At 70.7% G+C, this 115,343-nt stretch carries 97 protein-coding genes and 1 tRNA gene (2 of these 98 running past the window's edge); 38 read left to right on the forward strand and 60 right to left on the reverse strand.

What is annotated here, in order from left to right:
• The 3 genes from OG933_RS14535 to OG933_RS14545 form a co-directional block, all read left to right on the forward strand.
• Positions 1–1,306 carry the 3' portion of a M4 family metallopeptidase gene (locus tag OG933_RS14535; protein WP_405627374.1) on the forward strand. 746 nt of this gene lie to the left of the window's left edge, so 1,306 of the gene's 2,052 nt are visible here — the last part of the coding sequence; its start codon lies off the left edge, out of view; it ends in the stop codon at positions 1,304–1,306.
• Between the two features lie 319 nt (positions 1,307–1,625).
• Positions 1,626–3,290: a M4 family metallopeptidase gene (locus tag OG933_RS14540; RefSeq protein ID WP_362531792.1), complete on the forward strand. Its 1,665-nt coding sequence runs from the start codon at positions 1,626–1,628 to the stop codon at positions 3,288–3,290.
• A gap of 72 nt (positions 3,291–3,362) precedes the next feature.
• Positions 3,363–3,881 (forward strand): DUF1990 domain-containing protein, encoded by a 519-nt coding sequence (locus OG933_RS14545; RefSeq protein WP_362531789.1) that lies wholly within the window; start codon positions 3,363–3,365, stop codon positions 3,879–3,881.
• A gap of 54 nt (positions 3,882–3,935) precedes the next feature.
• Here OG933_RS14545 and OG933_RS14550 read toward each other — a convergent pair whose 3' ends face one another.
• From OG933_RS14550 to OG933_RS14570, 5 genes are all read right to left on the reverse strand, one after another.
• Positions 3,936–5,114: a hypothetical protein gene (locus OG933_RS14550; RefSeq protein WP_405627376.1), complete on the reverse strand. Its 1,179-nt coding sequence runs from the start codon at positions 5,112–5,114 to the stop codon at positions 3,936–3,938.
• A 731-nt stretch (positions 5,115–5,845) separates the two neighbouring features.
• On the reverse strand, positions 5,846–7,138 hold the full coding sequence (locus OG933_RS14555) for a DUF2201 family putative metallopeptidase (protein ID WP_362531783.1): 1,293 nt from the start codon (positions 7,136–7,138) through the stop codon (positions 5,846–5,848).
• On the reverse strand, positions 7,135–8,421 hold the full coding sequence (locus tag OG933_RS14560) for an AAA family ATPase (RefSeq protein ID WP_405627378.1): 1,287 nt from the start codon (positions 8,419–8,421) through the stop codon (positions 7,135–7,137). Before OG933_RS14560 ends, OG933_RS14555 begins: the two co-directional genes overlap by 4 nt.
• A gap of 99 nt (positions 8,422–8,520) precedes the next feature.
• Positions 8,521–10,002 carry a hypothetical protein gene (locus tag OG933_RS14565; protein ID WP_405627379.1) on the reverse strand — a complete coding sequence of 494 codons (1,482 nt, stop codon included), beginning with the start codon at positions 10,000–10,002 and terminating at the stop codon, positions 8,521–8,523.
• Between the two features lie 194 nt (positions 10,003–10,196).
• The gene (locus OG933_RS14570) at positions 10,197–12,821 is read right to left on the reverse strand and encodes a glycosyltransferase family 1 protein (protein ID WP_405627381.1); all 2,625 of its coding nucleotides are present in this window, start codon (positions 12,819–12,821) and stop codon (positions 10,197–10,199) included.
• Between the two features lie 279 nt (positions 12,822–13,100).
• Between OG933_RS14570 and OG933_RS14575 the strand changes: the two genes are divergently transcribed.
• From OG933_RS14575 to glgB, 5 genes are all read left to right on the forward strand, one after another.
• On the forward strand, positions 13,101–14,312 hold the full coding sequence (locus tag OG933_RS14575) for a S8 family peptidase (protein ID WP_405627382.1): 1,212 nt from the start codon (positions 13,101–13,103) through the stop codon (positions 14,310–14,312).
• Positions 14,313–14,503: 191 nt separating this feature from the next.
• Positions 14,504–16,678 carry an alpha-1,4-glucan--maltose-1-phosphate maltosyltransferase gene (locus OG933_RS14580; RefSeq protein WP_405627384.1) on the forward strand — a complete coding sequence of 725 codons (2,175 nt, stop codon included), beginning with the start codon at positions 14,504–14,506 and terminating at the stop codon, positions 16,676–16,678.
• Complete coding sequence (gene treS / locus OG933_RS14585; protein ID WP_142266231.1) at positions 16,675–18,393, forward strand: maltose alpha-D-glucosyltransferase; 1,719 nt, start codon at positions 16,675–16,677, stop codon at positions 18,391–18,393. The genes OG933_RS14580 and treS overlap by 4 nt, the downstream gene beginning before the upstream one ends.
• 109 nt (positions 18,394–18,502) lie before the next feature.
• On the forward strand, positions 18,503–19,894 hold the full coding sequence (locus OG933_RS14590) for a maltokinase N-terminal cap-like domain-containing protein (RefSeq protein WP_405627386.1): 1,392 nt from the start codon (positions 18,503–18,505) through the stop codon (positions 19,892–19,894).
• Between the two features lie 391 nt (positions 19,895–20,285).
• Positions 20,286–22,532: a 1,4-alpha-glucan branching enzyme gene (gene glgB, locus OG933_RS14595; RefSeq protein ID WP_405633383.1), complete on the forward strand. Its 2,247-nt coding sequence runs from the start codon at positions 20,286–20,288 to the stop codon at positions 22,530–22,532.
• 183 nt (positions 22,533–22,715) lie between these two features.
• Here glgB and OG933_RS14600 read toward each other — a convergent pair whose 3' ends face one another.
• From OG933_RS14600 to OG933_RS14615, 4 genes are all read right to left on the reverse strand, one after another.
• Positions 22,716–24,998 carry a HelD family protein gene (locus OG933_RS14600; RefSeq protein WP_405627387.1) on the reverse strand — a complete coding sequence of 761 codons (2,283 nt, stop codon included), beginning with the start codon at positions 24,996–24,998 and terminating at the stop codon, positions 22,716–22,718.
• A 145-nt stretch (positions 24,999–25,143) separates the two neighbouring features.
• Positions 25,144–25,476: a co-chaperone YbbN gene (locus OG933_RS14605; protein WP_020131118.1), complete on the reverse strand. Its 333-nt coding sequence runs from the start codon at positions 25,474–25,476 to the stop codon at positions 25,144–25,146.
• On the reverse strand, positions 25,473–25,901 hold the full coding sequence (locus tag OG933_RS14610) for a MerR family transcriptional regulator (protein WP_020131119.1): 429 nt from the start codon (positions 25,899–25,901) through the stop codon (positions 25,473–25,475). Before OG933_RS14610 ends, OG933_RS14605 begins: the two co-directional genes overlap by 4 nt.
• 29 nt (positions 25,902–25,930) lie before the next feature.
• Entirely contained in the window at positions 25,931–26,374 is a 444-nt protein-coding gene (locus OG933_RS14615) for an Lrp/AsnC family transcriptional regulator (protein ID WP_362536594.1), read from the reverse strand.
• Positions 26,375–26,491: 117 nt separating this feature from the next.
• Between OG933_RS14615 and OG933_RS14620 the strand changes: the two genes are divergently transcribed.
• Positions 26,492–27,442, forward strand: a complete 951-nt coding sequence (locus OG933_RS14620; protein ID WP_405627389.1) for an NAD-dependent epimerase/dehydratase family protein — start codon at positions 26,492–26,494, stop codon at positions 27,440–27,442.
• A gap of 1 nt (position 27,443) precedes the next feature.
• Positions 27,444–28,361, forward strand: coding sequence for an aldo/keto reductase (locus OG933_RS14625; protein ID WP_405627391.1), 918 nt, complete (start codon positions 27,444–27,446; stop codon positions 28,359–28,361).
• A 160-nt stretch (positions 28,362–28,521) separates the two neighbouring features.
• On the opposite strand, the gene OG933_RS14630 is transcribed toward OG933_RS14625, so the two are convergent.
• On the reverse strand, positions 28,522–29,955 hold the full coding sequence (locus OG933_RS14630; protein ID WP_405633385.1) for a cation:dicarboxylate symporter family transporter: 1,434 nt from the start codon (positions 29,953–29,955) through the stop codon (positions 28,522–28,524).
• 122 nt (positions 29,956–30,077) lie between these two features.
• Here OG933_RS14630 and OG933_RS14635 point away from each other — a divergent pair, with 122 nt between their 5' ends.
• Both OG933_RS14635 and OG933_RS14640 read left to right on the forward strand, forming a co-directional pair.
• Positions 30,078–31,769: an ATP-binding protein gene (locus OG933_RS14635; protein WP_405627392.1), complete on the forward strand. Its 1,692-nt coding sequence runs from the start codon at positions 30,078–30,080 to the stop codon at positions 31,767–31,769.
• Positions 31,766–32,461 carry a response regulator gene (locus OG933_RS14640; RefSeq protein WP_020131125.1) on the forward strand — a complete coding sequence of 232 codons (696 nt, stop codon included), beginning with the start codon at positions 31,766–31,768 and terminating at the stop codon, positions 32,459–32,461. The genes OG933_RS14635 and OG933_RS14640 overlap by 4 nt, the downstream gene beginning before the upstream one ends.
• A 99-nt stretch (positions 32,462–32,560) precedes the next feature.
• On the opposite strand, the gene OG933_RS14645 is transcribed toward OG933_RS14640, so the two are convergent.
• On the reverse strand, positions 32,561–33,106 hold the full coding sequence (locus tag OG933_RS14645) for a hypothetical protein (RefSeq protein WP_362526320.1): 546 nt from the start codon (positions 33,104–33,106) through the stop codon (positions 32,561–32,563).
• A 45-nt stretch (positions 33,107–33,151) separates the two neighbouring features.
• Between OG933_RS14645 and OG933_RS14650 the strand changes: the two genes are divergently transcribed.
• On the forward strand, positions 33,152–34,000 hold the full coding sequence (locus OG933_RS14650; protein WP_405627394.1) for a 5'-methylthioadenosine/S-adenosylhomocysteine nucleosidase: 849 nt from the start codon (positions 33,152–33,154) through the stop codon (positions 33,998–34,000).
• Between the two features lie 175 nt (positions 34,001–34,175).
• Complete coding sequence (locus OG933_RS14655; protein WP_405633388.1) at positions 34,176–34,805, forward strand: XRE family transcriptional regulator; 630 nt, start codon at positions 34,176–34,178, stop codon at positions 34,803–34,805.
• A gap of 34 nt (positions 34,806–34,839) precedes the next feature.
• Here the strand turns inward: OG933_RS14655 and OG933_RS14660 are convergent, their stop codons facing one another.
• A complete protein-coding gene (locus OG933_RS14660; protein WP_054239866.1) occupies positions 34,840–35,865 on the reverse strand; it encodes an ATP-dependent 6-phosphofructokinase in 1,026 nt (341 codons plus the stop codon).
• Between the two features lie 188 nt (positions 35,866–36,053).
• On the opposite strand from OG933_RS14660, the gene pta reads away from it, so the two are divergent.
• The 3 genes from pta to pyk all read left to right on the forward strand — a co-directional run bounded on the left by pta (position 36,054) and on the right by pyk (position 40,872).
• Positions 36,054–38,144, forward strand: a complete 2,091-nt coding sequence (gene pta, locus OG933_RS14665) for a phosphate acetyltransferase (protein WP_405627396.1) — start codon at positions 36,054–36,056, stop codon at positions 38,142–38,144.
• Positions 38,141–39,352, forward strand: coding sequence for an acetate kinase (locus OG933_RS14670; protein ID WP_405627398.1), 1,212 nt, complete (start codon positions 38,141–38,143; stop codon positions 39,350–39,352). The genes pta and OG933_RS14670 overlap by 4 nt, the downstream gene beginning before the upstream one ends.
• 89 nt (positions 39,353–39,441) lie before the next feature.
• Complete coding sequence (gene pyk, locus OG933_RS14675) at positions 39,442–40,872, forward strand: pyruvate kinase (RefSeq protein ID WP_054239869.1); 1,431 nt, start codon at positions 39,442–39,444, stop codon at positions 40,870–40,872.
• A 123-nt stretch (positions 40,873–40,995) separates the two neighbouring features.
• Here the strand turns inward: pyk and OG933_RS14680 are convergent, their stop codons facing one another.
• From OG933_RS14680 to OG933_RS14695, 4 genes are all read right to left on the reverse strand, one after another.
• Positions 40,996–42,369 (reverse strand): hypothetical protein, encoded by a 1,374-nt coding sequence (locus tag OG933_RS14680; protein WP_405627399.1) that lies wholly within the window; start codon positions 42,367–42,369, stop codon positions 40,996–40,998.
• The gene (locus OG933_RS14685) at positions 42,359–42,997 is read right to left on the reverse strand and encodes a DUF6114 domain-containing protein (protein ID WP_405627400.1); all 639 of its coding nucleotides are present in this window, start codon (positions 42,995–42,997) and stop codon (positions 42,359–42,361) included. Before OG933_RS14685 ends, OG933_RS14680 begins: the two co-directional genes overlap by 11 nt.
• Before the next feature lie 118 nt (positions 42,998–43,115).
• Positions 43,116–43,748, reverse strand: coding sequence for a DUF6230 family protein (locus tag OG933_RS14690; protein ID WP_327185140.1), 633 nt, complete (start codon positions 43,746–43,748; stop codon positions 43,116–43,118).
• Positions 43,749–44,392: 644 nt separating this feature from the next.
• Positions 44,393–45,367 carry a tetratricopeptide repeat protein gene (locus OG933_RS14695; protein WP_405627401.1) on the reverse strand — a complete coding sequence of 325 codons (975 nt, stop codon included), beginning with the start codon at positions 45,365–45,367 and terminating at the stop codon, positions 44,393–44,395.
• A 239-nt stretch (positions 45,368–45,606) separates the two neighbouring features.
• On the opposite strand from OG933_RS14695, the gene OG933_RS14700 reads away from it, so the two are divergent.
• Positions 45,607–46,293 carry a TetR/AcrR family transcriptional regulator gene (locus OG933_RS14700; RefSeq protein WP_405627403.1) on the forward strand — a complete coding sequence of 229 codons (687 nt, stop codon included), beginning with the start codon at positions 45,607–45,609 and terminating at the stop codon, positions 46,291–46,293.
• A gap of 53 nt (positions 46,294–46,346) precedes the next feature.
• On the opposite strand, the gene OG933_RS14705 is transcribed toward OG933_RS14700, so the two are convergent.
• The 4 genes from OG933_RS14705 to OG933_RS14720 form a co-directional block, all read right to left on the reverse strand.
• Positions 46,347–48,047 carry a methylmalonyl-CoA mutase family protein gene (locus OG933_RS14705; RefSeq protein ID WP_362526297.1) on the reverse strand — a complete coding sequence of 567 codons (1,701 nt, stop codon included), beginning with the start codon at positions 48,045–48,047 and terminating at the stop codon, positions 46,347–46,349.
• Between the two features lie 175 nt (positions 48,048–48,222).
• Entirely contained in the window at positions 48,223–48,561 is a 339-nt protein-coding gene (locus OG933_RS14710; protein WP_020131139.1) for a DUF3817 domain-containing protein, read from the reverse strand.
• 63 nt (positions 48,562–48,624) lie between these two features.
• Complete coding sequence (locus tag OG933_RS14715; protein WP_020131140.1) at positions 48,625–49,134, reverse strand: MarR family winged helix-turn-helix transcriptional regulator; 510 nt, start codon at positions 49,132–49,134, stop codon at positions 48,625–48,627.
• 11 nt (positions 49,135–49,145) lie between these two features.
• Positions 49,146–50,438: an MFS transporter gene (locus tag OG933_RS14720; protein ID WP_405627404.1), complete on the reverse strand. Its 1,293-nt coding sequence runs from the start codon at positions 50,436–50,438 to the stop codon at positions 49,146–49,148.
• A 73-nt stretch (positions 50,439–50,511) separates the two neighbouring features.
• Between OG933_RS14720 and OG933_RS14725 the strand changes: the two genes are divergently transcribed.
• Complete coding sequence (locus OG933_RS14725; RefSeq protein ID WP_405627405.1) at positions 50,512–51,498, forward strand: DUF5937 family protein; 987 nt, start codon at positions 50,512–50,514, stop codon at positions 51,496–51,498.
• Here OG933_RS14725 and OG933_RS14730 read toward each other — a convergent pair.
• The 3 genes from OG933_RS14730 to OG933_RS14740 form a co-directional block, all read right to left on the reverse strand.
• Positions 51,492–52,505, reverse strand: a complete 1,014-nt coding sequence (locus tag OG933_RS14730; RefSeq protein WP_362526288.1) for a matrixin family metalloprotease — start codon at positions 52,503–52,505, stop codon at positions 51,492–51,494. The genes OG933_RS14725 and OG933_RS14730 overlap by 7 nt on opposite strands.
• A 146-nt stretch (positions 52,506–52,651) precedes the next feature.
• A complete protein-coding gene (locus tag OG933_RS14735) occupies positions 52,652–52,954 on the reverse strand; it encodes an MTH1187 family thiamine-binding protein (protein WP_405627406.1) in 303 nt (100 codons plus the stop codon).
• Complete coding sequence (locus OG933_RS14740; RefSeq protein WP_362526282.1) at positions 52,951–53,304, reverse strand: DUF3817 domain-containing protein; 354 nt, start codon at positions 53,302–53,304, stop codon at positions 52,951–52,953. Before OG933_RS14740 ends, OG933_RS14735 begins: the two co-directional genes overlap by 4 nt.
• 172 nt (positions 53,305–53,476) lie before the next feature.
• Between OG933_RS14740 and OG933_RS14745 the strand changes: the two genes are divergently transcribed.
• From OG933_RS14745 to OG933_RS14760, 4 genes are all read left to right on the forward strand, one after another.
• Positions 53,477–54,109 carry an AIM24 family protein gene (locus OG933_RS14745; protein WP_037736072.1) on the forward strand — a complete coding sequence of 211 codons (633 nt, stop codon included), beginning with the start codon at positions 53,477–53,479 and terminating at the stop codon, positions 54,107–54,109.
• Position 54,110: 1 nt separating this feature from the next.
• On the forward strand, positions 54,111–54,761 hold the full coding sequence (locus OG933_RS14750) for an AIM24 family protein (RefSeq protein ID WP_054239883.1): 651 nt from the start codon (positions 54,111–54,113) through the stop codon (positions 54,759–54,761).
• A 2-nt stretch (positions 54,762–54,763) separates the two neighbouring features.
• Entirely contained in the window at positions 54,764–55,570 is an 807-nt protein-coding gene (locus OG933_RS14755) for an AIM24 family protein (RefSeq protein WP_108222053.1), read from the forward strand.
• Positions 55,571–55,662: 92 nt separating this feature from the next.
• Positions 55,663–56,139, forward strand: coding sequence for a MarR family winged helix-turn-helix transcriptional regulator (locus tag OG933_RS14760; protein WP_020131149.1), 477 nt, complete (start codon positions 55,663–55,665; stop codon positions 56,137–56,139).
• Positions 56,140–56,201: 62 nt separating this feature from the next.
• Here the strand turns inward: OG933_RS14760 and OG933_RS14765 are convergent, their stop codons facing one another.
• Positions 56,202–57,692, reverse strand: coding sequence for an ATP-binding protein (locus OG933_RS14765; protein WP_405627408.1), 1,491 nt, complete (start codon positions 57,690–57,692; stop codon positions 56,202–56,204).
• Positions 57,689–58,378 carry a response regulator transcription factor gene (locus tag OG933_RS14770; RefSeq protein WP_362526273.1) on the reverse strand — a complete coding sequence of 230 codons (690 nt, stop codon included), beginning with the start codon at positions 58,376–58,378 and terminating at the stop codon, positions 57,689–57,691. Before OG933_RS14770 ends, OG933_RS14765 begins: the two co-directional genes overlap by 4 nt.
• A 130-nt stretch (positions 58,379–58,508) precedes the next feature.
• Here OG933_RS14770 and OG933_RS14775 point away from each other — a divergent pair, with 130 nt between their 5' ends.
• Complete coding sequence (locus OG933_RS14775) at positions 58,509–59,084, forward strand: PepSY domain-containing protein (RefSeq protein WP_405627409.1); 576 nt, start codon at positions 58,509–58,511, stop codon at positions 59,082–59,084.
• Between the two features lie 51 nt (positions 59,085–59,135).
• Here OG933_RS14775 and OG933_RS14780 read toward each other — a convergent pair whose 3' ends face one another.
• The 3 genes from OG933_RS14780 to OG933_RS14790 form a co-directional block, all read right to left on the reverse strand.
• Positions 59,136–60,362: an MFS transporter gene (locus tag OG933_RS14780; RefSeq protein ID WP_405627410.1), complete on the reverse strand. Its 1,227-nt coding sequence runs from the start codon at positions 60,360–60,362 to the stop codon at positions 59,136–59,138.
• Positions 60,363–60,887: 525 nt separating this feature from the next.
• Positions 60,888–61,844 (reverse strand): methylmalonyl Co-A mutase-associated GTPase MeaB, encoded by a 957-nt coding sequence (meaB, locus tag OG933_RS14785; protein ID WP_054239889.1) that lies wholly within the window; start codon positions 61,842–61,844, stop codon positions 60,888–60,890.
• Between the two features lie 67 nt (positions 61,845–61,911).
• A complete protein-coding gene (locus OG933_RS14790; protein ID WP_362526264.1) occupies positions 61,912–63,123 on the reverse strand; it encodes an acetyl-CoA C-acetyltransferase in 1,212 nt (403 codons plus the stop codon).
• A 152-nt stretch (positions 63,124–63,275) separates the two neighbouring features.
• On the opposite strand from OG933_RS14790, the gene mce reads away from it, so the two are divergent.
• From mce to OG933_RS14825, 7 genes are all read left to right on the forward strand, one after another.
• Positions 63,276–63,716 (forward strand): methylmalonyl-CoA epimerase, encoded by a 441-nt coding sequence (gene mce, locus OG933_RS14795; protein ID WP_054239891.1) that lies wholly within the window; start codon positions 63,276–63,278, stop codon positions 63,714–63,716.
• Between the two features lie 232 nt (positions 63,717–63,948).
• Positions 63,949–67,830, forward strand: coding sequence for a polarized growth protein Scy (gene scy, locus OG933_RS14800; protein ID WP_405627412.1), 3,882 nt, complete (start codon positions 63,949–63,951; stop codon positions 67,828–67,830).
• A 183-nt stretch (positions 67,831–68,013) separates the two neighbouring features.
• Complete coding sequence (locus OG933_RS14805) at positions 68,014–68,952, forward strand: cellulose-binding protein (RefSeq protein ID WP_020131158.1); 939 nt, start codon at positions 68,014–68,016, stop codon at positions 68,950–68,952.
• A gap of 85 nt (positions 68,953–69,037) precedes the next feature.
• Complete coding sequence (locus OG933_RS14810; protein ID WP_405627414.1) at positions 69,038–70,015, forward strand: ABC transporter ATP-binding protein; 978 nt, start codon at positions 69,038–69,040, stop codon at positions 70,013–70,015.
• Between the two features lie 2 nt (positions 70,016–70,017).
• Positions 70,018–70,788, forward strand: coding sequence for an ABC transporter permease (locus OG933_RS14815; RefSeq protein WP_028807059.1), 771 nt, complete (start codon positions 70,018–70,020; stop codon positions 70,786–70,788).
• Positions 70,789–70,898: 110 nt separating this feature from the next.
• Positions 70,899–72,200, forward strand: coding sequence for an ABC transporter ATP-binding protein (locus tag OG933_RS14820; protein WP_405627415.1), 1,302 nt, complete (start codon positions 70,899–70,901; stop codon positions 72,198–72,200).
• Positions 72,197–73,078, forward strand: coding sequence for an ABC transporter permease (locus tag OG933_RS14825; RefSeq protein WP_405627416.1), 882 nt, complete (start codon positions 72,197–72,199; stop codon positions 73,076–73,078). The genes OG933_RS14820 and OG933_RS14825 overlap by 4 nt, the downstream gene beginning before the upstream one ends.
• A gap of 48 nt (positions 73,079–73,126) precedes the next feature.
• Here the strand turns inward: OG933_RS14825 and OG933_RS14830 are convergent, their stop codons facing one another.
• Complete coding sequence (locus tag OG933_RS14830; protein WP_020131163.1) at positions 73,127–73,459, reverse strand: hypothetical protein; 333 nt, start codon at positions 73,457–73,459, stop codon at positions 73,127–73,129.
• Positions 73,460–73,681: 222 nt separating this feature from the next.
• Here OG933_RS14830 and OG933_RS14835 point away from each other — a divergent pair, with 222 nt between their 5' ends.
• Complete coding sequence (locus OG933_RS14835; RefSeq protein ID WP_405627418.1) at positions 73,682–74,710, forward strand: LLM class flavin-dependent oxidoreductase; 1,029 nt, start codon at positions 73,682–73,684, stop codon at positions 74,708–74,710.
• An 83-nt stretch (positions 74,711–74,793) separates the two neighbouring features.
• On the opposite strand, the gene OG933_RS14840 is transcribed toward OG933_RS14835, so the two are convergent.
• Positions 74,794–75,186: an SCO5389 family protein gene (locus OG933_RS14840; RefSeq protein WP_020131165.1), complete on the reverse strand. Its 393-nt coding sequence runs from the start codon at positions 75,184–75,186 to the stop codon at positions 74,794–74,796.
• 322 nt (positions 75,187–75,508) lie between these two features.
• Here OG933_RS14840 and nucS point away from each other — a divergent pair, with 322 nt between their 5' ends.
• Positions 75,509–76,180 carry an endonuclease NucS gene (gene nucS, locus OG933_RS14845; RefSeq protein WP_020131166.1) on the forward strand — a complete coding sequence of 224 codons (672 nt, stop codon included), beginning with the start codon at positions 75,509–75,511 and terminating at the stop codon, positions 76,178–76,180.
• Positions 76,181–76,250: 70 nt separating this feature from the next.
• Here the strand turns inward: nucS and OG933_RS14850 are convergent, their stop codons facing one another.
• The gene (locus tag OG933_RS14850) at positions 76,251–78,764 is read right to left on the reverse strand and encodes an ATP-binding protein (protein ID WP_405627420.1); all 2,514 of its coding nucleotides are present in this window, start codon (positions 78,762–78,764) and stop codon (positions 76,251–76,253) included.
• Between the two features lie 237 nt (positions 78,765–79,001).
• Entirely contained in the window at positions 79,002–79,325 is a 324-nt protein-coding gene (locus OG933_RS14855; protein WP_020131168.1) for an STAS domain-containing protein, read from the reverse strand.
• A 425-nt stretch (positions 79,326–79,750) separates the two neighbouring features.
• Between OG933_RS14855 and OG933_RS14860 the strand changes: the two genes are divergently transcribed.
• Entirely contained in the window at positions 79,751–80,323 is a 573-nt protein-coding gene (locus OG933_RS14860) for a cob(I)yrinic acid a,c-diamide adenosyltransferase (RefSeq protein ID WP_020131169.1), read from the forward strand.
• Here the strand turns inward: OG933_RS14860 and OG933_RS14865 are convergent.
• Positions 80,320–80,937 carry a hypothetical protein gene (locus OG933_RS14865; protein WP_362526247.1) on the reverse strand — a complete coding sequence of 206 codons (618 nt, stop codon included), beginning with the start codon at positions 80,935–80,937 and terminating at the stop codon, positions 80,320–80,322. The two genes, OG933_RS14860 and OG933_RS14865, sit on opposite strands and share 4 nt — an antisense overlap.
• A gap of 153 nt (positions 80,938–81,090) precedes the next feature.
• Between OG933_RS14865 and OG933_RS14870 the strand changes: the two genes are divergently transcribed.
• The 3 genes from OG933_RS14870 to OG933_RS14880 all read left to right on the forward strand — a co-directional run bounded on the left by OG933_RS14870 (position 81,091) and on the right by OG933_RS14880 (position 84,925).
• On the forward strand, positions 81,091–82,311 hold the full coding sequence (locus OG933_RS14870; RefSeq protein WP_405627422.1) for a sensor histidine kinase: 1,221 nt from the start codon (positions 81,091–81,093) through the stop codon (positions 82,309–82,311).
• On the forward strand, positions 82,308–82,988 hold the full coding sequence (locus OG933_RS14875) for a response regulator transcription factor (RefSeq protein WP_362526241.1): 681 nt from the start codon (positions 82,308–82,310) through the stop codon (positions 82,986–82,988). Before OG933_RS14870 ends, OG933_RS14875 begins: the two co-directional genes overlap by 4 nt.
• A gap of 113 nt (positions 82,989–83,101) precedes the next feature.
• Complete coding sequence (locus OG933_RS14880; protein ID WP_362526239.1) at positions 83,102–84,925, forward strand: glycoside hydrolase family 18 chitinase; 1,824 nt, start codon at positions 83,102–83,104, stop codon at positions 84,923–84,925.
• A gap of 23 nt (positions 84,926–84,948) precedes the next feature.
• Here OG933_RS14880 and OG933_RS14885 read toward each other — a convergent pair whose 3' ends face one another.
• From OG933_RS14885 to OG933_RS15010, 26 genes are all read right to left on the reverse strand, one after another.
• Entirely contained in the window at positions 84,949–85,395 is a 447-nt protein-coding gene (locus OG933_RS14885) for a DUF2550 domain-containing protein (RefSeq protein ID WP_020131174.1), read from the reverse strand.
• A gap of 142 nt (positions 85,396–85,537) precedes the next feature.
• Entirely contained in the window at positions 85,538–85,912 is a 375-nt protein-coding gene (locus OG933_RS14890) for a F0F1 ATP synthase subunit epsilon (RefSeq protein ID WP_057584029.1), read from the reverse strand.
• Positions 85,913–86,021: 109 nt separating this feature from the next.
• Complete coding sequence (atpD, locus tag OG933_RS14895; RefSeq protein ID WP_327185112.1) at positions 86,022–87,458, reverse strand: F0F1 ATP synthase subunit beta; 1,437 nt, start codon at positions 87,456–87,458, stop codon at positions 86,022–86,024.
• Positions 87,458–88,375 (reverse strand): F0F1 ATP synthase subunit gamma, encoded by a 918-nt coding sequence (locus OG933_RS14900; RefSeq protein ID WP_054239903.1) that lies wholly within the window; start codon positions 88,373–88,375, stop codon positions 87,458–87,460. The genes atpD and OG933_RS14900 overlap by 1 nt, the downstream gene beginning before the upstream one ends.
• 21 nt (positions 88,376–88,396) lie before the next feature.
• Complete coding sequence (gene atpA, locus OG933_RS14905; RefSeq protein ID WP_267018398.1) at positions 88,397–89,986, reverse strand: F0F1 ATP synthase subunit alpha; 1,590 nt, start codon at positions 89,984–89,986, stop codon at positions 88,397–88,399.
• Positions 89,987–90,120: 134 nt separating this feature from the next.
• Positions 90,121–90,942 carry a F0F1 ATP synthase subunit delta gene (locus tag OG933_RS14910; protein WP_020131179.1) on the reverse strand — a complete coding sequence of 274 codons (822 nt, stop codon included), beginning with the start codon at positions 90,940–90,942 and terminating at the stop codon, positions 90,121–90,123.
• Positions 90,939–91,487: a F0F1 ATP synthase subunit B gene (locus OG933_RS14915; RefSeq protein ID WP_107095541.1), complete on the reverse strand. Its 549-nt coding sequence runs from the start codon at positions 91,485–91,487 to the stop codon at positions 90,939–90,941. The genes OG933_RS14910 and OG933_RS14915 overlap by 4 nt, the downstream gene beginning before the upstream one ends.
• A gap of 45 nt (positions 91,488–91,532) precedes the next feature.
• Positions 91,533–91,778 carry an ATP synthase subunit C gene (locus tag OG933_RS14920; protein ID WP_020131181.1) on the reverse strand — a complete coding sequence of 82 codons (246 nt, stop codon included), beginning with the start codon at positions 91,776–91,778 and terminating at the stop codon, positions 91,533–91,535.
• Positions 91,779–91,852: 74 nt separating this feature from the next.
• Entirely contained in the window at positions 91,853–92,662 is an 810-nt protein-coding gene (atpB, locus tag OG933_RS14925; protein ID WP_020131182.1) for a F0F1 ATP synthase subunit A, read from the reverse strand.
• Between the two features lie 222 nt (positions 92,663–92,884).
• The gene (locus tag OG933_RS14930; protein ID WP_020131183.1) at positions 92,885–93,298 is read right to left on the reverse strand and encodes a hypothetical protein; all 414 of its coding nucleotides are present in this window, start codon (positions 93,296–93,298) and stop codon (positions 92,885–92,887) included.
• A 304-nt stretch (positions 93,299–93,602) separates the two neighbouring features.
• On the reverse strand, positions 93,603–94,958 hold the full coding sequence (locus OG933_RS14935; RefSeq protein WP_362526234.1) for an MraY family glycosyltransferase: 1,356 nt from the start codon (positions 94,956–94,958) through the stop codon (positions 93,603–93,605).
• A gap of 173 nt (positions 94,959–95,131) precedes the next feature.
• Positions 95,132–96,394 carry a serine hydroxymethyltransferase gene (gene glyA, locus OG933_RS14940; protein ID WP_362526231.1) on the reverse strand — a complete coding sequence of 421 codons (1,263 nt, stop codon included), beginning with the start codon at positions 96,392–96,394 and terminating at the stop codon, positions 95,132–95,134.
• Positions 96,395–96,530: 136 nt separating this feature from the next.
• Positions 96,531–97,208, reverse strand: a complete 678-nt coding sequence (locus OG933_RS14945; protein ID WP_020131186.1) for a low molecular weight phosphatase family protein — start codon at positions 97,206–97,208, stop codon at positions 96,531–96,533.
• Positions 97,205–97,852: an L-threonylcarbamoyladenylate synthase gene (locus OG933_RS14950; RefSeq protein WP_142266188.1), complete on the reverse strand. Its 648-nt coding sequence runs from the start codon at positions 97,850–97,852 to the stop codon at positions 97,205–97,207. The genes OG933_RS14945 and OG933_RS14950 overlap by 4 nt, the downstream gene beginning before the upstream one ends.
• A gap of 53 nt (positions 97,853–97,905) precedes the next feature.
• Positions 97,906–98,751, reverse strand: a complete 846-nt coding sequence (gene prmC / locus OG933_RS14955; protein ID WP_020131188.1) for a peptide chain release factor N(5)-glutamine methyltransferase — start codon at positions 98,749–98,751, stop codon at positions 97,906–97,908.
• A gap of 45 nt (positions 98,752–98,796) precedes the next feature.
• Positions 98,797–99,873, reverse strand: coding sequence for a peptide chain release factor 1 (prfA, locus tag OG933_RS14960; RefSeq protein WP_020131189.1), 1,077 nt, complete (start codon positions 99,871–99,873; stop codon positions 98,797–98,799).
• A 109-nt stretch (positions 99,874–99,982) separates the two neighbouring features.
• Positions 99,983–100,207, reverse strand: coding sequence for a 50S ribosomal protein L31 (rpmE, locus tag OG933_RS14965; protein WP_054239908.1), 225 nt, complete (start codon positions 100,205–100,207; stop codon positions 99,983–99,985).
• 149 nt (positions 100,208–100,356) lie between these two features.
• Positions 100,357–101,496, reverse strand: coding sequence for an LCP family protein (locus tag OG933_RS14970; protein WP_362526227.1), 1,140 nt, complete (start codon positions 101,494–101,496; stop codon positions 100,357–100,359).
• A 169-nt stretch (positions 101,497–101,665) separates the two neighbouring features.
• Positions 101,666–103,477 (reverse strand): trypsin-like serine protease, encoded by a 1,812-nt coding sequence (locus OG933_RS14975; RefSeq protein WP_405627426.1) that lies wholly within the window; start codon positions 103,475–103,477, stop codon positions 101,666–101,668.
• Between the two features lie 182 nt (positions 103,478–103,659).
• Positions 103,660–105,696: a transcription termination factor Rho gene (rho, locus tag OG933_RS14980; RefSeq protein ID WP_362526221.1), complete on the reverse strand. Its 2,037-nt coding sequence runs from the start codon at positions 105,694–105,696 to the stop codon at positions 103,660–103,662.
• Positions 105,697–106,101: 405 nt separating this feature from the next.
• Entirely contained in the window at positions 106,102–107,046 is a 945-nt protein-coding gene (gene thrB, locus OG933_RS14985) for a homoserine kinase (protein WP_362526218.1), read from the reverse strand.
• 295 nt (positions 107,047–107,341) lie between these two features.
• Positions 107,342–108,400, reverse strand: coding sequence for a threonine synthase (thrC, locus tag OG933_RS14990; RefSeq protein ID WP_142266183.1), 1,059 nt, complete (start codon positions 108,398–108,400; stop codon positions 107,342–107,344).
• 6 nt (positions 108,401–108,406) lie between these two features.
• Positions 108,407–109,705 (reverse strand): homoserine dehydrogenase, encoded by a 1,299-nt coding sequence (locus tag OG933_RS14995; protein WP_028807061.1) that lies wholly within the window; start codon positions 109,703–109,705, stop codon positions 108,407–108,409.
• A 313-nt stretch (positions 109,706–110,018) separates the two neighbouring features.
• On the reverse strand, positions 110,019–111,410 hold the full coding sequence (gene lysA / locus OG933_RS15000) for a diaminopimelate decarboxylase (protein ID WP_171399468.1): 1,392 nt from the start codon (positions 111,408–111,410) through the stop codon (positions 110,019–110,021).
• Between the two features lie 15 nt (positions 111,411–111,425).
• Positions 111,426–112,490 (reverse strand): ArgS-related anticodon-binding protein NrtL, encoded by a 1,065-nt coding sequence (gene nrtL / locus OG933_RS15005; protein ID WP_405627428.1) that lies wholly within the window; start codon positions 112,488–112,490, stop codon positions 111,426–111,428.
• Between the two features lie 506 nt (positions 112,491–112,996).
• The gene (locus OG933_RS15010; protein WP_362526343.1) at positions 112,997–113,539 is read right to left on the reverse strand and encodes a response regulator; all 543 of its coding nucleotides are present in this window, start codon (positions 113,537–113,539) and stop codon (positions 112,997–112,999) included.
• A gap of 114 nt (positions 113,540–113,653) precedes the next feature.
• Between OG933_RS15010 and OG933_RS15015 the strand changes: the two genes are divergently transcribed.
• Positions 113,654–113,725, forward strand: a tRNA-Arg gene (locus tag OG933_RS15015).
• A gap of 265 nt (positions 113,726–113,990) precedes the next feature.
• On the opposite strand, the gene OG933_RS15020 is transcribed toward OG933_RS15015, so the two are convergent.
• Positions 113,991–115,343, reverse strand: partial view of a tyrosine-type recombinase/integrase gene (locus tag OG933_RS15020; RefSeq protein WP_405627429.1) — the 3' portion only. 33 nt of this gene lie beyond the right edge of the window; only the last 1,353 of its 1,386 coding nucleotides appear in the window; the start codon falls outside the window, past its right edge — the gene reads right to left on this strand; the stop codon is at positions 113,991–113,993.

A 115,343-nucleotide genomic window follows, 5' to 3' on the forward strand; every position in this document is an offset into this window, starting at 1 on the left:
GCAGTCGGGGTCGACGTACAACCTGACCGACGGCGCGCGCGGCGGCCACAAGACGTACAACCTCAACCGGGGCACCTCCGGCACCGGCACGCTCTTCTCGGGCTCCGACGACGTCTGGGGCACCGGCGCCGCGTCCAACCTGGAGACCGCGGGCGCCGACGCGCACTACGGCGCGGCCCTGACCTGGGACTACTACAAGAACGTGCACGGCCGCAGCGGCATCAGGGGCGACGGGGTCGGCGCGTACTCGCGCGTGCACTACGGCAACGCGTACGTGAACGCGTTCTGGTCCGACAGCTGCTTCTGCATGACGTACGGCGACGGCTCCGGCAACACCCACCCGCTGACGTCCATCGACGTGGCCGGGCACGAGATGACGCACGGCGTCACCTCCAACACCGCGGGCCTCAACTACAGCGGCGAGTCCGGCGGCCTCAACGAGGCGACCTCGGACATCTTCGGCACCTCGGTGGAGTTCTACGCGCAGAACGCCTCCGACGTCGGTGACTACCTCATCGGCGAGGAGATCGACATCAACGGCGACGGCTCGCCGCTGCGGTACATGGACAAGCCGAGCAAGGACGGCGCGTCGAAGGACAGCTGGTACTCGGGAATCGGATCGGTCGACGTCCACTACTCGTCCGGCCCGGCGAACCACTTCTTCTACCTCCTGTCGGAGGGCAGCGGCACCAAGACCATCAACGGTGTCACCTACAACTCGGCCACCGCGGACGGCCTGCCGGTCACCGGCATCGGCCGCGACAAGGCGGAGAAGATCTGGTTCCGCGCGCTGACCACGAAGTTCACCACGACCACCAACTACGCGGCGGCCCGCACCGGCACGCTGGCGGCGACCGGTGAGCTGTACGGCACGACCTCCACCGAGTACAAGGCGGTGCAGGACGCGTGGGCCGGCGTCGCGGTCGGCGCCCGTTCCGACGGCGGGGGCGGTGGCGGCACCTCCTTCGAGAACACCGCCGACGTATCGATTCCGGACAACGGGGCGGCGGTCACCTCCTCGGTCACCGTCTCCGGCCGGACCGGCAACGCGCCCTCGAACCTGGCGGTGGCGGTCAACATCGTCCACACCTACATCGGTGACCTCCAGGTGCAGTTGCTCGCCCCCGACGGCACGGCCTACACGCTGAAGGCGTACGGCACCGGCGGCAGCACGGACAACATCAACACCACGTACACCGTGAACGCGTCCTCCGAGGTCGCCAACGGGGTCTGGAAGTTGCGGGTCCAGGACAACGCGGCCCAGGACACCGGCTACATCAACAGCTGGAAAGTGACCTTCCCGTAGGTCACAGGCCCCACAGGGTTCGCGCACAGCCGACCGACGGGCCTCGCACAGGACGCCGTCCCGGAGTCACGACTCCTCCGGGGCGGCGCCCCCTTTTTGCCAGCGCCTTACCTACGCCCTGTTGGCCTTTGACCCAGGTCAAGTGCGTTTACATTCCGGCAATGTTCATCCGGCAGTTGATTTTCAGCCAACATCACTTCGGGGTCCTGACATGTACGCGCCTTGATGCCAGTCTTCCTGTCACCCGCCGCACAACTTCACAGCAGTCACGGACAGCCACCCCACGCTGCCCGGGCACCCCCACATCCAAGGAGCTTGTGTGACCTCCCTCTACGCGCGTCACAAGCGCACCACTCTGGCCATCGCCACCGCCGTCGCGGCCGGAGCCCTGGTCACCACCGGCCTGACCGCCGGTACCGCCGCCGCGCAGACCCCGGCGGACGCCACCGGTGCGACGCCCCTCGCCGTGCCCACCGCGCTGGCCCCGGCCGCCCGCACCGCCCTGATCCAGGACAAGCAGGCCGACGCGCCCGAGACCGCGCAGGAGATAGGCCTCGGCGCCCAGGAGAAGCTGGTCGTGCGCGACGTCGTGAAGGACGCGGACGGCACGGTCCACACGCGCTACGAGCGGACCTACGCGGGTCTGCCGGTTCTCGGCGGCGACCTGGTCGTCCACGAGTCGGCCGCGGGCGCGAACAAGGGCGTCACCAAGGCGACCGGCACCACCATCAAGGTCGCCTCGCTCACCCCCGTCGTCACCGCCGCCAAGGCCGAGAAGCAGGCCCTGACCCTCGCCAAGGACGCCGGCTCCGCCAGCACCGAGGCCAGCGACGCGCCCCGCAAGGTGATCTGGGCGGGCAACGGCAGCAAGCCGGTCCTCGCCTACGAGACGGTCGTCGGCGGGCTCCAGGACGACGGCACCCCGAACGAGCTGCACGTCATCACCGACGCCGCCACCGGCAAGAAGCTGTACGAGTACCAGGGCATCGAGACCGGCACCGGCAAGAGCCTCTACTCGGGCACGGTGACCCTCGGCACGACCCTCTCGGGCTCGACGTACCAGCTGACCGACGGCACGCGCGGCGGCCACAAGACGTACAACAAGGCGCACGCCACGACCTCCTCGGCGGGCACGCTGTTCACCGACGCCGACGACACGTGGGGCACCGGCGCCGCCTCCAGCTCGACCACGGACCAGACGGCCGCGGTCGACGCCGCGTACGGCGCGCAGGCGACGTGGGACTTCTACAAGTCGACGTTCGGCCGCAGCGGCATCAAGAACAACGGCGTCGCCGCGTACTCCCGCGTCCACTACGGCAACGCCTACGTGAACGCCTTCTGGGACGACAGCTGCTTCTGCATGACGTACGGCGACGGGTCGAGCAACACCCACCCGCTGACCTCGCTGGACGTGGCCGGCCACGAGATGACGCACGGCGTCACCTCCAACACCGCGGGCCTGAACTACTCGGGCGAGTCCGGCGGCCTCAACGAGGCGACCTCCGACATCTTCGGCACCGCCGTCGAGTTCTACGCGGCGAACACCTCCGACGTCGGCGACTACCTCATCGGCGAGAAGATCAACATCAACGGCGACGGCACCCCGCTGCGCTACATGGACCAGCCCAGCAAGGACGGCGGCTCGGCCAACTACTGGTCGTCCTCGCTGAAGAACCTGGACGTGCACTACTCGTCCGGCCCGGCGAACCACTTCTTCTTCCTGCTCAGCGAGGGCAGCGGCAGCCGGACCATCAACGGGGTCAGCTACAACTCCCCGACGTACAACAGCTCCACCCTCACCGGCATCGGACGCGCCAAGGCCGTCCAGATCTGGTACAAGGCGCTGACGACCTACATGACCTCGACGACCACCTACGCGGGCGCCCGCACGGCGACCCTGAGCGCGGCGTCGGCGCTGTACGGCTCGACCAGCACCGAGTACAAGGCCGTGGCGGCGGCCTGGACGGCAGTCAACGTCGCCTGACCCACCAGTAGTTGACGTGAGGCGGTACCCGGGACGAAGGCATCCCCGGGTACCGCCTTACTCTTGGCTCCCATGTCTTCGAAGGACTTCACGTACGACGATGTCGGCGCGACCCGCGACCGCCCCGGCCACTGCCCTCCCGGCTTCCACTCCCTGCACGTCCGCACCCGCCTCGGCGAGGGCCACGACGTCTTCCGCCGGGCCGCCGAAGCGGTCCTGACCTGGGAGATGCACCGCGCCCTCGGTGTAGGTATGGACACGACCGCGCAACGGGCGGCCCCCGACGTCGATGTCACCGTCACCCTGGCCGGCCTCATAAAAGCCCCCTGCCGGGTGGTCTGGACAGTGGACGAACACCGGCGGGCCGGCTGGGCGTACGGCACCCTTCCCGGCCACCCCGAATGCGGCGAGGAGTCCTTCGTCGTCGACCGCACCGGAGACGGCACGGTCTGGCTGACGGTGTCCGCCTTCAGCCGCGGCGCGAAGTGGTACGCGAGGGCCGCAGGCCCGGCGGCCCGAGGCCTGCAGCAGGCATACGCACGCCGGTGCGGGGTGGTGCTGCGGGAACTGAGCGAGGGCGACAAGTCCTAGCCGAGGACGAGTCATGGCCGGGCGGGCCGCCCCCGCGCACCATGCGCCGACAGGTCAGGTGCGGGACACCACGCCGCAGCCCTCCTCGGCGTGCCCGGCGATGTCCTGACTGCGGTCGTACGGGTCCGTCGTCGGGCCGGTCGCAGGCGCGCCCGTGGGCTGGTCCGTGGCGAACTGGGGGTGCAGATAACCGTCGTAGACGTCGCAGGCGGAGTTGCCGATCTCCTGGTCGTACTGCGTGACGGTGATCTTCCCCGGCGTGACGACCCACTTGGCGGGATCGAAGAGTTCGATGTCGACGACCCGGCGCACGATGGTGCGCTCCACCTCGGTCGGGGCGTCCTTGTCGACGCGCACCAGCGGGTACACGAAGGTGTAGTCGGCGTGCACGACGACGGAGGCGCTCTCGCCCGCCTTGAACGTCATCCGTCCCCGCGTCTTGACCACGTCACCGGCCAGGCGCAGTTCGGCTGGGTCGAAGCGGCTGAACATCAGCACCGGGTCGTGCTCCTCGTCCGGCTTGCTCAGCGAGGTGTCCAGCAGGTCCAGCAATTCCTTCTGCCGTGGCTCGATCACGGAGAGCGCCGTCTCGGGACGTCCGCCGCGCAGGGTGGCCGGATCGAGGTTCGCGTCGATCAGCAGCTTCCTGGTCTGCTGAAGCGCCTGCTCCACCTGGGCCTTGGACAGCGATCCGACGCGGGTCGCCTTCGGCGGGACGATGCCGGCCGCGCCGTCGGCCCACTGCAACGCGGGGGAGCCCGCGAACGGCCGCTCGATCGTGGGAATCGCGACGCCGGCCGAGCCGGGCGCGCCGGTCGGGGCGGCGGTCTCCATGGGCAACGGCGAGGCCGATACGGCGGATCCGGGCTCGCCGACACCGAAGGGGTTACCCGGCAACAACGACGGCCGCATCGCCACGACGACCAGAGTGATCACGACCGGCACCCCGAGGAAGGCCCACAGCCGCCGCCCTCTGCGAGACGCCCGCTCCTGTGTCTCCTGCAGATCCGCAACGGTTCGCCACCCCTTGGGCGTCGCCCCGCGCGCCTCCTGCCGCCGCAGCCGCTCCGTGACCTCGCGGGCCCGCGCGGACGGCTCCTTCGGTGCGGAGTCGGGTATCCCGCGTTCGCTGTCCTGGACGAACGTCGCCCATTCCTCGTCGGAGATGGAGCTGCCGTCCCCCTCCCCCTTCTCCGAACCGGATCTGTGCTCTTCGGACGGTCTGTCAGACACGCGCCGTCGGCCTCTCTCTGCGTCGATCAACGGGCGGCACAGCCTATGTCAGCCCTGCTCAGGCGTGGCGAGAGGCCTGGTCTCGACCGGATCCCCGGGCTGCCACTCCTCGGAGCTCCACTCCGGCGTGGGCGACGGACGGGCCGGCGCGGGCGGAGGATCGGACCCCCGGTTGGGATTCTGCGCGACAGAACCCGATCCGCCCGACCCACCCCCGGTCGTGCCGGAACCACTCGACCTGCCGGAGCCGCTGCCCGCATGCGCCGACGAGTCCTTCGTCGCCCGCGGAGCCGAGGTCTTCGACGGCGACGGCGAGGCCGACGCGGTCGCCGAACGACTCGGAGCAGGGCTCGGTGAAGCGGCACCGCTCGACGAACTCACCGACGCGGACACCGAGCCCGAGGGTGAACTCTCCCTGTCCGCCGACCCGTCGGCACCCCCGGCAGCCGAGCACCCCACCAGACACAGACCGGCCACCACCACGACAGCCCCCAGGACACCCGCCCCACGACGACGGACTCCGGACATCCCGGCTCTCTCTTCGCTCACTTGCTTCATTCCACTCATCCGCTGCTCCGGCGTGCCGAACGCGCGGAAATCCCCCCGCCCAAACGATCACGAGTGGGCAAGTTCTAAAGGATCTCCCAGCGGGAGCACAAGATATTCACACAGTTCCCTCGGCCGAAGTGAACGTGATCACACGACATTCCCCACAGAACGCCCTCACCCGGTCACCCGATCTCCACCACCCGGGCCCAGGCGGGCGGATCGTCCGGTACGTAGTCGGGGTCGTCCTCGTCGTACGACGCCGAGCCGCGGGGGAACAGGCCCACCACCGTGCGGCACGGCGGGCGGGTGCTCGGCCAGGGGGTCTGGCCGTCGGTCAGGGCGACGATGACATCGGGGCGGGGCCGCGCGCGGAGGGCCTTGGTGAAGCCCGCGCGCAGATCCGTACCGCCTCCGCCCATCAGCGGGATGCCCTCGCCCCGGCACAGCGGGTGCACGATGCGGGCCGCCGCGTCGCACGGCACCACGGTGACCAGATCGCGTCGGCCGCCCACGGCCCGGGAGATCGCGGCGACCTCCAGGATCGCGCTGCCCAGTTCGGCGTCGCTGACCGATCCCGAGGTGTCGATGACCACGCTCACCCGGGGCGGTCTGCGGCGCAGGCTCGGCAGGACCGTGCCCGGGACGCCCGCCGAGCGGCGGGACGGCCGGCCGTAGGAGTAGTCCTCCCCCGCGCCCGGGGCCGAGACCGCCGAACGGACGGCCGCGCCCAGCAGATCCCGCCATGGCTGCGGCGGATGGAAGGCCTCCTCGGCCCACCGCCGCCACCCCGCAGGGGCGGTCCCCCGGCGGCCGGCGATGCCCTGCGCCACCCGGAAGCGGACGGCGTCCCGTTCCTGTTCGCTCAGGCCGTGCGCGCCGTCCGGGCCGAGGTCCCACTCCCGTTCCCGTCCGTCGGCGCCGCTGCCGCAGTCCAGCCAGACCAGGTTCTGGGTGTGCGGCCCGAGCCGGAACTGGCGCAGGTAGTCCTCCATCAACTCGCCCGGCCGCAGTCCGAGGGAGTTCGGCGTGACGGCGCCCTCGGGCTCGACCAGTCCGTCCCCGAACGCGTCGTCGTTGATCTCGCAGTCGGCCGCGATGTTCATCCGCAGCCGCTCCCCCGCACCGGTCAACCCCCGCTCCCGGGCGACCCGTTCACTGCGCCCGTGGTGGTCGCGCAGCAGGTGCGACACCTCGTGCACCCACACCCCGGCCAGCTCCTCCACCGGCATGCGGTCCACGAACGCCGGTGAGACATAGCACCGCCAGTGCCGGTCCACGGCCATCGTCGGCACCCGGCGCGACTCCACCGGGTGCAGGGCGAACAGGGCCGTCGCCAGATAGGGCCGGGCCCGGGCGGCCTGCAGCCGGGCGGCGAAGAGCTTGTCGAGGTCCAGGGGCCTCGGCTCCACCGTGCCCCGGGGCCTGCCGGTGACGGCCTGCGCCTCGTCGGCGCTCAGCAGCTCGTCCGGGCTCATCGGCCCGCCTTCGCGGCGGCCGTGGTCCGCGCCGTCGCGCGATCCGCCGCCCGGTCCGCCCGCCGGGACAGGGTCACCACTCCGGCCAGCTTCTCGATCGACGCCGGTACGTCCCAGTCCTCCCGGCGCAGGGAGGCGAGCGTCGTCGCGGGGACGACCACCAGATCCGGGGCGCCGGTCTCCAACGCCCGTACGAGGAGCGCCCACGCCGCGTCCCAGCGGGACCTGTCGGGGCGGGTGCGGACCGCCGCCACGACACCGTCCAGCACGGCCTGGCGCAGATCGCCCCGCTCGGGCAGGTCGGCGCTTGCCGGGTCGGCGAGCAGTGTCTCGGGGTCCGGGAGGTCCATCCGGTCCAGGCTCGCCAGCAGTTCCAGTCCCGGACCGTCGCCGACCGTGCCCCTGACCAGCAGCGAGAGTACGTCGCGGGAGGAGCCGGCCGCGGTCGCGAAGGCGATCAGGCTCAGGGTCATGTCCCAGCTGCGCGGCGACGGCCAGGCGCCGCCCCGGCGCGCTTCACTGCTGGGCAGCTGGTGCACGAGCTTGGGGCGCGCGGCGAGCAGTCCGCACACCGCGCGCCGAGCGAAGTCCACGGCCTCCGGCAGCTTCGCCGGGTCGAGCCGGGGCAGGGTCGCCCGGGGCCAGGTCCCCCCGAGTCCGCGGACGACGACCTCGTGGTCGTGGGTCCACTGGAGGTGGACGAACCGGTTGGCCAGCGGCGGGCTCAGTTCCCAGCCGTCGGCGGCCGAGCCCCGCGGGTTGGCGGCGGCCACGATCCGCACCCCGGGCGGCAGGGTCAGCGTGCCGATCCGGCGCTCCAGTACGAGCCGGAGCAGGGCGGCCTGCACGGCCGGCGGCGCCGTGGACAGCTCGTCGAGGAACAGCAGCCCCCGACCGGCCCGCACCAGGCGCACCGCCCAGTCCGGCGGGGCCATCGGGACGCCCTGTTCCGCCGGATCGTCCCCGACGACGGGCAGCCCGGAGAAGTCGGACGGCTCGTGCACGCTGGCGATCACCGTGGTCAGCGGCAGGTCCAGCGCCTCCGCGAGCTGGGTCAGCGCGGCGGTCTTGCCGATCCCCGGCTCGCCCCACAGCAGCACGGGGAGGTCGGCGGCCACGGCCAGGGTGAGGGCCTCCAACTGGCTGTCGGGGCGCGGTTCGGTGGTGGAGTCACGCAACAGGGCCAACAGCTCGCTCGCCACGTCGAGTTGAGAGGCGGGAGCCGGGACGGAAGAGGTCGGGACGGAAGGGGGCGCAGTGGCGAAGAGGGTACGCGTGGGCATGGGCGTGGGCATGGGTGATCACCTTTGGGGTTCGTAGAAGTCCGCAGGGGTCCGCAGGAGTTCGCAGGAGTTCGCAGGACAAGAAGACAAGAAGAGAGGTCAGCGAGGAACGCCGTGGCGTGGGTGCGCGCGCATATGGCCGGGACGGCGACGGTCCTGGCCGGGCCCGGGACCGATCAGGCCGGCCCTGAACAGTCCGTAGGTGATCCGCCGTTGCGCGGCCGCCTCCAGTTCGTCCCTCAGCGCGCCGTCACGCAGGACCGCTTCTGGGCCGAGCAGCCCCTCGACAACGGCCAGCGCACCGGCGACATCACCGTGGACGAGGCGTTCGCGCACGCCGACGAGACAGTCCGGACGCCGGTGCGCCCGGTCGATCGCCTGGAGACAGGGCAGCGGAGTGCCGGTCAACGAGGCCAGCAGCTCCTCGCGCCGGATCTCGGCCGGGTCGTGGTCCAGCGGAGCCAGTGCCCCGTCGACCAGACCGATCCGGTGCGTCGCTCCCCGGCACTCCACGAGCCGGGCCCGTCCCGCCCGGTCGGGAAGCCCGCCCGGTACGGGCGCCGCGTACTCCGCTCCAAGGTGCTCCGGTACGACGTGCTCCGGTACGAGCGCCGAGGCGACCAGCGGATGCAGTCGCTCGGCCTCGATCGCTCCCGTCCGGATCAACTCCAGGTCGGGCAGCACCCAGGTCGCCGCGTCGGGCAGTACCGGCAGCGCGGAGACACAGCCCGTCGCACCGCGCAGGACGGGCCGCGCGTCGCGAAGTCCGCCCTCCTCGGCCTGATCCAGGACCAGCCGCCGCCCGGACCCGAGGCGCACCAGGACGGAACCGGTGGTCCGCCCCTCCGCCCGCAGCACGATCCCCGCCTCGGCCGCCCACCGGTCCACGGCACAGCCGGGCCCCGGCAGTTCCGTGTCCGACACGGGCGGGTCAGGCACGGACAGGTCCGGCACAGACAGGTCAGGCACGAACGGGTCGAGGGTGGGCAGGTCGTCTCCAGGCGGTCGATCGGCGCCGCACCGGACCCGCAGCTCACCCGCTCGGCGCGCGTCCCACAGATGACGGTGCAGGTCGAGGCGGAACCGCCGGTCGGGACGCGGATGCGGATGACGGCGGTCGCCCGCCACCGAGCCGGACGCGTCCCACAGCGCGAGACCGACCCGCTGTCCGGAATCCGCCCAGGCGGGCGGAGTCCGCACCACAAGGTGCACGGGCCACCGGGTGTCGTCCCGCCCGGCACCGCCGACGGCGCCGTCGACCTCGTACCGAGCGAGGGAGACGGTCACCCCCGGCCGCAGCAATCCGTCGGGAGCGACCCTTGGCATGTGCCATCGCAGCAGATCAGGGGCCAAGTGACGCAGATCGGACCGGAGCAGGGAAGCAAAGGCACGGCCGTACGTCCGCGCCACGGTACGAAGGTCGAGATCGATGTCGACACCTGCGGCGGCACAAGCCCCGGCCCAGTCCCCTACGCGGCGGCGGGCGGTCGCAGTCTCGATCATGGAGGCCGGCACGGCGAACTCGCGCACGCGCAGCCAGAAGGAAAGTCGGGAATCCTCGTTCGCGATCCAAGTGAGCATCAGCACTCACCTTGCGCGGACGGGGCCCCCGATCTGTCTACAGAAGAAGTAGTCATCGCGGGGGAGCATAACCCTCCGACGACGATCTGCCCACCGGATATCGCAGGACGAGCCCCTCCTCCGTGATGGGGAAGGTACAGCCCGACCCGAGGCGCCGACGTCACCCGTCGGCGCCTCGGGTCGGCGGTGAGCGGTTACCGCAGCACCACCCCCGCGCCCTCCACCGCCTCCTCCGACGGCACCTCCAACAGGCCCAGCTCCGCGCCGGAGGCCAGGAGGCGGTGGGCCGGGAGGATGCGGACGGTGTAGCCGTAGGGTCCGGTGCGGTCCAGGGACAGGGGGCCCTCGTAGAGCCAGCGGCCGTCCAGGTCCGGGCCGCCGGACGGTTTCAGGGGGACCGTCGTCGCGTCCGTGATGCGGTCCTCCTCGTCGACCCGGCCCGAGACGGCCTGCACCTCGACGTCGTCGGGGGTGAGGTCGCCGAGGCCGACGCGGACCCGCAGCGCGAGGGTCGTGCCGAGTTCGGCGGTGGTGGTGGCCACCGACGTCTCGACATGGTCCACCTGCACCGCGTGCCAGGCCGAGCGCACCCGCTGTTTCCAGAGGGCGAGTTCGCTGGCCGTGTCGGGCGTCATCGTCCGGTGCGCGTGGGCGGCCGGCGTGTAGAGGCGTTCGACGTACTCGCGGACCATGCGTCCCGCCAGCACCTTCGGGCCGAGCAGGGTGAGGGTCTGGCGGACCATCTCGATCCAGCGGTCGGGCAGGCCCGCCCGGCCGCGCTCGTAGAAGCGGGGGGTGATGCGCTGTTCGAGGAGGTCGTAGAGGGCCGCCGCCTCGATGTCGTCGCGGTGGTCGGGGTCGGTGCCGACGCCGTCGGCGGTGGGGATCGCCCAGCCGAAGTCGGGCTGGAACCACTCGTCCCACCAGCCGTCCAGGACGGAGAGGTTGAGACAGCCGTTGAGCGCCGCCTTCATGCCGGACGTGCCGCAGGCCTCCAGGGGCCGCAGCGGGTTGTTGAGCCAGATGTCGCATCCCGGGTACAGCTTCTGCGCCATCGCCATGCCGTAGTCGGGCAGGAAGACGAGCCGGTGCCGGACGCGGGGGTCGTCGGCGAACCGGACCAGTTCCTGGACCAGCCGTTTGCCGCCGTCGTCCGCGGGGTGCGCCTTGCCCGCGACGACGATCTGGATCGGCCGCTCCGCGTGCAGCAGCAGGTCCATCAGCCGGTCGCGGTCCCTCAGCATCAGCGTCAGGCGCTTGTACGAGGGGACCCTGCGCGCGAAGCCGATGGTGAGGACGTCCGGGTCCATGACGCCGTCGATCCAGCCCAACTCGGCCGTTCCCGCGCCGCGTTGACGCCAGGAGGCGCGCAGCCGCTCCCGCACCTCCACCACCAGCTGCTCGCGCAGATCGCGGCGCAGCTCCCAGATGTCCTGGTCGGGGATGTCGGCGACGGCGTCCCAGCGGTCGGAGCCGCCGACGCTCAGGGCGTCCTCGGCCCGCCCGGAGCCGAACTGGCGGGCGCCGAGCCGCAGGACCTCCGGGGCCACCCAGGTCGGGGCGTGCACGCCGTTGGTGACGGAGGTGATCGGCACCTCCTCCGGGTCGAAGCCGGGCCACAGGCCGGAGAACATCTCCCTGCTCACCTGGCCGTGCAGCAGGGACACGCCGTTCGCGCGCTGCGCCAGCCGCAGGCCCATCACGGCCATGTTGAAGAGATTCGGTTCGCCGCCCGGGTAGGTCTCCATGCCCAGCCGCAGGATGCGGTCGACGTCCATGCGCGGGAGCTCGGCCTGGGGGCCGAAGTGGCGGGCGACCAGCTCACGGTCGAAGCGGTCGATGCCCGCCGGGACGGGGGTGTGGGTGGTGAAGACCGTGCCGGCCCGGACGGCTTCGAGGGCGGAGTCGAAGTCCGACCCGGTGTCGGCGAGTTCGGCGATCCGTTCCAGGCCGAGGAAGCCCGCGTGGCCCTCGTTGGTGTGGAAGACCTCGGGCGCGGCGTGGCCGGTCAGCCGGCAGTACGTGCGTACCGCCCGGACACCTCCTATGCCCAGCAGCATCTCCTGGAGCAACCGGTGCTCGCTGCCACCGCCGTAGAGCCGGTCGGTCACCCCGCGTTCGCCGAGGTCGTTCTCCTCGACGTCCGAGTCGAGCATGAGGAGCGGGACCCGGCCGACCTGCGCCAGCCAGACCCGGGCGTGCAGCTGTTTGCCGGCGGGGAGGGCGAGCGAGATCTGCGCGGGGGTGCCGTCGTCCTCCTTCAGCAGGGTGACCGGCAGTTCGTTGGGGTCGAGGACCGGATAGTGCTCCTGCTGCCAGCCGTCCCGGGAGAGCGTCTGGCGGAAGTAGCCGTGCCGGTAGAGCAGCCCCACGCCGATCAGCGGGACGCCCAGGTCGCTGGCCGCCTTGAGGTGGTCGCCGGCCAGGATGCCGAGACCGCCGGAGTACTGGGGCAGCGCGGCCGTGACGCCGAACTCGGGCGAGAAGTAGGCGACGGCGGCGGGCAGCCCGGCGGTACGGGGCTGCGCCTGGTACCAGCGGTCGCCGGTCACGTAGTCGTGCAGGTCGTCGGCGGCGGCACTCAGCCTGCGCAGGAAACGGCGGTCCCCGGCGAGCTCGGTGAGGCGTGCCGGGCGCACGCCGCCCAGGAGTCTCACCGGATCGCCGTCGGAGACGGCCCAGCGCTCGGGGTCGACGGACTGGAAGAGGTCGCGGGTCTCCGCGTGCCAGGACCAGCGCAGGTTGCGGGCCAGATCGCTGAGTGGCCGGAGGGGGTCGGGGAGGAGGGGCCGGACGGTGAATCGACGGATCGCCTTCACATTCCACCTCGGCGTGCGTGAGGAAGAGACGCACGGCGGTGTGCGTCCACGTCGTCTACGAAGGTACCGGCGCCGACGCGGGCCTCGCTGAGGGCTGGCCGCCCGCGGACCCTCGCTTTTCGGCCCGACCCGCGACAACGGGCCGAAACCCTGTTTCGTCCCGGTAGGCCACCTTGTGGCCTTTCGCCCCGCACGAGAGGCTGCCCAGTGGCGTACCCGGCGAAGTCGGATGAGTCGACGGAGCCGTCGTGCGCCGAGTCGAGGAGGGGAACTCGAACCATGGCACGGACGCGAAAGCGGCGTCTGCGCCGGGTGGGGGGCCTGACCGCGGTCGTCACGAGCGTGGTCCTTTCGGCCGTCACCCTGCCCGCGCACGCCGCACCGGAGGGGAAGATACTCGGCGCCGGTCTGCCCGGTTCCGTCGGCGGAAGTTATCTGGTCACGCTGAAGGCGGACACCGCCGCGTCGTCGAAGGCCGGGCGCGGTCTCGTCGGTTCGTACGGGGCGACCGTCAGCCGGACCTACGACACGGCCCTCAACGGGTTCGCCGTCGAGGCGGACGAGAGACAGGCCCGGCGCCTCGCGGCCGATCCGCGGGTGGCCTCCGTGGTCCAGGACACCCGGGTGACCCTGGATGCGGCCGGGGCCGCGAAGAACCCGCCGTCCTGGGGGCTGGACCGCGTCGACCAGCCGGGCGGGACGCTGGACAACAGCTACAACTGGCCGAAGTCGGCGGGCGCCGGGGTCACGGTGTACGTGATCGACACCGGCATCCGGATCACGCACACCGACTTCGGCGGCCGGGCGAGCCACGGCTGGGACTTCGTCGGAGGCGACCGTATCGCCGCCGACGGCAACGGCCACGGCACGCATGTCGCCGGCACCGTCGCGGGCACGCGTCTCGGCGTCGCCAAGAAGGCCAGGGTGGTCGCGGTACGGGTGCTCGACAACGCCGGTGCGGGCACCACCGCGCAGGCCATCGCGGGCATCGACTGGGTCACCCGGCACGCGCACCGGCCCGCGGTCGCCAATCTCAGCCTGGGCGGCGGCTACAACGCGGCGCTGGACGCGGCCGTCCGCGCCTCCATCCGGTCCGGTGTCACCTACACCGTCGCCGCGGGCAACGTGGGACAGCCGGCCGCCCTGTACTCCCCGGCCGACGTGCGGGAGGCCATCACGGTCGGCGCCACCGACCGGGGGGACGCCAGGGCGGGCTTCTCCAACTACGGTTCGGCTCTCGACCTGTTCGCGCCGGGAGTGTCGATCACCTCCGCCTCGTCCGCGAACGACACCGGCCGAGTGGCCCGCTCCGGTACGTCGATGGCGGCGCCGCACGCGGCGGGGGCGGCCGCGCTCCATCTCGCCGACCATCCGAAGGCCACGCCCGCTCAGGTGGCGCGGGCTCTGGTCGCGGGGGCGGCGAACGGCAAGGTTTCCGGCCGGGGACCCGGTTCGCCGAACAAAATCCTCCAGGTTCCACCGTTCACCTGACGGGGCGCCGAGACCGGCTCCGTTCCCCTCGAACGGGGCCGGTCTTGTGCGTTGACAAACGCACGGGTAGTTAACAACGTGCCGGATTGCTCACCCGAATAGGGTGGAAGGCTCCTCCGGTACTCCCCCGCAGGACCCCCTCCCCACCACATCCATCCGCCTACCCCCCGTTGATGCGGACAGGAGCGGTCATGCCAGCAAGGCACCACCCGTCATCACCCCCGACGCCTCGCACCAAGAACAACACGAGCAGCAAGAACGGCAAGAGCACCGACGGCGCCGGCAACGCCGAGAAGGACACGTCCGTCCCGGTGCTCACGCCCGCACCCGGTCCGCCGGCCCCGGAGCGATCCTCCTCGGGCGGCGACACCACCGCCGTCGGGCGCATACCCGTCCTGGACGTCCGCCCGTTCGTCCAGCAGGGTCGCCGGCCCGCCAAGGCGGTCACGGGTGAGTCGTTCGAGGTCTCGGCGACCGTGTTCCGGGAAGGGCACGACGCCGTCGCCGCCAACGTCGTGCTGCGGGATCCGGACGGCAACCCGGGCCCCTGGACGCCGATGCGTGAACTCGCCCCGGGCACCGACCGCTGGGGCGCGGACGTCACGCCGGACGCGACGGGCCGCTGGACCTACTCCGTGGAGGCCTGGAGCGACCCGGTCGCCACCTGGCGGCACCACGCCCGCATCAAGATCCCCGCGGGGATGGACACCGAGCTGGTCCTCGAAGAGGGCGCGCGGCTGTACGAACGGGCGGCCGGCGGAGTGCCGGAGGCCCCCGACCGCACCGCGGTGCTGGCGGCGGCCGAGGCGCTGCGCGACGAGACCCGCCCGGCCGTCTCCCGGCTGGCGGCGGCGCTGACGCCGCAGGTAGACGCCGTGCTCGGCCGGTATCCGCTGCGGGAGCTGGTCACCGCGTCCGAGCCGCTGCCGCTGCTGGTCGAGCGGGAACGCGCCCTGTACGGCGCCTGGTACGAGTTCTTCCCACGCTCGGAGGGGACCCCCGAGCGCCCGCACGGCACCTTCCGCACCGCCGCGCGCAGGCTGCCCGCCATCGCCGCGATGGGCTTCGACGTCGTCTACCTCCCGCCGATCCACCCCATCGGCACGACCTTCCGCAAGGGCCGCAACAACACGCTCGACCCCGGCCCCGACGACGTCGGCGTGCCCTGGGCGATCGGCTCGCCGGAGGGCGGCCACGACGCCGTCCACCCGGACCTGGGCACGTTGGAGGACTTCGCCCGGTTCGTGGAACGGGCGGCCGAGCTGGGCCTGGAGATCGCCCTCGACTTCGCCCTCCAGTGCTCCCCCGACCACCCCTGGGTGCAGAAACACCCCGAGTGGTTCCATCACCGCCCGGACGGCACCATCGCCTACGCCGAGAACCCGCCGAAGAAGTACCAGGACATCTATCCGATCGCCTTCGACGCCGATCTGGACGGTCTCGTCGCGGAGACCGTGCGGGTCCTGCGGCACTGGATGTCGTACGGGGTGCGGATCTTCCGGGTCGACAACCCGCACACCAAGCCGGTCGTGTTCTGGGAGCGGGTCATCGCGGACATCAACCGCACCGACCCCGACGTGATCTTCCTCGCCGAGGCCTTCACCCGCCCCGCGATGATGCACACCCTCGCGCAGATCGGCTTCCAGCAGTCGTACACCTACTTCACCTGGCGCAACACCAAGCAGGAACTGACGGAGTACCTCACCGAACTCTCGGGGGACGCCGCCTCCTACATGCGGCCCAACTTCTTCGCCAACACCCCCGACATCCTGCCCGCCTGTCTCCAGCACGGCGGCCGCCCCGCCTTCGAGATCCGCGCCGTCCTCGCCGCCACCCTCTCGCCGACCTGGGGCGTCTACAGCGGCTACGAACTCTGCGAGAACGCGGCGCTCAAGGAAGGCGGCGAGGAGTACCTCGACTCGGAGAAGTACCAGCTCAAACCCCGTGACTGGGCGGCCGCCGAGCGGGCGGGCCACAGCCTCGCCCCGCTGCTCACCCGGCTCAACGAGATCCGGCGGGCGCACCCGGCCCTGCACCAACTCCGCGATCTGCACTTCCATCCGACCGACAAGGAAGCGGTGATCGCCTACTCGAAGAGGAGCTCGAAGAAGAGCGGTTCGAACACGGTTCTGGTGGTCGTCAACCTCGACCCCCACCACACCCAGGAGGCGACGGTCTCGTTGGACATGCCGCAACTCGGCCTGGACTGGCACGAGTCGGTGCCGGTGCGCGACGAGCTCACCGGCGAGACCTACCACTGGGGCAGGGCCAACTACGTGCGCCTCGAACCGGGCACCCGGCCCGCGCACGTACTCACCGTCCTGCGACCGTCCAACCCGCAGATCGGAGGGTCACCCACACCATGATCGTCAACGAGCCCGTTCCGGACACCTTCGAGGACACCCCCGCCAAGGACCGCGACCCCGAGTGGTTCAAACGCGCCGTGTTCTACGAGGTCCTCGTCCGCTCCTTCCAGGACAGCAACGGCGACGGCGTCGGCGACCTCAAAGGCATCACCGCCAAACTCGACTACCTGCAATGGCTGGGAGTCGACTGCCTCTGGCTGCCGCCCTTCTTCAAATCGCCCCTGCGGGACGGCGGATACGACGTATCCGACTACACCGCCGTCCTCCCCGAATTCGGCGACCTCGCCGACTTCGTGGAATTCGTCGACGCCGCCCACCAACGCGGCATGCGCGTCATCATCGACTTCGTGATGAACCACACCAGCGACCAGCACCCGTGGTTCCAGGAATCGAGGAAAGACCCCGACGGCCCCTACGGCGACTACTACATGTGGGCCGACGACGACAAACAGTACGGCGACGCCCGCATCATCTTCGTCGACACCGAAGTCTCCAACTGGACCTTCGACCCCGTCCGCAAGCAGTACTTCTTCCACCGCTTCTTCTCCCACCAGCCGGACCTCAACTACGAGAACCCGGCCGTGCAGGAGGAGATGATCTCCGCGCTGCGATTCTGGCTGGACCTGGGCATCGACGGCTTCCGCCTCGACGCCGTGCCCTACCTGTACGCCGAGGAGGGCACGAACTGCGAGAACCTGCCGGCCACGCACGAGTTCCTCAAACGGGTCCGCAAGGAGATCGACGCCCACTACCCGGACACGGTGATCCTCGCCGAGGCCAACCAGTGGCCCGAGGACGTCGTCGACTACTTCGGCGACTACGCCTCCGGCGGCGACGAATGCCACATGGCGTTCCACTTCCCCGTCATGCCCCGCATCTTCATGGCGGTCCGCAGGGAATCCCGCTACCCGGTCTCGGAAATCCTCGCCAAGACCCCCGCGATCCCCTCCCGCTGCCAATGGGGCATCTTCCTGCGCAACCACGACGAGCTCACCCTCGAAATGGTCACCGACGAGGAACGCGACTACATGTACGCGGAATACGCGAAGGACCCGCGTATGCGCGCCAACATCGGCATCCGCCGCCGGCTCGCACCCCTCCTCGACAACGACCGCAACCAGATCGAGCTCTTCACCGCCCTGCTGCTCTCCCTGCCCGGCTCGCCGATCCTCTACTACGGCGACGAGATCGGCATGGGCGACAACATCTGGCTCGGCGACCGCGACGCCGTCCGCACCCCCATGCAGTGGACACCCGATCGCAACGCAGGTTTTTCGTCCTGTGACCCCGGGCGGCTCGTTCTGCCGACCATCATGGATCCCGTCTACGGGTACCAGGTCACCAACGTGGAGGCGTCGATGTCGTCGCCCTCCTCGCTGCTGCACTGGACCCGGCGCATGATCGAGATCCGCAAGCAGAACCCCGCCTTCGGCCTCGGGACCTACACCGAACTCCAGTCCTCCAACCCGGCCGTCCTCGCCTTCCTTCGCGAGGCCCCCCTGACCAAGGAGGGAGAGGACGACCTGGTGCTGTGCGTGCACAACTTCTCGCGGTTCGCGCAGCCCACCGAACTGGACCTGAGCCGGTTCAAGGGGCGGTACCCGGTGGAGCTGTTCGGCGGGGTGCGGTTCCCGGCCGTCGGTGACCTGCCGTACCTGCTCACCATGGCGGGCCACGGCTTCTACTGGTTCAGGCTGCGCAGGGACGCGGCCTAGGCCGTGTCCACAGCCTCGAACCCCGGGCGGGGCGGTTTCCGCCGCCCCGCCCGGGGCACGCATCAGTAACGCCCCGACCCCGACACCCGGGGAAAGGAATGTGACACCTATGGCGGCGACTGTCACACTTTCCGGTCGGACCGACCCCGGCCTCCTCGCTTCGCTGGACCCTCTGCTGCGGGAGTGGCTGCCCCGGCAGCGCTGGTTCGCCGGCAAGGGCCGTCCGGTCACCGGGTTCTCGCTGGTGGCGGCCACCGAGCTGCTGCCGGCCCACACCAGACTGGGGCTGTACCACCTGCTGGTACGCGCCCATCAGCCGGCGACGCCCGGCGACTGCTACCAGCTCCTGATCGGCACACGCGAGGCCCTGCCGCCCCGGCTGGCGCCCGCGCTGATCGGCCATGTGACCCAGGGTCCGCTGGCCGGGCGGACCGTGTTCGACGCCCTCTACGACACCCGGCCCGCCGAGGTACTGCTGGAGGCGCTGCGCACCGGGGCCCGGATCGGCGGGCTGCGCTGCGAGCGGGATCCCGGGCAGGAGATCCGGTCCGGGCTGGTCCCGCGCCGGCTGACCGGCGAGCAGTCGAACTCGTCCGTCATCTATGGAGATACGTTCATTCTGAAGCTGTTGCGCCGGGTCGTGCCGGGCGTCAACCCCGACCTGGAGCTGCCGCTGGCGCTGGCCCGCGAGGGCTGCCCCCGGGTGCCCGCGCCGACCGCGTGGATGTACGGGGACCCGGGTGAGGGCGAGGGCGAGGGCGAGGGCGATGCGTACGTCCTCGCCGTGCTCCAGCCGTATGTGCAGGGCGCGGCGGACGGCTGGGAGCTGGCGCTGCGGGAACTGGCCAAGGGCGAGGACTTCGCCGCCGAGGCGCGAGCGCTGGGGCGGGCCACCGCCGAGGTGCACGGGGCGCTGGCCCGGGCGCTGCCCACGGCGACCCTGGGGCAGGCGCAGATACGTCCGATGGTGGACGGCATGACCGGGCGGCTGGACGCCGCCGCGCAGGCGGTGCCCGCGCTGCGCCCCTACGCGCCGGCGCTGCGCACCGCCTTCACCGCGCTGGCCGAGCTCACGGCCGAGGGCCACACCTGGACCGCCCAGCGCGTCCATGGCGATCTGCACCTCGGGCAGTGTCTGCGCTCGCCCTCCGGGCAGTGGTCGCTGATCGACTTCGAGGGGGAGCCGGCCAGGCCGCTGGCCGAGCGGCGGATGCCCCAGCCGACCGTGCGGGACGTGGCGGGCATGCTGCGCTCCTTCGACTACGCCGCCCACTCGGCGGATCCGCCTGCCCCGGCCTGGGCACATGCCTGCCGGGCGGCCTACTGTTCCGGGTACGCCGAGGTGGCGGGCGTCGATCCGCGCACCGACCCCGTGCTGCTGCGGGCCCACGAGACGGACAAGGCGGTCTACGAGGTCGTCTACGAGGCACGGCATCGCCCCGACTGGCTCCCCGTACCCCTTTCCGCGATACACCGCCTCGCCGCACCCGACCTGCCTTGAGGAGGCTCCGTACGTGACTCCCCCGAAGAAGAAGGCCACCGCGAAGAAAGCGGTGACCAAGAAGGCGGCGGCCGACAAGGCGGCGAGGAAGAAGACGACGGGCAAGAAGGCGGAGGCCGACAAGGCGGCAGGCAAGAAGACGGCGGTCGAGAAGACGGCGAGCAAGAAGACCCGGGCCGAAGAGACCTCGGCAACGGGAGCGACAGAGGCGGCGGCAGCGGTGACAAGGGCAGAGCCGGAGGCGGCGGCAGCGGCAGCGGCAGCGGCAGCCGAAGAGGTCGCCGCGACGAAGCCGGTGAGCCTCCCCGTGGACGCCTCCCACGAGGCTGCAGAGCCGGAGGCGGCAGCGGCAGCCGAAGAGGTCGCCGTGACGAAGCCGGTGAGCCTCCCCGTGGGCGCCAACCCGGAGGCCGAAGCCGACTCCGACGCCGACCCCGCCCCGGACGCCGTCGTGGACCCCGCCATCGGCCCCGCCGACCGTGAACGCCTGCTGCACGGCACCCATCACGACCCGCACTCCGTGCTGGGCGCGCATCCGGTGCCCGGCGGGATCGTCTTCCGGGCGCTGCGCCCGTACGCGCGGTCCGTCACGGTGCTGTCGGGCGACCTGCGCGCCGAACTCCACGACGACGGCGACGGTTTCTTCTCCGGCCTGCTGCCCCTGACCAAGGCCCCGGTCCACCGGCTCCTGGTGACCTACGAGAGCACCACCGTGGAGACCGAGGACGCCTACCGTTTCCTGCCGACGCTGGGCGACCTGGACCTGCACCTGATCGGCGAGGGCCGGCACGAGCAGTTGTGGACGGTGCTGGGCGCGCGTCCGACGACCCACGAGGGTGTGAGCGGCACCGCCTTCTCCGTATGGGCGCCGAACGCGCGCGGGGTACGGCTGGCCGGCACCTTCAACTTCTGGGACGGCACGGGGTACCCGATGCGGTCGCTGGGCTCGTCCGGGGTGTGGGAGCTGTTCGTGCCCGGGATCGGCGAGGGCGAGCTGTACAAGTTCGACATCACCCGCCCCGACGGCTCGCACACCCTGCGGGCCGACCCGATGGCGCGGCGCACCGAGGTGCCGCCGGCGACCTCGTCGGTCGTGCACGCCTCGCACTACGAGTGGGGCGACGAGGAGTGGCTGGCCCGGCGGGCCGAGATACCCGTGCACGAGGCCCCGTTCTCCGTCTACGAGCTCCATCTGGCCTCCTGGCGGCCGGGGCTCACGTACCGGCAACTGGCCGATCAGCTGCCCGCGTACGTCCGGGACCTCGGCTTCACGCATGTCGAGCTGATGCCGGTCGCCGAGCATCCCTTCGGCGGTTCGTGGGGCTACCAGGTCACCGGTTTCTACGCGCCCACCGCCCGGCTCGGCACACCCGACGACTTCAAGTACCTGGTGGACGCGCTGCACCGGGCCGGCATCGGCGTCCTGATGGACTGGGTGCCGGCGCACTTCCCGCGCGACGAGTGGGCCCTCGCGGAGTTCGACGGGCGTCCGCTGTACGAGCACGAGGACCCGCTGCGCGCCGCCCATCCCGACTGGGGGACGCTGGAGTTCGACTTCGGGCGGCGCGAGGTGCGCAACTTCCTGGTGGCCAACGCGGTGTACTGGTGCGAGGAGTTCCACATCGACGGGCTGCGCGTGGACGCCGTCGCCTCGATGCTGTACCTCGACTACTCGCGCGAGCCGGGTCAGTGGACCCCGAACGAGCACGGGGGCCGGGAGAACCTGGACGCGGTGGCGTTCCTCCAGGAGATGAACGCGACGGTCTACCGCCGCAGCCCCGGGGTCGTCACGATCGCGGAGGAGTCCACGGCCTGGGACGGTGTCACGCGGGCCACGCACCACGCGGGCCCGAGCGGCTTCGGCGGGCTCGGCTTCGGGCTGAAGTGGAACATGGGCTGGATGCACGACTCGCTGGAGTACATGAGCCACGAGCCGGTGCACCGCAGGTACCACCACCACGAGATGACCTTCTCGATGGTGTACGCCTACAGCGAGAACTACGTACTGCCCATCTCCCACGACGAGGTGGTGCACGGGAAGCGCTCGCTGGTGTCGAAGATGCCCGGTGACTGGTGGCAGCAGCGCGCCGCGCTGCGGGCGTACCTGGCGTTCATGTGGGCCCACCCGGGCAAGCAACTCCTCTTCATGGGCCAGGAGTTCGCCCAGGGCGCGGAGTGGTCCGAGGCCCACGGCCCCGACTGGTGGCTGCTGGATCCGGCGTACGGCGCCGAGGCCGACCACCGGGGCGTCAGGGACCTGGTCCGCGACCTGAACACCGTCTACCGCGCGGCGCCGGCCCTCTGGCAGCAGGACACCGACCCGGCCGGATTCCAGTGGGTGGTCGGGGACGCGGCCGAGGACAACGTCTTCGCCTTCCTGCGGTACGACGCCGAGGGCTCCCCGCTGCTGTCCGTCTCCAACCTCTCCCCGGTCGTCCGCCACGACTACCGTCTCGGCGCACCCGACGACGTCCCGGCCTGGCACGAGGTGCTCAACACCGACGCGGCCGGGTACGGCGGCAGCGGCGTCGCCCATCCCGACCCGGTCAAGCCGGAGCCGCAGGGTCATCACGGCCGGCCGGCGAGCGTCCGGCTGACGCTGCCGCCGCTCGCGACGCTGTGGCTGCGGCCTGCCTGAGCCTGCCCCGGGGCAACGGCCCTGGCGCGAATCCGTCGGCCGGTGCCCGGCCGGTGCGGGAGCGTGCGGGCGGTGCGGCGGCGTGCGGGCGGGGATCCCCGTCTCACACGCTCACCGCACCGGCCGGGCACCGCAGTGCTCACGGCGCGACCGGCATGCCCTGCGTTTCCCGCGTTTCCCGCGTTACGCCGGAGGTTCCCCGAGGGCCGCTGCCAGCGGCTTCGGGAGGGTCCTGCTGTGCAGCACCCCCAGCCGCTGCGTCGCCCGGGTCAGCGCCACGTACAGGTCGCTGGTGCCGTACCGCGAGGGCTCCACCACCAGCACGGAGTCGAACTCCAGGCCCTTGGACTGGCGCGGGTCGAGCAGGACGACGCTCCGGGTCAGGTCCGGCTCGGCGCCCGCCGTCACCCCTTCCAGCCGGGCCGCGAGCTTGCGGTGCAGGTCGCGCGGGGCGATGACGGCGAGCCGGCCCTCGGCGGGGGTGAGTTCGCCGACCGCCTTGGCGACCGCGCCGGGGAGGTCGTCGGTGGCACGCGCCCACGGCCGTACACCGGTCGACCGCACCGAACTCGGCGGCTCGAAGCCGGGGTGCTCGGCACGGACCACCGCCGCGGCCACGTCCATGATCTCGGCCGGGGTGCGGTAGTTGACGCCGAGCCGGGTGTGCTCCCAGCGGTCCTCGACATACGGCTGGAGGATCTTGGACCAGGAGCCGACACCGGCCGCCTCGGCGGTCTGCGCCGGGTCGCCGACCAGGGTCATCGAACGGGTGGGGCTGCGCCGCATCAGCAGCCGCCAGGCCATCGGCGACAACTCCTGGGCCTCGTCGACGATGATGTGCCCGAACGCCCAGGTGCGGTCGGCGGCGGCGCGTTCGGCGGCGCTGCGGTGGTCGTCCTCCTCGTGGCGCTCGGCGAAGCGTTCGGCGTCGATGATGTCGTGCGCGGACAGGACCTCGGAATCCTCCTCGTCCTTGTCCTCGAACTCGTAGGTGCGCGAGGCGTACGAGACGTCCAGGACGCCCTGCGCGTAGGCGACCTGGGTCTCGCGCTCGCGGTCCGCGCGGGCCCGCGCCACCCGGTCGTCCTCGCCGAGCAGTTCGGCCGCCTCGTCGAGCAGCGGTACGTCGGCCACGGTCCAGGCCCGGGTCACCGGGCGGCGGATGGCGGCCGCGTCGTCGTCGGAGACGTAGCCCACGGGGTCCGCGAGGAAGTCGGCGACCAGGCGCTGCGGGGTCAGGCGCGGCCACAGCTGGTCGATGGCGGCCCAGACCTCGGGGTTGTCGGCGAGCTCGTCGCGGATCTGGGTGATGTCGCTCGGGTCGAGGAGGTTGGAGCCGTCGTAGGGGTCCGTGCCGATGCGTTCGGAGACCATGTCGGTGAGCGTGTTGAGGATGTGGCCCTCGAAGATCTCGCGGGCCGCGTTGTGCGGCAGCCGGGCGGCCCGGGTGCGCTCGCGGGCCATGTTCACCAGGCCGTCGTCCAGCATCAGGATCTCGCGGTCGTGCCCGATCGCGATCACCGGGTCGGGCAGCGCCTGCCAGTCGCGTACGACGTCGGCGAGCACGTCCGCCATGTCGGCGCGGCCCTTCACGGCGGTCGCCGCCCGGGTGTCGGTCGCCGTCGCCTTCACACCGGGGAAGAGTTCGCCGACCGTCGCCAGCAGCACCCCGGTCTCGCCCAGCGAGGGCAGCACCTCGCCGATGTAGCCGAGGAAGGCGGGGTTGGGGCCGACGATCAGGACGGCCCGCTTGGCGAGCAGTTCCCGGTGTTCGTAGAGGAGGAAGGCGGCGCGGTGCAGGGCGACGGCCGTCTTGCCGGTGCCGGGGCCGCCCTCGACCACCAGGACCCCTCGGTGGGGCGCCCGGATGATCTCGTCCTGCTCGGCCTGGATGGTCTGCACGATGTCGCTCATCCGGCCGGTGCGCGCGGAGTCGATCGCGGCGAGCAGCACGGCGTCGCCGGTCGGGTCCTCGTGGCCGGTGCGGGTGGCGTCGCCGATGTCGAGGATCTCGTCGTGCAGGGCGGTGACCCGGCGGCCCTCGGTGGTGAGGTGCCGGCGCCTGCGCAGCCCCATCGGGGTGTGCCCGGTGGCCAGGTAGAAGGGGCGGGCGACGTCGGCGCGCCAGTCGATGAGGACCGGGGTGCGCTCGGTGTCCTCGGCACGCAGGCCGATGCGTCCGATGTGGTGGTTGGTGCCGGAGGTGAGGTCGATGCGGCCGAAGCAGAGGGAGCCGTCCACCGCGTTCAGCGCGGCGAGCAGCCCGGAGCGCTCGGCGACGAGGATGTCCCGCTCGAGCCGGGCCTGCATGGGCGTGTTGCCCTGGGCCAGCGCGTCGGTGACGGCGCCCTCGGTGTCGCCGCGCAGCGCGTCCACGCGCGCGTACAGGTTGTCGATGAATTCCTGCTCGCAGCGCAATTCACTGTCCGGAAAGTCGGCGTTTGACAATTCCACTCCCGCCCGCATATACTGTGCTCACTGAGCTTCTTTGCGACCTCTTTCATGTGAAGTCGCGAACCATCGAATATACGCAGAGAAATCCCCCGAGCGCAATTGCTCGGGGGATTTCTTTGTGGTGCGCGGTCTCCGCCGGAGTCAGTTCACCGCGCGCTCACAGGACCTCGTCCAGCTCCGCCAGCAGCCGGCGCTTGGGCCGGGCGCCCACCATCGACTTCACGGGCTCCCCGGCCCGGAACACCATGAAGGTCGGCATCGACAGCACCTTGTAGGCATGGGTGGTCTCCGGGTTGGTGTCCACGTCCAGCTGCACCACCTTCAGCCGCTCGCCCTCCTCGGCGGCGAGCGCGGTGAGCACCGGCCCCATCTGCCGGCACGGCGGACACCAGTCGGCCGTGAACTCCACCAGCACCGGCAGGTCCGCCCCCAGCACCTCCGCCCCGAAATCCGCGTCCGTCACCTCGGCCACCCCGTCCGCCTTGATCACCGTTCCTGCCCTCCCAGTTCGCACTCGGGCTCCGGACCCCCCGGAACCCGCGCCTCGGCGGCCAGCTCGTCGCGCGCCAGCTCGGCCCGCACGAGCTGCCCGGCGACCGTCTCCCGCACCGCCCGCAGCTCCCCGATGAGCGCGTCCAGCTCGTCCAGCTTGCGCCGGTAGACCGCGAGCGACGCCGGGCACGAGTCGCCCTCCGGGTGCCCGGCCCGCAGACACTCCACGAAGGGACGGGTCTCCTCCAGGTCGAACCCGAAGTCCTGGAGCGTCCTGATCTGCCGCAACAGCCGCAGATCGCCCTCGTCGTACGTCCGGTACCCGTTGTCGCCGCGTCGCGCGGGCAGCAGCCCTCGCGACTCGTAGTACCGCAGCGTCCGGGTGGTGGTCCCGGCCCGTGCGGCCAGCTCGCCGATGCGCATGCCTACGAACGTAAGGCTTGACGCCCACGTCAAGGCAAGAGCGGTTTCCGCTCGACCGGCGAGGTGAGCACGATCGACGTCGTCGTGCGCCCGAGGGCGGAGACCGCCTCGAGGACGTCCTCCAGGTGGACGGTGTCCCGGACGGCGACCTTGAGGAACCAGCAGTCCTCCCCCACCACGTGGTGCACCTCGGTGATCTCGGGACGTTCGATCAGCTCGAGGGTCCTGGGGTGCTTCAGGGTGTAGCCGCCGTGCGGGTCGACCCGGATGAACGCCTGGATGCCGTAGCCGAGCCGGGCGGGGCTGACATGTGCGCCGTAGCCGCTGATGACCCCCGCGGCCTCCAGCCGCCGGACCCGTTCCGTCACCGCCGCCGGACTCAGCCGCACCCGGCGGCCCAGCTCGCTGAGCTTGATCCGGCCGTCGGTCTGCAGCAGTTCCAGGATCTGCCGGTCCAGCGTGTCGAAGGCCACCGATGTTTCGTCGGCGGCGGCCCGTGAATGCCGAGGTTCTTTCGGTACGACGGCCGGAACTCCCATGGTTACCCCTTCAGGACAGGCGTGTACGCCGGGAGAATCATGGTCATGGAAATGACGCAGGAGGTAAAGGCCCGGGAGGTGGCGGCCCGGCAGGGAAATGCCCGTGAGGTATTGGTCATCGGTGGAAACCGCTATTTCGGAAAGCGGCTGATCGCGCGCCTGCTGGCCGCCGGGGACCGGGTGACGGTACTGAATCGCGGTTCGTCCGCGCCGCCTCCGGGAGCGACCCACCTGATCGCCGACCGCGACGACGAGAACGCGCTGAACTCGGTGCTCGGTCCACGCTCCTTCGACGTCGTCGTCGACCAGGTCTGCTACACCCCGCGGCAGGCGGCGATCGCCCGCCGGGTGTTCGCCGGCCGCACCCGGCGGTACGTGCTGACGTCGACGGTCGAGGTCTACGAGTACGAGGACTCCGTCGCCTTCGTACGGGAGCAGGACGTCGATCCGCTGGGCGTCCGGGTCGATCTCGAACTCCCCTGGGACGAACCGGAGTTCCTCGACTCCCACTACGGCGAGGGCAAGCGGCAGGCGGAGGCGGTGTTCGCGGCGGAGCCGGCGTTCCCCCATGTGGCCGTCCGGGTCGCCCATGTACTGGGCGGGGACGACGACTTCACGGGGCGGCTGGAGCACTACGCCTCCCGCATCCGCGCGGGCGAGCCGATCACCGTGCCGACGGTGAACCGTCCGGCGACGTACATCCATGTCGAGGAGATCGCCGACTTCCTGTTCTGGACGGTGGGCCAGGACTTCACCGGCCCGGTCAACGCGGCCTCGCACGGGACGCTGACCACGCACGAGCTGTGCGAGGCGGTGTCCGCGCACGTCCCCGCCGGCCGGGCGGTGTTCCGGGAGGTCGAGGTCGGTGAGGTGTCCCCGCTCTCCTTCCGCCGCTTCTACGGCATGGACAACACCCGCGCCACCCGGCTCGGGTTCACCTTCGGCAACGTACGGCAATGGCTGCGGCGCGCGGCCGACGAGACCCTGGGGAAGGTGAACTGACGTGCGTCACCGCACCCTTGGCGACCTCCGCGTGAGCGCGATCGGGCTCGGCGCGATGCCGCTGTCCATCGAGGGCCGCCCCGACCGGGCCCGTGCCCTGGCCACGGTCCACGCGGCGCTGGACGCGGGCGTGACCCTGCTGGACACGGCCGACTCCTACCACCTGCCGGGCGCGGAGCCCGGCCACAACGAGCGGCTCGTGGCCCGCGCGCTCGCCGGCTACGGCGGTGACACCTCCGGGGTGCTCGTGGCGACGAAGGGCGGCCGGGGCAGACCGGGCGGCGGCGCGGCGGACTGGACGGTGAACGGCGATCCCCGCCATCTGAAGACGGCCGCGGAGGCCTCGCTGCGGCGGCTCGGCGTCGAGGCGATCGGGCTGTACCAGCTCCACAAGCCCGACCCGGCGATCCCCTTCGAGGAGTCCGTGGGCGCGCTGCGGGACCTGCTCGACGAGGGGAAGATCAGGCTGGCCGGCCTCTCCAACACGGACACGGACCAGATCCGCCGGGCCCACGCGATCCTCGGCGACCGGCTCGTGTCGGTCCAGAACCGCTACTCCCCCGCCGTCGGCGACAGCGAGCCCGAACTGCGGCTGGCGGCCGAACGGGGACTGGCGTTCCTCCCGTGGAGCCCCCTGGGCGGCATCTCCCGCAGCTCCCTCGACGGGCCGGCCGAGGGGCCTTCGGACGCCCTCGGCACCTTCCACGAACTGGCTCTCGAACTGAGCGTCAGCCCCCAACAGCTGTGCCTCGCCTGGCTCCTGACCCGCTCCCCCACGGTGATCCCCATCCCGGGCGCGACCCGCCCCCGGTCGATACGCGACTCGGCGGCGGCGACCGACCTGACCCTGACCGAGGACGCACTGACCCGCCTGAACGAGTCGGTGCGACGCCAACGGCAACGGCAACGCCCCGCGTAGCGGGGCGTTGCCGGGGGGGGAGGGCCGGAGGTGAGGCCCGGGGAGGGGAGACCGGGCGGCCGGGCCACGGGGGAGTGCTCGGCCGCCCGGAGCGGGTGGGGTGGTGGCCCGGGTGTCCGGCTCCGGTTCAGGCGGAGCCGGACACCCGGAGTCGGGAGGCCTAGGCCTTGGCGAGTTCCTTCTCGCCGCCCTCGCGCTGCTCGGGCACGTCCACCGGGGCGGTCTCGACGCCGTCCTCGTCGTCGTCGAGCAGGGTCTTCTCGTCGAAGGGCAGCCCGCCGGCGAGCACCACCTGGACGCGCTCCTTGTCGATCTCCTTCGTCCAGGTACCGATCAGGACGGTGGCGACGGCGTTGCCCGCGAAGTTGGTGAGGGCGCGGGCCTCGCTCATGAAGCGGTCGATGCCGACGATGAGGCCGATGCCGTCCACCAGGGCGGGCTTGTGCGACTGGAGACCGCCGGCCAGGGTCGCCATGCCGGCGCCGGTGACACCGGCCGCGCCCTTGGAGGCGACGAACAGGAAGAGCAGCAGCGGGATCTGCTCACCGAGCGACATCGGCGTACCCATGGCGTCGGCGATGAACAGGGACGCCATGGTCATGTAGATCATGGTGCCGTCGAGGTTGAAGGAGTAGCCGGTCGGGACGGTGATGCCGACGACGGGCTTGCTGACACCCAGGTGCTCCATCTTCGCGATGAGCCGCGGCAGCGCGGACTCGGAGGAGGAGGTGGACAGGATCAGCAGGAACTCCCGGGCCAGGTACTTGAACAGGGAGAGGATGTTCAGACCCGAGACGATCTTCAGCAGCGCGCCGAGCACGATGAAGACGAAGAGGAAACAGGTGGCGTAGAAGCCGAGCATCAGCACGGCGAGGCTCTTGAGCGCGTCCACGCCCGACGAGCCGACGACCGCGGCCATGGCGCCGAAGGCACCGATCGGAGCGGCCCACATCACCATCGCGAGGACGCGGAAGACGAGGCGCTGGATGTGCTCGACACCGCGCAGCACCGGCTGGCCGGCCTTGCCCATGGCCTGGAGCGCGAAGCCGCAGAGCAGGGCGATGAGGAGGGTCTGGAGGACCTCGCCCTCGGTGAAGGCGGAGACGATCGTGGTGGGGATGATGCCGAGCAGGAACTCGGTGGTGTCCTTGGCCTCCGGCGAGACCTGTGCCTGCCCGGTCTCCTTCACGGCGTCCGTGATGGCGAGGCCCGTGCCCGGCTCCAGGATGTTGCCGACGACGAGGCCGATACCGAGGGCGACCAGCGACATGACCATGAAGTAGCCGAGGGCGATACCGCCGACGGCGCCGACCTTGGCGGCCTTCCGTACGGACCCGATGCCCAGCACGATCGTGCAGAAGATGATCGGCGAGATCATCATCTTGATCAGGTTGACGAAGCCGGTCCCGATGGGCTTCAGCTCCACGGCGAAGTCGGGGGCCGCGAGACCCACGGCGATCCCGATGGCGACCGCGACGATCACCGCGATGTACAGGTAGTGGGTGCGGTCCCGCTTGACCGCGGGTGCGGCAGGTGCCTTGTCGGGGGTGCTGCTGGCGGCCACGGCTGCCCTCCTTGACGTCTTCGTCGGCATCACCGGCGTGCGGCTCACGTCCGGGGTTTATGGGGGATTGCCGTGACTATCTCCCGCCCTGTGAGGGCGGTCACCCTTCCGTTCATTTAGTTCACACTTAACGCCGGGGGCACACTGACGACATGCGCATCCCCGCTCTGCCGAGACCCCGCAGCCTGGCCGGCCAGCTCTTCGCCATGCAGGCGGTGCTGATAGCGGTGCTCGTCGCGGGATACGCGCTGTTCACCTACGTGAGCGACCGCAACCAGGCCGAGGAGGCGGCGGGCCGCCAGGCCACGGCCGTGGCTCGCTCGGTCGCCGACTCACCCTCCGTACGGGCGGCGATCCGGACCGCGAAGCCCACCGCCGAGCTCCAGCCCTACGCCCTGCGGGTCATGAGGGACACGGAGGTCGACTTCGTCACGATCATGAACCCGGAGGGCATCCGCTGGACCCACCCGGACAAGACCCAGATCGGCCAGCGCTTCCGCGGCAACACCGCGAAGGCCCTCGAGGGCGACACCTTCACCGAGACCTACACCGGCACCCTCGGCGCGTCCGTCCGCGCGGTCACCCCGATCGAGGACGACGGCACGATCATCGGGCTGGTCAGCGCGGGGATCAAGGTCGAGTCGATCAGCAAGCGGGTGCAGGACCAGGTGACGGCCCTGTTCGCGGTGGCCGGCGGGGCCCTCGCCCTCGGCGCGATCGGCACGTACGTCATCAACGCGTCCCTGCGCCGCCACACCCATGGCATGAACGCGACCGAGCTGAGCCATATGCACGACTACCACCAGGCCGCGCTGCACGCGGTGCGGGAGGGGTTGCTGATGCTGGACGGACAGTACAAGGTGGCGCTGATCAACGACGGGGGCCGGGAGCTGCTGGGCGTCTCGGGAGAGGTGGTGGGCATGTCGGTCGCGGAGCTGGGTCTGCCGGCCCCGCTGACGGGTGCGCTGCTCTCCTCGGAGCCCCGGGTGGACGAGGTGCACCTGACGGCGGACCGGGTGCTCGTGGTGAACACCTCCCCGGTCTCGGGCGGCGAGCGCCGTGGCAGCGTGGTCACCCTGCGCGATGTGACCGAACTCCAGTCCGTGATGGGCGAGTTGGACTCCGAACGCGGCTTCACGCAGGCGCTGCGCTCACAGGCCCACGAGGCGGCGAACCGACTGCACACCGTGGTGTCGCTGATCGAGCTGGGCCGGGCGGAGGAGGCGGTGGACTTCGCCACGGCGGAACTGGAACTGGCCCAGGCGCTGACGGACCAGGTGGTCGCGGCGGTCAGCGAGCCGGTCCTGGCGGCCCTGCTGCTGGGCAAGACGGCCCAGGCGAACGAGCGGGGCGTGGAGCTGGTGGTGTCCCAGGAGAGCAGCCTGGACGACGGCCTGCTGCCGGAGTCGCTCCCCGCCAGGGACCTGGTGACGATCCTGGGCAACCTCATCGACAACGCGGTGGACGCGGCCCAGGGCAGCACCCGGGCGCAGGTGACGGTGACCGCCGCCACGGAGGGCGCCGAGCTGCTGCTGCGGGTGGCGGACACGGGAGCGGGAGTGGATCCCGCGCACGCCACCCTGGTCTTCGAACGCGGCTTCTCGACGAAGCCGGCCGGGCCGGGCGGGCGGGGCCTCGGGCTGGCACTGGTCCGTCAGGCGGTGCAGCGGCACGAGGGGACGCTGTCGGTGGCGGAGGCCGCGGGCGGCGGAGCGGAGTTCCTGGTGCGCCTGCCGTTGCCGGCGACGGCGGCCTCCGGCGCCGGCGTGTCCGGTACCACCGCGCCCGGTACCACCGCGTCCGGCGCCACCGGATCCGCGTCGGGGTCTGGAGGCAAGGGATGACGAGCGAAGAGCCGATCAGAGTGCTGGTCGTGGAGGACGATCCGGTCGCCGCGGACGCGCATGTGATGTACGTGGGCCGGGTGCCGGGCTTCGTCGCGGTGGGCAAGGCGCACACCGGCGCGGAGGCCCGGCGCCTGCTCGACCGCACGCCGGTCGACCTGCTGCTGCTGGACCTGCACCTGCCCGACGCGCACGGGCTCCAGCTGGCCCGCTCGCTGCGGGCGGCGGGGTATCACGCGGACGTGATAGCGGTGACGTCGGCGCGGGACCTGACGGTGGTGCGCGAGGGCGTGTCGCTCGGCGTCGTGCAGTACGTACTGAAGCCCTTCACCTTCGCCACGCTTCGTGACCGGCTGGTGCGGTACGCCGAGTTCCGGGGGGCCGCGGGCGAGGCGAGCGGCCAGGACGAGGTCGACCGGGCGCTGGCGACCCTGCGCGCGCCGGGACCCGCCGCGCTGCCCAAGGGGCTGAGCGCGCCCACGCTGGAGCGGGTGACGGAGACCGTACGGGAGGCGGAGCAGGGGCTGACCGCGGCGGGGGTCGCCGAGTCGGTGGGCATCTCACGCATCACGGCCCGGCGCTATCTGGAGCATCTGGTGGAGGCGGGGAGAGCCGAGCGGAAACCGCTGTACGGGCAGGTGGGAAGGCCGGAACTGGTCTACCGCTGGGTCCGGACGACTCGCGGAAAGTGACCTCCGCGCCGCCCCGACCACCCGCCACCACCCTCACCCGCCGCCACCCACCGTCACCACCCTGAGCACCGCGGCCGCCGTCGCTCACCACCACGACCCTCACTCACCGCCGCCCCCGAACGGCAGGGCGTACCGCACGACGAACACGCCCAGCCCCGCCACCGCTCCCGCCTCGGCCACGGACAGCACCAGCAGCCCCGCCGACACCTGCCCCCCGCCCCAGTACACGACCAGCGCGGCCGTCGGCACGACACAGAACGCCAGCAGATCCACCACGCACTGCGCGATCTTCCGGGAGATCCGCCCGGGGCCGGCCCGGTGGTAGGTCTCCCACCGGAACGCCGCCTCGGTCCCGGCCAGTTCGGCGAGCCTCGGCGCCAACTCCTGCCGCACATACCGCCCGACGGCCGAGATCTTCTCGTCGTTGACCAGGTAGGTCCACCCCAGCACCACGCACACCGGCGGCAACGCCAGCAGCATCGACGTCTGTTCGGCCTGGGCCGCCGCGGCGATCACCGCCGCCACCACCGCCAGGGTCACGTACAGCAGGTTGTCCCGGAACCCGATCCGCGCCTTCTGCTCGTCCTTGACGGTCTGGTACTCGGCGAGCAGCAACTGCCCGGCACTGACGTCCTGTTCGGCCATGGTGACCGTCCCCTCCCCCGATGATCCTGGCAGTACCTTAAAGGGGTGCCCGAGACCGAACCCATCGCCGTGGTCCTCACCGCGCTTCCCGTCGAGTACGACGCCGTGCGCGCCCTCCTGGAATCCCTCGACGAAGTCGTCCTCGACGACGGAACCCGTCTCGAACAGGGCCGGCTCTCCGGTACGGGCTGGACGGTGGCGCTCGCCGAGCTCGGCGAGGGTGCCCTGAACACGGCCGCGCTCACCACCCGTATCGTCTCCGCGCTCGCCCCCGAGTGCCTGCTCTTCGTGGGCGTCGCGGGCGGCCTCAAGGACGACCTGCGGCTCGGTGACGTCGTCGTCGGCACCAAGGTCTACGCCGTCCACGGCGGCAAGCAGACCCCGCAGGGTTTTCTGGCCCGTCCCGAGGTCTGGCACGGCTCGCACCGCCTGGTGCAGGCGGCCCGCTCGGCGCTGCGGGACCTGGACGGGGTGCGGGCCCACCGCAAGCCGATCGCCTGCGGGGACGTCGTGCTGGCCGACGACCGGTCCGCGCTGCGGGATCACATCCGACGGACGTACAACGACGCGTACGCCATCGAGATGGAGGGCTCCGGGGCATCCCACGCGGCGCATCTCAGCGGCGGGCTGGACGCCCTCGTCATCCGGGGCATCAGCGACCTCGCCGACGCCGGGAAGAGCACGGCCGACGCGGAGGGCTCGCAGGAGCTGGCGGCGGGGCAGGCGGCCAAGGTCGCGCTGGCGGTCCTGCGCAAGCACGCCCCTCGCCCACGGAACGCCCCCAGCGCCCAGGAGGAGCCCCGACCCGGCTCAGGCACAGGCGGCGACACCATCACCTTTCAGGGCGGTACCTACTACGGGCCGGTCGTCGGAAAGATCACCCGGAACAACTGACCGACCGGTCACCACCGTAGGTTCCTACAACCGGTGACTATGTCCAAACACCCTGTAGTCACCACACCCCGCGCCCCCTACCTTGTCCCCCGTGCCCAGACCTCCAGCCCACACCCGTCAGCCAGGTCCCCCCTTCAACGCTCCCGCCGCCCGCAGGCTCCGCGCCGCCCTCGGCATGACCCCGGACCACGTCGCCCACGGACTGCGCGCCTCCTACGCCCTGCCGCACGCCACCCCCGATCTCGTCGTCGCCTGGGAACGCGGGGCACTCACCCCCACGCATCCCGAACTCACCGCTCTCGCCGGCGTGTTGTGGTGTTCCCCGGGTGAGCTCATCGGCAGGCCGCGCACCCTGCGCGAACACCGCGTCGCCCAGGGCTTCGCCCCCGAGGACGTCGCCCGGGCCGTGGGGCACGAGTTCCTGGCGTACACGCGGATGGAGGAGAGCGGGCAGTGGCGCGGCACGGACCGGCAGTCCGCTGCCCTCGCCGAGCTGCTCGACCTCTCGCTGCCCGACCTGGTCACCGTCACCGGCCTCGAGGCCAAACTGGCGGACCTGCTGCGCACCGCCGCCCGCACCCGCTGGCAGGCGTACGTCAGGCCCGTGGGCAGGATCGTGCCCCTGGACCGGCGTCTCCTGGAGGAGACCCTCCAGGAGCTGCACCAGGACTACCAGGGGCAGATGGTCGCCACGCTGAGCTGGGGCGACGGCAGCGCGGCCGGGGAGGCGAGCGACGCCGGGCGGGACTTCCTCGACCGGATCGTCGACACCTTCTGGACGAGCTTTGAGAACCGGACCGCCTAGGGCCGTCCGCGAGGCAAGCGCCCCGGGGTCCGCCCTAGAAGACCGACTCCGCCTCGACGATCCGGTCCTTCGGCACCGTCTTCAGCTCGGTGACCGCCTCGGCCAGCGGCACCATCACCACGTCCGTCCCGCGCAGCGCGGTCATCCGCCCGAACTGGCCCCGGTGCGCCGCCTCCACCGCGTGCCAGCCGAAGCGGGTCGCCAGGACACGGTCGTACGCCGTCGGGACACCGCCACGCTGGACGTGGCCGAGAATCACCGGCCGGGCCTCCTTGCCGAGCCGCTTCTCCAGCTCGTAGGCCAGCGCCGTGCCGATGCCCTGGAAGCGCTCGTGACCGAACTGGTCGATCGCGCCCTTGCTGTAGTCCATGGTGCCGTCGGCCGGGTGCGCGCCTTCCGCGACGCAGATCACCGCGAACTTCTTGCCGCGCGCGAACCGCTCCTCGACCATCTTCACCAGGTCGGCGGGGTCGAAGGGCCGCTCCGGCAGGCAGATCCCGTGCGCGCCCGCGGCCATGCCGGACTCCAGCGCGATCCAGCCCGCGTGCCGGCCCATGACCTCGACCACCATCACCCGCTGGTGGGACTCCGCCGTGGTCTTGAGGCGGTCCATCGCCTCCGTCGCGACGCCCACCGCCGTGTCGAAGCCGAACGTGCGGTCCGTCGACGAGATGTCGTTGTCGATCGTCTTCGGCACGCCCACCACGGGCAGGCCGGCGTCGGACAGCATCCGCGCCGCCGTCAGCGTGCCCTCGCCGCCGATCGGGATCAGCGCGTCGATGCCGAAGTCGTGGATCATGTCGGAGGCGCTCTCGCAGGCCTCGCGCAGCCGGTCGCGCTCCAGGCGGGACGAGCCGAGAATGGTGCCGCCGCGGGCCAGGATGCCGCTCACCGCGTTGAGGTCGAGGCCGCGGTAACGACCGTCCAGCAGCCCCGCGTAACCGTCCTCGAAGCCGATCACCTCGTCGCCGTAGTTGTCGACGGCGCGGTGCACGACCGACCGGATCACTGCGTTCAGGCCGGGGCAGTCGCCACCTGCGGTGAGAACTCCGATGCGCATCGTGCTGTGTCTCCTGCTCGCTGTTGGTACCGGTGAGCCAGATTCGATTGTTTCACGCCGCCGAGCGGGCTGTCTCTTGACGGGCGCCTTAACTACGGCCAGAGGTATTGTCAAGAGGGATCTGCTCACCTAGGTGGGCGATTTTTGTGCCCCGCCCTCAGGCCCCTGTACAGAGACGGAGAGCTCGCGTGACCCGCAGCGTGTACGTGACCGGAATCGACCGCGGCGACGGCCGTCAGGTCGTCGAGCTGGGAGTCATGGAACTCCTGACCCGGCAGGTCGACCGGGTGGGCGTGTTCCGTCCCCTCGTCCACGACGGGCCCGACCGGCTCTTCGAGCTGCTGCGTGCGCGCTACCGGCTGGCGCAGGATCCGGCCACCGTCTACGGCATGGACTACCACGAGGCCTCCGCCCTCCAGGCGGAACAGGGGACGGACGAACTGGTCTCCACCCTCGTCGAGCGGTTCCACCGCGTCGCCCGCGACTACGAGGTCGTCCTCGTCCTGGGAACGGACTACGCCGACACCCAGTTCCCGGACGAACTCGCCCTCAACGCACGCCTCGCGAACGAGTTCGGCGCGTCCGTGATCCCGGTCGTCGGCGGCCGCAAGCAGACGGTGGAGTCGGTGTTCGCGGAGACCCGCAACGCCTACCGGGCGTACGAGGTCCTCGGCTGCGACGTCCTCGCCATGGTGACCAACCGGGTGGCCCCGGAGGACCGGGAGGAGATCGCCGCCCGGCTCGCGACCCGGCTGCCCGTGCCCTGTTACGTGCTGCCCGACGAGCCCGCGCTCTCCGCGCCGACCGTCGCGCAGATCAGTCACGCGCTGGGCGCGCGGGTGCTGCTCGGCGACGACTCCGGGCTGGCCCGTGACGCGCTCGACTTCGTCTTCGGCGGGGCGATGCTGCCGAACTTCCTCAACGCGCTGACCCCGGGCTGCCTGGTCGTCACTCCGGGAGACCGCGCCGACCTGGTCATCGGCTCGCTGGCCGCGCACAGCGCCGGCACCCCGCCGATAGCCGGGCTGCTGCTCACCCTCGACGAGGTGCCGAGCGCCGAGATCCTCACCCTCGCCGCCCGCCTCGCCCCGGGCACGCCGGTCGTCTCGGTGCCCGGCAACAGCTTCCTCACGGCCGAGCGGCTGTTCTCCCTGGAGGGCAAGCTGAACGCGGCCACCCCGCGCAAGGCCGAGACCGCGCTGGGGCTGTTCGAGCGGCACGTGGACACGGTCGATCTGCTCAGCCGCGTCTCCGCGCCGAGCACCGACCGCCTCACGCCGATGATGTTCGAGCACAAGCTCCTGGAGCAGGCCCGCGTGGACAAGCGCCGGGTCGTCCTTCCGGAGGGGACCGAGGAGCGCGTGCTGCACGCGGCCGAGGTGCTGCTGCGCCGGGGCGTCTGCGACCTCACACTCCTCGGGCCCGTCGACCAGATCCGCAAGAAGGCCGCCGACCTCGGCATCGACCTCGGCGACTGCTCGCTGATCGACCCGGCCACCTCCGAGCTGCGCGACTCCTTCGCCGAGAAGTACGCCCGGCTGCGGGCCCACAAGGGCGTCACGGTGGAGCTGGCGTACGACGTCGTCTCGGACGTGAACTACTTCGGCACGCTCATGGTCCAGGAGGGTCTCGCCGACGGCATGGTCTCCGGGTCGGTGCACTCCACGGCCGCCACGATCCGCCCGGCCTTCGAGATCATCAAGACCAAGCCGGACGCCGACATCGTCTCGTCCGTCTTCTTCATGTGCCTGGCCGACAAGGTCCTCGTGTACGGCGACTGCGCGGTGAACCCCGACCCGAACGCCGAGCAGCTCGCCGACATCGCCATCCAGGCGGCCGCCACCGCCGCCCAGTTCGGGGTGGAGCCGCGGATCGCGATGCTGTCGTACTCCACCGGTACGTCCGGCTCGGGCGCCGACGTCGACAAGGTGCGGGAGGCGACGAAGCTCGTCCGCGAGCGGCGCCCCGACCTGAGGATCGAGGGGCCGATCCAGTACGACGCCGCCGTGGAGCCCACCGTCGCCGCGACCAAGCTGCCGGGCTCCGAAGTCGCAGGGCAGGCAAGCGTGTTGATCTTCCCGGACCTGAACACCGGCAACAACACCTACAAGGCCGTGCAGCGTTCGGCCGGCGCGATCGCGGTCGGGCCGGTGCTCCAGGGCCTGCGCAAGCCGGTCAACGACCTGTCCCGGGGCGCCCTGGTCCAGGACATCGTCAACACCGTCGCCATCACGGCGATCCAGGCCCAGACCCCGAACGAGAAGGCTCCCCAGCAGTGACCGCAACCCGTGTCCTCGTCCTCAACTCCGGCTCCTCGTCGGTGAAGTACCAGCTGCTCGACATGCGGGACAGCAGCCGGCTGGCGAACGGGCTCGTCGAGCGGATCGGTGAGCAGTCCTCCCGGCTCAAGCACACGCCCCTCGCCGCCGGCGGCGGGAGCCGTGAGTGGACCGGGCCGATCCCCGACCACGACGCCGCGCTGAAGGCCGTGGCGGAGGAGCTCGCGAAGGACGGGCTCGGCCTCGACTCCCCCGAAATCGCCGCCATCGGGCACCGGGTCGTGCACGGCGGCAAGCACTTCACCGAGCCGACCGTGATCGACGACGCCGTCCTCGCCGAGATCGAGCGGCTGATCCCGGTCGCCCCGCTGCACAACCCGGCCAACCTCACCGGCATCCGCACCGCGACGGCCCTGCGTCCCGACCTGCCCCAGGTCGCCGTCTTCGACACCGCGTTCCACACCACGATGCCGGAGGCGGCGGCCCGCTACGCGATCGACGTCGAGACCGCCGACGCGCACCGGGTGCGGCGCTACGGCTTTCACGGGACCTCGCACGCGTACGTCTCCCGGGCGACGGCGAAGCTGCTGGGCAAGGCACCCGAAGAGGTGAATGTCATCGTGCTGCACCTCGGCAACGGGGCGTCCGCCTCGGCCGTCGAGAAGGGCCGGTGCGTGGACACCTCGATGGGGCTGACGCCCTTGGAGGGGCTCGTGATGGGTACGCGCTCCGGGGACACCGATCCGGCCGTCATCTTCCATTTGGCGCGTGTTGGTGAAATGTCCATCGACGAAATCGACACTCTTCTCAACAAGAAGAGCGGGCTGATCGGGCTGTGCGGTGACAACGACATGCGGGAGATCCGGCGCCGGATCGACGAGGGTGACGAGCGGGCGAAGCTCGCGTTCGACATCTACATTCACCGGCTGAAGAAGTACATCGGCGCCTATTACGCCGTACTCGGGCACGTGGACGCGGTCGCGTTCACCGCCGGGGTCGGGGAGAACGCGGCGCCGGTGCGGGAGGCGGCCGTGGCGGGCCTGGGTTCCCTGGGCCTGGCGGTGGACGACGAGCTGAACGAGGTACGCGGTGACGAGCCGCGGCTGATCTCGCCCGCCGGCGCGCGGGTGGCGGTCGCCGTGGTGCCGACGGACGAGGAACTGGAGATCGCCACACAGACCTACGCACTGGTGAAAAAGACAAACTGAGCAGGAAAGCAACTGAGCACAACCCCTCTCATTTGTATCTTCCACCAGACGGAATATTCCGTAGCGAAACAAACCGATAGGATCGCCCCATGCGCCGTTCGAAAATCGTCTGTACTCTCGGCCCCGCGGTCGACTCCCACGAAATGCTCGTGTCGCTGATCGAGGCCGGCATGAACGTGGCCCGCTTCAACTTCAGCCACGGCTCCCACGCCGAGCACCAGGGCCGCTACGACCGGGTCCGGGCCGCCGCCAAGGAGACCGGCCGGGCCATCGGTGTCCTCGCCGACCTCCAGGGCCCGAAGATCCGCCTCGAGACCTTCGCCGAGGGTCCGGTCGAGCTGGTGCGCGGTGACGAGTTCACCATCACCACCGAGGACGTCCCCGGCGACAAGACGATCTGCGGCACGACGTACAAGGGCCTGCCGGGCGACGTCTCGCGCGGCGACCAGATCCTCATCAACGACGGCAACGTCGAGCTGAAGGTCCTGGACGTCGAGGGCCCGCGGGTGAAGACGATCGTCATCGAGGGCGGCGTCATCTCCGACCACAAGGGCATCAACCTGCCCGGCACGGCCGTCAACGTGCCCGCCCTGAGCGAGAAGGACATCGACGACCTGCGGTTCGCGCTGCGGATGGGCGCCGACCTGGTCGCGCTGTCCTTCGTGCGGGACGCCAAGGACGTGGCCGACGTCCACCGGGTGATGGACGAGGAGGGCCGCCGGGTCCCCGTCATCGCCAAGGTGGAGAAGCCGCAGGCCGTGGAGAACATGGAGGACGTCGTCGCGGCGTTCGACGCCGTCATGGTGGCCCGTGGCGACCTGGCCGTCGAGTACCCGCTCGAGAAGGTCCCCATGGTGCAGAAGCGCCTCATCGAGCTGTGCCGGCGCAACGCCAAGCCGGTGATCGTGGCGACCCAGATGATGGAGTCGATGATCACCAACTCCCGTCCGACCCGCGCCGAGGCCTCCGACGTGGCCAACGCGATCCTGGACGGCGCGGACGCGGTCATGCTGTCCGCCGAGTCGAGCGTGGGCGCGTACCCGATCGAGACCGTGAAGACGATGTCGAAGATCGTCACCGCGGCCGAGCAGGAGCTGCTCAGCAAGGGACTCCAGCCGCTCGTGCCGGGCAAGAAGCCGCGTACCCAGGGTGGTTCGATCGCGCGCGCCGCGTGCGAGATCTCCGACTTCCTGGGCGGCCGGGGCCTGGTGGCCTTCACCCAGTCCGGCGACACCGCCCGCCGGCTCTCGCGCTACCGCGCGGCCCAGCCGATCATCGCCTTCACCACCGACGAGGGCACCCGCAACCAGCTGGCGCTCAGCTGGGGCGTCGAGTCGCACATCGTGCCGTTCGTGAACAGCACCGACGAGATGGTCGACATGGTCGACCAGCAGATCGCCAAGATCAACCGCTTCAACCCGGGCGAGATCGTCATCATCACCGCCGGCTCGCCCCCCGGCGTGCCCGGCACCACCAACATGCTCCGTGTCCACCACCTCGGTGGCGGCTCCCGCGACTGAGCGGGCGACCCCGGCCGCCCGATGCGGCTCGTACGGCGCTGAGGGCGCCCCCTGTGGAACAGGGGGCGCCCTCAGCGTTGTTGCGGCTCCCGGACGGGTCTGGGGACGATCGGCCGGTACTGCTCAGCCGGTCGTGTACTGGTGCAGACCGGGGACGGTCAGCGTGCCGCCGAGCTGGCCCGCCTGCTGGACCTTCACGTTGGTGAAGTAGATCAGCGGGATGTTCAGCGGCGGCGGGCTCTTCGGGCTGAACGTGATGGGTATCAGGCCGAACAGGTTCCCGGAGATGCTCTCCGTGTACATGATCGTGTCGCCGTCACGGATGGTGGACGTGGTGCCCTTGCCCGCCTGCACGTGGTACGTCTTGCCGGACTGCTTGTCGTCCACCGTCTGGTGCAGGTCGCCGATGTCGGTGCCGTCGGAGATGACGTACTTCAGCACCTCCTTGACCGTGCCGTTGGCGGTCTTCACCTTGACGATGCCCTGGTAGTCGGCGCCCTTGAGGAGCAGCGAACTGGCGTTCAGGTACCAGGGGTCGTCGGGCAGCCTGATCTTGTTGTCGATGCCGCCCTCGTCGTCCGTGGCGGCGGGGCAGTCGTCGGCGTCCGTGGTGGCGCTCTCCGAGGGACTCGGCGAGGCCGTGGCGTCCTCGGCGGCCTCCTCGGTGTCCTTCGCGGTGTCCTCGGCCTCGTCGGCGGTGTCCTTGACGGTGTCCTTCACCGTGTCGGTGACGGCGTCGGTGGTGTCCTTGGAGGTACCGGACGAGTCCTTGCCGGAGTCGGAGGAGCCGGAGTCGTCCGAGGAGCCCGAGCCGGAGTCCGCCGACGAGTCGCCGGTCGACGCCGACTCCGAGGCCGAAGCCGACGGAGACGGGCTCGAACCGGCCGTCGCGTCGGAGTCGTTGCCGTCGAAGAGGTCCGTGATGGCGTCGCCGATGGTCTCCAGGACGTTCTTGTCCGTCGCGGAGGCCGAGGGGCTCGCCGTCGCGGTGTCACCGGACGTCGACGACTTGTCGGGCTCGGCGGCCGCCGAGGACGCGGCGGGAGCGGGCTCGGCCGTGTCGTCGGAACCTGAATCCGACGAACCGGAGTCACCCGTGTCGCCCGAGCCGTTCGACGTGTCCTTCGAGTCGTCCGTGGACTCGTCCTTGGAGTCGTCCTTGGAGTCGTCGGCCGATTCGCTCGCGCTCGCCGAGGCGGACGGCGACGGGGAGGCCGACGCGGAGGCGTCCGCGCCCTCCAGGGCCGCCACACAGTCCTTGTACTCGTCGATCGTGAGGCTCTTGGACGCCGGCTGGTCCTCGGCGTTGGCGAGGGTCGGCGTGAAACCCATGCCCATCAGGACCGCCGTCGGCATGGCCGCCAGGGCTATCGCCTTGCCGGCCGGCATGTGGAACCTGGTGAAGATCGGCTTCTTGGGTGCCGCGTGCCGCGGCCCGGTGGTTCTCACGCGGGCAGCGTCCACATCGCTCCCGGTGGAAACCTCGTCAGCCGGCACTGTGCCTCCCGTTCGCCCCGTTGGCCGGGCTCGTTCCTGACAGATCGTGCAGATCGTGCGGCTCGCCCGCCCCGTGGTCGTCCTTCGTGAAGGACGGCTTCTCGGTGGGGGCCGGGCCCGTGCTGTACGGGTTCTCGGTGAGGTCGCCCGCGTCGGTGGGAGGTGCGGGGAACACGCCCTCGGGGGCGCCTCCGGCGGTCGCGCCGGCTTCCGGCCCCGGAGCCTGGGCGGGCGGTGTGCCCGGTACCCAGGACACGGCCATCGCCCCGCCGATCAGCGCGAACAGGAAGCCGATGAGGAAGCCGCCCAGGTTCGACACCGGGATGGAGACCAGACCGAGCAGGATCGCCGCGACTCCCGCGAAGACCTGTACGTGCTTCTGGAACCACAGACTGATGCCCAGAACGCCCAGCAGCACGCCGATGATCAGCGACCCCGCGCCCGCGGTGGTGGCCATCGCCAGCGTCAGGTGGCCCACCTGGAGGTGCGCGTAAGGGAAGTAGGCGATGGGGAAGCCGGCGAGGAGGACGAACAAGCCCGCCCAGAACGGCCTGGTGCCCCGCCAGGCGCGGAACTGCTGCCTCCGGCGGGTGAACTGACCGGGGGCGACAGGGGTCTCGGCGCTCATGGAAAACAGCTCCCTGGTGCGGCGTTTCTGTGGTGGTGGGTCGAAGTGCTGGTGAAGCCAGGGGCTTCAGACTGGACGGGCGGGGGCGCCACCGGCCCCCCCGCCCGTCAGAGAGTGCTTAGTAGCACTCCTTGACACCCGTCGACAGCGACATCTTCAGGCCGCTGAGCTTGAAGGTTCCGGCGGTGGTGGCCCACGCCGTCTGCTTCACGTCGGTCAGCGTGGCGGAGTCCGCCTGCTGGGCGAACCCGTACGGGTTGGCCGTGTCACCGCTCTTGAGGCCCGGACCCTTGTTGGCGTCCTTCGCGGCCACACCGATGTCGATGCCCTTGAAGACGGCGTCCGCCTGCAGGTCCTCGACGTCGATGTACAGGTTCTCTGCCTCGACCGGCTTACCGCCGCCGCCCGCCTTCAGCGTGAGGCTGACGGAACCGAGCAGCGGGATGTTCGGGGTGACCACGGACTGGCACATGTTCGTGATCGAGGCGCTCTTGAACGCCGAGACGGCAACGGCGTGAGCCGTCTTCTTGCCGTCGAGGGTGTAACCCGAGTCGATCGCGCCGTACTGCGAGAAGCCCGTGCCTTCGAGCTTGTCGGCCGTCACCTTGAACGACTGACCGGACACGCTGAACGACGCGGCCAGTGCACCCTGCGCGAGGGCGACACCTATACATGCCGTAGCGGCGACGCTGGGCACCATGACCACAGCGAAGCGCTTCCATCTGGTCCCGCCACGCACCTGGGACTCCATATTTCCTCCTTCTCGGACGTACATCTCCTGATCCCGTGAGCCCCCTCGGACGGCGGCTCAGCCGGGCAGGGATGGGAGAAGTGCTACGTCCTCGGGAAGGGGAGCGCCTGTCTCGGAGGCGCGAACCGCGCACCGATCACCGGCGATCACCCCCGAGCGACAACCACTGGTCGCGCCTGACACGCATCACGCACAACCTTGCTGGACAGGCTTCACCGCAGCGAAGACCCCCCTGTCCGAGAGCCGACTCCACTGCCGTCGGCTCTGCTCGGTGGGGACCCAGGAAAACCCGTTGACCCAACCGGCTGTCGGGGTACGGGATTGGACCGAGCGTGGCCGATCGTGGTGCATTCTCGCCGCCCGCACAAGGGGGTTCGTTACTCGCTAGTAACGGCCGGATAACCGAACAACGACCCATAGGTCTCGACCGGCAACACAGGGTGTCATCGACGCCGGGGACAAAGCTGTTGATCGCTGGACAGAATCCGACAGAACAACGCCCAAGTCTTACTTGCAGTAACAGCGGCCGCGATTACCAAGATTTGGTAAAGCGCGGCCGCAGGGGAACCACATCGGCAGAACTTTCACTCCGACACCACGGGCTCTGACGTTTAGTGACTGGTCAGAACCCGGCTCTCGCCGGATCAGAACAGGGCGCGCGCCAGCGCTCGCCGGGCCGCCGCGACCCGGGGGTCGTCCGGCCCTACCACCTCGAACAGTTCGATGAGCCGCAGTCGTACGGCTTCCCGGTCGTCACCGGCCGTGCGCCGCACGGTGTCGATGAGCCGTCCGAAGGCGTCCTCGACATGACCGCCCACCAGATCCAGGTCGGCCGCGGCGATCTGCGCCTGCGCGTTCTCCGGCTTGTCGGCGGCGTCCTTGCGCACCTGCTGCGGGTCCATACCGCCCACCCGCTGGAGCAACTCGGCCTGCGCGAGCCCGAGCCCCGCCTCACTGTTGCCCGGGTCGTCGGCGAGCACGTTGCGGTACGCCTGCACGGCACCGCCGAAGTCACCGGCGTCCAGCGCCTGTACGGCGGCCTCGAGCAGCGCGTCGTACGGCCCGACGGGCTCGGCCTCGACCGCGTCCACGGCGCCCGGCTCGGCGTCGGCGTCGACGGTCAGACCGGTGAGCCCGAACCGCTGCTCGGCGACCTGCACCAACTGGTCGAGGGTCTGTCGGATCTGCGCTTCGCCGGCGGCTCCCTGGAAGAGCGGCAGCGCCTGCCCGGCGACGACCGCGAAGACGGCCGGGATGCCCTGCACCCCGAACTGCTGCATCAGCATCTGGTTGGCGTCGACGTCGACCTTGGCGAGCAGGAAGCGGCCGTTGTACTCGACGGCGAGGCGCTCCAGGACGGGGCTCAGTTGCTTGCAGGGCTCGCACCACTCGGCCCAGAAGTCGATGACGACGGGCACCTCGGCGGACCGCTGAAGGACCTCCCGCTCGAAGCCCGCCTCATCGACGTCGATGACGAGATCGGCCGGGGAGACGGCCCCCGCGCCGCCCTGCCGTGCCGTTTCGGCGCGCGTCTGCTCCGCCTTCGCCTTGGCCTCCTGGGCCGCCTTCACCGCGGCGAGGTCGACGACTCCGCTCATGGACATGTTCCGTGGCTGCATGCGTCTATCCTCCCCCGTCCGCGCGCCTGCGTGAAAAGCGTTCCGAATACGTCCCGAACATCCCGAACATGAGCGCCGGGGTCCCCACCCCGCACCCTGCCCGGCCGGCGGCCCGCGCACGTCCCGCGCGAGCTTTCGCTACGAGTCGTAGCGTAATGGCACCGAGTGCCTCCGCAACACCCCGCCTCGGTGATCTCCCTCACGGAAGCCCATGACAAACCGCCGGTTATGGTCGGGGAATGCAGATCCGCACCCCCGCCTGTCGTACGGGCCGTCCGCGCAGCGCCGCGGCCGACACGGCGATCCTGGCCGCGACCCGGGAGGCGCTGGTCGAGCTGGGCTGGTCCAAGCTGACGCTGGGGGATGTGGCGACGCGCGCCGGGGTCGCCAAGACGACCCTCTACCGACGCTGGGCCGGCAAGAACGAACTGGTCGTCGACGCGGTCGCGGAACTCTTCGGTGAACTCGAACTTCCCGACCGGGGCAGCCTCGCCGCCGACATCGAGGGTGTGGTGCTGCAGTTCGCTGCGATCCTGGCCCGGCCCGAGGCCAAGAGCGGCCTGATGGCGGCCGTCGCCGAGTCCACCCGCGACGACGCCCTGCGCGAGCGCATCCGCGCCTCCATCGTCGACCCGCAGAAGGACCTGGTGCTGGAGGGCCGCGCCCGCGCCCAGGCGCGCGGTGAACTCCCCCCGCAGGCCGACCCGGCCGAGGCCGCCCGCACGGTCGACCTCATCTTCGACGTCGTGGCGGGTGCGGTGGTCCACCGCACCCTGGTCAGCGCGGAACCCGCGGACGAGGAGTGGGTACGCGGCTTCACCCGGGTCCTGCTCCTGGGCCTGACCGCGTCCACCGGCCCGTCCGAAGGCACCGGCCCGTCCGAAGAGACCGGCCCGTCCGAAGGCCTCCCCGGCGAACACGTCTGAGGGCGGGGGCCGCTGCTCGCCCCCGCCCCTACCGACGCCCCTGCCTGCGCCGTCTAGAACCCCGCGGGCTCGGTGTACACCCCCCACTCGTCCCGCAGCACGTCACAGATCTCGCCCAGCGTCGCCTCGGCCCGCACCGCGTCCAGCATCGGCCCGATCATGTTGGAGCCGTCACGGGCGGCGCCCAGCATGGCGGTGAGCGCGCCCCGCACGGCCGTCTCGTCCCGAGCGGCCCTGCGGGCGCCCAACGCCCGCACCTGCTCCCGCTCCACCTCGTGGCTGACCCGCAGGATCTCCAGGTCCCCGGTCACCGACCCGGTGTGCGCGTTGACGCCGACGACCCGCTTCTCGCCCTTCTCCACGGACTGTTGGTACCGGAAGGCCGACTCCGCGATCTCCCCGGTGAACCAGCCGTCCTCGATCCCGCGCAGGATCCCGGAGGTGATCGGCCCGATCGGGTGCCGCCCGTCGGGGTGGGCCCGCAGCCCCCGCTCCCTGATCTGCTCGAAGATCTTCTCGGCGTCGGCCTCGATCCGGTCCGTCAGTTGCTCGACGTACCAGGAACCGCCCAGCGGGTCGGCGACGTTGGCGACGCCGGTCTCCTCCATCAGCACCTGCTGGGTGCGCAGAGCGATCTCCGCCGCCTGCTCGCTCGGCAGCGCGAGGGTCTCGTCCAGGGCGTTCGTGTGCAGCGAGTTGGTCCCGCCGAGCACCGCCGCGAGGGCCTCGACGGCCGTACGCACCACGTTGTTGTACGGCTGCTGGGCGGTCAGTGAGACCCCGGCGGTCTGGGTGTGGAAGCGCAGCCACTGCGCCTTCTCGGACTTCGCCCCGTAGACGTCCCGCATCCAGCGCGCCCAGATCCTGCGCGCCGCGCGGAACTTGGCGATCTCTTCGAAGAAGTCGACGTGCGCGTCGAAGAAGAAGGACAGCCCGGGTGCGAACACGTCCACGTCGAGACCGCGGCTGAGCCCCAGCTCCACGTACCCGAAGCCGTCCGCCAGCGTGTAGGCCAGCTCCTGCGCGGCCGTCGCGCCGGCCTCACGGATGTGGTAGCCGGAGACGGACAGCGGCTTGTAGGCGGGGATGCCGGCCGCGCAGTACTCCATCAGGTCGCCGATGAGACGCAGATGCGGCTCGGGCTGGAAGAGCCACTCCTTCTGGGCGATGTACTCCTTGAAGATGTCCGTCTGGAGCGTGCCGTTGAGGAGGCCCGGGTCGACGCCCTGCCGTTCGGCGGCGACGAGGTACATGCAGAAGACCGGTACGGCCGGTCCGCTGATCGTCATGGAGGTCGTGACGTCGCCCAGCGGGATGTCCTTGAACAGGACCTCCATGTCGGCGGCCGAGTCGATGGCGACCCCGCAGTGCCCGACCTCGCCCAGCGCGTGCCGGTCGTCGGAGTCGCGCCCCATCAACGTGGGCATGTCGAAGGCCACGGACAGCCCCCCGCCGCCGTTGGCCAGGATCATCTTGTAGCGCTCGTTGGTCTGCTCGGCGTTGCCGAACCCGGCGAACTGCCGGATGGTCCACGTGCGCCCCCGGTAGCCGGTCGGGTACAGGCCGCGCGTGAAGGGGTACTCCCCGGGCCAGCCGATCCGCTCGAAGCCGTCGTACGTGTCACCGGGCCGCGGCCCGTACGCCGGCTCCACGGGGTCCCCGGAGAGCGTGGTGAAGTCGGCCTCACGCTTGCGCGAAGCGTCGTACCGGGCCTGCCAGCGACGGCGGCCCTCCTCGATGGCGTCAGCGTCCATGCCTCAAATTTACTAGGACGTCCAAGTAAATGTCGATGGCTATTGGTAGGACATCCTAGTAACTGTGCGTGTCCGAACGCCGAAACCGCCGTACACGCGCGCGTGCGGCACGGGTACGGCGGCGGGATCGGTGCCGGAACCGGCGTCGGATTCGACTCCGGGATCGGCGCCTGATCTAGGCCTTGGCGGCCACGGGAGCCTCGTCGGCGACCCGGCCCTCCAGCTCACGGCTGATCCTGCGCTCCACGAAGAAGGCGGCCGTCGGGACGGTTCCGGCGAGCAGCACCCACAGCTGCTTGCCCACCGGCCACTTCGCCTTGGAGCCCAGGTCGAAGGCGAAGACCAGGTAGAGGACGTAGAGCCAGCCGTGCGCGATGGCGACGACGCGGGTGAAGTCCGCGGCCCCGTCGACGTCCAGGCCGTACTTGGCGATCATGCCCAGGCACAGCAGGACCAGCAGCACACCGGTGACATAGGCCAGGACGCGGTAGCGGGTCAGCACGCTCTTCTTCATGCCGACGAGCGTAACGACCCGTTCCGGGAGATCTTGCCCCGGGTCACCCCTGCCGGAGCCGGGTCACTCCTCGTCGAAGTCCTGTGCGGCGACCCGCAGCGGCCGGAGCATCGCGAAGATCTCCCCGCACTCCTCCGCGTCGTACACCCCGAGACCGAAGTCCATCGCCATCAGGTCGCGGGTGGCCTCCTCGACGACCTCCCGGCCCTTGTCGGTGATGACGGCGAGGGTGCCGCGGCCGTCGTTGGGGTTGGGGCGCCGGGCGACCAGGCCCGACTTCACCAGGCGGTCGACGGTGTTCGTCACCGAGGTGGGGTGCACCTGGAGCCGCTCGCCGATCTTCGACATGGTCAGCTCGCCCTCCTTGGAGAAGGTGAGCAGCACCAGCGCCTCGAAGCGTGCGAACGTCAGGCCGTACGGCTTGACCACGGCGTCCACCTCGGCGAGCAGGATCTGGTGCGCGCGCATGATCGAGGTGATCGCGGCCATGGACGGCGTGTTCCCCCAGCGCTGCTTCCAGAGCTCGTCGGCGCGGGCGATGGGGTCGAACGGGAGACTGGGCGGTTTCGGCACGCCTCCAGACCTTACCGGCCGGTCATATCGTGGTCAGCCCCGTCTCGGCCTTCGGTCCGCCGGACCTCCAGGGCCGACAGGACGCAGCAGACCGTCCCCAGCACACCGGCCCCCGCGACCGCGGCCGGCACACCCACCAGCTCCGCGGCCACCCCGGCGAGCGCCATGCCGACCCCCTGGAACGTCATGAGCCCGGCGGTGAGCAGCGTCATGGCCCGTCCGCGCAGCTCCTCGGGCACGTCCCGGACGATCCACTGGTCGAGGCCGAGGGTGTACGCCGACCCGGCGCCCGAGACCACCAGCAGGAGCAGCGAGACCTCGAGGCCGGGGTGGAGGGCGTAGCCGAGGTAGGGCAGCAGGGTCACACAGACGAGCGGCAGCGCGATGCGCTCACGGGTGACCGGGCGCAGCCGGGAGCCGGCGTACAGCTCGCCGGCGATCGCGCCGACCGGCAGCGCGCACATCAGCAGCCCGAGGCCGGTGGGGCCGACGCCGAGGCCGTCGGCGTAGGGCGCGGACAGCGCCTCCGGGGCGACCGTGAAGGCCGGCGGCACCCAGAAGAGCAGCAGCAGCGCCCGTACCCGCCGGTCGGCGAGGATCCGCCGGGCGCCCTTGAGGGAGTCCGTGACCAGCGCGCCGCCGGTCCCGTCCCGGGCCGGGCGGCGGCGGGTGCCGAGCCGCAGCAGCGCGGCGGAGGCGAGGAAGGTACCGACGGTGACGAGCAGGGCCTGGCGCGGGGAGGCGACGGTGAGCAGCAGCCCGCCGAGTCCGAAGCCGACGAGCAGCGCGCTCTGCGCGGTGATGCGCAGCAGGGAACGGCCGAGGACGAACAGGTCGCCGTCGCCGAGGATGTCCGCGAGCGTGGCCATCCGGGTGCCCGCGAAGATCGGCGAGACCACGGCGAGACAGCAGCGCAGGGCGAGCAGCACGGCGAGGGGCGCGCCCTGCGCCGTCATCGGCACCACGCACACCGCGCACACCAGGTCGCAGCCCACGAGCACGCGCCGGGCCGGAAAGCGGTCGGCGACCCCGGCGAGCAGGGTGCCGCCGACGACATAGGGCAGGAAGCCGAGGGCCCAGGCCAGGGCGCTCATCAGCGGTGAGCCGGTCAGGTCGTAGACGAGGACGGACAGCGCGATCTCGGCGACGATCACGCCGAGCATGGACAGCAGATGGGCGGCGAAGACGGCCCGGAACTCACGGACGGCGAAGACGCGCAGGTAGCCGGCGGCGGGCGTCCCGGTCGTGGGTGTCGCCGGTGTCGCGGGCGTCGAGGGCGTGGCGGGCGTCGTGACTTCTGGCATGGCAGCAGCGTGCTCGGCGGAGTACGCAGGCCCTAGTGTTTCGGTCACCGCCGAATGTTCGAGAGGTGAGGTCGTGCCGTCATACCTGCATTTCGGGGAGGACGACTTCCTGCGCTGCCGCTTCGCCGTGTCCCCGCTGTGGGAGGCGCAGGAGGTCGCGCGCACCCTCAAGCGGCCCGACCGGCACGGCTACCACGCGCCCTGGCTGCGCCGGATCCGTACCGCCGCAGAGGCGCTCGACCTGACCGGTCTGTGGCTGCTGATGCCGCGCCGGGGGCACTCCCCCGACTGGCTGTGCCCGCCGCCGGTCGGGCCCGCGGCCGGGTTCGAGGAGGAGCTCGCCGCGGTCCGGGCCGCCGACCCCGAGGCCGCCCTCGCGGACACCGCCCGCTCGCTCGCGGACACCCCCGGCGCGCTGGACTCGCCTCAAGGGCGGGCCTGGCTGGCGGATCCGGAGCGGATGATCCGGGAGCTGACCGGCGTCCTGGAGGAGATCTGGCACACCCTGCTCGCACCGGACTGGCCCCGGCTGCGTGCCCTGCTGGAGGCGGATGTCGCCTTCCACTCCCGGCGCCTGGCCGAGGTGGGCCTGGGCGGGCTGCTGCCGGAGATCAACCGGCGGTGCGGCTGGCGGGCCGGGACCCTGACCGTCGACTCGAACGGCGAGCACGAGCGGCACCTGGGCGGGCAGGGGCTGGTGCTGATGCCGAGCGTGTTCTCGTGGCCGGACGTCGTGAGCGGCTTCGACCCTCCGTGGCAGCCGACGCTGGTGTACCCGGCGCGGGGCATCGGCGGCCTGTGGACCGACACCACCGCCCACTCCCCCGAGGCGCTCGTCCGGCTGCTGGGCCGGGGCCGGGCCGGCGTGCTCGGCGCGCTCGACGATCCGGCGACCACCTCCGCCCTCGCCCACCGGCTCGGCCTCGCCCCGTCCTCGGTCTCCGCCCATCTGACGGTGCTGCGCGACTCCGGGCTGCTGGTGTCCCGGCGCTACGGCCACCAGGTGCTGTACGAGCGGACGCCGCTGGGGATGGCGCTGGTGTCGGGCGACGCTCAGTAGAGGCTGCGCAGGCCGAGGACGTCGCCCTTGCCGAGCGTGCGGGCGTCCGTGGAGCAGGCGAAGGAGTTCGCGTACATGGTCAGGTTCTCGTGTCCGACGCCGGAGTGGCCGAGGCCGAAGACGTGCCCGGCCTCGTGCGTGGCGACGCTGCGGATGTCGTACGCGTGCGTGCAGGCGCCGGAGGGGCGGTTCGTGAACGGGAAGTCATGGGTGTTGAAGCGGACGTCGGCCTCGAGCAGTTCCTCGGGTCCGTCGACCACCGGACGGCTCCAGGAGCAGGTCGTCGCGACGGCCTCGCCGCCGATGTCGCCCGCGTCCCACACGCTCAGACCGTCCCGGCGGGTGCAGCGGGCCGCGCGGTCGATGCCGGCCTCGTTGCCGGTGCTCGACAGGAACCTGGCCTTCGCCGTGACCGTGTCGTCGTAGCCGCAGTCGTTGCGGCTGGTGGTGATGGTGGCGATGGCGTCCTCGAAGGCCCGCCGGCCCTCGGCGTGGGACAGCCGGCCCGGCAGGGGCCCGTCGCCGATGAACCACTCGTACGTGCCGTACTCCTTGCGGCCCGCGGTGGAGTAGGCGCCGTCGGCGCAGGGGGCGGGGGCGTCGGCACGGGCCCTGGACGCGGCCGCCGCCGCACGGGTCGCCTCGCGGGGACCCTCATGGGCCGCCTCGTGGGCCTCCTCGTAGACGTAGGAGACCCTTCCGTCGGCGGCGACCGTCAGGGTGAAACCGTGCGCCGAGCCGTCCACCGTGAGCGCGTCGACGCTGACCGTCGTGCCGGGTTCGGGCACCGCCACCCCGGCACCCTCGTGGGTGACCACCCGGCCGACGGCGAGGCAGTCGAGGACCGACGAACCGGCGGGCAGGTCGTCCACGGTCAGCTCGCCGCGGGCGAGTGCGCACCCGGGCGGCCGGGGCCCCTCCCCCACGCAGACCACCGACAGCGATGCCGCCACCAGGAGCGCCGTGACCGCCCTGCCGACCAGTCCCGGTCCGCGCCGCCCTGCCACCGCACACTCCCCTTCAATGCCACGCCACCGCGCGGAACTTGATCGGCCTCGGGAGACATTAGCCAGGCGGCACCGGCCGAAAACCCCATCCGACATCACCCGTTCGAGCGACTGCTCAAACGGGTGTTCCGTCGCTGTCCCGCCCGCTACGCCGGGCGCTCCCCCAGATGCCGTTCCACGGTCTCCACCTTGGAGGTCAGGCCGTCCGTCACACCGGGGCGGATGTCCGCCTTCAGGACCAGCGAGACCCGGGGGGCCCGTTCCTCGACGGCGGCCACGGCGCGCTTGACGACGTCCATGACCTCGTCCCATTCACCCTCGATGGAGGTGAACATGGCGTCGGTGCGGTTCGGGAGGCCGGACGCGCGGACGACCCGGACGGCGTCGGCGACGTAGTCACCGACGTCATCGCCGACACCCAGCGGCGTGACCGAGAACGCGACGATCATGCCTTCGCCACCGTTTCCCGGCGGGCGCGGGAGGCGATGGCTGCGTCGACTGCGTTCTCGGCCTCACGGCGCAGCTTGCGCTCGGCGAAGAAGCCGCCGGTCGGCAGGACCGACAGGACGAAGTAGAGGGCCGCGGTCTTCAGGGACCACTTCGCACGGTTCCAGGCGTCCGCCCAGAAGAGCACGTACAGGACGAACAGCACGCCGTGGACCATGCCCATCACGGGCACCGCGTTGAAGTCCGTGGTCCGCTTCAGCACCGAGCAGACCAGCAGCAGAAGGAAGGAAACGGCCTCGGGGGCGGAGACCAGGCGCAGGCGGCGGAGGGCGGAGGCTGTCTTCAGGTCCACGAGTCACCTTCGGGGGGGGAGGTACGGCGACGAACAGGTCGGTTTGTGAATGCACGCACAAGCGTTCGTCCATTGTGGCAAACGGTCCACCTAAGGGTGCGTTCAGGGTCGTTCTCCACCCCCGGGTGCTGTTCGACGCACCCGTCCGGCCGATACCTTTCGCAGCGTGGCGATGTTTCGACTTCAAGGCAGCAAGGTGCTCGCCGTCGACGTGACCGGGGACGCCGTGAAGGCGAAGAACGGCTCGATGGTCGCGTACGACGGGCAGATGGCCTTCAAGAAGCTCAGCGGCGGCGGTGAGGGCATCCGGGGGATGGTCACCCGGCGGCTCACCGGCGAGCAGATGACCATGATGGAGGTGAGGGGGCAGGGCACGTGCTGGCTGGCCGATCGTGCCTCCGAGATCAATCTCGTGCAGCTCCAGGGGGACAAGCTCTACGTCGAGTCGAGCAACCTGCTGGCGACCGACGCCGGACTCAGGACCGGGACGAGCTTCACCGGTCTGCGCGGCGCGACCCAGGGCAACGGACTGTTCACGACGACCGTCGAGGGCACCGGCCAGGCGGCCATCACCTCGGACGGGCCGGCCGTGGTGCTGCGGGTCAGTCCGCAGTACCCGCTGACCGTCGACCCCGGGGCCTATGTCGCGCACCAGGGCAACGTCCGGCAGACCTTCCAGTCCGGTGTGACCTTCCGCACGTTCATGGGTGAGGGCGGCGGCGAGGCCTTCCAGATCCGGTTCGAGGGGGACGGCCTGGTGTACGTCCAGCCGAGCGAGCGCAACACGATCGCGGGGGATGTGTGAGATGACCTTCCGCGAGATCAACTCCAAGATGGTCGAGGCGACGGTCGTCCCCGGCCAACGGCTCTTCAGCCAGCGCGGCGCCATGCTCGCCTACCGCGGCGAGGTGGCCTTCACCCCGAACGTCCAGGGCGGGCAGGGCGGGGTGATGTCCATGATCGGGCGGCGGCTCGCCAACGAGGACACCCCCCTGATGACCGTCGAGGGCAGCGGCACGGTCCTCTTCGGGCACGGCGGCCACCACGTCCAGGTCATCCGACTCACCGGCGACACGCTGTACGTCGAGGCGGACCGGCTGCTCGCCTTCGAGGGCACCCTCCAGCAGGGCACGATGTTCCTGGGCTCCCAGGGCGGGGTCATGGGCATGGTCCGCGGCCAGGTCAGCGGGCAGGGCCTGTTCACCACCACCCTCAAGGGGCACGGCGCCGTCGCCGTGATGGCCCACGGCGGCGTCTTCGAGGTGCCGATCACCCCGCAGCGCCCGGTCCACGTCGACCCCCAGGCCTATGTCGCCCACCACGGCGACGTCCGCAACAAGCTGTCGACCGCGCTGGGCTGGCGGGACATGGTGGGCCGGGGCTCCGGCGAGGCGTTCCAGCTGGAGCTGAGCGGCAGCGGTGCGGTGTTCGTCCAGGCGTCGGAGGAGAAGCTGTGAGCATGTACGGGGCTCCGGGCGGCGGCCCGACGGTGCACGACCCGATGACCTTGCCGGTCGACGACAACGTGAACAGCTACACCTTCTGCGTGGAGCTCAAGGGGAGCCAGTGGTTCCTCCAGAAGGGGAAGATGATCGCCTACTACGGGTCGATCGACTTCAACGGCATCGGACACGGCCGTCTGGACCGTCTGGTGCGCACTTCCTTCCATTCGCCTCTGCACGCCAGCGACTGGGTCGTGGCGGAGGGCTCGGGCAAGATGCTCCTCGCCGACCGGGCCTTCGATGTGAATTCGTACGACCTCGACGACGGCAACCTGACCATTCGCTCGGGCAATCTGCTCGCTTTTCAGCCAACTCTGTCGCTCAAGCAGTCGATCGTGCCGGGATTTCTCACGCTGATCGGAACCGGCAAGTTCGTCGCGGCATCTAACGGTCCGGTGGTGTTCATGGAGCCGCCGATCCGGGTCGATCCGCAGGCGCTCGTCGGCTGGGCCGACTGCCCCTCTCCGTGCCATCACTACGACCACGGGTACATGACCGGCCTGATGGGCGGTCTACGTGCGCTGACAGGCCTCGGAGGGGCTTCCGGGGAGGAGCACCAGTTCGAGTTCGTGGGGGCCGGGACGGTGCTGCTGCAGTCGACCGAGCTGCTCATGGCCGAGCAGGCGACGGGGGCGGTTCCGCACGAGCCGGGAGTGCCCGGCGGGGGCGGCGTCCCCGGTGGGCGGGGTGGCCCCGGCGCGCAAACCGGCGCACCGCGCCTTCCCGGACAGCTGGGGGACCTCCAGCGTCGCTTCGGGCTGTGAGCGGTAGTCTGCGGAGTGTGACATCGAACGCGTGCGCACCGTCACACCGCCCTCACTAGTTCGCCTTTCAACATTTTAGGTAGACTTCAATTATGGAGACCGAAACGGCCACGCGCTGGCTGACCGATGCGGAGCAGTGCGCCTGGCGCACCCACCTGGAGGTCAACAGGCTGTTGACGTACCAGCTCGAAAAGGATCTCCAACCGTTCGGCCTGACCATGAACGACTACGAGATCCTGGTGAATCTCTCCGAGTCGGAGGGCGTCCGGATGCGGATGAGCGACCTCGCGTCCGCCACCCTCCAGTCCAAGAGCCGTCTCTCGCACCAGATCACCCGCATGGAGAGCGCCAACCTGGTGCGCCGCGAGAACTGCGAGTCCGACCGCCGCGGCCTGTACGCGGTCCTGACCGAGCACGGCCTGGAGACGATGCAGAAGGTCGCTCCCCATCATGTGGAGTCCGTGCGGCGGCACTTCATCGACCTCCTCGCCCCCGATGCCACGACAGAGCTGTCCAAGGCCCTGAAGCCCGTCGCGGAACACCTCCGCGGGCAGCGGGGACGCCCGTGAGGAACTCCCGGCGACCGATCGGTTCAGGCGATCGGTCCGGGTGATCGGTCCGGGTGATCGGTTCAGACGGTCGGCAGGCGGAGCTCGAACAGGGCTCCGCCTGTCGGCGTCCGGCGGACCGTGAGCGTGCCACCGTGCCGGACGGCCACGTCGCGTGCGATCGCCAGGCCGAGGCCCGCCCCGCCGTCGTCACGACCGCGGGCGTCGTCGAGCCGTACGAACCGCTCGAAGATCCGCTCCCGGTCCGCCTCGGGCACTCCGTCCCCGTCGTCGGCGACCTCGACGACGACCTGCCCGCCCGCCCTCCGCACGGTCACGGTGACGGCCGAACGGGCGTGCCGGTGCGCGTTGTCGAGCAGGTTGGCCAGCACCCGCCCCAGCTGCCCCCGCGATCCGGCCACCTCGCCGGGCGCCGGCTCCCCGGGCTCCACCACCACCGTCACCTCCGGTCGCCCGGCCGCCTCCTCCCGGGCCAGCGCCGCCGGATCCACCCGCGCGCCGGCCACCGGCCCCTCCCCCGCGTCCAGCCGGGCGAGCAGCAGCAGGTCGGCGGCCAGCCGCTGGAGCCGTACGGTGTCCTCGACCGCGCCCGGCACATCCAGCAGCCCGGGGTGCGCGACACCCACTTCGAGCTGGGTGCGCAGCGAGGCGATGGGGCTGCGCAGTTCGTGCGAGGCGTCGGCGACGAACCGGCGCTGCCGCTCCACGGAGGTCTCCAGCGCGGCCAGCGTCTCGTTCGTCGTACGGGCGAGCCGGGCGACCTCGTCGTGGGTGTCCGGCTCGGGGACCCGCCGGGTCAGCTCGGCGGCGGCCGTGATCGCGGCCATCTCTCGGCGGATGTCCTCGACCGGGCGCAGCGCCCGCCGGGTGACCAGCCAGGTCACTCCGGCGACCACGGCGAGCAGCAGCGGGAAGCCGATCAGCATGACGGTGAGCGCGGTGCGCACGGCGCTCTGCTCAGCCGCCAGGGACGCACCCGCGTACACGGTGAGCAGGCCCTTCTTCGGATCCCGGACGTCCACGGCGGCGAAGCGGTAGTCGGCCGTGTCGCCGTCGACGGTCGCGGAACCGTCGCCGAAGCGGGTCTCGTCGCCGATCTCGCCGGGTTCGAGCGCGTCCTGGGCGGAGTCGTCGTCCAGGCCGCCGCTCGCGCCGTCCTCCCCGCCGTCCTCCCCCGCTTCCTCCCCCGCGTCCTGTCCCGGTTCCTCCGAGGGGTCGTCCCCGGTGTCCTCCCGCGCCCGCGGCACGCTCGGCCCGGCGCCGCTGATCCGCTCCAGGTCCTCGGTGGCGGCGACCTGCCCGCCGTTCGCGTCGACGACCTGGACCACCCGCTCGTCGTCGTCCAGCGAGGAGAGCTTGTCGTAGGGCGTACCGAGGGCCAGTTGGGCGGCGACGGTCCGCGCGGAGCGTTCCGCCTGTCCGTCGGCCTGGCCGGTCAGACTGGAGCGCAGTGACAGCAGCACGGCCGTCCCCGCCGCGAGGAGCGCCACCGCGACCACGAACGTGGCGCCGAGCGTCGCCCGGGCCCGCACGGACCCGAAGCGGCGGCTCATCGCGCCGCCTCCGGCCGCTCCAGCCGGTACCCGGCGCCGCGCACCGTCCGGATGAGCCCCGCGCCCAGCTTGCGGCGCAGCGCGCTGACGTACACCTCGACGATGTTGGGGTCGCCGTCGTAGGCGAAGTCCCAGACGTGGTCGAGGATCTCGGTCTTGGACACCACCTCGCCCGCCCGCACGACCAGCTGTTCCAGGACGGCGAACTCCTTGGTGGTCAGCGCGGCTTCGACCTCCGTCCCGCCGTCCCGCAGGAACACCCGCCGGGCGGCGGTGTCGACCTTCAGGTCGCCCAGGACGTGCACGGCCGGGGCCCCGGTGCCCTGTCCGCCCCGGCGCAGCAGCGCCTTCACGCGGGCGACCAGGACGACGTACGAGAACGGCTTGGTGAGGTAGTCGTCCGCGCCCGTGTCCAGGCCCTCCGCCTCGTCGTACTCGCCGTCCTTGGCGGTGAGCATGAGGATCGGGACGTCGTTGCCGGCGGCCCGCAGGGTGGAGCAGACCCGGTAGCCGTTCATGCCGGGCAGCATGATGTCGAGGACGACCAGGTCGTACGGCGACTCGCTCGCCCGGTGCAGCCCTTCGAGGCCGTCGTGGACGACGTCCACGGCGTAGCCCTCGGCGGTCAGGCCGCCGGCGAGCGACCGGGCCAGTCGCTTCTCGTCCTCCACGATCAACAGCCGCATGGCACCAGGGTCCCAAATCGAACCTGAAGTGATCTTCAGGCTGCTTCAGCGTGCCTTCAGCTCCGTTCAGGCAGCTTGGTCCCCGTCGAAGCCGAAGCAGGCCGAGAGCACACCGATCGGGAGGAACCCCATGAAGCGCAAGCTCGTCATCGCCGCCGTCGCCGCGTCCGTCGTGATCGGCGGAGGTACGGCGGTCGCCTTCGCGGACGACGAGGCGCGAACCGGCGCGGCCGAGGTGCGGGCCGCCGGGCCGGTGGCCGCCGACCGGGCCGAGGGGAGCACGGCGAGCTCCTCGAAGGCCACCGCCGCCGAGGTGATCGCGGCCGCGCTGCGGCACACGCCGGGCACCGCCGTCGGCGCCGACCGGGAGGACGACGGCGCCGACGCGGGCACCTGGCACGTGGACGTCGTCCAGGCCGACGGCGTCGAGCGGACCGTCGCCGTCTCCCCCGACACCGGCAAGGTCATCGGCGTCCACCGCGACACCGACGACGCCGACGACGCCCGTGCGGACCTCGCCGCGCTGAAGGGCGCGGACGTGGACGCCCGCGAGGCAGCGCTGGCCGTCGCCGCCAAGGGCGCGGTGACCGACGTCGACCTGGACGACGACGACCGCGCCACGGTCTGGAGCGTGGACACCGCGAAGGCCGGCGAGTGGCAGGTGGACGTACGCACGGGCAAGGTCACCCAGGAGCTCGACGACTGACCTGGCGTTCGTCCGACCGTCCGTCCGTACGTCCGTCCGACCCGCCGGCCGTCAGGCGAGGGGCACGAGATCGCTCGTGCCCCTCCGGGCGCCTCCGGCGACGGCCGCCGCCGTCACCAGCACCACCGCTCCGGTCAGCGCGAAGCACGCTGCCACCGGCAGCCGCCCGGCCAGCGCTCCGGCGACCGCGGTACCGGCCGTGCTGCCCGCGTTGACGGCCGTGTTGACCCACGCCCCGGCCCGCACCCGGGCCTCCGGCGCGGCGATCTCGTCGGCGATGAGATACGCCGTGGTGATCGCCGGCGACACGAAGAACCCGGCGGCCGCGACGGCGACGGCCAGGGTGCCGAGCCCCGGCGCGAGTCCCGCACCGCACAACGTCAGCCCGAGCCCCGCCGTGAGCAGCGGCAGCCGCGCCCCGACCGACGCCCGCCAGGTGACGGCCCCGTTGAGCAGCCCGCCGACGGCGCTGCCGGCCGACAGCGCGGCCAGCACCCAGGCGGCGCTCGCCCCACCGGACCCGTGCCCGTGGCGCTCGGCGAACGCCACGACCAGCAGATCGACCACGCCCAGCGCCAGCCCCACGCCCGCGATGGCGGCCACCGGCCGCCCGAGCCCGCGCAGACCGCCGCCGGCCCGCCGCACGGTGGCCTTCCCCGGCCCCACCGCCCGCACGGCCGGCGACGACAGGAACCCGGCCGTGCCCCCGGCCATCAGGGCCGCCCCGACGACGATCCCCGCGGCCGGCGGTGCGAAGCCGACGAGCACGCCGACCAGCAACGGCCCGGTGACGAAGAGGAGTTCCTCGGCGACCCCGTCGAGGCTGTACGCGCGTTGCAGCAGGGCGCGGTCCGGGGTGAGCCTGCCCCACACCGCCCGCATGGTCGGCCCCAGCGGCGGCACACAGGCACCCGCGGTGGCGGCCAGGGCTCCCAGCACCGGAGCCGGGGCACCGGCCGGGCGCGCCAGGGCCAGGGTGAGCAGGACGAGCACGGCGAGGTAGGCGGCGGTCATCGGGACGAGTGCCCGGCGAGGCCCGTGCCGGTCGATGAGGGCCGCCCGGGCCGGCGACAGGAAGACGGTGGTGGCTCCGAACAGGGCCATCACGGTGCCCGCCACCGCGTACGAGCCCGAGGAGCGGGTCACGGCGAGCATCAGGGACAGCGGGACGATCCCGTACGACAGCCGTCCGGTCAGGGCGGCGGCGAAGGTACGGCGGGCGTGCGGAACGCGCAGGACGACGGCATACGAAGGCCGCACGGCAGGCGAAGCGGACATGAGGAGTTCCTCGACTCATGGCAGGAGAAAAAGGGGACGCCTGATCGCCGCGAGCGGGGCGGCCGTACGCCGCTCTCCGATCACGGGCCGAGGCGGGCCCTATGCCAAGAGAAGGAACATGAACGCGACCGTATCAGCGCGGCCCGGGGCCCGACGAGGGCTTTCCCGAAGAGCCCGTCGACTCGTCCCGGCGCCCGTCGACTCGTCCCGGCGCCCGGCCGCGCACCGCCGCGCCGCCCGGCCGCACCGCGTCACGCACGGCCGTGCCCACCGGCCACGCACGCCCGCCGACGTCCACATCGCTGCCTCGCCCCGGGCCGCCCCACTGCCGCCCGGCCGCACCGCGTGACACACGGCCGTGCCCGCCGGGCACGCACACCCGCCGACGTCCACCCCACGGCCATCCCCCCGGGCCGCCCCACGGCCATCCCCCGGGCCGTCCCACGGCCTTCCCGCGGGCGGCCAGCGGCCATCCTTCGGGCGATCCGCGGCCTTGCCCCGGGCGCCCCGCGTCAGCCGCGTGCGTCAGCCCTGCGTCAGTCCTGCCACCAGTTCGTCCGCCGCCCGGTAGGGGTCCAGTTCGCCGGCGACGATGCGTTCGGCGAGCGTGCTCAGCCGGCGGTCGCCGTGCAGGTCCCCGATGCGTTCGCGCAGGGCCGTGACGGCGATCGTCTCGACCTCGCGGGCGGCTCGGGAGCGGCGCCGTTCGGTGAGGACGCCGTGCTCCTCCATCCACGCGCGGTGCTTCTCCAGTGCCTCGACGACCTCGTCGATGCCCTCGGAGCGGGCGGCGACCGTCTTCACGATCGGCGGGCGCCAGTCCCCGGGGCCGCGGGCCTCCCCGAGGCCCAGCATGTGGTTCAGCTCGCGGGCGGTGGCGTCGGCGCCGTCCCGGTCCGCCTTGTTGACGACGTAGACGTCGCCGATCTCCAGGATCCCGGCCTTGGCGGCCTGGATGCCGTCGCCCATGCCCGGGGCCAGCAGGACGACACTGGTGTCCGCCTGCGAGGCGATCTCGACCTCCGACTGGCCGACGCCGACCGTCTCGACCAGGATCACGTCGCAGCCGGCCGCGTCCAGGACCCGGATCGCCTGCGGGGCCGACCAGGCGAGGCCGCCCAGATGGCCGCGGGTGGCCATCGAGCGGATGTAGACACCGGGGTCGGAGGCGTGCTCCGACATCCGGACGCGGTCGCCGAGCAGGGCCCCGCCGGAGAACGGCGAGGACGGGTCGACGGCCAGCACCCCGACCCGTCTGCCCTGCTTGCGGTAGGCGGTGACCAGCGCGGACGTCGACGTGGACTTGCCCACGCCCGGTGAACCGGTCAGACCCACCACATACGCGTTGCCGGTGAGCGGGGCCAGCGCCTCCATGACCTCCCTGAGCTGCGGGGACGCCCCCTCCACCAGGGAGATCAGCCGGGCCACGGCCCGCGGCCGGCCTTCCCTGGCCTGGGCGACCAGCGAGGAGACGTCCTGCATCACAGCTCCGTTCAGATCCGTTCAGGGTGAGACGTGGGTGAGACGTGCACGAGCGGCGCGTCGGCGCTCAGGCCTTGGGTACCCGCACGATCAGCGCGTCACCCTGACCTCCGCCGCCGCACAGCGCGGCCGCGCCCACACCGCCGCCCCGGCGCTTGAGCTCCAGGGCCAGGTGCAGGACGAGGCGGGCGCCGGACATGCCGATCGGGTGACCGAGGGCGATCGCACCGCCGTTCACGTTCACCTTTTCCGTGGAGACGCCGAGGTCCTTCATTGACTGCACCGCCACGGCGGCGAAGGCCTCGTTGATCTCGACCAGGTCCAGGTCGGAGACCTCCAGGCCGTCCTTCTTCAGGGCGTGCAGGATGGCGTTGGAGGGCTGGGACTGGAGCGAGTTGTCCGGCCCGGCCACGTTGCCGTGGGCGCCGATCTCGGCGATCCACGACAGGCCCAGCTGCTCGGCCTTGGCCTTGCTCATCACGACCACGGCCGCCGCGCCGTCGGAGATCTGCGAGGAGGTGCCCGCGGTGATCGTGCCGTCCTTGGTGAACGCCGGGCGGAGCTTGCCCAGGGACTCCGCGGTGGTGTCGGCGCGGATGCCCTCGTCCTTGCTGAAGACGACCGGCTCGCCCTTGCGCTGCGGGATCTCGACCGGGGTGATCTCGGCCTCGAAGATGCCGTTCTTCTGCGCGGCGGCGGCCCTCTGATGGCTCAGCGCGGCGATCTCGTCCTGCTCGGGACGCGCGATCCCGAGCCGCGTGTTGTGCTTCTCCGTGGACTCGCCCATGGCGATGTTCTCGAAGGCGTCGGTCAGACCGTCGTACGCCATCGCGTCGAGCATCTCGATCGCGCCGTACTTGAAGCCCTCGCGGGACTTCGGCAGCAGGTGGGGGGCGTTGGTCATGGACTCCTGGCCGCCGGCCACCACGATGTCGAACTCACCCGCGCGGATCAGCTGGTCGGCCAGCGCGATCGCGTCGAGGCCCGACAGGCACACCTTGTTGATCGTGAGCGCCGGGACGCTCATCGGGATGCCGGCCTTGACCGCGGCCTGACGGGCCGGGATCTGCCCCGCCCCGGCCTGGAGCACCTGCCCCATGATCACGTACTGCACCTGGTCGCCACCGATCCCCGCACGGTCGAGGGCGGCCTTGATCGCGAAGCCGCCGAGATCGGCTCCGGAGAAGGACTTCAGGGAGCCCAGCAGTCGTCCCATGGGCGTCCGCGCGCCCGAGACGATCACCGAGGTCGTGCCGTTGGAACCAGTCGAGTCAGTCATGAGCTGCGATTCCCCTTACCGGCCTTGCACGGGCCGAGGAGTGAACGAGGGTTTACTTCGAATGTACTGAGTGGCACTCCGTGCCGTCATCGGGCCGTCAGTGTGATCGCGCGCACGTTGCGTAACCATCACGGCCGCGCTCCACTAACAGCATGCTGACGCGAATCGACCACATCGGGATCGCCTGCCACGACCTCGACGCGACCGTCGAGTTCTACCGTTCCACGTACGGCTTCGAGGTGTTCCACTCCGAGGTCAACGAGGAGCAGGGCGTGCGCGAAGCCATGCTCAAGATCAACGATACGTCCGACGGCGGAGCCTCGTACCTGCAGCTCCTGGAGCCGACACGGCCGGATTCGACCGTGGCCAAGTGGCTCGACAAGAACGGCGAGGGCGTCCATCACATCGCTTTCGGTACGGCGGATGTCGACGCGGACGCCGCGGACATCAGGGACAAGGGCGTACGCGTTCTGTACGAAGAGCCTCGACGCGGCTCCATGGGGTCACGAATCACCTTCCTGCATCCAAAGGATTGCCACGGAGTACTGACAGAACTGGTCACATCGGCGCCCGTTGAGTCACCTGAGCACTGACCCTCGTACATATGGGCCGGTAGGGTTGGGGGCGGTCGCCGCTCACACCGGGGCGACCCGGTCCTGCCGTACGGCGGCGGGACGCAGCCGGGGTCCGGGTTTCGGGGGGCGAGCGTCGGGGCAGCAGCCCGTGCTCCGCCGTTGATCTGACACCATTCCCCGGGAGCCCCGTTCGGCGGATGGACGGAGCTCGTTCGGGAAGCTTGCGACCAGGGACGGATGGGACCGCGCAGTGCGGGGCTACGAGAGCCAGGAGCGGGAGCCGGCGGCTGACGTCGACCACCTGACTCGGTTCGAAGCCGAGATGAAGCGGCTGAAGACCGAGCGGGAAAAGGCGATTCAGCATGCCGAGGACCTCGGCTACCAGGTCGAGGTGCTGCGCGCCAAGTTGCACGAGGCGCGGCGCACCATCATGTCCCGGCCCGCCTTCGACGGCGGCGACATCGGGTACCAGGCCGAGCAGATGCTGCGTAACGCGCAGATGCAGGCCGACCAGTTGCGGCAGGACGCCGAACGGGAGCTGAGTCAGGCCCGGGCGCAGACGCAGCGGATCCTCCAGGAGCACGCCGAACAGGCGGCCCGGCTCCAGGCGGAGCTGCACCAGGAGGCGGTGGCCCGTCGTCAGCAGCTCGACCAGGAGCTGGCCGAGCGCCGGCAGAACGTCGAGTCGCACGTCAACGAGAACGTGGCGTGGGCCGAGCAGTTGCGGGCCCGCACCGAGGCTCAGGCGCGCCGGCTGCTCGACGAGTCGCGGGCCGAGGCCGAGCAGGCCCTGACGGCCGCCCGCGCCGAGGCCGAACGGGTGGCCGCCGAGGCCCGCCAGCGGCTCCAGGCGGACGCCGAGGCGACCCGCGCGGAGGCCGAGCAACTGTTGCTGCGGGCCCGCACGGACGCCGAACGGCTGCTGAACGCCGCTTCCAGCCAGGCCCAGGAGGCCAGCAACCACGCCGAGCAGCTGCGCACCTCCACCGTCACGGAGTCCGACGCGGCCCGCCGGCAGGCCGGTGAGCTCAGCCGCGCCGCCGAGCAGCGCATGTCCGAGGCCGAGGAGGCGCTGCGCAAGGCGCAGGCCGAGGCCGACAAGGTGCTCACGGAGGCGAAGGCCGCAGCCGAGAAGGCGCTCGCCGGCGCGGAGGCGGCCAAGGAGCAGCGCACCCGTACGGCGAAGGAGCAGGTCGCCCGGCTGGTCACCGAGGCCACCAAGGAGGCCGAGGCCACCAAGGAGGCCGCCGAGCAGCTCGTCGCCGACGCGCGCACCGAGGCCGAGAAGATCGTCGCGGAGGCCTCCGAGAAGGCCCGCACGCTCACCGCCGAGGAGAGCGCGACCCAGCTGTCGAAGGCGGCGAAGACCGCCGAGGACGTCCTGAACAGGGCGCAGGAGGACGCGCAGAACACCACCAAGGCCGCCGCCGAGGAGGCCGAGCGGATCCGCCGCGAGGCGGAGACCGAGGCGGACCGCCTGCGGGCCGAGGCGCACGACATCGCCGAGCAGCTCAAGGGCTCGGCGAAGGACGACACCAAGGAGTACCGCGCCAAGACGGTCGAGCTCCAGGAGGAGGCCCGTCGGCTGCGCGGCGAGGCCGAGCAGCTGCGCGCGGACGCGGTCGCCGAGGGCGAGAAGATCCGCGCGGAGGCCCGCAAGGAGGCCGTCCAGCAGATCGAGGAGGCGGCCAGGACCGCCGAGGAGCTGCTGTCCAAGGCGAAGGCCGACGCCGACGAGCTGCGCCAGAAGGCCACCTCGGACAGCGAGAAGGTGCGCACCGAGGCCATCGAGCGCGCCACCACGCTGCGCCGCCAGGCCGAGGAGACCCTGGAGCGCACCCGCGCGGAGGCCGAGCGCCAGCGCGACGAGGCGGTGGAGCTGGCCGAGACCATCACCTCGAACGCCGAGGAGGCCGCGCGCGAGCTGCGCGAGGAGACCGAACGCGGGGTCGAGGCCCGGCAGGCGGAGGCCGCCGAGGAGCTGACCCGGCTGCACACCGAGGCGGAGGCCCGCCTCGCCTCAGCCGAGCAGGCGCTGACCGACGCCCGCGAGGAGGCCGCGCGGATCCGCCGCGAGGCCGGTGAGGAGACCGACCGGCTGCGCTCGGAGGCCGCGGAGCGGATCCGCACCCTCCAGCAGCAGGCCGCCGCGGAGGTGGACCGGCTGCGCAACGAGGCCGCCGCCGACGCGTCCGCCTCGCGCGCCGAGGGCGAGGCCGTCGCGGTACGGCTGCGTTCCGAGGCCGCCGCCGAGGCGGAGCGGCTGAAGTCGGAGGCGCAGGACACCGCCGACCGGGTGCGCGCGGAGGCGCAGGCCGCCGCCGAGCGGCTGGCCACCGAGGCGTCCGAGACACTGGCCGCCGCCCAGGAGGAGGCGCTCCGGCGCCGCCGCGAGGCCGAGGAGCTCCTCGGTTCCGCCCGCCAGGATGCCGACCAGGAGCGCGAGCAGGCCCGTCGGCAGAGCGAGGAACTGCTGGCCTCGGCGCGCAAGCGCGTGGAGGAGGCGCAGACCGAGGCCGTCCGGCTGGTCGAGGAGGCCGACCGGCGGGCCAACGAGATGGTGTCGGCGGCCGAGCAGCACGCGCAGCAGGTGCGGGAGTCCGTCGCCGGGCTGCACGAGCAGGCGCAGGACGAGATCAACGGGCTGCGGTCCGCCGCCGAGCACGCGGCGGAGCGCACCCGGCGCGAGGCCGAGGAGGAGGCGGACCGGGTCCGTTCCGACGCCTACGCGGTGCAGGAGCGGGCGGCCGAGGACGCGAACCGGGTCCGGCGTGAGGCGAGCGAGGCGTCGGAGGCGGCGCAGGCGCTGGCCGAGCAGACCGTCGGCGAGGCGATCGCGGAGGCGGAGCGGCTGCGTTCGGAGGCGTCCGCGCACGCCCAGCGGGTGCGCACCGAGGCCTCGGACGCCATCGCCCAGGCCGACCAGGACGCCTCGCGCACCCGCGCGGAGGCCCGGGACGACGCCAACCGCATCCGCTCGGACGCGGCGACGCAGGCCGACACCCTCATCACCGAGGCCCGCAACGAGGCGGAGCGGCTCCAGACGGAGACCATCGCGGAGGCCGAGCGCCTCCAGTCCGAGACGATCACGGAGGCCGACCGGCTGCGCGCCGAGTCGGTCGCCAAGGCGGAGAAGCTCATCTCGGACGCCGCCGGGGACGCGGAGCGGCTGCGCGCCGAGGCCGCCGAGACGGTGGGTTCCGCGCAGCAGGCCGCCGAGCGGATCCGTATCGAGTCCGAGCGCGTGAGAACGTCGGCGGCGGCGGAGGCCGACCGTCTGATGAGCGTCGCCCGCGAGGAGGCCGACTCGACGCTGGACGAGGCCCGCAAGGAGGCCAACAAGCGGCGCTCCGAGGCGGCCGAGCAGGTCGACACGCTCATCACGGAGACCGCGGCCGAGGCGGACAAGCTCCTCACGGAGGCGCAGCAGCAGGCGCAGCAGGTCACGGCGGACGCGGAGCAGCAGGCCGACTCGATGGTGGGCGCGGCCCGCAACGAGGCCGAGCGGCTGGTCTCCGAGGCGACGGTCGACGGGAACTCCCGGGTGGAGAAGGCCCGTACGGACGCCGACGAACTGCTGGTCGGCGCCCGCCGGGACGCGACCGCCATAAGGGAGCGGGCGGAGGAGCTGCGCGACCGCATCACGAGCGAGATCGAGGGGCTGCACGAGCGGGCCCGCCGCGAGGCCGCCGAGACGATGAAGTCGACCGGCGACCGCTGCGACGCGCTCATCAAGGCGTCCGAGGAGCAGCTCGCCAAGGCGCAGGCGAAGGCGAAGGAGCTGGTGTCGGACGCCAACTCCGAGGCCGGCAAGGTCCGTATCGCCGCCGTGAAGAAGGCCGAGGGGCTGCTCAAGGAGGCCGAGCAGAAGAAGGCGACGCTCGTCCGGGAGGCCGAGGAGCTCAAGGCCGAGGCGATCCGCGAGGCGCGGCGCACGGTCGAGGAGGGCAAGCGCGAGCTGGAGGTCCTGGTGCGCCGGCGTGAGGACATCAACGCCGAGATCTCCCGGGTCCAGGACGTGCTGGAGGCGCTGGAATCCTTCGAGGTGCCGAGCGGCGGCAAGGACGGGGGCGTCAAGGCGGGCGCCGTCATCGGAGCGCCCCGATCGGGTGGGAAGGCGTCGGACAGCTAGCGGAATGTGTGAATTGCGTTAAAGTCTGAGGCCTTTGACCGGACCTTTGGCAAGCGCTCTGCCGCTCAGCCACCCAAAAGGGGTGTCATTCTCCAGATCAAACACGCATACGCTCGATGACACACCGCTCAGGCCCCTAGGATTCCACCTATCACCTCACCGGTCTCATTCGACAGGAACCCCATGAGCGACACTTCCCCCTACGGCTTCGAGCTTGTGCGGCGTGGGTACGACCGCGCTCAGGTGGACGAACGCATCTCGAAGCTCGTCTCCGACCGTGACAGCGCTCTGGCCCGTATCACTGCTCTGGAAAAGCGCATCGAGGAGCTCCACCTCGAGACGCAGAACGCCCAGGCTCAGGTAAGCGACGCGGAGCCGTCGTACGCCGGTCTCGGCGCGCGTGTCGAGAAGATCCTCCGCCTCGCCGAGGAAGAGGCCAAGGATCTGCGCGAGGAGGCCCGTCGCGCGGCCGAGCAGCACCGTGAGCTCGCCGAGTCGGCGGCTCAGCAGGTGCGCAACGACGCGGAGTCGTTCGCCGCGGAGCGCAAGGCCAAGTCCGAGGACGAGGGCGTCCGGATCGTCGAGAAGGCCAAGAGCGACGCGTCGCAGCTGCGTTCCGAGGCGCAGAAGGACGCGCAGTCGAAGCGTGAGGAGGCGGACGCCCTCTTCGAGGAGACCCGCGCCAAGGCCGCGCAGGCCGCCGCCGACTTCGAGACCAACCTCGCCAAGCGCCGCGAGCAGTCGGAGCGCGACCTGGCGTCCCGTCAGCAGAAGGCGGAGAAGCGTCTCGCGGAGATCGAGCACCGCGCGGAGCAGCTGCGCCTGGAGGCCGAGAAGCTGCGTACCGACGCCGAGCGCCGGGCCCGTCAGACCGTCGAGACGGCGCAGCGCCAGGCCGAGGACATCGTGGCCGACGCCAATGCCAAGGCGGACCGCATCCGTTCCGAGTCCGAGCGCGAGCTGGCGGCCCTCACCAACCGCCGCGACTCGATCAACGCCCAGCTGACGAACGTCCGCGAGATGCTCGCCACGCTGACCGGCGCCGCGGTGGCCGCGGCCGGCACGCCGTCCACGGACGACGAGCCGATCTCCCGCGGGGTCCCGGCGCAGCAGTCCCGGTAACGTCCACGGGTACGGCGACCGAACATCGGCGAAGCCCTTTGCCACTCCGGTGGCAGAGGGCTTTGTCGCGCTTTAGCGTGGCCGCATGATCGAGCTGTCTGGCCTGACGAAGCGGTACGGCGAGAAAGTCGCGGTGAACAACCTCACCTGCACCGTCAGACCGGGCATCGTCACGGGCTTCCTCGGTCCCAACGGCGCGGGCAAGTCCACCACCATGCGGATGATGCTGGGCCTCGACCGGCCGACCGCCGGGGACGTCCGCATCGACGGGCAGCACTACGACCGGCTGAAGGACCCCCTCAGGTACATCGGAGCCCTGCTGGACGCCAAGGCCATGCACGGCGGGCGCAGCGCCTTCAACCATCTGCTGTGCCTGGCGCAGAGCAACGGCATCCCGAAGAGCCGGGTGCACGAGGTGCTGGACACCGTCGGTCTCACCTCCGTGGCGAAGAAGAAGGCCAAGGGGTTCTCGCTGGGGATGGGACAGCGGCTGGGCATCGCGGGCGCGCTCCTCGGCGACCCCCGGATCCTGATGTTCGACGAGCCGGTCAACGGCCTCGACCCCGAGGGCATCCACTGGATCCGCAACCTGATGAAGTCGCTGGCCGTGCAGGGGCGGACCGTGTTCGTCTCCTCCCACCTCATGAGCGAGATGGCGCTGACCGCGGATCACCTGATCGTGATCGGGCAGGGGCGGCTGCTCGCCGACACCTCGATGGCCGACTTCATCGCGCGGAACTCGCGCTCGTACGTCCGTATCCGTACCCCGCAGCGGGAGCGGCTGCTCGACGTGCTGCACGGCGCCGGGGTCCTGGTCGTCGAGTCCGGCAGCGGGGTGCTGGAGGTCGACGGCGACAAGTCCGAGCACATCGGGGAGCTGGCCGCGCAGCACCAGATCGTGCTGCACGAGCTGAGTCCCCAGCGGGCCTCGCTGGAGGAGGCGTTCATGCAGCTGACCGCGGAGTCGGTGGAGTACCACGCGCACACGGACACGCCCCCCGGCCCGCTCGAACAGTTCGAGCAGCCCGGACCGCAGTGGGGCGACGACCGGACGAGGAGCTGATGATGGCGGCGACCCAGGTCATCCGGTCGGAGTGGACCAAGATCCGGTCGGTGGCGTCCACCGTGTGGACGCTCTCGCTCGCCGTGGTGGTCACCATCGCCCTCGGCATGCTGATCTCGGCACTGTCGAGAAACGAGTTCGACAACATGAGCCGCGACGACCGGCTCTCCTTCGACCCCACCTTCATCAGCTTCGCGGGGATGAGCCTCGGTCAGCTCGCGATGATCGTGTTCGGGGTGCTGGTCGTGTCGAACGAGTACAGCACCGGCATGATCCGCACCTCGCTGGCCGCCGTGCCGCAGCGTGGCACCTTCCTGTTCAGCAAGATCGCGGTGGCCACCGGGCTCGCGCTGGCCGTGGGGCTGGCCACCAGCTTCGTCACGTTCTTCCTGGGGCAGGCCATGCTCGGCTCCCACAAGGCGTCGATCGGGGACACCGGAGTCCTGCGGGCGGTCATCGGCGGCGGTCTGTACATGACGCTCATCGCCGTGTTCTCGATGGGCGTGGCCACGATGCTGCGTTCGCCGATGCTGTCGCTCGGCATCCTGATGCCGTTCTTCTTCCTGATCTCCAACATCCTCGGCAACGTCTCGGCGACGAAGAAGATCGGCCGGTATCTGCCCGACCAGGCCGGCAGCAAGATCATGCAGGTGGTCACGCCGATCGACGACGACACCCCGTACGGGCCCTGGGGCGGGTTCGCCATCATGGCCCTGTGGGCCCTCGCCGCGCTCGCGGGCGGCTACCTCCTGCTGAAGAAACGCGACGCGTAACGCTTTGGTCTTTGCTTTCATTTGAGCGGAACCGTCAGCGCCCCGATATCCTCCTAACCCTTACGGGGGCGTGTGCCCTGCTGTCCTGAACCTTTCGATGGGTGCGGAGCATGATCGAAGCAGTCGGCCTGACCAAGCGCTACGGCGACAAGACCGCTGTGTACAACCTTTCCTTCCAGGTGCGGCCCGGCGCCGTCACCGGCTTCCTCGGGCCGAACGGCTCGGGCAAGTCGACCACCATGCGGATGATCCTGGGGCTGGACAACCCCACCGCCGGGACGGTGACGATCGGCGGCTACCCGTACCGCAAGCTGCCGAACGCCGCCCGCCAGGTGGGTGCGCTGCTGGACGCCAAGGCGGTGCACGGCGGCCGGCACGCCCGCAACCACCTGCTGAGCCTGGCCCAGCTGTCCGGCATCCCGGCCCGGCGGGTCGACGAGGTGCTCGGCGTGGTCGGCCTCCAGGACGTGGCACGCAAGCGCTCCAAGGGCTTCTCCCTGGGCATGGGCCAGCGGCTCGGCATCGCGGCCGCGCTGCTCGGTGACCCGCAGGTGCTGCTCTTCGACGAGCCGGTCAACGGCCTCGACCCCGAGGGCATCCTCTGGGTCCGCAACCTGATGAAGTCGCTGGCCGCCGAGGGCCGCACGGTGTTCGTCTCCTCCCACCTCATGAGCGAGATGGCGGTGACCGCGGATCACCTGATCGTGATCGGGCGCGGGCAGCTGCTCTCCGACATGAGCGTGAAGGACTTCATCTCGGCCAACTCCGCCGACTTCGCGCGGGTCCGCACCCCGCACACCGAACCCCAGGTGCGCGAGAAGCTGGCCTCCGCGCTCACCGAGGCGGGCGGCCATGTGCTGCCCGAGCAGGACGGCGCGCTGCGGGTGACCGGGCTGGCGCTGCCCCGCATCAGCGACATCGCCCACGAGAGCGACGTACGCCTGTGGGAGCTGTCGCCGCACCAGGCCTCGCTGGAAGAGGCGTACATGCGGATGACGCAGGGCGCCGTCGACTACCGGTCCACCATCGACCAGAAGGCCGGTCTCCAGCAGCAGCTCGCGCCCGGCGCGCAGCCGCCCATGCCGGTGCCGGGCCAGGGCCAGCCCGGCTGGTACGCCCCGCCGCCCCCGCAGCACCCCGGATACGCGCCGCCGCAGCAGCCGGCCCAGGCGCCCCCGGCGGCCGCCTACGGGGCGTACGGCGCCCCCGGGGCCCCCGCCCCGGCGCCCGGCCCGAACGGGGCCAACCCGTACGCGCAGGCGCCCGCACAGGCCCCGGCCCAGCCGGCCGCCGCGTCGTCGGCGGCACCGCCCGCGCCCGCCCCGGTGGCCGCCCCGGCCGAACCGGCTCCGGCCGCTCCCGCCGCTCCCGCCCCCGACGCCGCCCCGACCAAGTCCGAGGACGCCCGATGAGCACCCCGCAGCACCCGTCGCCGCAGGCCGCGCCCGCCTGGCAGGGGGCGTCCGGTCCCGCGTACGCCGCGGCCGGCCCCGCCTACACCTCGCCGATCCCGATCGTGCGCACGCACCTCGGGCACGCCATCGCCTCGGAGTGGACGAAGATCCGCTCGGTGCGCTCCACGATGTGGACGCTGGGCGTGTTCGTGCTGCTCGTCATCGGCATCGGACTGCTGGCCGGCGCGGTCGTCGCCGCGAACGCGACCGAGGGCGACCTCGCGGGCGACACCGCCCTGTCGTTCGGGTTCTTCGGGCTGCTCCTGGGCAGCATGTGCGTCATCACGCTCGGCGTGCTGACCACGGCCTCGGAGTACGGCACCGGCATGATCCGCACGACGATGGTGGCCTGCCCGTCGCGCGGCCGGGTGCTCGCCGCGAAGGCGGTCGTGTTCTTCGCCGTCGCGTTCGTCGTGACGCTCGTGTCCTCGGGCTTCGTCGCCATGGTGGACGTGGGCATGCTGGGCGACGCCCGGCAGCCGACCGGCTCGGAGTGGCTGAAGGCCACCTTCGGAGTGTCCCTCTACATCGCGCTGCTCGGGCTGATCTCGCTGGCCGTCGGCTCGATCATCCGGCACTCGGCCGGCGCCATCACCATCATGATCGGCGTCCTGCTGGCCCCGCTGGTCATCGCGATCTTCATGTTCTCGTCCTCGCTGGAGGACCTGCGCCAGGCCCTGTTCGAGTACTCGATCCCGAACCAGCTGAGCGTCTTCTACTCGTCCTCGCTCAGCGACAGCGGGCCGAGCGGCTGGGACCCGCTGTGGATCGCGCTCGGCGTCACCGCCGCCGTGCTCGGCGGCGCCTTCGCCCTGCTGGAGAAGCGCGACGTCTGACGGCCGACGACTCACGGCCGACGGCTGACGGCTGACAGCTGACGGCCGCTAGAACTTCGGCGCGTTACGGGACCGCCGCACCCCCGGGGTGCGGCGGTCCCGTGCGTTCCAGCACGCCTTGTGCCAGTGCCGGCGGTCGTCGACGCCCGCGTGCTCGGGCCAGACGACGACATGCGGTACACCGTCGGGGATCAGCTGGTCGCAGCCCGGGCACCGGTACGCCTTGCCCTGGGCGCTCGCGCCGGCCACGTGCCGCACACTCCACTGCTCGCCCTGCCAGCTCTCCCCCGACTGCCAGCCGCCGTAGCGGCTCGCGCGGTCGTCCTCGGCGCTCTGGCCGGAGGAGCCCTCACCCTTGGGGCGGTTGCGACGCGGGGACACGGGACACCTCACGGGGCTATACAGGGAGCAGGATTGCCGTCCAGCCTACGCGGCGTGCGCGCGGGTACCCGTAGGGCAGCGGTCCCCACAAGTCGCCCTCCCGGACGTCCCATTCTCCAGACAATCCGCATATCTCTCCGCCAGGCCGTGTCCTCGGCACGTGTCAGACGGTTATGCCGGGTGGGGGAGCTCCGTGTCGGAGCCAAGGAAGCAGGAAAGTCCATGCGCGTTGGAAGTTTCGTGTTGGGAGCCCAGTTCCCCGGCCAGGGTCAGGGAGAGGCGCTGCACCGCGCGGTCCGCTCGGCCGAGGTGGCCGAGGAGGCGGGCCTCGACTCGGTCTGGCTGGCCGAGCACCACTTCGTGCCGTACGGCACGTGCCCGTCGGCGGTCACGCTCGCCGCGCTGCTGCTGGGCCGCACCCGCCGCATCCGGGTGGGCACGGCGGTCAGCGTACTGCCCACCGTCCACCCCGTCGCGCTGGGCGAGCAGGCCGCGCTGCTGCACGTGACGAGCGGCGGCCGCTTCTCGCTGGGCGTGGGGCGCGGCGGCCCGTGGGTCGACCTGGAGGTGTTCGGCGCGGGCCTGGAGGCGTACGAGCGGGGGTTCCCGGAATCACTCGATCTGCTGGTGCGCTGGCTGCGCGACCCCTCGGTGGGGGCCGACGGCGAGCGGTTCCGCTTCCGCGAAGTCCCCGTCGTCCCCAGGCCGTCGGAGGCGCTGACGGACGCGTCGGGCCCGGAGGTCGTCGTCGCGTGCACCTCGCCGGCGAGCGTACGGCTGGCCGCCGAGCGCGGGCTGCCGATGCTCCTCGGCATGCACGTGGGGGACGAGGAGAAGGCCGAGATGGTCGCCGCGTGGCGGCAGTACGCGCGCGCGGCCGGGCGGTCCGGGGACGAGATCCGGGGCGCGGCACATGTCTCGGCGGGCGTCTGCCAGATCGCGGACCGGCGCACGGACGCGGTGGAGACCCTGGTGAAGGCGATGCCGGGCTGGCTGCGGCAGGGGCTCGACGCGCATGTGACGGTGGACGGCCGGGCCCGCTCCATGCGGGACCCGGTGGCATACACCGAACTGCTCTGCGGGCTGCACCCGGTGGGCACCCCGCGGCTGTGCGCCGACCGTCTCGCGGCGACCGGCGAGCGGACCGGCATCTCGCGTTTCGCCCTGCTGGTCGAGGGTTCCGGAGACCTGGCGGCCACCGAGGAGAACGTACGGCGGCTGGGCTCGGAGGTGCTCCCCCACCTCCGGTGAACAGCCCAGCCGGCCGAGAGGCTTGCCGCTCCCGTACTGATGGAACCTCCCGCGTCAGGAGCGGCAAGCAACAGGCTCACGTGTCAGCAGTCCCGGAATTCCGGGGACTGGTTCAGCACCTGGCTGCGGACCGAGGTGAATCGGGCGAGCTTCTCGTCGACAGCCGGCTCCAACGGGAACACCGCCACCCGGTGGCAGTTCTGGAAGGCCAGCCGCACACCGAAGTGCCGCTGCAGCGCGCCGCGTATGGCGTCACTCGCGAGCGCGCGCAGCAACTGCCCGCGTGCCTGCTCGTCCGGCGGGGGCGTCTGGTTGTCGGCGAAGTCTCCGCCGTCCACCTTCAGCTGGGCCACCAGGGAGCTGACCATCTCCCATGCGTAGGGCAGGGAGGTCCGGACGCAGTCGACGAATTCTGCTTCGTCGACCTCGCCTCGCTCGGCCTGTTCGAGTAGGGCCGGTGAGACGTCGAGCGACATGGGTACTCCTCTCGCACCCCCGGAACATCAGGGGTTGCCGGACAGGGAAAGGGAGTTCGCATGCCGAAACACCGCACACGCTGAGTACACGCATCGCGACCTCCCGTTCACTACGGTAGGCAACGGACGGTGACCGCACCAGGAGAATGGGCACATAGGGAACTCCAAGTAGGCACACAATCGGCCACTGTCGAGCAGCTGGCGAACGATGGGTTACCAGGTCGAAAGGGGCGGGCCCGAAGGGGCCTCGGTTGAGGGTGGGGTGTGGGAGACGGGCGGGCGAATCGCGTGCTTGGTGGGGCGTCGGATAGCGTTGCGCACCATGCGTCTCGTCATCGCCCGGTGCTCCGTGGACTACGCCGGCCGGCTCACCGCCCACCTCCCCTCCGCGCCCCGTCTCATCCTGGTGAAGGCGGACGGCAGCGTCTCGATCCACGCGGACGACCGGGCCTACAAGCCCCTGAACTGGATGTCGCCGCCCTGCACGCTGAAGGAGGGCGCGGGCGACGAGGAAGGCGTCTGGACCGTCGTCAACAAGGGCGGAGAGAAGCTCATCATCACGATGGAGGAGATCCTCCACGATTCTTCGCACGAACTCGGCGTCGATCCCGGCCTGATCAAGGACGGCGTGGAAGCACACCTTCAGGAACTGCTCGCCGACCGCATCGAGACCCTCGGCGAGGGCTACACCCTCATCCGCCGCGAGTACATGACCGCCATCGGCCCGGTCGACATCCTGTGCCGGGACGCGGAGGGACAGACCGTCGCGGTGGAGATCAAGCGACGCGGCGAGATCGACGGCGTCGAGCAACTCACCCGCTATCTGGAGCTGTTGAACCGCGACCCGCACCTCGCCCCGGTGCGTGGTGTCTTCGCGGCCCAGGAGATCAAGCCCCAGGCCCGCGTGCTCGCCACCGACCGCGGCATCGGCTGCCAGGTCCTGGACTACAACGCGATGCGGGGCATCGAGGACGACAAGCTGCGGCTGTTCTGACCCACCCACCCGTACGAAGAGAAGGCCGGGTTCCTGGAGAGGAACCCGGCCTTTTCATGTGCCTGGAGGCTCAGATCACCTGGTCCGGCGAGGCCGATGCGGAGGGGCCGGAGGAACTGATCGAGCTCGCGGGCGAGGAGGACATCGAGCTGCTTGCCGAGTTCGAGATCGGCGGGCTGCTGTCCGCCGGGGGCGGGGTGGTGGTGTCGGACTCGGACGCCGAGGGCGAGGGTGACGCCGAGCCCGAACCGCCGCTGGACGAGCCGGACGGCGACGGGGACGCGGACCCCGAGTGCGTACTCGACGACGACGGCTTCGGCGTCGAGGACGACCCACCGCTCCCCGACCCGTGTGAGCTGCTCGCCTCCGACGACGGCTCCGCCTCCCCCGTGGGGGACGGGTCGTCCGAGGTGCCCATCGTTCCGTCCGGGCCCGGGTCCGTCGGCCTGCTGGTCGCCTCGCCCGTGTCGGCGGAACCGCTGTCGTCGCCGGGGGTGTCGGAGTCCGGGCCGCCGTCGTCCAGGCCGGTGCTGACGGACGGGTTGACGCCCACCCGGTCGGAGGGGTCGTTGGCGTCGTTGTTGGAGGTCGCGCCGAGCGTCACGACCGTGCCGAGGACGGCGACGAGCAGCGCGCCCGCGCCGGCCGCGACCAGGTTGCGCTTGGCCAGGCTCTTCAGGCCGCCCCGGTTGTGACGAACCGGCGGGCCGGCGGGCTCACGGCGGGCGACGACGGTCTCGGCCTCCGGCGGGTAGGTCGCAAGCGCCGCCTGGATGCCGCGCGGCGGGGACGCCGACTCCTCGTGGCGGGCGTCGGGCACCTCCTCGCCGGCCGTCGCCGCCGCGAGGCCGGGTACGTCCCCGGAGCGGTCGGTGACCAGGGCGAGGGCGCGGCGGCCGGCGACGGTCCCGCGCTTGTCGGCGATCGCCCCGCGCAGGGCGAGGGAGGCCTCCAGCTCGGAGCGGGCCCGGTCGAGGTCTCCGCCGCAGAGGGCGAGGACGCCCATCTCGTGGTGGAAGTAGGCCCGGTCGGCGGACTCCCCGGCGAGCCGGGCGGCCTCGGCGCCCTCGTGCAGGCTGCTCTCCCAGGCGCTCCAGCGCAGGCCCGCGGCGAAGGCGGGCGCGGCGGTGCGGGCGAGCTGGACGGCGGTGGACTCCTCGTCCTCGCCGGTTCGGGTCGTCGTGGGGACGATCACGACGAGGGCGGCGAGGACCGCGTCGGCCTCCGCGCAGACCCGCTCGGGTGTGACCGAGGGGTGTCCGGCCCACCAGGCGTAGTGCTGAGCCGCGGAGTGGGCGCGGGTCTCGACGTCGTCGGCGTATCCGGCGGCCTCGAGCTGGGTCTGGACGCCGGCGGCGAGCCGGTAGCGGGTGCCGACCGGGGAGACGAGTCCGCAGGCGGCCAGTTCACCGAGGGCGGCGTCGGCGTGGGTGTCGCCGACCAGGGCGGGCAGGTGCGCCTGGTGCGGGACCTCACCGTCCAGGGCGACGGCGAAGCGCAGCGTCGCGCGGGCGGAGGCGCTGAGGCGGGCGGCGAGCAACGGCGCGGGCGCGGCGGCCTCGCCGAGCGAGGGCAGGGGTATCTCCTCGGCCTCGCCGGCTCCGGCGAGACCGTCGACGGGGTCGGCGAGCGGCCGGGCGTCCTCGAAGACACCGAACACGTCGACCGCGTCGGCGCCGGCCCGCAGTTGGTCGCGCTGCGAGAGCAGGGCGCCGGCCTGGACGAACCGCAGCGGCAGTCCCTCGGACTCGAACCACAGGTCGCCGGCCCAGTTGGCCTCCTCCTCGGTGAGGACGCGGCCGACGGAGTGCTCGATCACCTCGACGCCGCCCGCGCGGTCCAGTCCGGTGAGGACGACCTCCTCGACGGCGGACTCCGCGGAGGGCAGCGGGGTGTCGGGGGTCGCACCGAGCAGGAAGGCGCACTCGGGCGTCGCGTCCAGGAGTTCGTCGAGGGCGGCGCCGCCGAGGTCGAGGTCGTCGACCACGACGACCGCGCCTATCTCGCGGACCAGGGCTCTCAGGTCGTCGCTCTCGGGGCGGTACCGGGGAGCGTCGTAGACGGCGTGGAAGAGGTCGTGCAGGAGGTCGGCCGAGGTGCGGCGGAAGCCGGTGAGGCGGACGACGCCGTCGGGGGCGAGGTCCTCGCAGTCCTCGGCGACGAGGTCGAGCAGGCTGGTGCGGCCGGAGCCGGGCGGGCCGGTGAGGCGGACGGAGCGGCCGCGGGCCAGCAGGCGGACCAGCTGTTCGCGTTCGTCCTGGCGGCCCAGCAGCGGCTGGGCGGGCCGGGCGGTTCCGGCGGGGGCCGGCGGCCGGGCGGCGCGCTCGGCCTCGGCACGCTGCTCCGCAGTGCGCTTGGCGGGGCGCTCCGGTATCTCGGTGGGCGGGCAGAGTTCTATCTCGCTGCCGTCGACCGGATTGACCGTGAGCAGGTGTTCGCCCGCGACGAGCCGCACGGTGCGGGCCAGGGCCGGCGCGTGCTGGCCGAAGTCGGGGGTGAGGGGGTCCCTGGACGGGCGCGGGCGCGGCGTGCCGCCGTCGTCGTCCTGGCCGTACTCCTCGGGTCCCCGGGTGTTCGGGTCCATAGGTTCAAGCCCCCCAAAAGCGTCGTGTGGCGGTAGCCCCTCCCGGCCTTGCTGCACACTGCGCTGTCGCTTCTGGTCCGGTGCCCGCTCGAGGGCTGAGAGCGGCGGGCAGACGAACCGTAAACCTTCGCACAGTATCTACGACAGCCCGGGGTGCCGGGCCGCCCGAAGCGTCACAGTCTCGTGAGGATTGCGCCCGTCGCATGATTTCCGCCGCAGGCCACGCCCCCTCGGGGTTCAGACCCGGGGCAGGGACTCCACGCCGATACCGCCCTCGATCGCGAGGATCCGGTGCAGTCGGGTGGCCACCAGCAGGCGTTGCATCTGCGGAGGCACCCCGCGCAGCACCAGGCGTCGGCCGCACCGGCCGGCCCGTCGGTGGACGCCCATGATGACGCCGAGTCCGGTGGCGTCCCAGGAGTCCAGCTCGGACAGGTCGAGCACCAGGTCGCCGACTCCGTCGTCCACGGCCGTGTGCAGAGCCGTACGGGCATCCGCCGCGCTGCGAACGTCGAGACGACCCCCGACGACCAGCTCTACGTGGTCGCCCCTGATGTGCATAGCGCTCCCCTAAGCGTGCGTCTCGTGCTCCGCGGTGGTGGTGTCCGGTGTTGCATCCTCTGACTGCGGGAAGCGGTCGGAGGTTGCCGTCTGTGAGCGAACCGATACCGAATTCACTCGCAGGGGTGAGGCCCATGGGGCCTGTGCGGTTTCGGTGCTTGTAGAAGCCCTGCCCGCTCAGGCGTCCGATGTCACCGGCGTCAACCATCCGGCGCAGCCGCTCCGCATGCCTCTCGGCGGGAGATTAGCGGGCGTGAGGCGCTGTGTGACCGGTTAGTAACGCGGCTCACGTCTCAGGGCGTGAGACGCCGGTCACGTCGTCAATTACTGTCCGATTCACGCCGATTGGACCGGGACTGACCAGGCGCCGACAGCAGTGACGAAGGGAACGGAACGGATCCTCCGGGACGGTCTAGATTGGCCGCATGGTCAATCTGACGCGCATCTACACGAGGACCGGCGACCAGGGCACCACCGCTCTCGGCGACATGAGCCGGGTCGCCAAGACCGACCTGCGGATCGCCGCGTACGCCGACGTCAACGAGGCGAACGCGGCGCTCGGCACGGCGCTCGCGCTGGGCGGACTGGACGAGGAGCTCGGCGGGGTGCTCACCCGGGTCCAGAACGACCTGTTCGACGTGGGCGCGGACCTGTCGACGCCGGTGGTGGAGAATCCGGAGTTCCCGCCCCTGCGGGTCGAGCAGTTCTACGTCGACCGTCTGGAGGCGGACTGCGACCGGTTCAACGAGCGGCTGGAGAAGCTGCGGTCGTTCATCCTGCCCGGCGGCACCCCGGGCGCGGCCCTGCTCCACCAGGCCTGCACGGTCGTCCGGCGGGCCGAACGCTCCACCTGGGCGGCGCTGGAGGTGCACGGTGAGCGGATGAACCCGCTCACCGCGACCTACCTCAACCGGCTCTCGGATCTGCTGTTCATTCTGGCCCGCACCGCGAACAAGGCGGTCGGCGACGTGCTCTGGGTGCCGGGCGGGGAGCGCTAGCGCATCTTGGCCGGTTCCCGCTCCGACCCGCCGTCCGATCCGCCGTTCGGTCCGCCGTCCGGCCCGGACTTCGGTTCCGACTTCGGTCCGGACTTCGGGAACAGGGTGTAGCTCCCCGCGATGACGAGGTTGATGCCGATCACCCACAGCATCCGCGACTGCCACGCCCGCAACGAGTCGGTCTCGCCGTCCCCGCCGACGTACCAGACGGCCGCCTGGAGCAGCGCCACGGCGACCAGTGCGGCGAGGGTCCAGCGGCCCGCGACCTTCCATTCGTGGAGGGCGCGGGCCCTGCCGTACTTCGGCGGCCGCACGGGCGGCGGGCCGCCGGCGAACCGGTGGGCGACCCGGGCATCCGCCCACCTGACGGTGGAGTGGCCGAGGCCCACGGTGAAGCCGATGTAGACCGCGGCGAGGCCGTGCCGCCAGTCCGGCTCGGCGCCGTGTCTGAGGTCGATCGCGGTCACCACGAACAGCACGACCTCCAGCAGCGGCTCGCACAGCAGCAGGGCCAGCCCCAGACGCGGCATCCGGAACACGTACCGGAAGGCCAGTCCGGCGGCCAGCAGCACCCAGAAGGCCACCTCACAGGCGATGATCAGTCCGACGATCACGGTTCGCTCCTCTCGCTCACCCTTCCAGGCTCCCGGCCGGGAGAGCGCGTCTCGTCGTCGGCGGTGACGAACTCGCGGTACATCGAAAGATGCAGTTCGGGACCGTTCCCGGGAAGCAGGCGGACGGGAGGCGAGGCGTGTTGGATGGAGGACATGGCCGTCCGAGACCTGCACCGCCTGCGCCGCCCGCACCGCCCGCACCGCCCGCACCGCCCGCACCGCCCGCACCGCTTCGACGTGTACATCGCGGTCGGCGGGCTGCTCGGCGGGCTGCTGTTGGTCGCCATCGGTCTGGGCACCCGGCCGTCCGACGATCCGATCACGCTTCTCGACGGCCCCTGGCCGATCCTGGTGCCGCTCTGCGTGATGGCCGGCTGCGAGGTGCTGCGCCGGGTCGCGCCGCGCACGGCCCTGCTGACCGGCACGGCCGCGATCGTCCTGGACACCCTGACCCAGGGCAACCTGTTCACGGTGCTGATGTACACCGACCTGATGTACGCGGCCGTCCTGTACGGTCCGCTCGCGTCGGCCCGCCGGATCCAGTGGATCACCGGACTGCTGACGGTGGCCGGGACGCTGGTGCCCTTCGCGGTGTGGCGGGTGCCGGAAGCTCTGCTGATCGGGGTGGTGGTCGGCATCGTGGCCTACGCGCCCGCCGCCACCGGCTGGATCGTGCGCAACCACCGCGACGCGGCCGAGGCGGCCCGGCTGCGGGCCGAACAGACCGCGCTGCTCGCCGAGATGGACCGCACCCAGGCGGTCACGACCGAACGGGCGCGGATGGCGCGGGAGTTGCACGACATGGTCGCCAACCACCTGTCCGCGATCGCTATCCACTCGACGGCGGCTCTCTCGATCGACGACCCCGACACGTCCAGGCAGGCGCTGTCCGTCATCCGCGAGAACAGCGTCGAGGGGCTGGCGGAGATGCGGCGGCTGATCGGGATCCTGCGCGACGGCAGCGGGGACCGCGAGCCCGCCGCGGCCCCCACCCTGGACGGCCTGGAGGCTCTCGTCGACAGTGCCCGCGCCAATGGTCTCGACGTCGCCCTCGACTCCGAGCCCGGTGCGGTGCCGACCCCCGTCGAACTCGCCGCCTACCGGATCGTCCAGGAGTCGCTGACCAACGCGCTGAAGCACGCCGGCCCCGGCCGGGTCACCGTCGCCCTCGTCCGGCGCGACGGGGTGCTCGACGTGCGGGTGCGGAGTCCGTACGGCCGTCGGGACGGGCCCCGCGCGCCCGGCTCCGGCGCCGGGCTCGTCGGCATGCGGGAGCGGGCGGCGCTGCTGGACGGCACGTTCGACGCCGGGCCCGAGGACTCGTGCTGGACGGTGCGTGCCACGTTTCCCCTCACCGAAGGAGAGCCCGTATGAGCTCCGCCATCCGGGTCCTCGTCGCCGAGGACCAGTCCGCCGTACGCGCCGGGCTCGTCCTGATCCTGGGCAGCGCGTCCGACATCGAGGTGGTGGGCGAGGCGGCGGACGGGGAGCAGGCGGTGGCGCTGGCCCGGGAGTTGCGGCCCGACGTGGTCCTGATGGATGTTCAGATGCCGCGTCTCGACGGGGTGTCGGCGACCCGGAAGGTCGTCGAGGAGGGGCTCGCCGACGTGCTGGTGCTGACCACCTTCGACCTCGACGAGTATGTGTTCGGGGCGCTGCGGGCGGGTGCTGCGGGGTTCCTGCTGAAGAACACGGAGGCCAGGGACCTCCTGGCGGCGGTCCGTACGGTGGCCGCCGGGGAGGGGCTGATCGCTCCCGCGGTGACCCGCCGGCTGATCGCCGAGTTCGCCGCGAAGCCGGTGCGGGCGCCGAAGGCGGATCCCGCCGTCCTGGACGCCCTCACCCGGCGCGAGCGCGAGGTGCTGGCCTGTCTGGGCGAGGGGATGTCCAACGCGGGCATCGCCGGGCGCCTCGACATGGCGGAGGCGACGGTGAAGACGCACGTCAGCCGTCTGCTGGGGAAGCTGGAGCTGCGCAGTCGGGTGCAAGCGGCGGTATTGGCGCAGGAGTTGGGGATCCGGGCGGGATCCGAAGGGGCTCCGGAGGTTTAGCGGGCCGCAGTGGTCCAGACCTATTGACCTGTGGTCCAGACCTTTCTATTCTCGCGGCACCGTGGGCGTGAAGGCTCAGTCACGCCCCCCGACTCCCCCCGAGGAGGCGCAGGATGCGCTTCAGACACAGAGCCGCGGCAGGGTTCGCGACGCTGCTGCTCCCGCTGGCCGGCCTGGTCGGCCTCGCGAGCCCCGCTCAGGCCGCCACGACCGCCACCGCCACCTACACCAAGGCATCGGACTGGGGCACCGGCTTCGAGGGCAGGTGGACGGTGAAGAACACCGGCACCACCGCCATCAGTTCATGGACGGTCGAGTGGGACTTCCCCTCCGGCACCTCCGTCACCTCCGCCTGGGACGCCGACGTCACGTCCTCCGGCACCCACTGGACCGCCAAGAACAAGTCCTGGAACGGCACCCTCGCCGCAGGCGCCTCCGTCTCCTTCGGCTTCAACGGCGCGGGCGCCGGCTCCCCGTCCAACTGCAAGCTCAACGGCGACAGTTGCGACGGCACGACGGTCCCGGGCGACGCCTCCCCGTCCGCCCCGGGCACCCCGACCGCCTCCGCCCTCACCGACACCTCGGTGAAACTGACCTGGTCCGCCGCCACCGACGACAAGGGCGTCAAGAACTACGACGTCCTGCGCGACGGCGCCAAGGTCGCCACGGTCACGACGACCTCCTACACGGACACCGGTCTGACGGCCGGCACCGACTACTCCTACACCGTCCAGGCCCGTGACACCGCCGACCAGACCGGCCCGGTCAGCGGCGCGGTCGCGGTCCACACCACCGGCGGCGGCACCACTCCCCCGACCACCGGTTCCAAGGTCAAGCTCGGCTACTTCACCGAGTGGGGCATCTACGGCCGCAACTACAACGTCAAGAACCTGGTGACGTCCGGTTCGGCCGCGAAGATCACGCACATCAACTACGCCTTCGGCAACGTGACCAACGGCCAGTGCGCGATCGGCGACTCCTACGCCGACTACGACAAGGCCTTCACCGCGGACCAGTCGGTCAGCGGCGTCGCCGACACCTGGGACCAGCCGCTGCGCGGCAACTTCAACCAGCTGCGCCAGCTGAAGGCCAAGTACCCGAACATCAAGGTGCTGTGGTCCTTCGGCGGCTGGACCTGGTCCGGCGGCTTCGCCCAGGCCGCGGCCAACCCGGCGGCGTTCGCGCAGTCCTGCTACAACCTGGTCGAGGACCCGCGCTGGGCCGACGTCTTCGACGGCATCGACATCGACTGGGAGTACCCGAACGCCTGCGGCCTGTCCTGTGACACCAGCGGGGCGGCGGCCTACAAGAACCTGATGCAGGCCCTGCGCGCCAAGTTCGGCACGGGCAACCTGGTCACCGCGGCCACCACCGCCGACGGCTCCTCCGGCGGCAAGATCGACGCGGCCGACTACGCGGGCGCGGCGGCGTACGTCGACTGGTACAACGTGATGACGTACGACTTCTTCGGCGCCTGGGCGGCCCAGGGCCCGACGGCCCCGCACTCCCCGCTCACCTCGTACAGCGGCATCCCGCAGGCCGGATTCACCACGGCCGACGCGATGGCCAAGTTCAAGGCGAAGGGCGTACCCGCGAGCAAGCTGCTCATCGGCATCGGCTTCTACGGCCGCGGCTGGACCGGTGTCACCCAGGACGCCCCGGGCGGCACGGCCACGGGCCCGGCGGCCGGCACGTACGAGCAGGGCATCGAGGACTACAAGGTCCTCAAGACGTCCTGCCCGGCCACCGGCACCATCGCCGGCACGGCGTACGCGAAGTGCGGCAGCAACTGGTGGTCCTACGACACCCCGGCCACCATCGCCGGCAAGATGACCTGGGCCAAGAACCAGGGTCTGGGCGGCGCGTTCTTCTGGGAGTTCAGCGGAGACACCAGCAACGGCGAGCTGGTGAGCGCCATCAACAGCGGACTGTCGTAACCGTCGTAGAAGTGTTCGTGTAACTAAGCGACGTTGACGCGCTGACCGGGCGGGGCTGCTTCGAGCCACGCGAGGAAACCGGTCAGCGCGTCTTCGCTCATCGCGAGCTCGAGACGCGTGCCCCGGTGCACACAGGTGAGGATCACCGCGTCGGACAGCAGCGCCAGCTCCTCCTCGCCCTCGGGAAGACGGCGGCCGGCCACCTCGATCGAACCGCGCTCCAGAACCCGGCGCGGGCGGTAGGCGTACGAGAAGACGCGGTACCACTCGATGCGGTCGCCGTTGTAGCGGGCGACCCCGTAGCTCCAGCCCTTTCCGCTCGTGTCCGGTTTCTCGGAGACGTCCCAGCGCAGGGAACAGTCGAAGGTGCCGCCGGACCGCTGGATGAGTCTGCGGCGCAGGCCGAAGACGAACAACCCCAGCGCCACCAGGGCCACGACGATTCCGCACACAGTCAGAGCGAGGACCATCGACACCGACCTCCTCGTCTCCTAGGTACCGAAAATAGGTAACGGAACGGAAAAAACATCCATATCTGCCTCAGCCGCGGTCGGCTCCGGATTGCTCCGGTGCCGACCGCGGCTGAGTGACGTCAAGCGGTTACACGCTGGCTCAGCGCGAGGCCGCCGCACGCAGTCGTACGTCCGCGCGACGCTCGGCGGCGGCATCGCCCTCCGCCTTCGCGCGCTCGAGTTCCCGCTCCACGCGCTGGACGTCGATCTCGTCCGAAAGCTCGGCGATCTCGGCCAGCAGCGACAGCTTGTTGTCCGCGAACGAGATGAAACCGCCGTGCACCGCGGCGACGACCGTTCCACCATCACTCGTACGGATGGTCACCGGGCCCGACTCCAGCACACCGAGCAGCGGCTGGTGACCGGGCATGACGCCGATGTCGCCCGACGTGGTGCGCGCGACGACCAGGGTGGCCTCGCCGGACCAGACCTCTCGGTCGGCCGCGACCAGCGCGACGTGCAGCTCAGCAGCCAAGGTGGCTCCTCGGGTCACCACCCGGCGGATCTGCCGGGTGTTGGTTACAAGTCTAAGGGGCGTACGAAGAGGGGCGGGACGCACCCGCCCCTCTTCAAGAGCACGAGGCTCAGGAGACGCCGAGCTCCTTGGCGTTGGCCTTGAGGTCCTCAATGCCACCGCACAGGAAGAACGCCTGCTCCGGGAAGTGGTCGTACTCGCCGTCGATGATCGCGTTGAACGCGGTGATCGACTCGTCCAGCGGGACGTCCGACCCGTCGACGCCGGTGAACTGCTTGGCGACGTGGGTGTTCTGGGACAGGAAGCGCTCCACGCGACGGGCACGGTGGACGGTGAGCTTGTCCTCCTCGCCCAGCTCGTCGATACCGAGGATCGCGATGATGTCCTGGAGGTCCTTGTACTTCTGCAGGACCGTCTTGACGCGCATCGCGGTGTTGTAGTGGTCCGCCGCGATGTAGCGGGGGTCCAGGATGCGGGACGTGGAGTCCAGCGGGTCCACGGCCGGGTAGATGCCCTTCTCGGAGATCGGACGGGAGAGAACCGTCGTCGCGTCGAGGTGGGCGAACGTGGTGGCCGGGGCCGGGTCGGTCAGGTCGTCCGCGGGGACGTAGATCGCCTGCATCGAGGTGATCGAGTGACCACGGGTCGAGGTGATGCGCTCCTGGAGGAGACCCATCTCGTCGGCCAGGTTCGGCTGGTAGCCCACCGCGGAGGGCATCCGGCCGAGCAGGGTCGAGACCTCGGAACCGGCCTGGGTGAAGCGGAAGATGTTGTCGATGAAGAACAGCACGTCCTGCTTCTGCACATCGCGGAAGTACTCCGCCATGGTCAGACCGGCCAGGGCCACGCGCAGACGGGTGCCCGGGGGCTCGTCCATCTGGCCGAAGACCAGGGCGGTCTTGTCGATGACGCCCGACTCCGCCATCTCCTCGATGAGGTCGTTGCCCTCACGAGTGCGCTCACCGACACCGGCGAACACGGAGACACCGTCGTGGTTGTTGGCTACGCGGTAGATCATCTCCTGGATGAGCACCGTCTTGCCGACGCCGGCACCACCGAACAGACCGATCTTGCCGCCCTTGACGTACGGGGTCAGCAGGTCGATGACCTTGACGCCGGTCTCGAACATCTCGGTCTTCGACTCGAGCTCGTCGAAGTTCGGCGCCTTGCGGTGGATGGTCCAGCGCTCACCGTCGTAGGTCTCGTCGACGTTCAGCACCTCACCGAGGGTGTTGAACACCTTGCCCTTGGTGAAGTCGCCGACCGGGACGGTGATGCCCGTTCCGGTGTCGGTGACGGCGGCCTGGCGGACCAGACCGTCGGTGGGCTGCATGGAGATCGTGCGGACCAGGCCGTCACCCAGGTGCTGGGCGACCTCCAGGGTCAGCGTCTTCTTCTCGCCGTCGTTCGCCGGGTCGGCGACCTCGACGTGAAGGGCGTTGTAGATCTCCGGCATGGCGTCGACGGGGAATTCCACGTCGACGACCGGGCCGATGACCCGGGCGACGCGGCCCGTGGCAACGGCCGTCTCAACTGTCGTCGTCATTACCTGTCACTCCCCGCGGTCGCGTCGGCCAGGGCTGCGGAGCCACCGACGATCTCGCTGATTTCCTGGGTGATTTCGGCCTGGCGGGCCGCGTTGGCAAGGCGGGAGAGCGTCTCGATGAGCTCTCCTGCGTTGTCGGTGGCCGACTTCATCGCGCGCCGCGTGGCGGCGTGCTTCGAGGCTGCCGACTGGAGGAGAGCGTTGTAGACGCGGCTCTCCACATACCGCGGCAGAAGGGCGTCGAGGACGTCCTCCGCCGAGGGCTCGAAGTCGTACAGCGGAAGGATCTCGCCCTTCGGCGCCGACTCCTTGGCAACCTCGTCGAGGCTGAGCGGCAGCAGACGGTCATCGAGCGCCGTCTGCGTCATCATCGAGACGAACTCGGTGAAGACGATGTGGAGTTCGTCCACGCCACCCTCGGCCGTGTCCTTCTCGATCGCCTCGATCAGCGGACCCGCGACCTTCTTGGCGTCCGCGTACGACGGCTCGTCCGTGAAGCCCGACCACGATTCCGCGACCTTGCGCTCACGGAAGTTGTAGTGCGCGAGACCACGCCGGCCGACGATGTACGTGTCGACCTGCTTGCCCTCGGCCTCGAGGCGTGCCGTCAGCTGCTCCGCGGCCTTGATGGCGTTGGAGTTGAAGGCACCGGCGAGACCACGGTCGCTCGTCAGGAGCAGCACCGCGGACCGCACGACCGTCTCGGCCTGCGTGGTCAGCGGGTGCTTCGTGTTCGAGCCGGTACCGACCGCCGTGACCGCGCGGGTGAGCTCGGTCGCGTACGGCGTGGAGGCCGCCACCTTGCGCTGTGCCTTGACGACACGCGAGGCGGCGATCATCTCCATCGCCTTGGTGATCTTCTTGGTCGCGGTGACGGATCGGATGCGACGCTTGTAGACCCGGAGCTGGGCTCCCATGAGTCAGGTCCCTTCCTTACGTCACTTGGCCGCGGCCGGGGCGTCCTCGCCGAGAAGCTTGCCGTCCGAGGTCTCGAACTGCTTCTTGAACTCGGCGATCGCGTCGGCAATGGCGATGAGGGTGTCGTCCGACATCTTGCCGCCCTCCTTGATGGAGGTCATGAGGCCCTGCTCCTTGCGGTGCAGGTACTCCAGGAGCTCCTTCTCGAAGCGGCGGACGTCGGCGACCGGAACGTCGTCCATCTTGCCGGTGGTACCGGCCCACACGGAGACGACCTGGTCCTCGGTCGGCATGGGCTGGTACTGAGCCTGCTTGAGCAGCTCGACCAGTCGCTGACCGCGCTCCAGCTGGGACTTCGACGCGGCGTCCAGGTCGGAACCGAAGGCGGCGAACGCCTCCAGCTCACGGTACTGGGCGAGGTCGAGGCGCAGCCGGCCGGAAACCTGCTTCATCGCCTTGTGCTGCGCGGAACCACCGACTCGGGAGACGGAGATACCGACGTTCAGCGCGGGGCGCTGACCGGCGTTGAACAGGTCCGACTCCAGGAAGCACTGGCCGTCGGTGATGGAGATGACGTTGGTCGGGATGAACGCCGAGACGTCGTTGGCCTTCGTCTCGACGATCGGCAGACCGGTCATCGAGCCGGCGCCCAGGTCGTCGGAGAGCTTTGCGCAGCGCTCCAGCAGACGGGAGTGCAGGTAGAAGACGTCGCCCGGGTAGGCCTCACGGCCCGGCGGGCGGCGCAGCAGCAGGGACACGGCGCGGTAGGCGTCGGCCTGCTTCGAGAGGTCGTCGAAGATGATGAGGACGTGCTTGCCCTCGTACATCCACTGCTGACCGATGGCCGAACCGGTGTACGGCGCCAGGTACTTGAAGCCGGCCGGGTCGGACGCCGGGGCGGCGACGATGGTCGTGTACTCCAGCGCGCCGGCCTCTTCGAGGGCGCCACGCACGGAGGCGATGGTCGAGCCCTTCTGGCCGATGGCGACGTAGACGCAGCGGACCTGCTTGTTCACGTCACCGGAGCGCCAGTTGTCGCGCTGGTTGATGATCGTGTCGACAGCCAGGGCGGTCTTGCCGGTCTGGCGGTCACCGATGATCAGCTGACGCTGACCACGGCCGACCGGGGTCATCGCGTCGACGGCCTTGTAGCCGGTCTCCATCGGCTCGTGGACCGACTTACGGGCCATGACACCCGGAGCCTGGAGCTCCAGGGCACGGCGGCCGGACGTCTCGATCTCGCCGAGGCCGTCGATCGGGTTGCCGAGCGGGTCGACGACACGGCCGAGGTAGCCCTCGCCGACGGCGACGGACAGGACCTCTCCCGTGCGGGTGACCGGCTGGCCCTCCTCGACGCCGCTGAACTCGCCGAGGATGACGGTACCGATCTCGCGCTCTTCGAGGTTGAGCGCGAGGCCGAGGGTGCCGTCCTCGAACTTCAGCAGTTCGTTGGCCATGGCCGAGGGAAGGCCCTCGACCTTCGCGATGCCGTCGCCGGCAAGGGTGACCGTACCGACCTCCTCGCGCGAGGCCGCGTCCGGCTTGTACGACTGGACAAAGTTCTCCAGCGCATCCCGGATCTCCTCCGGCCGGATCGTGAGCTCCGCCATCTGGGTTCCCTGCTCTCCTTGTTGGGCCCGAAGTTTCACTTTGGGGGGATGGGGACTCCCCCCTGAAAGAGGTGAATCCTCTGCACGGCCCAACCAGGGCCGCCATCAGTTCGTACTGCGGTCTTGAGTTGCTGCTAGTTCGCCATGCGGCGGGCGGCGTCCTCGATGCGGTCCGCGAGGGAGCCGTTGATCACTTCGTCACCGACCTGCACCCGGATCCCGCCGAGGACCGCGGGGTCCACGTCGAGGTTGAGGTGCATCGGGCGGCCGTAGAGCTTGGCGAGGGCGGCGCCGAGGCGCTGCTTCTGCGGGTCGCTCAGCGGTACCGCCGAGGTGACGACGGCGACCATGCGGTCCCGGCGCTCCGCGGCGAGCCGGGACAGGGACTCGAGGCCCGCTTCCAGGCTACGTCCCCGGGGCGCGGTCACGAGGCGCGTCACCAGTCGCTCGGTGGCCGCGTCGGCCCGGCCGCCGAGCAGGCTGCGCAGCAGCTCGCCCTTGGCCGAGGCGGTGGCCTTCCGGTTGGTCAGTGCGGCGCGCAGCTCGGTGTTCGAGGAGACGATCCGTCCGAAGCGGAACAGCTCGTCCTCGACGTTGTCGAGCCTGCCGGCCTTCTGCGCGGCGGTGAGGTCGGCGATGTTCGCCAGCTCCTCCAGCACGTCCACCAGGTCGCGGGACTGCGACCAGCGGGAACGCACCGTGCCGGACACCAGGTCGGCGGTGGCACCGCTGATCTGGGCGCCGAGCAGGCGCTGGACCAGCTCGGCCTTGGCCTCGCCGGCCTGCGCCGGGTCGGTGAGGACCCGACGCAGCGAGACCTCGCGGTCGAGCAGCGCGGTGACTGCCGCCAGCTCGTCGGCGAGCTGCGCCGCGTCCACGGACGTGGAGTCCGTCAGCGCGTCGAGACGCTCACGGGCTGCTGCGAATGCCTCGCGGCTCGCTCCGTGTGCGGTCATCGAGACGCCTCGGCCTTCTCCTCGAGGTCGTCGAGGAAGCGGTCGATGACGCGGCTCTGGCGGGCGTGGTCGTCGAGGGACTCCCCGACGAGCTTGCCGGCCAGATCGGTGGCGAGCTTGCCGACGTCCTGACGCAGCGCGGACGCGGCGGCCTTGCGGTCCGCCTCGATCTGGCTGTGCCCGGCGGCGACGATCTCCTCGCGCTGGCGCTGGCCTTCCGCACGCATCTCGGTGATGAGTGCGGCGCCCTGCTCCTGCGCCTCCTGGCGCAGCCGAGCGGCCTCGTGACGGGCCTCGGCGAGCTGGGCCTTGTACTGCTCCAGAACGCTCTGGGCCTCAGTGCGAGCAATCTCGGCCTGTTCGATCCCGCCCTCGATGGCTTCGCGACGCTCTTCCAGAACCTTGTTGATGTTCGGAAGGAGCTTCTTGCCCAGGACGAAGAACACGATCGCGAACGCGATCAGACCGATGACGAGCTCGGGGATCTCCGGGATCAGAGGATTCTGGGCCTCCTCCTCAGCCGCGATTTGCAGCAAGGGCGAGATCACATCAGTTCCTTCCGTGGAATTCTCTCGTCGGCGTAGACCGGATCAGGACGTCGGGTAGACGAAGCCCATGACCAGACCGATCAGGGCGAGCGCCTCACAGAGGACGAAGCCGAGGATCTGGTTCTGACGGATCAGGCCGGCGGCCTCGGGCTGGCGAGCCAGCGCCTGGGTGCCGTTACCGAAGATGATGCCAACGCCGACGCCGGGGCCGATGGCCGCGAGACCGTAGCCGATGGCAGCGAGGTTGCCCTTGATTTCGACCGCGGCGAGGGTGTCGAGAGCGGACATGCCGTAACTTCCTTCTCTTTACACAGGCCGGTGGGGGTTGGCCACCGGAAGTTCAGGGGATGTTGATCAGGTGCTCAGTGGTGCTTGGCGAGCGCGCCCTGGATGTAGCTGCAGGACAGGAGGATGAAGACGTAGGCCTGAAGGGCCTGGATGAACAGCTCGAAGACCGTCATCACGATGACCATCAGGAACGAGACCGCCGAGTAGGCGATGCCGATGCCGTTGAGCAGGTACCAGGTCCCGATCGTGAAGATCAGGATCAGGACGTGCCCGGCGAACATGTTGGCGAAGAGCCGGACGGCGTGGGTGAACGGCCGGATGAACACGTTCGACAGGAACTCGAAGAACATGACCATCGGGAACACCGGGCCGAGCGACGGGTCGTAGCCCGTGATGTTCTTCCAACCACCGATGAAACCGTGGCGCTTGAACGTCACGCTCATCCACACGATGTAGACGAGAGCCGCGAGACCGACCGGGAACGCGATGACCGCGGTGGCCGGGAACTGCGCGATCGGGACGATCGACCACAGGTTCATGATCCAGATGAAGAAGAACAGCGAGAACATCAGCGGGACGTACTTCTCGCCCTCGCGCTTGCCGATCGTCTCGTAGACGACGCCACGACGGACGAAGTCGTAACCCGCCTCGCCGACCATCTGGAGCTTGCCGGGGATCAGCTTCGGCTTGTTGAAGGCCGCCCAGAAGAATCCGATGACGATGACGGTGCTCACCAGCGACAGCAGCATCGGCTTGTTGAACTCGATGCCGCCGACGGTGAAGAGCGGTTCGAAGAGGAACGAGTGCAGGCCGGGGGTCGGGAAACCGCACCCGTCGAAAATATGACAGTCGGTCTCGAAGGCGAGCGTCTTGGCGTTACTCACCGCGAGCTCCTTCAGCGTGGCGCATGGGTACGGCAACCTCGATGTGTCGGCGCGGCCTGCGACCGCGGGACGGCACTGGACTGGACTTGCGGATGTGGGGGCGGCTACTGGGCTCCGAACCGTGAGACGTCACAGGCTCGACTGCCGCCCGCGCCAGCTCTGCCGCAGTTGTGGCGAGACCATAGCAAAAGAGCGGAAGTCCCTTTACACCGGCCCTACAGGTCACGACGACGCCCGAGCGGAATCCGGCTCGACGTAGAGGACCTTGGCCTTCATGTGCGAGACCACCTGGGCGGCGATCCACACCAGGGTGGCCGCCAGCAGCGTGAAGGCGAAGCATTTCGGGTTGAAGACCGAGGTCCCCTTGAACATGATCAGCACGATCATCAGCAGCAGGATCTGGGTGGTGTAGAGCAACAGCCCCATCGACTGGAACAGATGGGGAAGCTGGCGCGCGGTGCGCAGCAGCACCACCAGACCGCCACCCATGAACAGCAGGACGAGAGCCGCACCGAACACGGCGCCGAGCGCTCCCTTGCCGCCGGCAACGGCGGCACTCACCGCGACTCCCGCCACACCCGCGGTTGCGGTGGGCAGGGCACAGTGCAGGAGTGTTCGTACGTCGTTGGACTGCATGGCGGCAACTCCGCATTCAAGGGGGGCAGGGTGTCGTCATGGACGAGCGTAGTCCCGGCCCGAGGGGCGAGAGACCTCACGCCACCTCACTCCAATGAACCGTCGTAGTGCGGTCCTTCGGCTCTGTCCGGGGGGTTCTCGTGAACCGTATCACAAACTATTTGATGAGGTCTTTACCTGGCAGGTGTGCCCGCTGTCACACATGAGAGTGACAGTGCGCGTCTGTGCAGAAACCGGGAGGGCTTGTCTGGTATTGGGGTGCTTTGCCCTGCACCGGTTCTCCCACGACTTGGCAATGCTCTAGTCAGATTCTTACCTTGGAGCTGCCCCGGCCACCGATCGCGGTGGCCCCGTTCGCCCCTGCCACCCCCACCGTCACAGGGCTCTGCGCGTCGACGGCGGCGGGCTGCTCGGCACCGGTCGGCCCGTACTGCCCGGCCACCGCCTCCGAGTCCTGCGCCTGCGCCTCCTGTGCCTCGGCCGACAGGCCGCCCCGGCGCCGGTAACGCGGCGGCACGAAGGACTCGGCCCAGCGCGGGGTGCGCGGCCGGAAGCGCGGCAGCAGGAGCAGCGCCAGACCGATCGCGCTGAGGATCACGACGCCGAGGACGATCCACATGGAAGCCGCGTTGACGGAGTAGGTGAGCGCGCCGAACGCGATCAGCGCGGACCAGAAGTACATGATCAGCACCGCGCGGCTGTGCGAGTGGCCGATCTCCAGCAGCCGGTGGTGCAGATGCCCCCGGTCCGCGGCGAACGGCGACTGACCGCGCCAGGTACGGCGCACGATCGCCAGGATCAGGTCGGCCGCCGGGATCGCGATGATCGTCAGCGGCATCAGCAGCGGGATGTAGACCGGCACCATCTGGTGCACCGCGTTGCGCTCGGAGCCGGAGAACAGCCGCATGATGTCCGGGTCGACCTGCCCCGTGACGGAGATCGCGCCCGCCGCCAGCACCAGCCCGATCAGCATCGAGCCGGAGTCGCCCATGAAGATCCGCGCGGGATGCATGTTGTGCGGCAGGAAGCCCAGGCACATGCCCATCAGGATCGCCGCGAAGAGCGTCGCCGGGGCGGCGGCCTCGATGCCGTACGAGTACCAGATGCGGTAGGCGTACATGAAGAACGCCGCCGAGGCGATGCACACCATGCCCGCCGCCAGGCCGTCGAGGCCGTCCACGAAGTTGACCGCGTTGATCGTGATGACCACCAGCGCGACCGTCAGCAGGGTGCCCTGCCACTGGGTGAGCGCGACCGTGCCGACCAGCGGCACCGGCAGCCACAGGATCGTCAGACCCTGCATGACCATGACGCCGGCGGCGATCATCTGCCCGCCCAGCTTGATCAGGGCGTCGATCTCGAACTTGTCGTCCAGGACGCCGATCAGCCAGATCAGCGCGGCCCCCGAGAGCAGGGCGCGCGGCTCGTTCGACTTCTCGAAGACCTCGTTGAGGTTGGTGAGATGGTCGGCGACCAGCAGACCGGCGCACAGGCCGAAGAACATGGCGATCCCGCCGAGTCGCGGAGTGGGTTCCCGGTGCACGTCACGGGCCCTGATCTCCGGCATCGCCCCGGCCACGATCGCGAACTTCCGTACCGGCCCTGTCAGCAGATACGTCACCGCGGCCGTGATGCAGAGCGTCAGCAGGTATTCACGCACGGGCTTCCCCACAGGTCTCGCTGGCCATCTCAGTCCCACACCCTAGCGATCGACTACCGCACGGCGCATATGTGTAAGGACAACCGGGTAGTGACGATGGTTTCACGTGAGGCTGTGCGCGGGGACGCACGGGGGTGCGCAGGAGGGCGTGTACGCGAGGCGCCTACCCCGTTTCAGCCCGGATACGGCGGGAACGCCAGCGCCAGCTCGCGCACCTCCTCACGGGCCTTCCTGCTCTCGACCTCGTCCCGCAGCACCCCCGCCAGCAGTGCCGCGACCCGTGCCATCTCCTCCTCCCCCATGCCCTGCGTGGTCAGCGCCGCGGTGCCCAGGCGCAGGCCACGGGCGTGCGAGGCGATGACATCGGTGCCCGAGACATGCGGGAGGGCGCAGCAGTCCAGCACCATCCCTGCGGCCGCGAGCAGCCCGCGCGCGGTGCGCCCGTCGACACCGAGCGGTGCCGGGTCGACGGTGATGAGGTGGGTGTCGGTCCCGCCGGTGGTGACGGTCAGTCCCTCCCCCTCCAGGGCCGCCGCGAGAACCCTCGCATTGGCGACCACCTGATGGGCGTACACGCCGAACGCCGGGGTTGCCGCCTCGCCGAACGCGACCGCCTTCGCGGCGATGGTGTGCATCTGCGCGCCGCCCTGGGTGAACGGGAAGACCGCCCGGTCCACCCGCTCGGCGAGCTCACCTCCGCACAGGAGCATCCCGCCGCGCGGCCCGCGCAGCACCTTGTGCGTGGTCGCGCAGACGATGTCCGCGTACGGCACCGGACTGGGCGCCGCTCCCCCGGCGACGAGCCCGATGGGATGGGCCGCGTCGGCGATCAGATACGCGCCCGTCTCGTCGGCGACCTCGCGGAAGAAGGGGTAGTCGATGTGGCGGGGGTAGGAGGTGGACCCGCACACGATCGCCTTGGGCCGGTGTCCCCGGGCCAGCGTGCGGACCTGCTCGTGATCGACGAGCCCGGTCTCCGCGTCCACCCCGTAGGGGATGAAGTCGAACCAGCGGCCGGAGAAGTTGGCCGGCGACCCGTGCGTGAGATGGCCGCCGTCGGGCAGGCCCAGCGCCAGGACGGTGTCGCCGGGCCGGAGCACGGCGGCGTAGGCCGCCAGCATCGCGGAGGAACCCGAGTGGGCCTGCACGTTGGCGTGTTCGGCACCGAACAGCGTCCTGGCCCGGTCCACGGCGATCCGCTCGGCGAGGTCGACGATCTCGCAGCCGCCGTGGTGCCGGGCCCCCGGGTAGCCCTCCGCGTACTTGTTGGCGAGCGGCGAGCCGAGCGCGGCCAGCACGGCGGGCGAGGTGAAGTTCTCGGCGGCGATCAACTGGAGCGTCGACGCCTGCCGCTCCGCTTCCCCGAGCAGGATCTCGGCCAGCTCGGGATCCTGCCGGCGCAGGACATCGGCCTCGGGGACATGGGTGACCGACATGGTGCGCTCCGGGCGTCGACGGTGACGTACGTCCAATGTAGGCCCGGGGTCGGGGGCGCGCGCGGCCGCTACGCCCTCGCGCGAACCCCGGTGAGAGCGGTGCCGACCGGAGCCCGATCGTCGACGCCGGCCGCCTTCAGGCGCGTGCGGGCACACCGGTGAGGGCTGTGACCACCGGATCCAGGGCCTGGTGTATCTCGTCGCCGATCGAGCGGAAGAACGGCAGGGGTGCCCCGTACGGGTCGTAGACCTCGTCCGCCTCCAGGGTCGGGGCGAGAAGCCACCCGCGTAGCGCCGCCGCCGCGCGGACCAGGGCCCGGGCGCGCATCACCACGCCTTCGTCCAGCGGCGGCAGGGTGGCCGGGTCGATGGCGTTCACCAGGCGGGTGAACTCCTTCAGGGTGAAGGTGCGCAGGCCCGCCGAGTGGCCCATGGAGATGACCTGTGCGCGGTGGTCGCGGGTCGCCGTCAGGACCAGGTCGGCCATGATGACGTGCTCGTCGAGGAGCTCGCGGCCGGTGAACCCGGTGGCGTCCGCGCCGAAGTCGGCCAGCACGGTCTCCGCGTTGGCCTCCATGGACGCGCCCTCATGACCCCAGGTGCCCGCGCTCTCCACGATCAGCCCGCGGCCCAGCACCCCGAGCCGCTGCGACACGAAATGCCGGGTCAGCCGCTCGGTGATCGGCGAGCGGCAGACGTTGCCGGTGCTGACGTGGAGGATGCGGAAGCTGTCGCGCGGAAACCCGAACGTCGTCGTCTGTTCCGCGGCACGTTCCCCGTTGCCTATGCCACGCCCCGCGTCAGGGGCTGTCAATTCGCCACCTCGAGGTCGGGTACGACCTTGCGCAGCTCGTCCGCGGAGATCGCGCCCTCACGCAGCAGCAGCGGCACCTCTCGGCTGACGTCGACGATCGAGGAGGGGACGTTGCCGGGGGTCGGGCCGCCGTCGAGGTAGACGGAGACGGAGTCGCCGAGCATCTCCTGGGCGTAGTCGCAGTTCTCCGGCGCCGGGTGCCCGGTGAGGTTCGCCGACGACACCGCCATCGGACCGACCTCCGTCAGCAGCTCGATGGCGACCGGGTGCAGCGGCATACGGACGGCGACCGTGCCGCGGGTGTCGCCCAGGTCCCACTGGAGGGACGGCTGGTGCTTGGCGACGAGCGTCAGCGCGCCCGGCCAGAACGCGTCGACCAGTTCCCAGGCCATCTCGGAGAAGTCCGTGACGAGCCCGTGCAGCGTGTTCGGGGAGCCGATGAGGACAGGGGTGGGCATGTTGCGGCCCCGGCCCTTGGCCGCCAGCAGGTCGGCGACGGCCTCCGAGGAGAACGCGTCGGCGCCGATGCCGTACACCGTGTCGGTCGGGAGGACCACGAGCTCGCCACGGCGGACGGCCGACGCGGCCTCGCGCAGACCGGTCACGCGGTCGGTCGCGTCGTTGGTGTCGTATCGCCGTGCCATCTAGCGGGCCTCCTCGTACACGTACTGCTGCGGGTCGAAAGTGTGGGGGGTTCTCACGGCGTCGCCCGGCGGGCGGTCGCGAAGCGCGGGCGCTTGTTGAGGTCGGGGTGGTCGGCCGCGTCGGCCCAGCCCCGCTCCTCGGTGAAGATCCACGGCACCTGGCCGCCCTGGGTGTCGGCGTGCTCGATGACGACGACACCGCCGGGACGCAGCAGCCGGTGCGCGGTGCGCTCGATACCGCGGATCAGGTCGAGGCCGTCCTCCCCCGAGAACAGGGCGAGTTCGGGGTCGTAGTCGCGCGCCTCGGGCGCCACGTACTCCCATTCGGTGAGCGGGATGTACGGGGGGTTGGAGATGACCAGGTCGACCTGGCCGTCGAGGTCACGGAAGGCGTCCAGGGCGTCTCCCTGACGCAGGTCGACCCTGGACCCCTCCATGTTCTTGCGCGTCCAGCGCAGGGCGTCCTCGGACAGCTCCACGGCGTGCACACGCGAGCGCGGCACCTCCTGGGCGAGGGCGAGCGCGATGGCGCCGCTGCCGGTGCACAGGTCGACGATGCGGGGCTCGACGACGTCCATGGCGCGTACCGCGTCTATGGCCCAGCCGACCACGGACTCGGTCTCGGGGCGCGGTACGAAGACTCCGGGGCCGACCTGGAGCTCCAGGTACCGGAAGAAGGCCCGCCCGGTGATGTGCTGGAGCGGCTCGCGCTGCTCCCGCCGGGCGATGGTCTCCCAGTAGCGGGCGTCGAAGTCGGAGTTCTTCACGGAGTGGAGTTCACCGCGCTTCACGCCGTGCACGAACGCGGCGAGCTCCTCCGCGTCGTTGCGCGGCGAGGGCACGCCGGCGTCGGCCAGCCGCTGGGTGGCCTGGGCCACCTCTGCGAGCAGCAGGTTCACGCAAGTCCTCCGTGTCGTACTCGTCGTGCGTACGTCCTACAACGCTTACGCGGCTGCGAGCTTGGCGGCCGAGTCCGCGTCGACGCAGGCCTGGATCACCGCGTCGAGGTCGCCGTCCAGGACCTGGTCCAGGTTGTACGACTTGAATCCGACGCGGTGGTCCGAGATGCGGTTCTCCGGGAAGTTGTACGTGCGGATCTTCTCGGAGCGGTCGACGGTGCGGACCTGGCTGCGGCGGGCGTCGGCGGCCTCCCGCTCCGCTTCCTCCTGCGCCGCTGCGAGCAGCCTGGAGCGCAGGATACGCATCGCCTGCTCCTTGTTCTGCAACTGGCTCTTCTCGTTCTGGCAGGAGGCGACGACTCCGGTGGGAATGTGCGTGATGCGCACGGCCGAGTCGGTGGTGTTGACGGACTGCCCGCCGGGCCCGGAGGACCGGTAGACGTCGATGCGGAGGTCGTTCGCGTTGATCTCGACGTCGACCTCCTCGGCCTCGGGTGTCACGAGCACACCGGCGGCGGAGGTGTGGATCCGCCCCTGGGACTCGGTCGCGGGGACCCGCTGCACCCGGTGCACGCCGCCTTCGTACTTCATCCGCGCCCAGACGCCCTGCCCGGGCTCGGTGGCGCCCTGCCCGCCCTTGGTCTTCACCGCGACCTGGACGTCCTTGTAGCCGCCCAGCTCGGACTCGGTCGCGTCGATGATCTCGGTCTTCCAGCCGACGCGCTCGGCGTACCGGAGGTACATGCGCAGCAGGTCGCCGGCGAACAGGGCCGACTCGTCGCCGCCCGCGCCCGCCTTGATCTCGAGGATGACGTCCTTGTCGTCGGACGGGTCCCGGGGCACGAGCAGCAGCCGCAGCTTCTCCGTGAGCTCCTCGCGCTGCTTCTCCAGCTCCTTGACCTCGGCGGCGAAGTCCGGGTCGGCGGAGGCGAACTCGCGCGCGGTCTCGACATCGTCGCCGGTCTGCTTCCAGGAGCGGTACGTGCCGACGATGGGCGTCAGCTCGGCGTAGCGCTTGTTCAGCTTGCGCGCGTTGGCCTGGTCGGAGTGGACCGACGGGTCGGCGAGCTTCTTCTCCAGGTCGGCGTGCTCTCCGAGCAGCTCCTCGACGGCCTCGAACATGATGCGCTCCTGAATGACGTGCGTGGGGGAAGGGCAAGCGACCAAAAACGCCGGTCCCGGCCGTGCCCCTGGGCGGGGACACTGCCGTGGACCGGCGAAGAGGGGCTCGCTACTTCGTGGAGCCGGCGGAAGCCTTGCCGAAGCGGGCCTCGAAGCGGGCCACACGGCCACCGGTGTCGAGGATCTTCTGCTTGCCCGTGTAGAACGGGTGGCACTCGGAGCAGACGTCGGCGCGGATGGAACCGCTCTCGATCGTGCTACGGGTGGTGAACGAGGCGCCACAGGTGCAGCTGACCTGCGTCTCGACGTACTCGGGGTGGATCTCGCGCTTCAAGGTGTCTCCTAGTTTCGGGAGGGCGCCGGGTCGTTGTCGCGGGACACGACCAACGTGAACCGGGGCCGACGTACCAGTCTGCCAGGACTGGCCGCATCCCCCAAAACCGGGGGGCGGGGGGATCTATTCCCCGGGGTGCGCGAAGGCCGTCAGGACGACGTCACGACCCCCGCCGCCTCGCCCGTGGCGGTGCCCTCGGTGGCGGCCTTCGGGATGGGCCGGTCGTTCTTCAGGGCCGTCCACACCTGCTCGGCCTTCGCCTCGGCGACGATGACCCGGTTGAGGTTGGACGGGTCGTACCGGACCGGCATCGTGACCATGTTCATGTTGTCCGCGCTGATGCCCTTGAGTCCGTTCGCGAAGGACATCAGGGAGTTCAGCGAGCCGAGCCGGGAGTCGGCCGTGACGGCCTTGGTCGCGGTGTTGGCGAGGTCGTACAGCTTGGTGCCGCTGGTGAACAGTCCGACGTGCTTGACCTGGTTGACCAGGGCCTTGATGAAGGCCTGCTGGAGCTGGATGCGGCCGAGGTCGGAGCCGTCGCCGACGCCGTGCCGGGTGCGGACCAGGCCGAGGGCCTGCTCGCCGGTGAGCGTGTGCGTGCCGGCCTTGAGGTTCAGGTGGCTGTCCGGGTCGTCGATGGCCTTGGTCGTGGTGACCTCGACGCCGCCGAGTTCGTCGATGAGCTTCTCGAAGCCGGAGAAGTCGACTTCCAGGTAGTGGTCCATACGGACGCCGCTGATCGACTCGACCGTCTTCACCGCGCAGGCGGCGCCGCCCGTCGAGTACGCCGAGTTGAACATCACGTCGGACGCGGCGTCGTGCGTGACCCCGCCGGTGTCGGTGCAGGAGGGGCGGTCTATGAGCGTGTCGCGCGGTATGGAGACCACGCTGGCCTTCTTGTGGCCCTCGTACACGTGGATGATCATCGCGGTGTCGGAGCGGGCGCTGCCGTCGTCCGTGCCGCCGCCGAGCTTCTTGTTGGAGCCGGAGCGGGTGTCCGAGCCGAGCACGAGGATGTTCTCGGAGCCGTTGTCGACCTTGGTGGGCCGGTCGGTGCCCAGCGCCTGGTCGATGTCGACGCTCTTGATGTTGCCGTTGAGCTTGAAGTAGAGGTAGCCGACACCGGTACCGCCCAGCACGAGGATGCCCGCGGCGGTCCACGCGGCGATCAGCACCCCCTTGCGCCGGCCACGCTGCCTGCGGTGGCGCGGACCGTTGCGGCCGGCCGCCCCGCTCGTCGTGCCGGTCTCACCCGGGGTTCCGGGCTCCGGCGTGCTCTCGGCGGACATGTGCTCCTCTGTTCTCGTGCAACCTCACCATCGTCACTCCGCCAGGTCAGACGGGGAAACTCGGGACAGGGTTGCACAACGCGACATGCCCGGTCCGTCACGGACCGGGCACGCCGCGTGACCCGGGTGAGCGCGGTCTACCCCCGCTCACCTGCGGGTTCGGCCGGACTCAGCCGAACAGGTCGTACTGCTTGAAAGACGTCCCGAGTGAGACCCTTGTGGCAAAGATCGCACTGGTGGCCTTTCCGGTGCCCTTGTACAGGTACAGGGTGCCTGCCGGGGTGCGAGCCAGCAGGTCGGCGAGACCGTCACCGTTGACGTCGCCGACGGCGGCGATGACGTTGTACGTGGTGTTGCTCCAGGTGGCGACCTTGATACGGGCCGCGAAGGCGCTCGTGGCGGTGCCGTTGCCCTTGTAGAGGTAGACCGCGCCGGTGGCCTTGTCGCGGGCGATCAGGTCCGTCTTGCCGTCGAAGCTGAAGTCGCCGTGACCGCGCACGACGTTGTAGGCGTTCCAGCCCGTGCCGTTCTTGACGGGCGCGGCGAAGGTGCCGTTGCCCTTGCCCGGGTAGACCCAGAGCGCGCCGGCCGAGTCCACGGCGAGCAGGTCCGGAAGGTAGTCGCCCGTGACGTCGCCGGGGGCGACGATCTGGGTGCGGGTCTTCCAGTTGTCACCGATCAGCTTGGTCGCCCAGGTCCCGCTGGAGGGCACCCAGTGCTTCCAGAAGACGTCGCCGTCCGAGGCGCGGCGCAGGATCAGGTCCTGGTAGCCGTCACGGTCCAGGTCGGTCTGGACGACGAGGTTGTAGGCGCTCATGGAGCCCCAGGAGTCGCCGCCGACCAGCGAGGTGCCCTTGGAGTACAGGTCACGCGCGACCTTGGTGGACGCGTTGCGCACCCACAGGTCGGCGAGGTGGTCACCGTCGAGGTTGGTGTCGTCGACGCGCGGGTAGGCGCTGGCGGCGTACGTGGAGATCTTGCTGAAGACGCTGTACGCGCCGCTCTCGACGCAGTCCTTCACGCCCCAGGAGACGACGCCCACGATGCGGTTCTCGCCGGCCGCGTTCTTGACGATCAGCGGGCCGCCGGAGTCGCCGTTGCAGGCGGTGGTGGTGCCCGTGTCGCTGCCGGTGGCGGGCGTGCCCGCGCACACCATGTGACCCTTGAGGTACTCGGCGCCGTAGTAGCCCGAGCAGGTGGTGTTGGACTGGATCGGCAGCTCGGCCGTCTTCAGCGTCTCGGAGATGTCCTGCGTGGCGGAGCTGGTGCGGCCCCACCCGTACAGCGTCGCCTTGGTGCCGGTGGCGTACGAGGCGCTGTCCGTGTTGGTCGTCATCCGGATCGGCGTGGCCTTGACCGGGGTCTCCAGCGTCACCACGGCGATGTCGTTGTCGAGGGTGGTGGCGCTGTACGACGGGTGGTTCCACTGGCGCGCGACGAACGTGCCGGTGCCGCCGTGCAGGCCGTCGTCGCCGGAGGACAGCAGCTGCGTGGTCCCGGTGACGACGTAGCCGTGGGTGTACCAGTCGTAGCCCTTGACGCAGTGCGCGGCGGTGAGGATCTTCGTCGGCGAGATGACCGAGCCACCGCAGAAGAAGCCGATGTCGTCGCTGGTCGTGGTGGTACCCCGGTCGTCGCCGTACCAGAGCTGGGCCATCCACGGCGCGTTGGTGATGGTCGTGGTCGTACCGCCGATGATCTTCGGGTCGACCTTGACGACACCGCTGTCGCTCGCGCTCTGGGACGCCTTGGAGGTCTCCCCCGGAGTGTCGTCACCGTTGACGGCGACGTCGATGAGCTTCTGGAGCTCCTTGGCCGGTACGGTCCGCTCGCGCGCCGGCGTCGGCGGCGTCTCGGCGGCCTCGGCCGAGGACAGGAACAGCGCTCCGGCGACGGCGGCGGCCAGCCCGGCCGCGGCGACGGGCAGCGCGATCCGTATCCGGCGTCTGTGACGACCGCCCCCTGACGTGGGTGTACCCACTCAAGTCCCCCCTCGGGATCAGTGATTGCGATGCAGTTCGAATCCGAGATTCGAATCTGAGAATTGTGTGAAGGGCGAGATCGTATCCCGCGGGTACGACACGACCGAGGGCCACCCCCCGTGCGGGGGGTGGCCCTCGGTCGGTCTTCGGCGGAACTACGTCAGCCGTCGGACGTCGGTCGTCAGTCGTTGTTGCCCGTCGACGGCGTCGTCTTCTGGATCTGCATCAGGAACTCGCCGTTCGACTTCGTCTGCTTCATCTTGTCGAGGAGCAGCTCGATCGCCTGCTGCTGGTCGAGCGCGTGCAGCACCCGGCGCAGCTTCCAGGTGACGGCGAGCTCCTCGTTGCCGAGCAGGATCTCTTCCTTACGGGTACCGGACGCGTCGACGTCCACCGCCGGGAAGATGCGCTTGTCGGCGAGCTTCCGGTCGAGCTTGAGCTCCATGTTGCCGGTGCCCTTGAACTCCTCGAAGATCACCTCGTCCATGCGGGACCCGGTGTCCACCAGCGCGGTGGCGAGGATGGTCAGCGAGCCGCCGTCCTCGATGTTGCGGGCCGCACCGAAGAAGCGCTTCGGCGGGTACAGGGCGGTCGAGTCGACACCACCGGACAGGATGCGGCCGGAGGCCGGGGCGGCGAGGTTGTACGCACGGCCCAGACGCGTGATCGAGTCGAGCAGCACGACCACGTCGTGGCCCAGCTCCACCAGACGCTTGGCGCGCTCGATGGCGAGCTCGGCGACCGTGGTGTGGTCCTCGGCCGGGCGGTCGAAGGTCGAGGAGATGACCTCGCCCTTCACCGACCGCTGCATGTCGGTGACCTCTTCCGGACGCTCGTCCACCAGGACGACCATCAGGTGGCACTCGGGGTTGTTGTGCGTGATCGCGTTGGCGATCGCCTGCATGATCATGGTCTTGCCGGTCTTCGGCGGGGCCACGATCAGACCGCGCTGGCCCTTACCGATCGGCGACACGAGGTCGATGATGCGGGTCGTCAGCACGCCCGGGTCCGTCTCCAGACGGAGGCGGTCCTGCGGGTAGAGCGGGGTCAGCTTGTTGAACTCCGGTCGCCCGCGCCCGGAATCGGGCGCCATGCCGTTGGTGGAGTCCAGCCGGACCAGCGCGTTGAACTTCTCGCGGCGCTCGCCGTCCTTGGGCTGACGGACCGCGCCGGTGACGTGGTCGCCCTTGCGCAGACCGTTCTTGCGGACCTGGGCGAGCGAGACGTACACGTCGTTGGGACCCGGCAGGTAGCCCGACGTACGGATGAACGCGTAGTTGTCGAGGATGTCCAGGATGCCCGCGACGGGAATCAGGACGTCGTCGTCGGCGACCTGCGGCTCGGCGGCGCCGATCTCGTCACGCCCACGACGGCCACGGCGGTCGCGGTAACGGCCGCGACGGCCGCGCCGGCCATCGCCGAACTCGTCGTCGTCCTGGGGGCCGTTGTCGCGCTGCTGGCGGTCCTGACGGCCACCGCTCTGCTGCTGACCCTGCTGCTGGCCGCCCCGCTGCTGCTGGCCGCCACCCTGCTGGTCGTCGCCCTTGCGACGGTCGCCGCGGTCGCCGCGGTCGCCACGCTCACCGCGGTCGCGGCCGCGCTCACGGCGGTCGCGGCGGCGGCCCTCGCCACCGTCGGCGTCGCCCTGCGGCTGCGCCGGGGACTCGCTCTGCGCCGGGGCGGACGCCTCGGCCTTCGGGGCGGCCTTCGCCTCGGCGACGACCGTCTCCGGGCTGCCCGCGTCGGCGGTGGCGCGGCGGCGACGGCGCTCGGTGGGCGCGTCGTTGCTGGCCGGCTGACCGGGGATCTCGATCTGCTGCTGGGCCACGGCCTTCTCGGCGGGGGCCTCGGCCTTGGCGGTGTCCGCCTTCTTCTCGGCGGCCTCGTCGCCGGTGCGCGCCTTGGAGGTGGCGCGGCGCTTGGGCTTGGTCTCGGCGGCGTCCCCTGCGGAGGTCGTCGCGGCCTTGGGAGCGGCTGCTCCGCCTCCCGCCTGCGCCTCCTTGATGACCTCGATCAGCTGGCTCTTGCGCATGCGCGCCGTGCCCCTGATACCGAGGCCGGATGCGACCTGCTGAAGCTCGGCCAGCACCATGCCCTCGAGGCCGGTACCGCGGCGCCGCCGGGAGCCGGCACCGGTGGCAGGCGCGGAGGCGTCCGTGGCGGGCGCGGCAGCGGTCTCCTCGACACGTGCGCCCATCAGATCGGTGGTGTCGCTCACGAAGGGTCCTTCCCTGGAGCGGACGTCGGCCTGTCTGGCTCGGCGACCGGTTGTGCTGTCCGACTTCGGTCCTTGCTGTGGCGAAGCCGGGGCGATGGTCCGCCAAAGCGGCGGAAGAGAATTTGCTGGTGATGGCGCTACCGCGACGAGCCATGACACTCAGTGTCACGCGGCGTGGTCGCACCAATTCCGGAGCGTGCCCTGTGGACCACTCAGCGTCGCTGTACTGCGTACTGCCCAGGTACGACGTACGGAACGCAGTGCGGCTTGGGGAGCTCCCGGAAGAATGTCTGTCCCGAAGGGGGACACGAAGCACCTCGCCATGGTGGGGTCGGGTGCAGACTTGAGGTTAACACTACCGGATCCAACAAACATTCCCCCTCTCGAAATCCGGCAACCGTGCGCCTAAATGTCGCCGGAGTGGCTGTCACCAGCGGGTGCGAGCGGCAGTACGCACGCGCCCTTCAGGTCCAGGGCCAGGCGGTTCGCGGCCCAGTCCGCGCCGGCCGAGGCCTCGATCTTGTCGGCCGTGCCCGCGTCGGCCAGCGCCATCACGGTGGGTCCGGCGCCGGAGATGACGGCGGGAATCCCGTCGGCACGCAGCCTTTCCACCAGTGCCGCGCTCTCGGGCATCGCCGGTGAGCGGTACTCCTGGTGCAGACGGTCCTCGGTGGCGGGCAGCAGCAGTTCGGGGCGCCGGGTGAGGGCCTCGACGAGCAGTGCGGCCCGGCCCGCGTTGGCGGCGGCGTCGACGTGCGGGACGGAGCGCGGGAGCAGACCGCGCGCGGTCTCGGTGAGAACCGGCTTCCCGGGCACGAAAACCACCGGAACGATGGAATCGGCGGGCTCCATCCTGATCGCCCGCGCGGCGCCCGCCTCCATCCAGGACAGGCTGAACCCGCCCAGCAGACAGGCCGCCACGTTGTCCGGGTGACCCTCGATCTCGGTCGCGAGCTCGAGCAGGGCCGCGTCGTCGAGCTTGCTCTCGCCGCCTATGGTCACCGCGCGCGCGGCGACGATTCCGGCGCAGATCGCGGCGGAGGAGGAGCCGAGTCCGCGGCCGTGCGGGATGCGGTTGGCGCAGACGATCTCCAGGCCGCGCGGCTGGCCGCCCAGGACGTCGAAGGCGGTGCGCAGGGAACGGACGAGCAGGTGCTTCTCGTCGCGCGGCAGCGTCTCGCTGCCCTCCCCCGCGATGTCGATGTGCAGCCCGGAGTCGGCCACCCGGACGACGACGTCGTCATAGAGCCCCAGCGCGAGGCCGAAGGCGTCGAAACCCGGGCCGAGGTTGGCACTGGTGGCGGGAACGCGCACCCGGACGGGGGCGGCACGGAAGGCGGGACCGGCCATCTCGCGATGACTCTCCTTGAGCTGCGGGACTGTCGAATGACATTCGATATGTACGGGAGACCTGTACGGAGAACCCTGGAGTCCGCGGAGACGACGCGGCAACGACACGGCGACAACGCGGCACTGCGGCATATGCGGCGGGCGGATTCAGTACAGCCTATCGAAGGAAGGTTCTGTGGCGACATAGGGCGCACGGGCGGCGCACGATGCGTGTCGTAAGCCCCCTGTGCACCCCTGCGCGGGAAAGCCCCCTGCGCGTCGCCCGCGAGTGACTCACGGGCGACGCACGGTCCGCCTACGCGAGGCCGAGGCGCTCGGCCGCCGTCACCGCGTCGACCGGGACGGTGACCGGCTGCGGGGCGCCGGCGACGGCCCAGTCGGGGTCCTTCAGGCCGTTGCCGGTGACGGTGCACACGATCTTCTGCCCCGGGTCGACCTTGCCCTGCTCGGCGGCCTTCAGCAGACCGGCCACGGACGCGGCGGACGCGGGCTCCACGAAGACACCCTCCTGCGCGGCCAACAGCCGGTAGGCGCGCAGGATCTCACGGTCCGTCACCTCGTCGATGAAGCCGCCGGACTCCTCCTGCGCGGCCAGCGCGAACTTCCAGGAGGCCGGGTTGCCGATGCGGATCGCGGTGGCGATGGTCGACGGGTCCTTGACGACCTCGCCGCGCACGATCGGGGCACTGCCCGACGCCTGGAATCCCCACATGCGGGGGGTCCGTACGGCGATCTTGTCGGCGGCGTACTCCTGGTACCCCTTCCAGTACGCGGTGATGTTGCCCGCGTTGCCGACCGGCAGGACGTGGATGTCGGGGGCGTCGCCGAGCATGTCCACGATCTCGAACGCGGCCGTCTTCTGGCCCTCGATACGCACCGGGTTCACCGAATTGACCAGCGCCACCGGGTAGTTGTCGCTCAGCGCACGGGCGAGCGTGAGGCAGTCGTCGAAGTTGCCGTCGACCTGGAGGATCTTCGCGCCGTGGACCAGGGCCTGGCCCATCTTGCCGATCGCGATCTTGCCCTGCGGGACGAGGACGGCACAGACCATGCCGGCCCGCACCGCGTACGCGGCGGCCGACGCGGAGGTGTTGCCGGTGGAGGCGCAGATGACGGCCTGCGCGCCCTCCTCCTTGGCCCGCGTGATGGCCATGGTCATGCCGCGGTCCTTGAAGGACCCGGTGGGGTTGGCACCCTCCACCTTGAGGTGGACCTCGCAGCCCGTGCGCTCGGAGAGCACCTGCGCGGGCACGAGGGGCGTGCCGCCCTCACGGAGCGTCACGACGGGCGTGCTGTCGGAAACCGGCAGCCGGTCCCGGTACTCCTCGATGATTCCGCGCCACTGGTGGGTCATTGCTGGTTACTCTCCTTCAACCCGCATGATGCTGGCGACACCCCGCACGGTGTCGAGCTTGCGCAGCGCCTCGACGGTCCCGGTGAGGGAGGCGTCGGACGCGCGGTGGGTGACGACGACGAGAGAGGCCTCGCCGTCGCTGTCCTGTCGTCCCTGCTGGCGCACCGTATCGATGGACACCCCGTGCTCGGCGAACACGGTCGCCACCTGGGCGAGAACACCCGGTTTGTCGGCGACGTCCAGGCTGATGTGGTAGCGCGTGACGACGTCGCCCATCGGCGACACCGGCAGGGCGGCATACGCCGACTCGCCGGGCCCCGTTGCCCCGCTGAGCCGGTTGCGGCAGACGGCGACGAGGTCGCCGAGCACGGCGGAGGCGGTGGGAGCACCGCCGGCGCCGGGACCGTAGAACATGAGCTGCCCGGCCGCGTCCGACTCCACGAACACGGCGTTGTAGGCGCCGCGCACGGAGGCCAGCGGGTGGCTCAGCGGAATCATCGCGGGGTGCACGCGCGCGGTGACCGACCCGCCGTCCGCGGCCCGCTCACAGATGGCGAGCAGCTTGATGGTGCAGCCCATCTCCCTGGCGGAGGCGAAGTCGGACGCGGTCACCTCGGTCATGCCCTCGCGGTAGACGTCGTCGAGGCGCACGCGCGTGTGGAAGGCGATCCCGGCGAGGATGGCCGCCTTGGCGGCGGCGTCGAACGCCTCGACATCGGCCGTGGGGTCGGCCTCGGCGTATCCCAGGGCGGTGGCCTCGTCGAGGGCCTCCTGATACCCGGCGCCGGTGGAGTCCATCTTGTCGAGGATGAAGTTGGTGGTGCCGTTGACGATCCCGAGCACCCGGTTGACCTTGTCACCGGCGAGGGACTCGCGCAGCGGCCGGATCAGCGGGATGGCACCGGCGACGGAGGCCTCGTAGTAGAGGTCCTCGCCGTGCTCCTCGGCGGCCGCGTGCAGCGCGGCACCGTCCTGCGCGAGGAGCGCCTTGTTAGCGGAGACGACGGAGGCGCCGTACTCGAAAGCGGTGGTGATGAGCGTACGAGCGGGCTCGATGCCCCCGATGACCTCGACGACGACGTCGATGTCGCCGCGCTTGACGAGGGCGGTGGCGTCGGTGGTGACGAGGGCGGGGTCGATGCCCTCGCGGACCCGGGAGGGCCGCCGAACGGCCACGCCGGCGAGCTCCACCGGGGCCCCGATCCGCGCGGCGAGGTCGTCGGCGTGCGTCGTCATGATGCGCGCCACCTCTGAGCCGACCACTCCACAGCCCAGCAGCGCCACCTTCAGCGGACGCGTACGCATCATCCGACCTCGTTTCCTCATACCGTCTACCGTTGTTTCCGGTTGCCCCAGTCTCACTCACCGGACCGGAGTTTCTATCCCTGGTCCGGATCGTGAGACATCTATTTCATTTTCACAGGGGCGGCAGACAGGAGATCTTCCGCCCTTTTCCTCGGCGTATGCCGGCCGTTTCCGGCAGTCGTTTCCGCAAGCGGTCGTAACCGCCGCCCGGCCGTGCGTTCCGTCCCCTGTTCCCAGCCGTTCCCGGCTGCTCCCAGCCGTTCCCGGCTGCTCCCAGCCGTTCCCGGCTGTTTCCGGCAGTTTCCGGCCGCTCTCAGCCGACGTCGAGTCGCAGCAGGTCCTCCTCGGTCTCCCGCCGCACGATGACACGCGACTCCCCCTCGCGCACGGCGACCACGGGCGGCCGCAGCACATGGTTGTAGTTGCTGGCCATGGACCGGCAGTACGCGCCCGTGGCGGGTACGGCGATCAGGTCACCCGGTGCCAGGTCGGAGGGCAGGAACGCGTCCTTCACGACGATGTCGCCGCTCTCGCAGTGCTTGCCGACGACGCGCGCGAGCATCGGCTCGGCATCGGAGGTCCGGGAGACCAGCGCGACGCTGTACTCCGCGTCGTACAGCGCGGTACGGATGTTGTCCGACATGCCGCCGTCGACGGAGACGTACGTACGCAGCCCGTCGAGGGGCTTGATGGTGCCGACCTCGTAGAGGGTGAAGGCGGTCGGGCCGACGATGGCGCGCCCCGGCTCGACGGAGATACGAGGAGTGCGCAGGCGCGCGCCCTCACACTCACGGGTGACGATCTCGGTGAGCGCCTTGGCGATCTCGTGGGGCTCGCGGGGATCGTCGTCGCTGGTGTACGCGATCCCGAGCCCACCGCCGAGGTCGATCTCCGGCAGCTCGACGCCGTGCTCGTCACGGATGTCCTTGAGCAGTCCGACGACCCGGTGGGCGGCGACCTCGAAGCCGGACATGTCGAAGATCTGCGACCCGATGTGGGAGTGCAGTCCGATGAGTTCGAGCCCGTCGAGCTGAAGGGCGCGCCGGACGGCTTCCGCCGCCTGTCCGCCCGCGAGCGGAATCCCGAACTTCTGGTCCTCGTGCGCGGTGGCGATGAACTCGTGCGTATGGGCCTCGACGCCGACGGTGATACGAATCTGCACCCGCTGCCGCTTACCCAGGGACTGCGCGACATGGGCGACGCGCACGATCTCCTGGAAGGAGTCGAGAACGATACGGCCGACCCCGGCGTCGATGGCCCGGTGAATTTCGTCGACGGACTTGTTGTTGCCGTGGAACGCGATGCGATCGGCGGGCATGCCGGCGGAGAGGGCGGTGGCGAGCTCGCCGCCCGAACAGACGTCGAGGTTGAGCCCTTCCTCGTGCAGCCACCGCACGACGGCCCGGGACAGGAACGCCTTGCCGGCGTAGAAGACGTCGGCGTCGGCCCCGAAGGCGGTACGCCAGGCACGGGCCCGCTCGCGGAAGTCGGCCTCGTCGAGGATGTAGGCGGGGGTGCCGTGCTCCTCGGCGAGTGCGGCGACGTCGACACCGCCCACGGTCAGCACACCGTCGGTGTTACGGGTGACGGTGTGCGCCCAGACCTTCGGGTGGAGGGCGTTGAGATCGGCGGGCGGGGCCGAGTAGTGGCCCTCCGGAAAGACGTCGGCGTGACGGGGCCCGGCGGGGTGGGCGGAACGGCTCATCTTTGGCGTGCTCTTTCAGAGATGGTCGGGTGCGTCGATGCCGAGCAGGGACAGGCCGCCGGCCAGCACCGTCCCGGCGGCTTCGGCAAGCGCGAGCCGGGCACGGTGGGCGGCCGAGGGTTTCTCCTCACCACGGGGCAGGACGGTGGGGAGAAAAGGGGTGACGGCGTCGGCGACGGCGAGGAGATGCCGGGCGAGACGGTCGGGAGCGTGCTGTGTCGCCGTCGCGGCCAGGATGCGGGGATGGTCGGCGAGGGCGATCTCGAGTGCGCGTACGTCCTGGACGACTCCGGGGTGGGCGTCGAAACCCAGGTCGGCGGCGTTACGGCTGAGCGCCCGGGTGCGGGCATGGGCGTAACGGACCCGGAAGAGCGGGTTGCCCTCCCGCTGGGACAGATACTCGGACGTGATGCGGGGCCGGTCATGAGCGGCGGGGTGGAGCAGAGCCCAACGACCGGCATCGCGACCGAGCGACACGGGATCGGCCGGGGCGGCGGGGACGGGACGCACGTTGACCTCGAGCGGAGCCGGCGCGTCGGGCGTGCCGTACGCGTCGACCTCGACCCCGAGCACCTCGGTCCACTCCCGCTCGGGACGCGCCACACAGCTGGTACGGACGAGGGCGCCCTGCGAACGCAGCACACGGGCCACGACGTCCATGACGACGACGGCACGGACCTCATGAGGGGCATGCAGCTGCACGACCTGCCCGGTGGGCCGATCGACGTACCCGTACCCAACCCCGCTCCGGCTCCGGCTCCGCAGGATCTCGCTGACGAGCGCGACCGACCCCTGCGCCGCCTGCAGGCTGATATTGAGAAACCCGGGCCCGGTGACGACGACGTCACTGACCCCGGCGGCACCGAGAAGATACGGCCGGAGCACCTCGGCGACCCGCTGCGGCGGCTGCCCGGCCGGCCGCGCGAGCTGGAGGGCGATGTTGGTCGCGTAGTCCCCACAGCCACCGGGCCCCGGAACGGTGACCACGGCCTGCGGGGGCACGACCACACTCAGCTCCCCGTCATCGACAGCACGACGCACCGCGCACAGCACGGTACGTGAGAGCTCGACGGGGGTCACGGGACAAGCGTAGGGGAGGAGGGGGGTGGGTAGGCGACCCGGTTTACCAGAGGTCCGGGATATGGACGGGGAGGGGTGGGGGCGCGGGCACTGGCTGCGGAGGGACGAGGTGCTGGGCGTGGAGGGGGCGGGGCCTCGGGCTCGGAGGGGGCGGGGTGCTGGGCTCGGAGGGGGCGGGGTGCTGCTGGGCTCGGAGGGGGCGGAAGGAGCGGGGTGCCGGCTGTGGGGCCCGTGCGGACCGCTATGGGCAATGGTTCGGGCGAGCTGGGCGAATGGGGCGAGCTGAGTGAACGGGTTCGAGCCTTCGGGCCTTCGGGCCTTCGGGCCTTCGAGGCTTCGGGCCTTCGGACGGCAGAGCCCACTGGGGCCGTACAGACCGGGAGGACGGACAGACCGGGAACGGACACCGGGACTGATCTACCAACGCGCTGATGCACCGAAGCACGGAAGCACGGAAGGCACCGAAGCGCTGATGCCTGCCAGGCTGCCTGGCCGACAGAACGGCTCTACTCGGCCCCTGAGCCCGCAGTGCCCGGCCCCGACCCAACGCCCTTCCCCGCGCCTACGCCTTCCTCTGCCACACGCACGGTCCCGATCCCCCGCTCCAGACCCGGGCTTTCCCTACGCTCCATCAACTCCCGTACGACGGAAACGAGTTCGGCAGGATCGAAGGGCTTGGCGAGGAACGCGTCGACGCCGACCTCGAGACCTGCTTCGACCTCGTACTGCGTACAGGCACTGATGACGACAAGAGGGAGATCACGCGTCCGCGGATCGGCACGCAACCGAGCGGCGGTACGCAACCCGTCCAACCGGGGCATGACGACATCGAGCGTCACAAGATCCGGCTGCACCTGATGAACGACATCCAGACACTCGACACCATCGCCCGCGGTCACGACCTCGATGCCCTCCAGCTCGAGATTGACCCTGATCAGCTGCCGGATGACCTTGTTGTCGTCCACAACAAGCACCCGGCCCGACGCGCCTGGCACAACTCGAGAGTAGGTCCGGACCGGCCACCGCGTCCGGGTTTTCCCCACTTCCACCCCGTGCGGGCGACCCACACCCCGCCCCGGACCCGCAGAAACCCGTTCATGAACACCCCGAGCGAGCTGGTAGTGTTCTACCCGTCGCCGCGAGCAACACCTCACGACCGACACGCCCCCGTAGCTCAGGGGATAGAGCAACGGCCTCCGGAGCCGTGTGCGCAGGTTCGAATCCTGCCGGGGGCACCTTGAAGAAGGTGCCTAAAGACCCCGCCATCAGCTAGAACGCTGAGGACGGGGTCTTCGCGTATGTGCAGGCAGGCGCCGCCGGAAGCAGCCGTTTGCCAGTGATCACGTAATGACGACGTAATGATCTTGGCGGGCTTTCCCGCAGGTCAGCAGCTGTTCCCCGGGGCCCAGAGCGTAGCCGTGTGGACTATCCGTGGACTGGCGAACGGGAGCCCCGAACCTCTGCGGTCTGGGGCTCCCGTTCATCGGTCATGTCGTTGTGTCAGTCCGGGCCGTCCTCCTCCCCCAGCCCCTGCATGATCCGGTCGTTCATCTCTTGCTCCTGGCCGTCGATGCACTTGGCGTAGATCTTCAGGAGGACGTCCACCGAGTGGCCGGCGCGAGCAGCGACCTCAGGGGCCGGCACACCGGAGTTGAGCCACTGGGAGACTCCCGCGTGCCGGAGGTCGTACGGCCGGAAGGCCAGGACCGACGACACCTGATGCGGCACGAGCGCCAGTTCCCGAGCCTGCTTCCATGCCCGCGAGTACGACGAGGCAGCGATCACGTTGCCCCGCTCGCTGGAGAACAGCCGGCCGTCCTCCGCCGTGCCGAACTCCTTCAGATGCTCGCGGAGCAGCCGAACCAGCGGAGGCGGAATCGGCACGATGCGCACCTCTCCTTCGGCTCGCTGCTTCAGACCACGCCGGTCGTGGGCCTCACCGGAGTCGGTCCACGCCTTCCCCGCTGTGGGACGCGTCTCCGCCAACTCGATGCGTCCCCAGCCCTTCGCAGGAAGCGTGCAGTCGGAGCGGCGGAGGCCGAGTGCCTCGCCCGGCCGCATGGCCGCGTAGTACAGGCATCCGAAGAAGGCCCGCAGGCGCCGACCGCTTGCCCGCTCATAACCGCCCACGTAGGTGAGCGCGGTGAGCAGTTCCCGGGCCTGCCGCGGGTTGACCACCACGCGGCGGTCGACTTCCTGCACCGCCCGCTTGCCCCGCTTGCGCTGGACGCGGCTCAGCGGGTTGGAGGTGAGATGCTCCAGCTCCACCGCGTACTCAAGTGCGTTGAAAACAACGGCTCGCCGACGCCGGTAGGTCTGAGTGGCCGCGGGCTTGCCGTCCAGCCTCCGGCTCAGCCCTTCGATCAGCTCATGCACACGGGTGATCTCTTGCAGCTCCCCCACCGGTAGCGATGCCTTTTCGATCCACTTCACGGCAGAGGTGATCTCCTCCGGTCGCTCCCGCTCCCTTCGTGGCACGGGCAGGACGTACGAGCGCAGCGCCCGCCGCAGCACTTCCGGAGTGGGCCGCCCCCGTCCCGGCTTGACCAGGACGGGAACGACTGTCGCCAGTGCGTCGGTCATGCTGTCCCGCTGCTTCGCGGACGCCTCCGCCCACCGCGCATCCACGTACTTGAGCGCCAGGTCGAGGAACGACAGCGCCGCCCTTCCGCCGCGCAGCGAGTCCGGCAGACCGGTCACAGTGTCGAACGGTTCACCCTTGTCCGCGGCACGGAGGAGCTTGGCGCGGAAGCGGTCCGCCAGCGCCTTCGTCTTGTGCGACTCGTGGAACGGCTCACCGTCCACGGACCAGCGGACGAGGTACGTCGGCTTCTTCGCGGAGCGGTTGATGCT

The sequence above is a fragment of the Streptomyces sp. NBC_00016 genome, from assembly GCF_045040885.1.
Classification (GTDB): Bacteria; Actinomycetota; Actinomycetes; order Streptomycetales; family Streptomycetaceae; genus Streptomyces; species Streptomyces coriariae.

Excerpts from the sequence above, each read along its gene's own strand:
- OG933_RS14545 (WP_362531789.1), top strand. The coding sequence starts at position 3,363 with ATGTCTTCGAAGGACTTCACGTACGACGATGTCGGCGCGACCCGCGAC.
- OG933_RS14555 (WP_362531783.1), bottom strand. The coding sequence starts at position 7,138 with ATGAGCCCGGACGAGCTGCTGAGCGCCGACGAGGCGCAGGCCGTCACC.
- OG933_RS14560 (WP_405627378.1), bottom strand. The coding sequence starts at position 8,421 with ATGCCCACGCGTACCCTCTTCGCCACTGCGCCCCCTTCCGTCCCGACC.
- OG933_RS14565 (WP_405627379.1), bottom strand. The coding sequence starts at position 10,002 with ATGCTCACTTGGATCGCGAACGAGGATTCCCGACTTTCCTTCTGGCTG.
- OG933_RS14575 (WP_405627382.1), top strand. The coding sequence starts at position 13,101 with ATGGCACGGACGCGAAAGCGGCGTCTGCGCCGGGTGGGGGGCCTGACC.
- OG933_RS14580 (WP_405627384.1), top strand. The coding sequence starts at position 14,504 with ATGCCAGCAAGGCACCACCCGTCATCACCCCCGACGCCTCGCACCAAG.
- treS (WP_142266231.1), top strand. The coding sequence starts at position 16,675 with ATGATCGTCAACGAGCCCGTTCCGGACACCTTCGAGGACACCCCCGCC.
- OG933_RS14590 (WP_405627386.1), top strand. The coding sequence starts at position 18,503 with ATGGCGGCGACTGTCACACTTTCCGGTCGGACCGACCCCGGCCTCCTC.
- OG933_RS14600 (WP_405627387.1), bottom strand. The coding sequence starts at position 24,998 with ATGCGGGCGGGAGTGGAATTGTCAAACGCCGACTTTCCGGACAGTGAA.
- OG933_RS14610 (WP_020131119.1), bottom strand. The coding sequence starts at position 25,901 with ATGCGCATCGGCGAGCTGGCCGCACGGGCCGGGACCACCACCCGGACG.
- OG933_RS14620 (WP_405627389.1), top strand. The coding sequence starts at position 26,492 with ATGACGCAGGAGGTAAAGGCCCGGGAGGTGGCGGCCCGGCAGGGAAAT.
- OG933_RS14630 (WP_405633385.1), bottom strand. The coding sequence starts at position 29,955 with ATGCCGACGAAGACGTCAAGGAGGGCAGCCGTGGCCGCCAGCAGCACC.
- OG933_RS14635 (WP_405627392.1), top strand. The coding sequence starts at position 30,078 with ATGCGCATCCCCGCTCTGCCGAGACCCCGCAGCCTGGCCGGCCAGCTC.
- OG933_RS14640 (WP_020131125.1), top strand. The coding sequence starts at position 31,766 with ATGACGAGCGAAGAGCCGATCAGAGTGCTGGTCGTGGAGGACGATCCG.
- OG933_RS14645 (WP_362526320.1), bottom strand. The coding sequence starts at position 33,106 with ATGGCCGAACAGGACGTCAGTGCCGGGCAGTTGCTGCTCGCCGAGTAC.
- OG933_RS14655 (WP_405633388.1), top strand. The coding sequence starts at position 34,176 with ATGACCCCGGACCACGTCGCCCACGGACTGCGCGCCTCCTACGCCCTG.
- OG933_RS14660 (WP_054239866.1), bottom strand. The coding sequence starts at position 35,865 with ATGCGCATCGGAGTTCTCACCGCAGGTGGCGACTGCCCCGGCCTGAAC.
- pyk (WP_054239869.1), top strand. The coding sequence starts at position 39,442 with ATGCGCCGTTCGAAAATCGTCTGTACTCTCGGCCCCGCGGTCGACTCC.
- OG933_RS14685 (WP_405627400.1), bottom strand. The coding sequence starts at position 42,997 with ATGAGCGCCGAGACCCCTGTCGCCCCCGGTCAGTTCACCCGCCGGAGG.
- OG933_RS14690 (WP_327185140.1), bottom strand. The coding sequence starts at position 43,748 with ATGGAGTCCCAGGTGCGTGGCGGGACCAGATGGAAGCGCTTCGCTGTG.
- OG933_RS14695 (WP_405627401.1), bottom strand. The coding sequence starts at position 45,367 with ATGCAGCCACGGAACATGTCCATGAGCGGAGTCGTCGACCTCGCCGCG.
- OG933_RS14700 (WP_405627403.1), top strand. The coding sequence starts at position 45,607 with ATGCAGATCCGCACCCCCGCCTGTCGTACGGGCCGTCCGCGCAGCGCC.
- OG933_RS14705 (WP_362526297.1), bottom strand. The coding sequence starts at position 48,047 with ATGGACGCTGACGCCATCGAGGAGGGCCGCCGTCGCTGGCAGGCCCGG.
- OG933_RS14710 (WP_020131139.1), bottom strand. The coding sequence starts at position 48,561 with ATGAAGAAGAGCGTGCTGACCCGCTACCGCGTCCTGGCCTATGTCACC.
- OG933_RS14720 (WP_405627404.1), bottom strand. The coding sequence starts at position 50,438 with ATGCCAGAAGTCACGACGCCCGCCACGCCCTCGACGCCCGCGACACCG.
- OG933_RS14735 (WP_405627406.1), bottom strand. The coding sequence starts at position 52,954 with ATGATCGTCGCGTTCTCGGTCACGCCGCTGGGTGTCGGCGATGACGTC.
- OG933_RS14745 (WP_037736072.1), top strand. The coding sequence starts at position 53,477 with ATGTTTCGACTTCAAGGCAGCAAGGTGCTCGCCGTCGACGTGACCGGG.
- OG933_RS14750 (WP_054239883.1), top strand. The coding sequence starts at position 54,111 with ATGACCTTCCGCGAGATCAACTCCAAGATGGTCGAGGCGACGGTCGTC.
- OG933_RS14755 (WP_108222053.1), top strand. The coding sequence starts at position 54,764 with ATGTACGGGGCTCCGGGCGGCGGCCCGACGGTGCACGACCCGATGACC.
- OG933_RS14760 (WP_020131149.1), top strand. The coding sequence starts at position 55,663 with ATGGAGACCGAAACGGCCACGCGCTGGCTGACCGATGCGGAGCAGTGC.
- OG933_RS14765 (WP_405627408.1), bottom strand. The coding sequence starts at position 57,692 with ATGAGCCGCCGCTTCGGGTCCGTGCGGGCCCGGGCGACGCTCGGCGCC.
- OG933_RS14770 (WP_362526273.1), bottom strand. The coding sequence starts at position 58,378 with ATGCGGCTGTTGATCGTGGAGGACGAGAAGCGACTGGCCCGGTCGCTC.
- OG933_RS14775 (WP_405627409.1), top strand. The coding sequence starts at position 58,509 with ATGAAGCGCAAGCTCGTCATCGCCGCCGTCGCCGCGTCCGTCGTGATC.
- OG933_RS14780 (WP_405627410.1), bottom strand. The coding sequence starts at position 60,362 with ATGTCCGCTTCGCCTGCCGTGCGGCCTTCGTATGCCGTCGTCCTGCGC.
- meaB (WP_054239889.1), bottom strand. The coding sequence starts at position 61,844 with ATGCAGGACGTCTCCTCGCTGGTCGCCCAGGCCAGGGAAGGCCGGCCG.
- OG933_RS14790 (WP_362526264.1), bottom strand. The coding sequence starts at position 63,123 with ATGACTGACTCGACTGGTTCCAACGGCACGACCTCGGTGATCGTCTCG.
- mce (WP_054239891.1), top strand. The coding sequence starts at position 63,276 with ATGCTGACGCGAATCGACCACATCGGGATCGCCTGCCACGACCTCGAC.
- OG933_RS14805 (WP_020131158.1), top strand. The coding sequence starts at position 68,014 with ATGAGCGACACTTCCCCCTACGGCTTCGAGCTTGTGCGGCGTGGGTAC.
- OG933_RS14810 (WP_405627414.1), top strand. The coding sequence starts at position 69,038 with ATGATCGAGCTGTCTGGCCTGACGAAGCGGTACGGCGAGAAAGTCGCG.
- OG933_RS14815 (WP_028807059.1), top strand. The coding sequence starts at position 70,018 with ATGGCGGCGACCCAGGTCATCCGGTCGGAGTGGACCAAGATCCGGTCG.
- OG933_RS14820 (WP_405627415.1), top strand. The coding sequence starts at position 70,899 with ATGATCGAAGCAGTCGGCCTGACCAAGCGCTACGGCGACAAGACCGCT.
- OG933_RS14825 (WP_405627416.1), top strand. The coding sequence starts at position 72,197 with ATGAGCACCCCGCAGCACCCGTCGCCGCAGGCCGCGCCCGCCTGGCAG.
- OG933_RS14835 (WP_405627418.1), top strand. The coding sequence starts at position 73,682 with ATGCGCGTTGGAAGTTTCGTGTTGGGAGCCCAGTTCCCCGGCCAGGGT.
- OG933_RS14840 (WP_020131165.1), bottom strand. The coding sequence starts at position 75,186 with ATGTCGCTCGACGTCTCACCGGCCCTACTCGAACAGGCCGAGCGAGGC.
- nucS (WP_020131166.1), top strand. The coding sequence starts at position 75,509 with ATGCGTCTCGTCATCGCCCGGTGCTCCGTGGACTACGCCGGCCGGCTC.
- OG933_RS14850 (WP_405627420.1), bottom strand. The coding sequence starts at position 78,764 with ATGGACCCGAACACCCGGGGACCCGAGGAGTACGGCCAGGACGACGAC.
- OG933_RS14855 (WP_020131168.1), bottom strand. The coding sequence starts at position 79,325 with ATGCACATCAGGGGCGACCACGTAGAGCTGGTCGTCGGGGGTCGTCTC.
- OG933_RS14860 (WP_020131169.1), top strand. The coding sequence starts at position 79,751 with ATGGTCAATCTGACGCGCATCTACACGAGGACCGGCGACCAGGGCACC.
- OG933_RS14870 (WP_405627422.1), top strand. The coding sequence starts at position 81,091 with ATGGCCGTCCGAGACCTGCACCGCCTGCGCCGCCCGCACCGCCCGCAC.
- OG933_RS14875 (WP_362526241.1), top strand. The coding sequence starts at position 82,308 with ATGAGCTCCGCCATCCGGGTCCTCGTCGCCGAGGACCAGTCCGCCGTA.
- OG933_RS14880 (WP_362526239.1), top strand. The coding sequence starts at position 83,102 with ATGCGCTTCAGACACAGAGCCGCGGCAGGGTTCGCGACGCTGCTGCTC.
- OG933_RS14885 (WP_020131174.1), bottom strand. The coding sequence starts at position 85,395 with ATGGTCCTCGCTCTGACTGTGTGCGGAATCGTCGTGGCCCTGGTGGCG.
- atpD (WP_327185112.1), bottom strand. The coding sequence starts at position 87,458 with ATGACGACGACAGTTGAGACGGCCGTTGCCACGGGCCGCGTCGCCCGG.
- OG933_RS14900 (WP_054239903.1), bottom strand. The coding sequence starts at position 88,375 with ATGGGAGCCCAGCTCCGGGTCTACAAGCGTCGCATCCGATCCGTCACC.
- atpA (WP_267018398.1), bottom strand. The coding sequence starts at position 89,986 with ATGGCGGAGCTCACGATCCGGCCGGAGGAGATCCGGGATGCGCTGGAG.
- OG933_RS14910 (WP_020131179.1), bottom strand. The coding sequence starts at position 90,942 with ATGACCGCACACGGAGCGAGCCGCGAGGCATTCGCAGCAGCCCGTGAG.
- OG933_RS14920 (WP_020131181.1), bottom strand. The coding sequence starts at position 91,778 with ATGTCCGCTCTCGACACCCTCGCCGCGGTCGAAATCAAGGGCAACCTC.
- OG933_RS14930 (WP_020131183.1), bottom strand. The coding sequence starts at position 93,298 with ATGCAGTCCAACGACGTACGAACACTCCTGCACTGTGCCCTGCCCACC.
- glyA (WP_362526231.1), bottom strand. The coding sequence starts at position 96,394 with ATGTCGGTCACCCATGTCCCCGAGGCCGATGTCCTGCGCCGGCAGGAT.
- OG933_RS14950 (WP_142266188.1), bottom strand. The coding sequence starts at position 97,852 with ATGGCACGGCGATACGACACCAACGACGCGACCGACCGCGTGACCGGT.
- prfA (WP_020131189.1), bottom strand. The coding sequence starts at position 99,873 with ATGTTCGAGGCCGTCGAGGAGCTGCTCGGAGAGCACGCCGACCTGGAG.
- OG933_RS14970 (WP_362526227.1), bottom strand. The coding sequence starts at position 101,496 with ATGTCCGCCGAGAGCACGCCGGAGCCCGGAACCCCGGGTGAGACCGGC.
- thrB (WP_362526218.1), bottom strand. The coding sequence starts at position 107,046 with ATGGCCGGTCCCGCCTTCCGTGCCGCCCCCGTCCGGGTGCGCGTTCCC.
- thrC (WP_142266183.1), bottom strand. The coding sequence starts at position 108,400 with ATGACCCACCAGTGGCGCGGAATCATCGAGGAGTACCGGGACCGGCTG.
- OG933_RS14995 (WP_028807061.1), bottom strand. The coding sequence starts at position 109,705 with ATGCGTACGCGTCCGCTGAAGGTGGCGCTGCTGGGCTGTGGAGTGGTC.
- lysA (WP_171399468.1), bottom strand. The coding sequence starts at position 111,410 with ATGAGCCGTTCCGCCCACCCCGCCGGGCCCCGTCACGCCGACGTCTTT.